Annotated in this window: 95 protein-coding genes, 1 tRNA gene, 8 pseudogenes and 1 riboswitch (1 of these 105 running past the window's edge); of the genes and pseudogenes, 50 read left to right on the top strand and 54 right to left on the bottom strand. The window is 73.0% G+C overall.

Annotated elements, in window-relative coordinates; genetic code table 11:
* The 6 genes from xylB to QC029_RS01550 form a co-directional block, all read left to right on the top strand.
* Window positions 1-1,024: the 3' portion of a xylulokinase gene (xylB, locus tag QC029_RS01575; protein WP_279553453.1), read on the top strand. The gene continues 404 nt to the left of window position 1, outside the view; only the last 1,024 of its 1,428 coding nucleotides appear in the window; its start codon lies beyond the left edge, outside the window; it ends in the stop codon at window positions 1,022-1,024.
* Window positions 1,025-1,146: 122 nt separating this feature from the next.
* On the top strand, window positions 1,147-2,373 hold the full coding sequence (locus QC029_RS01570; RefSeq protein ID WP_279553452.1) for an ROK family transcriptional regulator: 1,227 nt from the start codon (window positions 1,147-1,149) through the stop codon (window positions 2,371-2,373).
* A gap of 136 nt (window positions 2,374-2,509) precedes the next feature.
* Window positions 2,510-3,256: a hypothetical protein gene (locus tag QC029_RS01565; RefSeq protein ID WP_279553451.1), complete on the top strand. Its 747-nt coding sequence runs from the start codon at window positions 2,510-2,512 to the stop codon at window positions 3,254-3,256.
* A gap of 86 nt (window positions 3,257-3,342) precedes the next feature.
* Window positions 3,343-4,110 carry a DUF4239 domain-containing protein gene (locus tag QC029_RS01560; protein ID WP_279553450.1) on the top strand — a complete coding sequence of 256 codons (768 nt, stop codon included), beginning with the start codon at window positions 3,343-3,345 and terminating at the stop codon, window positions 4,108-4,110.
* 91 nt (window positions 4,111-4,201) lie between these two features.
* The gene (locus QC029_RS01555; RefSeq protein WP_279553449.1) at window positions 4,202-5,662 is read left to right on the top strand and encodes an acyl-CoA synthetase; all 1,461 of its coding nucleotides are present in this window, start codon (window positions 4,202-4,204) and stop codon (window positions 5,660-5,662) included.
* Window positions 5,655-7,037, top strand: coding sequence for a carboxyl transferase domain-containing protein (locus QC029_RS01550; RefSeq protein WP_279553448.1), 1,383 nt, complete (start codon window positions 5,655-5,657; stop codon window positions 7,035-7,037). The genes QC029_RS01555 and QC029_RS01550 overlap by 8 nt, the downstream gene beginning before the upstream one ends.
* Window positions 7,038-7,160: 123 nt before the next feature.
* Here the strand turns inward: QC029_RS01550 and QC029_RS01545 are convergent, their stop codons facing one another.
* A complete protein-coding gene (locus QC029_RS01545) occupies window positions 7,161-8,189 on the bottom strand; it encodes an MsnO8 family LLM class oxidoreductase (protein ID WP_279553447.1) in 1,029 nt (342 codons plus the stop codon).
* Window positions 8,190-8,332: 143 nt separating this feature from the next.
* On the opposite strand from QC029_RS01545, the gene QC029_RS01540 reads away from it, so the two are divergent.
* Window positions 8,333-8,995 carry a GPP34 family phosphoprotein gene (locus QC029_RS01540; protein WP_279553446.1) on the top strand — a complete coding sequence of 221 codons (663 nt, stop codon included), beginning with the start codon at window positions 8,333-8,335 and terminating at the stop codon, window positions 8,993-8,995.
* A gap of 61 nt (window positions 8,996-9,056) precedes the next feature.
* Here the strand turns inward: QC029_RS01540 and QC029_RS01535 are convergent, their stop codons facing one another.
* The 7 genes from QC029_RS01535 to QC029_RS01505 form a co-directional block, all read right to left on the bottom strand.
* The gene (locus QC029_RS01535; protein WP_279553445.1) at window positions 9,057-12,185 is read right to left on the bottom strand and encodes a VCBS repeat-containing protein; all 3,129 of its coding nucleotides are present in this window, start codon (window positions 12,183-12,185) and stop codon (window positions 9,057-9,059) included.
* 267 nt (window positions 12,186-12,452) lie between these two features.
* Window positions 12,453-13,343: an MBL fold metallo-hydrolase gene (locus QC029_RS01530; RefSeq protein ID WP_279553444.1), complete on the bottom strand. Its 891-nt coding sequence runs from the start codon at window positions 13,341-13,343 to the stop codon at window positions 12,453-12,455.
* A gap of 72 nt (window positions 13,344-13,415) precedes the next feature.
* Window positions 13,416-14,198 (bottom strand): ATP-binding cassette domain-containing protein, encoded by a 783-nt coding sequence (locus QC029_RS01525; RefSeq protein WP_279553442.1) that lies wholly within the window; start codon window positions 14,196-14,198, stop codon window positions 13,416-13,418.
* Window positions 14,191-15,159, bottom strand: coding sequence for an ABC transporter ATP-binding protein (locus QC029_RS01520; RefSeq protein ID WP_279553441.1), 969 nt, complete (start codon window positions 15,157-15,159; stop codon window positions 14,191-14,193). Before QC029_RS01520 ends, QC029_RS01525 begins: the two co-directional genes overlap by 8 nt.
* A complete protein-coding gene (locus QC029_RS01515) occupies window positions 15,156-16,007 on the bottom strand; it encodes an ABC transporter permease (protein WP_279553554.1) in 852 nt (283 codons plus the stop codon). The genes QC029_RS01520 and QC029_RS01515 overlap by 4 nt, the downstream gene beginning before the upstream one ends.
* 53 nt (window positions 16,008-16,060) lie before the next feature.
* On the bottom strand, window positions 16,061-17,029 hold the full coding sequence (locus QC029_RS01510) for an ABC transporter permease (protein ID WP_279553553.1): 969 nt from the start codon (window positions 17,027-17,029) through the stop codon (window positions 16,061-16,063).
* A gap of 35 nt (window positions 17,030-17,064) precedes the next feature.
* Window positions 17,065-18,663, bottom strand: a complete 1,599-nt coding sequence (locus tag QC029_RS01505; RefSeq protein ID WP_279553440.1) for an ABC transporter substrate-binding protein — start codon at window positions 18,661-18,663, stop codon at window positions 17,065-17,067.
* A gap of 283 nt (window positions 18,664-18,946) precedes the next feature.
* On the opposite strand from QC029_RS01505, the gene QC029_RS01500 reads away from it, so the two are divergent.
* Window positions 18,947-20,206: an extracellular solute-binding protein gene (locus QC029_RS01500; RefSeq protein ID WP_279553439.1), complete on the top strand. Its 1,260-nt coding sequence runs from the start codon at window positions 18,947-18,949 to the stop codon at window positions 20,204-20,206.
* A gap of 492 nt (window positions 20,207-20,698) precedes the next feature.
* Here QC029_RS01500 and QC029_RS01495 read toward each other — a convergent pair whose 3' ends face one another.
* Entirely contained in the window at window positions 20,699-21,679 is a 981-nt protein-coding gene (locus QC029_RS01495) for an alpha/beta fold hydrolase (RefSeq protein WP_279553438.1), read from the bottom strand.
* Between the two features lie 181 nt (window positions 21,680-21,860).
* On the opposite strand from QC029_RS01495, the gene QC029_RS01490 reads away from it, so the two are divergent.
* From QC029_RS01490 to QC029_RS01480, 3 genes are read left to right on the top strand one after another with little or no spacing between them, the layout of a single operon-like run.
* Window positions 21,861-23,267 carry a hypothetical protein gene (locus QC029_RS01490; protein WP_279553437.1) on the top strand — a complete coding sequence of 469 codons (1,407 nt, stop codon included), beginning with the start codon at window positions 21,861-21,863 and terminating at the stop codon, window positions 23,265-23,267.
* Window positions 23,268-23,271: 4 nt separating this feature from the next.
* Window positions 23,272-24,411 carry a molybdopterin-dependent oxidoreductase gene (locus QC029_RS01485; protein ID WP_279553436.1) on the top strand — a complete coding sequence of 380 codons (1,140 nt, stop codon included), beginning with the start codon at window positions 23,272-23,274 and terminating at the stop codon, window positions 24,409-24,411.
* Entirely contained in the window at window positions 24,411-24,821 is a 411-nt protein-coding gene (locus tag QC029_RS01480) for a hypothetical protein (RefSeq protein WP_279553435.1), read from the top strand. Before QC029_RS01485 ends, QC029_RS01480 begins: the two co-directional genes overlap by 1 nt.
* Here the strand turns inward: QC029_RS01480 and QC029_RS01475 are convergent.
* From QC029_RS01475 to QC029_RS01465, 3 genes are read right to left on the bottom strand one after another with little or no spacing between them, the layout of a single operon-like run.
* Entirely contained in the window at window positions 24,716-25,534 is an 819-nt protein-coding gene (locus tag QC029_RS01475) for a class I SAM-dependent methyltransferase (protein ID WP_279553434.1), read from the bottom strand. The two genes, QC029_RS01480 and QC029_RS01475, sit on opposite strands and share 106 nt — an antisense overlap.
* Window positions 25,531-26,190 carry a DUF2064 domain-containing protein gene (locus tag QC029_RS01470; protein WP_279553433.1) on the bottom strand — a complete coding sequence of 220 codons (660 nt, stop codon included), beginning with the start codon at window positions 26,188-26,190 and terminating at the stop codon, window positions 25,531-25,533. Before QC029_RS01470 ends, QC029_RS01475 begins: the two co-directional genes overlap by 4 nt.
* Window positions 26,187-26,852, bottom strand: coding sequence for a glycosyltransferase family 2 protein (locus QC029_RS01465; protein ID WP_279553432.1), 666 nt, complete (start codon window positions 26,850-26,852; stop codon window positions 26,187-26,189). Before QC029_RS01465 ends, QC029_RS01470 begins: the two co-directional genes overlap by 4 nt.
* Window positions 26,853-26,975: 123 nt before the next feature.
* Between QC029_RS01465 and QC029_RS01460 the strand changes: the two genes are divergently transcribed.
* Entirely contained in the window at window positions 26,976-27,722 is a 747-nt protein-coding gene (locus tag QC029_RS01460; protein ID WP_279553431.1) for a response regulator transcription factor, read from the top strand.
* 5 nt (window positions 27,723-27,727) lie between these two features.
* On the top strand, window positions 27,728-28,888 hold the full coding sequence (locus QC029_RS01455) for a sensor histidine kinase KdpD (RefSeq protein ID WP_279553430.1): 1,161 nt from the start codon (window positions 27,728-27,730) through the stop codon (window positions 28,886-28,888).
* On the opposite strand, the gene QC029_RS01450 is transcribed toward QC029_RS01455, so the two are convergent.
* Complete coding sequence (locus QC029_RS01450; protein ID WP_279553429.1) at window positions 28,815-29,855, bottom strand: NAD(P)-dependent oxidoreductase; 1,041 nt, start codon at window positions 29,853-29,855, stop codon at window positions 28,815-28,817. The genes QC029_RS01455 and QC029_RS01450 overlap by 74 nt on opposite strands.
* A 171-nt stretch (window positions 29,856-30,026) precedes the next feature.
* On the opposite strand from QC029_RS01450, the gene QC029_RS01445 reads away from it, so the two are divergent.
* Together QC029_RS01445 and QC029_RS01440 are read left to right on the top strand one after the other, a co-directional pair.
* Window positions 30,027-31,220: a thiolase family protein gene (locus tag QC029_RS01445; RefSeq protein WP_279553428.1), complete on the top strand. Its 1,194-nt coding sequence runs from the start codon at window positions 30,027-30,029 to the stop codon at window positions 31,218-31,220.
* A 55-nt stretch (window positions 31,221-31,275) separates the two neighbouring features.
* Entirely contained in the window at window positions 31,276-32,718 is a 1,443-nt protein-coding gene (locus tag QC029_RS01440) for a lipase maturation factor family protein (protein ID WP_279553427.1), read from the top strand.
* Between the two features lie 59 nt (window positions 32,719-32,777).
* On the opposite strand, the gene QC029_RS01435 is transcribed toward QC029_RS01440, so the two are convergent.
* A complete protein-coding gene (locus QC029_RS01435; protein ID WP_279553426.1) occupies window positions 32,778-34,097 on the bottom strand; it encodes an NAD(P)/FAD-dependent oxidoreductase in 1,320 nt (439 codons plus the stop codon).
* 331 nt (window positions 34,098-34,428) lie between these two features.
* On the opposite strand from QC029_RS01435, the gene QC029_RS01430 reads away from it, so the two are divergent.
* Both QC029_RS01430 and QC029_RS01425 read left to right on the top strand, forming a co-directional pair.
* Window positions 34,429-34,502 (top strand) — tRNA-Pro (locus tag QC029_RS01430).
* Between the two features lie 219 nt (window positions 34,503-34,721).
* Complete coding sequence (locus QC029_RS01425) at window positions 34,722-36,470, top strand: HNH endonuclease (protein WP_279553425.1); 1,749 nt, start codon at window positions 34,722-34,724, stop codon at window positions 36,468-36,470.
* A gap of 82 nt (window positions 36,471-36,552) precedes the next feature.
* Here QC029_RS01425 and QC029_RS01420 read toward each other — a convergent pair whose 3' ends face one another.
* The 12 genes and pseudogenes from QC029_RS01420 to QC029_RS01365 all read right to left on the bottom strand — a co-directional run bounded on the left by QC029_RS01420 (window position 36,553) and on the right by QC029_RS01365 (window position 47,470).
* Window positions 36,553-37,794, bottom strand: coding sequence for a tyrosine-type recombinase/integrase (locus QC029_RS01420; RefSeq protein WP_279553423.1), 1,242 nt, complete (start codon window positions 37,792-37,794; stop codon window positions 36,553-36,555).
* Entirely contained in the window at window positions 37,794-37,991 is a 198-nt protein-coding gene (locus tag QC029_RS01415; RefSeq protein WP_279553421.1) for a helix-turn-helix domain-containing protein, read from the bottom strand. Before QC029_RS01415 ends, QC029_RS01420 begins: the two co-directional genes overlap by 1 nt.
* A gap of 219 nt (window positions 37,992-38,210) precedes the next feature.
* Window positions 38,211-39,386 carry a DUF3631 domain-containing protein gene (locus tag QC029_RS01410; protein WP_279553419.1) on the bottom strand — a complete coding sequence of 392 codons (1,176 nt, stop codon included), beginning with the start codon at window positions 39,384-39,386 and terminating at the stop codon, window positions 38,211-38,213.
* Window positions 39,383-39,529: a hypothetical protein gene (locus tag QC029_RS01405; protein WP_279553417.1), complete on the bottom strand. Its 147-nt coding sequence runs from the start codon at window positions 39,527-39,529 to the stop codon at window positions 39,383-39,385. Before QC029_RS01405 ends, QC029_RS01410 begins: the two co-directional genes overlap by 4 nt.
* A 200-nt stretch (window positions 39,530-39,729) precedes the next feature.
* A pseudogene (locus QC029_RS01400) lies at window positions 39,730-40,614 on the bottom strand (bifunctional DNA primase/polymerase).
* Window positions 40,611-41,342: a DNA methylase gene (locus QC029_RS01395; RefSeq protein WP_279553416.1), complete on the bottom strand. Its 732-nt coding sequence runs from the start codon at window positions 41,340-41,342 to the stop codon at window positions 40,611-40,613. Before QC029_RS01395 ends, QC029_RS01400 begins: the two are co-directional and overlap by 4 nt.
* 89 nt (window positions 41,343-41,431) lie before the next feature.
* Window positions 41,432-41,728, bottom strand: coding sequence for a hypothetical protein (locus QC029_RS01390; RefSeq protein ID WP_279553415.1), 297 nt, complete (start codon window positions 41,726-41,728; stop codon window positions 41,432-41,434).
* A 220-nt stretch (window positions 41,729-41,948) separates the two neighbouring features.
* The gene (locus QC029_RS01385) at window positions 41,949-44,054 is read right to left on the bottom strand and encodes a hypothetical protein (RefSeq protein ID WP_279553414.1); all 2,106 of its coding nucleotides are present in this window, start codon (window positions 44,052-44,054) and stop codon (window positions 41,949-41,951) included.
* 2 nt (window positions 44,055-44,056) lie between these two features.
* Entirely contained in the window at window positions 44,057-45,625 is a 1,569-nt protein-coding gene (locus QC029_RS01380; protein ID WP_279553413.1) for a hypothetical protein, read from the bottom strand.
* A gap of 341 nt (window positions 45,626-45,966) precedes the next feature.
* Window positions 45,967-46,932, bottom strand: coding sequence for a DUF2637 domain-containing protein (locus QC029_RS01375; protein ID WP_279553411.1), 966 nt, complete (start codon window positions 46,930-46,932; stop codon window positions 45,967-45,969).
* Window positions 46,929-47,207 carry a DUF6303 family protein gene (locus QC029_RS01370; RefSeq protein ID WP_279553410.1) on the bottom strand — a complete coding sequence of 93 codons (279 nt, stop codon included), beginning with the start codon at window positions 47,205-47,207 and terminating at the stop codon, window positions 46,929-46,931. Before QC029_RS01370 ends, QC029_RS01375 begins: the two co-directional genes overlap by 4 nt.
* Window positions 47,207-47,470 (bottom strand): DUF6284 family protein, encoded by a 264-nt coding sequence (locus tag QC029_RS01365; RefSeq protein ID WP_279553408.1) that lies wholly within the window; start codon window positions 47,468-47,470, stop codon window positions 47,207-47,209. The genes QC029_RS01370 and QC029_RS01365 overlap by 1 nt, the downstream gene beginning before the upstream one ends.
* Window positions 47,471-48,034: 564 nt before the next feature.
* On the opposite strand from QC029_RS01365, the gene QC029_RS01360 reads away from it, so the two are divergent.
* On the top strand, window positions 48,035-48,829 hold the full coding sequence (locus QC029_RS01360; RefSeq protein WP_279553406.1) for a GntR family transcriptional regulator: 795 nt from the start codon (window positions 48,035-48,037) through the stop codon (window positions 48,827-48,829).
* Window positions 48,826-49,491 (top strand): YdcF family protein, encoded by a 666-nt coding sequence (locus QC029_RS01355; RefSeq protein WP_279553405.1) that lies wholly within the window; start codon window positions 48,826-48,828, stop codon window positions 49,489-49,491. The genes QC029_RS01360 and QC029_RS01355 overlap by 4 nt, the downstream gene beginning before the upstream one ends.
* A 124-nt stretch (window positions 49,492-49,615) precedes the next feature.
* Here the strand turns inward: QC029_RS01355 and QC029_RS01350 are convergent, their stop codons facing one another.
* Window positions 49,616-50,881 carry a DNA sulfur modification protein DndB gene (locus QC029_RS01350; protein ID WP_279553404.1) on the bottom strand — a complete coding sequence of 422 codons (1,266 nt, stop codon included), beginning with the start codon at window positions 50,879-50,881 and terminating at the stop codon, window positions 49,616-49,618.
* Between the two features lie 258 nt (window positions 50,882-51,139).
* Between QC029_RS01350 and QC029_RS01345 the strand changes: the two genes are divergently transcribed.
* Window positions 51,140-51,685, top strand: coding sequence for a GIY-YIG nuclease family protein (locus tag QC029_RS01345; protein ID WP_336621553.1), 546 nt, complete (start codon window positions 51,140-51,142; stop codon window positions 51,683-51,685).
* A gap of 431 nt (window positions 51,686-52,116) precedes the next feature.
* Here the strand turns inward: QC029_RS01345 and QC029_RS01340 are convergent, their stop codons facing one another.
* Window positions 52,117-53,079 (bottom strand): site-specific integrase, encoded by a 963-nt coding sequence (locus tag QC029_RS01340; RefSeq protein WP_279553402.1) that lies wholly within the window; start codon window positions 53,077-53,079, stop codon window positions 52,117-52,119.
* Between the two features lie 145 nt (window positions 53,080-53,224).
* Between QC029_RS01340 and QC029_RS01335 the strand changes: the two genes are divergently transcribed.
* From QC029_RS01335 to QC029_RS01310, 6 genes and pseudogenes are all read left to right on the top strand, one after another.
* A complete protein-coding gene (locus tag QC029_RS01335) occupies window positions 53,225-53,653 on the top strand; it encodes a hypothetical protein (protein WP_279553401.1) in 429 nt (142 codons plus the stop codon).
* The gene (locus QC029_RS01330; protein ID WP_279553400.1) at window positions 53,650-54,012 is read left to right on the top strand and encodes a hypothetical protein; all 363 of its coding nucleotides are present in this window, start codon (window positions 53,650-53,652) and stop codon (window positions 54,010-54,012) included. The genes QC029_RS01335 and QC029_RS01330 overlap by 4 nt, the downstream gene beginning before the upstream one ends.
* A 13-nt stretch (window positions 54,013-54,025) precedes the next feature.
* Window positions 54,026-54,382: a hypothetical protein gene (locus QC029_RS01325; RefSeq protein ID WP_279553398.1), complete on the top strand. Its 357-nt coding sequence runs from the start codon at window positions 54,026-54,028 to the stop codon at window positions 54,380-54,382.
* A gap of 292 nt (window positions 54,383-54,674) precedes the next feature.
* Entirely contained in the window at window positions 54,675-56,129 is a 1,455-nt protein-coding gene (locus QC029_RS01320) for a hypothetical protein (RefSeq protein ID WP_279553397.1), read from the top strand.
* Between the two features lie 34 nt (window positions 56,130-56,163).
* A pseudogene (locus QC029_RS01315) lies at window positions 56,164-56,412 on the top strand (arsenite S-adenosylmethyltransferase); the annotation flags it as partial.
* Window positions 56,413-56,437: 25 nt separating this feature from the next.
* A pseudogene (locus tag QC029_RS01310) lies at window positions 56,438-56,713 on the top strand (hypothetical protein); the annotation flags it as partial.
* Window positions 56,714-56,767: 54 nt separating this feature from the next.
* On the opposite strand, the gene QC029_RS01305 reads toward QC029_RS01310, so the two are convergent.
* Entirely contained in the window at window positions 56,768-57,541 is a 774-nt protein-coding gene (locus QC029_RS01305) for a transposase (RefSeq protein WP_279553396.1), read from the bottom strand.
* 524 nt (window positions 57,542-58,065) lie between these two features.
* Between QC029_RS01305 and QC029_RS01300 the strand changes: the two genes are divergently transcribed.
* From QC029_RS01300 to QC029_RS01285, 4 genes are all read left to right on the top strand, one after another.
* Window positions 58,066-58,791 carry a hypothetical protein gene (locus QC029_RS01300; protein ID WP_279553395.1) on the top strand — a complete coding sequence of 242 codons (726 nt, stop codon included), beginning with the start codon at window positions 58,066-58,068 and terminating at the stop codon, window positions 58,789-58,791.
* Between the two features lie 36 nt (window positions 58,792-58,827).
* Window positions 58,828-59,604 carry a hypothetical protein gene (locus tag QC029_RS01295; RefSeq protein WP_279553394.1) on the top strand — a complete coding sequence of 259 codons (777 nt, stop codon included), beginning with the start codon at window positions 58,828-58,830 and terminating at the stop codon, window positions 59,602-59,604.
* A 35-nt stretch (window positions 59,605-59,639) separates the two neighbouring features.
* The gene (locus tag QC029_RS01290) at window positions 59,640-59,909 is read left to right on the top strand and encodes a hypothetical protein (RefSeq protein ID WP_279553393.1); all 270 of its coding nucleotides are present in this window, start codon (window positions 59,640-59,642) and stop codon (window positions 59,907-59,909) included.
* 92 nt (window positions 59,910-60,001) lie between these two features.
* Complete coding sequence (locus QC029_RS01285; RefSeq protein ID WP_279553392.1) at window positions 60,002-60,748, top strand: transposase; 747 nt, start codon at window positions 60,002-60,004, stop codon at window positions 60,746-60,748.
* Between the two features lie 282 nt (window positions 60,749-61,030).
* Here QC029_RS01285 and QC029_RS01280 read toward each other — a convergent pair.
* Window positions 61,031-61,170 (bottom strand): annotated as a pseudogene (locus tag QC029_RS01280) (IS5/IS1182 family transposase); the annotation flags it as partial.
* Between the two features lie 143 nt (window positions 61,171-61,313).
* On the opposite strand from QC029_RS01280, the pseudogene QC029_RS01275 reads away from it, so the two are divergent.
* The 4 genes and pseudogenes from QC029_RS01275 (at window position 61,314) to QC029_RS01260 (ending at window position 73,046) form a co-directional block, all read left to right on the top strand.
* Window positions 61,314-62,092, top strand: a pseudogene (locus tag QC029_RS01275) (transposase family protein).
* Window positions 62,093-62,326: 234 nt separating this feature from the next.
* A complete protein-coding gene (locus QC029_RS01270) occupies window positions 62,327-66,058 on the top strand; it encodes a LamG-like jellyroll fold domain-containing protein (RefSeq protein ID WP_279553391.1) in 3,732 nt (1,243 codons plus the stop codon).
* Between the two features lie 105 nt (window positions 66,059-66,163).
* Entirely contained in the window at window positions 66,164-72,673 is a 6,510-nt protein-coding gene (locus tag QC029_RS01265) for an RHS repeat-associated core domain-containing protein (protein ID WP_279553390.1), read from the top strand.
* Entirely contained in the window at window positions 72,663-73,046 is a 384-nt protein-coding gene (locus tag QC029_RS01260) for a hypothetical protein (protein WP_279553389.1), read from the top strand. The genes QC029_RS01265 and QC029_RS01260 overlap by 11 nt, the downstream gene beginning before the upstream one ends.
* Window positions 73,047-73,213: 167 nt before the next feature.
* On the opposite strand, the pseudogene QC029_RS01255 reads toward QC029_RS01260, so the two are convergent.
* Window positions 73,214-74,609 (bottom strand): annotated as a pseudogene (locus tag QC029_RS01255) (IS1380 family transposase); the annotation flags it as partial.
* Window positions 74,610-74,757: 148 nt separating this feature from the next.
* Between QC029_RS01255 and QC029_RS01250 the strand changes: the two are divergent.
* A protein-coding gene (locus QC029_RS01250; protein WP_279553388.1) for an IS5 family transposase occupies window positions 74,758-75,670 on the top strand; the annotation gives its coding sequence in 2 pieces (ribosomal slippage) (window positions 74,758-75,102 and window positions 75,104-75,670; 912 coding nt in all).
* Window positions 75,671-75,830: 160 nt separating this feature from the next.
* Here QC029_RS01250 and QC029_RS01245 read toward each other — a convergent pair.
* On the bottom strand, window positions 75,831-77,015 hold the full coding sequence (locus QC029_RS01245; protein WP_279553387.1) for an IS701 family transposase: 1,185 nt from the start codon (window positions 77,013-77,015) through the stop codon (window positions 75,831-75,833).
* Between the two features lie 74 nt (window positions 77,016-77,089).
* A pseudogene (locus QC029_RS01240) lies at window positions 77,090-77,573 on the bottom strand (IS5 family transposase); the annotation flags it as partial.
* Window positions 77,574-78,664: 1,091 nt separating this feature from the next.
* On the opposite strand from QC029_RS01240, the gene QC029_RS01235 reads away from it, so the two are divergent.
* Window positions 78,665-78,901 carry a hypothetical protein gene (locus tag QC029_RS01235; protein WP_279553386.1) on the top strand — a complete coding sequence of 79 codons (237 nt, stop codon included), beginning with the start codon at window positions 78,665-78,667 and terminating at the stop codon, window positions 78,899-78,901.
* Between the two features lie 140 nt (window positions 78,902-79,041).
* On the opposite strand, the pseudogene QC029_RS01230 reads toward QC029_RS01235, so the two are convergent.
* Both QC029_RS01230 and QC029_RS01225 read right to left on the bottom strand, forming a co-directional pair.
* A pseudogene (locus QC029_RS01230) lies at window positions 79,042-79,218 on the bottom strand (helix-turn-helix domain-containing protein); the annotation flags it as partial.
* A gap of 32 nt (window positions 79,219-79,250) precedes the next feature.
* Entirely contained in the window at window positions 79,251-80,510 is a 1,260-nt protein-coding gene (locus QC029_RS01225; RefSeq protein WP_279553385.1) for an NAD(P)/FAD-dependent oxidoreductase, read from the bottom strand.
* A gap of 169 nt (window positions 80,511-80,679) precedes the next feature.
* Window positions 80,680-80,767, top strand: a riboswitch (TPP riboswitch).
* Between QC029_RS01225 and thiO the strand changes: the two genes are divergently transcribed.
* The 7 genes from thiO (at window position 80,752) to QC029_RS01190 (ending at window position 87,858) form a co-directional block, all read left to right on the top strand.
* On the top strand, window positions 80,752-81,924 hold the full coding sequence (gene thiO / locus QC029_RS01220) for a glycine oxidase ThiO (RefSeq protein WP_279553384.1): 1,173 nt from the start codon (window positions 80,752-80,754) through the stop codon (window positions 81,922-81,924). (Overlaps the previous riboswitch by 16 nt.)
* Window positions 81,921-82,154 (top strand): sulfur carrier protein ThiS, encoded by a 234-nt coding sequence (gene thiS, locus QC029_RS01215; RefSeq protein WP_279553383.1) that lies wholly within the window; start codon window positions 81,921-81,923, stop codon window positions 82,152-82,154. Before thiO ends, thiS begins: the two co-directional genes overlap by 4 nt.
* 7 nt (window positions 82,155-82,161) lie before the next feature.
* Entirely contained in the window at window positions 82,162-82,959 is a 798-nt protein-coding gene (locus tag QC029_RS01210; RefSeq protein WP_279553382.1) for a thiazole synthase, read from the top strand.
* 128 nt (window positions 82,960-83,087) lie between these two features.
* Window positions 83,088-85,052, top strand: coding sequence for a Stk1 family PASTA domain-containing Ser/Thr kinase (gene pknB, locus QC029_RS01205; RefSeq protein ID WP_279553381.1), 1,965 nt, complete (start codon window positions 83,088-83,090; stop codon window positions 85,050-85,052).
* A gap of 314 nt (window positions 85,053-85,366) precedes the next feature.
* Entirely contained in the window at window positions 85,367-86,185 is an 819-nt protein-coding gene (locus QC029_RS01200) for a transglycosylase SLT domain-containing protein (RefSeq protein ID WP_279553380.1), read from the top strand.
* A 54-nt stretch (window positions 86,186-86,239) separates the two neighbouring features.
* Window positions 86,240-87,199: a deoxyribonuclease IV gene (locus QC029_RS01195; protein ID WP_279553379.1), complete on the top strand. Its 960-nt coding sequence runs from the start codon at window positions 86,240-86,242 to the stop codon at window positions 87,197-87,199.
* 77 nt (window positions 87,200-87,276) lie between these two features.
* A complete protein-coding gene (locus tag QC029_RS01190) occupies window positions 87,277-87,858 on the top strand; it encodes a DUF4396 domain-containing protein (protein ID WP_279553378.1) in 582 nt (193 codons plus the stop codon).
* Between the two features lie 33 nt (window positions 87,859-87,891).
* Here the strand turns inward: QC029_RS01190 and QC029_RS01185 are convergent, their stop codons facing one another.
* Window positions 87,892-88,515, bottom strand: coding sequence for a sulfite oxidase-like oxidoreductase (locus QC029_RS01185; protein ID WP_279553377.1), 624 nt, complete (start codon window positions 88,513-88,515; stop codon window positions 87,892-87,894).
* Window positions 88,516-88,693: 178 nt separating this feature from the next.
* Between QC029_RS01185 and bfr the strand changes: the two genes are divergently transcribed.
* Window positions 88,694-89,212 carry a bacterioferritin gene (gene bfr, locus QC029_RS01180; protein ID WP_279553376.1) on the top strand — a complete coding sequence of 173 codons (519 nt, stop codon included), beginning with the start codon at window positions 88,694-88,696 and terminating at the stop codon, window positions 89,210-89,212.
* Window positions 89,213-89,254: 42 nt separating this feature from the next.
* Here the strand turns inward: bfr and QC029_RS01175 are convergent, their stop codons facing one another.
* The gene (locus QC029_RS01175; protein ID WP_279553375.1) at window positions 89,255-89,521 is read right to left on the bottom strand and encodes a bacterioferritin-associated ferredoxin; all 267 of its coding nucleotides are present in this window, start codon (window positions 89,519-89,521) and stop codon (window positions 89,255-89,257) included.
* A 150-nt stretch (window positions 89,522-89,671) separates the two neighbouring features.
* On the bottom strand, window positions 89,672-91,021 hold the full coding sequence (locus tag QC029_RS01170; protein WP_279553374.1) for a class II 3-deoxy-7-phosphoheptulonate synthase: 1,350 nt from the start codon (window positions 91,019-91,021) through the stop codon (window positions 89,672-89,674).
* Between the two features lie 370 nt (window positions 91,022-91,391).
* Between QC029_RS01170 and QC029_RS01165 the strand changes: the two genes are divergently transcribed.
* A complete protein-coding gene (locus tag QC029_RS01165) occupies window positions 91,392-93,272 on the top strand; it encodes an anthranilate synthase family protein (RefSeq protein WP_279553552.1) in 1,881 nt (626 codons plus the stop codon).
* A gap of 53 nt (window positions 93,273-93,325) precedes the next feature.
* On the opposite strand, the gene QC029_RS01160 is transcribed toward QC029_RS01165, so the two are convergent.
* The 4 genes from QC029_RS01160 to QC029_RS01145 form a co-directional block, all read right to left on the bottom strand.
* On the bottom strand, window positions 93,326-94,363 hold the full coding sequence (locus QC029_RS01160) for a 6-phosphofructokinase (protein WP_279553373.1): 1,038 nt from the start codon (window positions 94,361-94,363) through the stop codon (window positions 93,326-93,328).
* A gap of 226 nt (window positions 94,364-94,589) precedes the next feature.
* Window positions 94,590-95,300, bottom strand: a complete 711-nt coding sequence (locus QC029_RS01155) for a response regulator transcription factor (protein WP_279553372.1) — start codon at window positions 95,298-95,300, stop codon at window positions 94,590-94,592.
* Window positions 95,281-96,492 (bottom strand): MacS family sensor histidine kinase, encoded by a 1,212-nt coding sequence (macS, locus tag QC029_RS01150; RefSeq protein WP_279553371.1) that lies wholly within the window; start codon window positions 96,490-96,492, stop codon window positions 95,281-95,283. The genes QC029_RS01155 and macS overlap by 20 nt, the downstream gene beginning before the upstream one ends.
* A 44-nt stretch (window positions 96,493-96,536) precedes the next feature.
* Window positions 96,537-97,304: a 1-acyl-sn-glycerol-3-phosphate acyltransferase gene (locus tag QC029_RS01145; RefSeq protein WP_279553370.1), complete on the bottom strand. Its 768-nt coding sequence runs from the start codon at window positions 97,302-97,304 to the stop codon at window positions 96,537-96,539.
* Window positions 97,305-97,536: 232 nt separating this feature from the next.
* On the opposite strand from QC029_RS01145, the gene QC029_RS01140 reads away from it, so the two are divergent.
* Window positions 97,537-98,307 carry an alpha/beta fold hydrolase gene (locus QC029_RS01140; RefSeq protein WP_279553369.1) on the top strand — a complete coding sequence of 257 codons (771 nt, stop codon included), beginning with the start codon at window positions 97,537-97,539 and terminating at the stop codon, window positions 98,305-98,307.
* Window positions 98,294-98,851 (top strand): hypothetical protein, encoded by a 558-nt coding sequence (locus QC029_RS01135; protein WP_279553368.1) that lies wholly within the window; start codon window positions 98,294-98,296, stop codon window positions 98,849-98,851. Before QC029_RS01140 ends, QC029_RS01135 begins: the two co-directional genes overlap by 14 nt.
* Here the strand turns inward: QC029_RS01135 and QC029_RS01130 are convergent.
* The 6 genes from QC029_RS01130 to QC029_RS01105 all read right to left on the bottom strand — a co-directional run bounded on the left by QC029_RS01130 (window position 98,818) and on the right by QC029_RS01105 (window position 104,169).
* The gene (locus QC029_RS01130) at window positions 98,818-99,660 is read right to left on the bottom strand and encodes an endonuclease/exonuclease/phosphatase family protein (protein ID WP_279553367.1); all 843 of its coding nucleotides are present in this window, start codon (window positions 99,658-99,660) and stop codon (window positions 98,818-98,820) included. The genes QC029_RS01135 and QC029_RS01130 overlap by 34 nt on opposite strands.
* A gap of 16 nt (window positions 99,661-99,676) precedes the next feature.
* A complete protein-coding gene (locus tag QC029_RS01125) occupies window positions 99,677-100,618 on the bottom strand; it encodes an ROK family glucokinase (protein ID WP_279553366.1) in 942 nt (313 codons plus the stop codon).
* Between the two features lie 186 nt (window positions 100,619-100,804).
* Entirely contained in the window at window positions 100,805-101,416 is a 612-nt protein-coding gene (locus QC029_RS01120; protein WP_279553365.1) for a DUF5304 family protein, read from the bottom strand.
* A 154-nt stretch (window positions 101,417-101,570) separates the two neighbouring features.
* Complete coding sequence (locus tag QC029_RS01115) at window positions 101,571-102,803, bottom strand: ArsA-related P-loop ATPase (protein ID WP_279553551.1); 1,233 nt, start codon at window positions 102,801-102,803, stop codon at window positions 101,571-101,573.
* Window positions 102,804-102,820: 17 nt separating this feature from the next.
* Window positions 102,821-103,270 carry an SRPBCC family protein gene (locus tag QC029_RS01110; RefSeq protein WP_279553364.1) on the bottom strand — a complete coding sequence of 150 codons (450 nt, stop codon included), beginning with the start codon at window positions 103,268-103,270 and terminating at the stop codon, window positions 102,821-102,823.
* Window positions 103,271-103,380: 110 nt separating this feature from the next.
* Window positions 103,381-104,169, bottom strand: a complete 789-nt coding sequence (locus tag QC029_RS01105) for a metallophosphoesterase (RefSeq protein ID WP_279553363.1) — start codon at window positions 104,167-104,169, stop codon at window positions 103,381-103,383.
* A gap of 281 nt (window positions 104,170-104,450) precedes the next feature.
* Between QC029_RS01105 and QC029_RS01100 the strand changes: the two genes are divergently transcribed.
* Window positions 104,451-106,244: a long-chain fatty acid--CoA ligase gene (locus QC029_RS01100; protein WP_279553362.1), complete on the top strand. Its 1,794-nt coding sequence runs from the start codon at window positions 104,451-104,453 to the stop codon at window positions 106,242-106,244.
* A 142-nt stretch (window positions 106,245-106,386) separates the two neighbouring features.
* Here the strand turns inward: QC029_RS01100 and QC029_RS01095 are convergent, their stop codons facing one another.
* Complete coding sequence (locus tag QC029_RS01095) at window positions 106,387-107,544, bottom strand: glycosyltransferase family 4 protein (protein WP_279553361.1); 1,158 nt, start codon at window positions 107,542-107,544, stop codon at window positions 106,387-106,389.
* Between the two features lie 60 nt (window positions 107,545-107,604).
* Between QC029_RS01095 and QC029_RS01090 the strand changes: the two genes are divergently transcribed.
* The gene (locus QC029_RS01090) at window positions 107,605-108,867 is read left to right on the top strand and encodes a glycosyltransferase 87 family protein (RefSeq protein WP_279553360.1); all 1,263 of its coding nucleotides are present in this window, start codon (window positions 107,605-107,607) and stop codon (window positions 108,865-108,867) included.
* A 46-nt stretch (window positions 108,868-108,913) separates the two neighbouring features.
* Here the strand turns inward: QC029_RS01090 and QC029_RS01085 are convergent, their stop codons facing one another.
* The 5 genes from QC029_RS01085 to QC029_RS01065 all read right to left on the bottom strand — a co-directional run bounded on the left by QC029_RS01085 (window position 108,914) and on the right by QC029_RS01065 (window position 114,558).
* A complete protein-coding gene (locus tag QC029_RS01085; RefSeq protein WP_279553359.1) occupies window positions 108,914-110,197 on the bottom strand; it encodes a hypothetical protein in 1,284 nt (427 codons plus the stop codon).
* Between the two features lie 114 nt (window positions 110,198-110,311).
* Complete coding sequence (locus QC029_RS01080) at window positions 110,312-111,304, bottom strand: C40 family peptidase (RefSeq protein WP_279553550.1); 993 nt, start codon at window positions 111,302-111,304, stop codon at window positions 110,312-110,314.
* Between the two features lie 309 nt (window positions 111,305-111,613).
* Window positions 111,614-112,639: an NlpC/P60 family protein gene (locus QC029_RS01075; RefSeq protein ID WP_279553358.1), complete on the bottom strand. Its 1,026-nt coding sequence runs from the start codon at window positions 112,637-112,639 to the stop codon at window positions 111,614-111,616.
* A gap of 298 nt (window positions 112,640-112,937) precedes the next feature.
* The gene (locus QC029_RS01070) at window positions 112,938-114,290 is read right to left on the bottom strand and encodes an NYN domain-containing protein (protein ID WP_279553549.1); all 1,353 of its coding nucleotides are present in this window, start codon (window positions 114,288-114,290) and stop codon (window positions 112,938-112,940) included.
* A gap of 22 nt (window positions 114,291-114,312) precedes the next feature.
* The gene (locus QC029_RS01065) at window positions 114,313-114,558 is read right to left on the bottom strand and encodes a hypothetical protein (RefSeq protein ID WP_279553357.1); all 246 of its coding nucleotides are present in this window, start codon (window positions 114,556-114,558) and stop codon (window positions 114,313-114,315) included.
* Between the two features lie 441 nt (window positions 114,559-114,999).
* Here QC029_RS01065 and QC029_RS01060 point away from each other — a divergent pair, with 441 nt between their 5' ends.
* Window positions 115,000-115,281, top strand: a complete 282-nt coding sequence (locus tag QC029_RS01060; RefSeq protein ID WP_162465868.1) for an Lrp/AsnC ligand binding domain-containing protein — start codon at window positions 115,000-115,002, stop codon at window positions 115,279-115,281.
* Window positions 115,282-115,343 lie beyond the last annotated feature (62 nt).

Here is a 115,343-nt window from a genome sequence, read left to right as displayed (position 1 = left end):
CAAGTGGCAGTGGCTGCGCGAGAACGAGCCCGAGGCCGCCGCCGCCACGCGGGCGGTGCGGCTGCCGCACGATTACCTCACCGAGCGCCTGACCGGCCAGGGCACCACCGACCGGGGCGACGCCTCGGGCACCGGCTGGTGGTCCACGGCCGCCGAGGCGTACGACCGGGAGCTCCTGGAGAGGGTCGGCCTCTCCCCCGACCTGCTGCCCCGGGTGCTCGGCCACGGCGAGGCGGCCGGCACGGTGCGGCCCCAGGAGGGGCTGCCGCTGCCCCAGGGCGCGCTGGTGGCCACCGGCACCGGCGACAACATGGCCGCGGCCCTCGGCCTCGGCCTGCGCCCGGGTCGGCCGGTGCTGAGCCTGGGCACCTCCGGCACGGTCTACGCCGTCTCCACCCGCCGCCCGGCCGACCCCACCGGCACGGTCGCCGGTTTCGCCGACGCCCGCACCGACTGGCTGCCGCTGGCGTGCACCCTCAACTGCACCCTGGCCGTGGACCGCGTCGCGGCCCTGTTCGGCCTGGACCGCGAGGCGGTCGAGGCGGGCGGCGGCGTGACCGTGCTGCCGTTCCTGGACGGCGAGCGCACCCCCAACCTGCCCTACGCCTCCGGCACCCTGACCGGTCTGCGGCACGACACCACCCCCGGCCAGATCCTCCAGGCGACCTACGACGGCGCGGTCTACGCGCTGCTGGCCGCCCTCGACCTGGTCCTGGACGCCGACGCCGAGCCGGACGCCCCGATCCTGCTGATCGGCGGCGGCGCGAAGGGCACGGCCTGGCGCGAGACGGTGCGGCGGCTGTCGGGGCGCCCGGTGGTCGTCCCGCGCGCGCAGGAACTGGTCGCGCTCGGCGCTGCGGCGCAGGCCGCCGGGCTGGTGCTGGGCGAGGACGCGGCCGCGGTCGCCCGCCGCTGGTCCACCGCCGAGGGCCCGGCGTACGAGGCGGTGGAGCGCGACGAGGAGACGCTGACCCGCCTCGCGGCCACCCTGGAGGACGCCGATACGCTGCTGCGGCGGCGCTGACCGGCGGCGCCTTCCCGCACCACCCGGCACAGTCCGGCACCGCCCGGCACCGTCCCGCACCACAACCGCCCGCGGCACCGCCCGCGGCACCGCCCGCAGAGCCTCCGAGGAGCACGCGACCGATGGCAGCACCCGCGCCCAACACCCAGCAGGAGATGCGGCGGCGGAACCTGGCGCGCGTGCTGCACGCGGTGGCCGACGGCGGCCCCCGGTCACGGGCCGCCGTCGCGGCGCGGATCGGGCTCACCCGCACCGCCGTCTCCACGCTGGTGGACGAACTCCTGGGCGCCGGGCTGCTGGTGGAGCTGGGTCCGGGACGCTCCGGCGCGGTCGGGCGGCCGGGCACCGCCCTGGCGCTCAGCGACAGCGGACCCTGCGGGATCGGCGCCGAGATAGGCGTCGACCACCTCGCCGTGTGCGCCGTCGACCTGCGCGGCCGGGTCCGCGCCCGGACGGCGCTGGACGCGGCCAACCGCGACAGCGACCCCGGCCCGGTGCTGAGCCGGCTGGCCTCCCTGGTGAACGAGGTGGCGGGCGAGGCACGCGGGCTGGGGCTGCGTCCGGCCGGACTGGCGGTGGCCGTGCCGGGTCTGGTCATCCGCGGCACCACCACCGTCGTCCAGGCCCCCAACCTCGGCTGGTCGGGCCTCGACCTCGCCCCCCACCTGGCCGGGGACGCCCTCGGCCTCGGCGTCTCCCCCGGCGCCGCCGTGTGCTCCATCGACAACGAGGCCAACCTCGGCGCCCTGGCCGAGCTGTGGCTGGGCGGCCACACTCCGCCGGCCGCCCACTTCGTGCACGTCTCGGCCGAGATCGGCATCGGCGCCGCGATCGTGGTCGACGGCGAACTGCTGCGCGGCACCCGCGGGTTCGCCGGCGAGCTGGGCCACGTGCCGGTGCGCCCGGAGGGCCGCCCGTGCGCCTGCGGCGGCATCGGCTGCCTGGAGCAGTACGCGGGCGAGGAGGCCGTGCTGCGGGCCGCCGGGTTCGACCCGCGCGCCACCGCCGCCGAGCACCCCGGCCCCGGCGCCCGCATCGACCTGCTCGCCGCCCGTGCGCAGGGCGGCGACCGCGCGGTGCTCCGGGCGCTGGAGGAGGCCGGGACCGCGCTGGGCACCGCCCTGACCGGCGCGGTCAACCTGCTCGACCCGCAGACCGTGGTCCTCGGCGGCGCCCTCGCCCGGCTGGCGCCCTGGCTGCTGCCCTCCCTGGAGCACGAGCTGGGCCGCCGCCTGGCCGGTCCGCCGCCGGTCTCGGTCTCCCGTCTCGGGGCCGACGGCCCGCTGCTGGGCGCGGCCCACTCGGTCGTCCGCGCGGTCCTGGACGATCCGCTGGCCCACCGCGCCTGACGGCGCGCGCCGCGGACGGCGGGCCGGACGCCGGTGGGCCGCGTCCGTCAACGAGTCGACACCGGCATTCAGCCTTTCGGGTTAATCGGTGTCCGTTTCACCATGACGGCGGTTCCGCCTGCGCAGAGAATCCTCCGTGAACCGAAGGCACATCAGGTGGGGGGCGGGCGCGGGCGCGGTCGCCCTGGTGCTCGCCGCGGCGGGCAGCGCCCGCGCCGACGGGACGGCCGGCCCACGGCTCCCCGCCCTGGCCTCCCCTCTGTCCTCCGCCCCGCCCTCCGTCCCGGGCGTCGAGATCCGGACCGACGGCGGGACCGAGGTGCGGCTGACCGACGGCGACTCCTCGGTGACGGTCGTGGGGCGCCCCGACTGCCCGAGCCTGTCCGTGGTGATCACGGCCGGCGGTGATCCTGGCATGCGGCTCGAGGCGCTCCTGGGATGCCCGTGTCCGCCCGCCCCGCCCCCGCCACCGGCTCCCACACCCACGCCCACACCACCGCAGCCCACGCCACCGCCACCGCCCACGTCCGCGCCACCGCGGCCCTCGACGCCGCCGCCCCCGCCCGTCCGGCCGCCCGTGGAGCCGCGCCCGACGGCCGCCGCGCCCTCGCCGACGGCCGCGCCCGCCGCCGTACCGCCCTCCCCCGGGCCCGAGCCCGGCTCCGGGCCCCGCAGACCCGTGCCGCCGCGCGGGAGTCCGCCGCCGGAGCGCGCCTCCCCCGCTCCGAGCGCCTCCCCCGTCCCCGCCGCGCCCCGCGCCGAGGTCCGGCGCCACCGGCCCGACGCGGGACTGCCGCTGGTCGGGCGCGCCCTGCTGATCGTCGCCCCCGCGGTGCTGGCCGCCGCCGCGCTGCGCCCCCGGTCCGGTTCCCGCTCCCGCTGACACGGCGGCATCCCGACACCCCGCCATCCCGCGCCGCCATCCCGACACCCCAACACGCCGACAATCCGAGGCCCCTGAGGACCCCCATGGCCGAATGGCTGTTCCTGTTTCTCGCCGTCGCCGTCTCCTGCGCGGCCGTCGTGACCGTCACCCTGCTGCGGCAGCGCCGGGCGGGCGAGGACGACGACCCCTCCGAGACGCCCGACGTCATCGAGTACATGACGATGATGATCGGCGTGGTGTACGCGATCGTCCTCGGCCTGGCCATCGCGGGCGTCTGGGAGGGGCGATCCGCCGCCGAGGAGTGGGTGCGCCAGGAGGCGCAGGCGCTGCACGAGGTGCGCGAGCGCGCCCAGGTCTACCCCGCCGCGGCCCGCGACCGCGTCCGCGGCGACGTCGACGCGTACGTCCGCCACGCGGTCGCGGTGGAGTGGCCCCACATGGCCGAGCACGGCGAGACGACCGAGCGGGGGGCACTGCTCTTCGGGAACCTGCGGCGGAACGTCACCGGGTACGAGCCGGCCACCGTGCGCGAGGCGCAGACGTACCAGGCCCTGGTGGACCAGGTCGCCGTGGCCGACGAGGCCCGCACCGCCCGCGTGCGGGGCGCCGAGCCGACGCTTCCCGGCGTGGTGTGGTTCGGGCTGGTGGCGGGCGCGGTGATCGCGGTGGGCATGGTGTTCGCCCTGCAGATCCAGCGCTCGGGCCGGGAGCTGGTGCTGGCCGGGCTGTTCACCGCGCTGATCGCCTTCCTGCTCTTCCTGGTCTGGTACTTCGACTCGCCGTTCACCCGCGGGCCGGCGGACCCGGCCGAGGCGTTCACCGCGCTCTTCCCGCACGCCGCGGGCGACTGAGATCACACCGCGCGCCCCGGGCTGCGCACCGCCCGGTGGGTAGGCCACCCTGGAGACGACCGTACGGCCGTACGAGACGAGGAGTCACCGGGTGCCCGCACTGTTCCCCAGCCTGTATCAGGCGCCGTCCAGGCCCGCGCTGCGCTTCGGCGACCAGGTGATCGACTACGGCCGGCTGGCCGGGGCCGCGCACGCGCTCTCCCTGGAGATCGCCGAGGCCGGCCGGATCGCGGTGTGGGCCACCCCCTCCCCGCACACCTGCGTCGGCGTACTGGCGGCCCTGCTGGCCGGGGTGCCCGCCGTCCCCGTCAACCCGCGGATCGGCGAGGAGGAACTGGCCCACATCCTCTCCGACAGCGCGCCCGCCCGGGTGCTGGCCGCGCCCGGCGACGAACTGCCCCCGGCACTGGACGCGCTCCCGCGCACCGACGTCCCGCTGGAACCGGAGACGGACTCCCGCCCCGACGGCACCACGTCCGCGCCCGACGAGGGCGCCCCCGCGCTGATCGTCTACACCTCCGGCACCACCGGTCCGCCCAAGGGCGTGGTCGTGCCGCGCCGGGCGATCGCGAGCACGCTGGACGACCTGGCCGACGCCTGGCGGTGGACCGGTGACGACGTGCTGGTGCACGCCCTGCCGCTGTTCCACGTGCACGGGCTGATCCTGGGCGTGCTGGGCCCGCTGCGGCGCGGCGGCACCCTCCACCACCTGGGCCGGTTCTCGCCCGAGGCCGTCGCCGCGGCGCTGGAGGAGGGCGGCACGATGGTGTTCGGCGTGCCGACGATGTACCACCGGCTGGCCGGGGCCCTGGAGGAGGGCGGGGACGGCGGCGCGCGGCTCGCCGCGGCCCTGCGCGGCGCCCGGCTGCTGGTCTCCGGCTCGGCCGCGCTGCCGCTCCACGACCACGAGCGGATCACGGCCGCGACCGGGCAGCGTGTCGTCGAGCGCTACGGCATGACCGAGACACTGATGATCACCAGCGTGCGGGCGGACGGCGAGCGCCGCGCCGGGACCGTGGGCGTCCCCCTGCGCAGCGTGGACGTCCGGCTGGTGGACGACGAAGGCCGGCGCATCGAGGGCGGCGACGGCGAGACGGTCGGCGAGGTCCAGGTGCGCGGGCCCAGTCTGTTCGTCGAGTACCTGCACCGGCCGGACGCCACCGCGGAGGCCTTCGCGGGCGGCTGGTTCCGCACCGGTGACATGGCCACCCGCGACGCCGACGGCTTCTACCGGATCGTGGGCCGCAGGGCGACCGACCTGATCAAGAGCGGCGGCTACAAGATCGGCGCCGGTGAGATCGAGAACTGCCTGCTGGGCCATCCGGGGGTCGCCGAGGCGGCGGTCGTCGGCGAGCCCGACCCGGACCTGGGCGAGCGGATCGTGGCGTGGGTGGTGCCGTCGGGCGGGCGGGCGCCCGACGAGGAGGAGCTGATCGACCACGTCGCCCGCCGGCTCGCCCCGCACAAGCGGCCCCGGGTGGTGCGGTTCACCGGCGGCCTGCCCCGCAACGACATGGGCAAGGTCATGAAGCGGGAGCTGGGCCGTGGCTGAGCGGCCCGCGGGCGGGCCCCCGGCCGGACGGCTCCCGGCCCGCGCGGTGATCGACGCGGTGGCCGACGGCTTCGCCGAACTGCCGGACCCCGTGGGCACCGTGGTCGACGGCCCCGACGGGAACGGGCCGATCGGCTGGGACGGCTACGGCGAGGCGCGCGCCCGGGCGCGCGAGCACACCGGCGAGTACGAGTCGGTGGTGTGCGGCACCGGCACGGTCGACGGCAGCCCGGCGGTCCTGATCGCCTTCGAGTTCGCCTTCCTCGGCGGCTCCCTCGGACAGCGCACCGGCGACCGGATCGAGGCCGCCCACCGGCACGCCCGCGAGGCGCGGCTGCCGGTGGTGTCGCTGATCGCCACCGGCGGCAGCCGTATGCAGGAGGGCATGCGGGCCCTGACCCAGCTCCAGCGCGTGGCACGGCAGTCGGCGCTGACCCGGGCGGCGGGCCTGCCCCAGATCGCCGTCGGGCGGGATCCGACGACCGGCGGCGGCTGGGCCACGCTCGGCGCCGGGTCGGACGTGGCGCTGGCCCTGCCGGGCGCGCAGATCGCCTTCGCGGGCTCCCGGGTGCGCCCGCCGGGCGCCGACCCGGCCGCGTACGGCGCCGAGGAGAAGCTGGCGGCCGGGCAGATCGACCGGATCGTGGCGCCGGAGGAGCTGCGGGGCGTCCTGGGGCGCTGGCTGTCCCTGCTCACCTCTCCCGCCGACGGCCCGGCCGAGCCGCCGCGCGCGCTGGGCCGCGGCACGCCGGGGGCGCCGGGGCTGCCGGAGACGGGCTGGGAGGCGGTGGAGCGGGCCCGCTCGCCGCGGCGTCCGCGCGCGGACGCCTACCTGGACGCCTACTTCGAGATCCGCGAGGAGATCTCCGGCGACCGCTGCGGCGGCACCGACCCGGGGATGCGCTGCGGTTTCGGGCGCAGGGAGGGCCGTACGGTCGCCTACGCCGCCCAGTGCGGCACGCCGACCCTGCCCGCGGGCTTCCGCACCGCCGCCCGGCTGGTCCGGCTGGCCGACCGGCTGGGCATCCCGGTGCTCACCCTGGTGGACACCCCGGGCGCGGCCAACGACGAGGCGGCGGAACGTTCCGGCGCGGGCTCGGCCATCGCGGACCTCTTCGCGGCGGTGGCCGAGGCGCGGGTTCCGGTGACGACCCTGGTCGTCGGCGAGGGCGGCTCCGGCGGCGCCCTGGCCCTGGCCGCGCCGGAGAACACCTGGGTCACCCCGGACTGCTACTTCTCCGTCATCGCGCCGGAGTCGGCCGCGGCCATCCTCAAGCGCGGCCCGGACCGGGTCCGCGCGACGGCCGACGACCTGCGGCTGCGTCCGCAGGACCTGGTGGACCTGGGCGTGGCGCGCGGCATCGTGCCGTCGTAGCGCCGCCGCGCACCGTGCGGCCGGGACGGTGGCCGGCCGCACGGCACACGGCGCGCCGGGGCCGGGCGCCCCGCCGGCCACCGGTTCGACGGCTCCCGAGCGCGGCGGGCCCGGCGCCCGCGGTCACCGGCCGGCGGGGCTCAGGCCCGCCAGCCGGGCCAGCCGGCGGTAGGAGTCCAGGCGCAGGCCGTGGTCGTGGGCGTTGAGGGTGAGCAGCAGTTCGTCGGCGCCGCTGCGCTCGGCCAGCCCGGTGAGCGCGGCCGCCACCTCCTGCCCGGTCCCGTGCACCTGGGAGCCGCGCGCCTCGGCGAACAGCGTGCGCTCGCGTTCGGTCATCCTCCTTCCCAGCACCTTCCCCGGCGGCTCCAGCGGCGGGAAGACGCCCCGGGTGCGGGAGACGACCGTCGCCCACGCCTCCGACGCCTGCATCGCCTCCGCCTCGGCCGCGGTGGCGCCGACCGCCGCGCTCACCGAGACGACCACGTACGGCCTCCGGTACGGCTCCGGGGCCCGGGCGGAGGGGCGGAAGGCGGCGCGGTAGGCGCCGACGGCGTCCAGCATCGGCTCCTCGCCGCGCGCCGGAGCGATCACCAGCGGCAGCCCGTGCTCGGCGGCGAACCGCGCCCCCGAGCCCGTGGCCAGCACGAACACCGGCACCCGCAGTCCCTGGGAGGGCATGGCACGCACCCCACGCGCGCCGTCGCCGGTGAACCAGTCCAGCAGTTCGGCCAGGTCGTCGCCGAACCGCTCGGCGGCCTCCTTCCCCGCTCCCAGCGCCCGCCGTACGGCGCCGGTGAAACCGACCGAGCGCCCCAGTCCCATGTCGATCCGGCCCGGGAACAGCGACTCCAGCACCCCGAACTGCTCGGCGACCACCAGCGGCCGGTGGTTGGGCAGCATCACCCCGCCCGTCCCGACCCGGACGCGGGTGGTGGCCGAGGCGACGGCCGCCGCGAGCACGGTCGGCGCGGACCCGGCCACACCGGGCACACCGTGGTGCTCGGAGACCCAGAAGCGGTGGTAGCCCAGCGCCTCGACGTCCCGGGCGAAGCGCACGGTGGCGCGCAGGGCCTCGTCCGCGCCCTCCCCCTCCCGGATCAGGGAGCGGTCGAGGACCGACAGGCGGACGGTGCGCAGGGCGTCGTTGACCATGTACGTTCCAACAACCGCGACCGCACGGGATTCCCCGCGCCGCGTCCGCCCGGCGGCCGTCCGGCCCTCCCGCGCGGAGCAACCGCGAAGACGCGTTCGTGCGTCTGTCACCGACAGGACCGGGAGAGGACGGGGAACCGCTGGTGCGCGTCACGCTGGGCGAGGAGATCACGCTGCTGTCGCTGGACGACGAGTCCGGTGCGACCGAGGACTGGTCCGCCACGGGCTGGGGCGTCGCGGGCGGCATCCTGCTGGAACTGGTCATGGCGGGCCGCGTGGCCGTGAGCGGCGGACGGCTGGAGGTCGTCGACCGGACCCCGACCGGTGTCCCCCTGCTCGACGGACGCCTGGAGCGGATCGCTGGCTGGACGGACGGCGGGAACCGGAGGAAGGCGTCCGACTGGCTGGCGAAGGACCGGACGGACTCCGTGCGGGCGGCGGTGGACAGCCTGTGCGAGCGCGGCCTGGTCACCGAGGAGCGCGTCCGCGTCCTCGGCCTCTTCCGCGCGCGGCGCTACCCGGAGGCGGACGGCTCGGTGGAACGGGAGCTGCGTGAGCGGCTGGTCTCCGTGGTCGTGGACGGCGCGGATCCCGACGACCGTACCGCCGGCCTGATCGCCCTGCTGCATGCCGCACAGCTGTACCGCCAGGCGTTCCCCGGCCTGCCCCGCAAGCGGATCGAGCCCCGTATGGCGGAGATCGCCGAGGGCAACCGGGCGGGCGACAGCGTCCGCGAGGCGATCCGGGACGTGCAGGCCGCGGTCGCGGTCGTCACGACGATCACCGTGATCACGGCGGTGTCCTGAACCGGCCGCGGCCGGAGGGACGCGGGACGTCCCTCCGGCCCCGGTGTGCCGGGCCGGTGCGTCAGAACAGGCCCTTGTAGCCTCCCCAGCCGGCGGAGATCTCGTGGCGGCCGGTGAGGGTGCCGTCGCCCTTGCCGTTGTTGCGGTAGAGCACCCCGCTGGTGTCGCGGACGACGACGTCGGCGTGGCCGTCGCCGGTGATGTCGCCGACGCCGACCAGGGTGTCGTACGACAGGCCCCAGTTGGACACCAGTTGCACGCGCTCCTCGAGCAGGCCGGTGCCGGTGCCGTCGTAGCGGAAGAGGGCGCCGTCCTTGCGGTGGGCCAGGACGTCGCCGTGGCCGTCGCCGGTCAGGTCTCCCACTCCGACGACCTTGGTGTACGTCGTCCACGCCGAGCGGATCTTCTTCCCCGCCGCCAGCGTGCCGTCGCCCTTCGCGGCGAAGAGGTGGATGTCGCCGGTGGACGCCTGCCGCGCCAGCAGGTCGGCGCGGCCGTCGCCGGTCAGGTCGCCGGGTGAGGTCAGGACGTTGTACGCGCCCCAGCCGGTGCCCAGAGCGGTGTGGGGCGTGTCGGGCGCGACCGCGTCCCCGCACTCGGGCTGGTAGCCGCGCAGTTCGCCGTCCGGCATCCGCACCAGCACGTCGTTGCAGTTGTCCTGGTTCAGGTCCCCGAACGGCACCGCCAGGATCTGGTTCGACCAGCCGTCCGCCGACGTCTTGCCGGAGAAACCGCCGGAACCGTCACCCTGCTGGAACGTCAGCCAGCCGCCCGTGCTCACCGTCAGCAGGTCGCCCACGCCGTCCGGCTGCTTCGGCCCGACGTGGTCGTGGCGTGCCGGGCCGCCGCCCCGCAGCACGACCGTCCCGCCGTGTTCCAGGGCTGCGCCGCTCCCGTCTGCCGGGGCGACCGACAGCGTCCAGGCGTACCTGCCGTTCGGCAGGAACACGTCGCGGGACGCACTCGGGTGGATGCCGTGCCAGCCGACGTCGAGCCGGCCGCGCCCCGCGGCCACGGCGCCCGTGGACGTGTCGACCGTCCGGCCCGTCACGGCGTCCCGCACGGTCAGCGTCCAGCGGGCGGCCGGCTTGGACAGCAGGACGGAGGTGAGCCGGGAGGGCGCGGCCTCGGAGGTCGCCGCCCACACCTCGGGAGCGTCGTCGGGCGCCCCGACGGTGGCCAGAGAGCCGGTGGGGACGCCCGAGGGCACGATGTGGACGCGCTCCCGGCCGTCCACCCAGGCCGCGTGCCCGCCGAACTCGTCCACCGTCCAGCGCACGTGGCGCTGCGAGCCCCCGGTGTCGGGCAGCTCCCCGATCACCCGGCCGGACGCCGCCCCGCCGGTCACCGTGGTGAGGACCAGCTGCCCGGAGGCGCGGTCGTGGGTGACGACATAGCCGTCCCCCAGCAGCGCCTCGCCCGGCGGCACGGTCACCGTCGTCCCCGCCGCGCGGTCGTAGACCACCGAGGGCGCACCGCCGGAGCAGTCCACGTACAGTCGGCGGCCGACGGCCTGCAGTTCCTCGGGCACACACCCCGCCCCGGTGTCCACCGTCGCCACGGTCCTCCCCGCCGCCAGGTCGTAGGCGGTGACCACGCCCGGCGCGGCCCCCGGTGTCCACAGCAGATCGCCCCACACGGCGGCCGGCCCCGGCTCACGGGTCAGCACGGGATTGCGGAAGTACCCGATCCGGTACACGCTCTGCCGGTCGGCCGCGGTGTGGACCAGATACCGGCCGGACACGTCCGTGATCCGCCCGCCGGCCCCGGCGGGGAAGGAGAAGTCGTCGTACGTCCCCTGGCCGTCGACCCGGATCGTGTCCTGTCCGCCGGTCCCCCGGTCCAGCCAGGCGATCCGCCCGTCCGCGAGGCCCTGGGTCCCCGCACACCCGGGGTCCTCGGCCGGGCACGGGGCGAACCGGGTGCCGCCGTCCGTGAACAGGGTGCGTTCGCCGAACTCGGGAACGCCCGTCGCGGTGACGGTCCGCAGCCAGGACTCCCTGCGGCCCCGGCTGTCGTCGGTGACGACCAGCCGCCCGTGGGCCAGCGACACCCCCCGGATCGTCACGTCCGGGCGCGGGAGCGGCTTGGCCGTGACGACGGCCGGCCGGCCGTCGGCGCCCTCGGTCACGCGGTGGATGCCCCAGTCGTCCTCCTCGCCGAGGCCGGTCCGGCCGACGACCACGGCGGTGCCCGAGAGCTCCTGGGAGACGGCCGGGTAGGCGGACGCGAACAGCGTGACCGGCTCGCCGCCCGTCGCCGGTACCGCCCTGACGGCCGGTCTGCCGGCGCGCTCGCGGTAGACCAGCCAGTCGCCCACCGCCGCCAGGTCGTGCCCCGGGGTGACGGTCCCGCCCTCCAGCTCGACCTCGGCCGGGGCGGCCGACAGGTCGTCGCGCGACGCCACCAGGATCGTCTCCTCGGTGAGGCCGTACATCGCCAGGTGGCCGGAGGTCGGCACCGCGTAGGCGTAGGCGTCCGGGACCGGCGCGGTCCAGCCCTCCACGCGCCCGGTCCCGCGGTCGACGAGCACCATCCGCCGCTGCCCGTCCACGCTCCCCAGGAAGACCATGCTCCTCTCGTCGGCGGCCACCGCGGCGCCGAGGACCGATCCCGCGGGCATCCCCCCGACCGCCAGGTCGCGTACGCCTCCGTCGGCCCCGGGGGTCAGGAGGTGCGGGACCCTGACGGAGGTCCCGTCCTCCGCGGTGACCGTCTCGTGGGTGACGACCGTGGATCCGAAGACCCGGTGGAAGGACTGCCCCGCGGGGATGCGCAGGACGTCGGCCTCCTGCTCGGCCACGTCCCGGAGGGTGATCTCGGCGCCCTCCCGGTGGGCGAGCACGTCGCTGCCGGTGGCCAGGGGCTCCCCCGCGCCCTCCGGCCGGGGCACGGCGACGGTCTCGCCGTCGGAGTAGCGCGTCCACTGCAGCCCGGAGCGGCCCTCCAGGGTGTGGAAGACCCCCCGGGCGCCCGCCCCGTCCGCGTCCCAGGCGCTTTCCGCCCTGTACGGCACCGCCGAGACGTCGATGGTGCGTTCGGTGGCCGGGACCACCGTCTCCTGCGGGGTGTCCGCCGACGCCGGGGGCGCCATCGGCCCCAGGGCGGTGACGGTGACGGTGGCGACGGCCGCGGCGACGGACGCCCGTACGGACGGCCGGCCGCGCGCGGAGGTAGGACGAGCGAACACGGGATCCCCTCCCCGAGATCTGAACGGCCACGGGGAGGCGGCCACCAGAACCGGGAAGCGGGACCCCCGGCCGAACCCCCGTGTGATGTGTGGCGGATCGTAGCAACGACCGCCCGGCCGCCCGGCCGTTTCGGGGAGTCGGCCGCGCGGCCCCGCGTCCGTTCGCCGGGGGGCGACGCGGGCCGTCCCCTCCGACCGGCCGCGGGCTCCCGCCGGAGGGCGCGGCGGCGGCCCCGCGGGGTGCCGGCGGCCGGGGCCCGGCGCGGCTCACCCCTCGTACGGCTGCCAGGCGGGGCCGGGGCCGCCCCGGCGGACGCGGCCGAACACCACGTCGGCGAAGTGGCCGCCGAAGCCGATCGTGCCGGGCTCCTCCAGTTCGTCGAGGAGGCGCCGGCGGAACGCGGCCGCCCGTTCCGGGTCGTGGTCGGGGAGGGCGGGCCACTCCGGATGGTCGGCCTGGAGCGGCGAGTGCATCGCGTCGCCGAAGGCGATCAGCCGCCGTCCGCCCGAGCTGATGACGTACACGGCGTGCCCGACCGTGTGGCCGGCGGCGTACTCCACCCGTACGCCGGGGAAGACCTCCTCGCCGTCCTCCACGGTGCGCACGCGGGGGTCGATCGCCGCGAGCATCTCCCGTGTGATGCCGGAGGCCTCGGCGAGATGGCGCTGCTCCCACTCGGGCCTGGTCAGCAGGTGGTCGGCGTGGGCGAAGAGGAAGCGGCCCTCCGCCGGGTCGGGGTGCCAGGCCCAGCCGCCGTGGTCGATGTGGAGGTGGGTGACGGCCACCGCCTCGATGTCCTCGGGGCGGCGGCCGGCCCGGGCCAGGCCGGCCGGGAGCGCGCCGCTGCGGACGGCCCCGAGGGGGCTGCCCGGCTGGGCGGGGACCGAGTGCGGCCCGAAGCCGGTGTCGATCAGCAGGGCCCTCTCGCCGTGCTCCACCAGCAGTCCGCCGATGCTGGCCACCAGATGGCCGGATTCGTCGAGGTACTCGGGGTGCTCGGCCCACACCTCCCCGGTGGTGCCCGGCAGCCACAGGTGCGGTACGAGCTGCGCCGCGCCGTCCGGCACATAGGTCACCCTCAGCTCGCCCAGCCGCAGCGACCGCAGCCCCGAAGGCCGCCGCAGCCGCTCGTCCCTCCCCGGCGCGGATACCGTCATGTCCCTCCCCTTCCCACGTCCTGCGTGTCGCGGGAGAGCCCGCCCGGCGCGCGGGCGGCGGTTCCCCCGCCGTCACCCTCCCCGCGGGCGAGCCGGTCGGGCAAGAGGGCGTGGGGCGTCCGGGCCGCCGGGGAAGTCCACCACGCGGTCGCACCAGCGCTCCAGCAGGACCCGGTCGTGGCCGACCGCGAGCAGCGCGGTGCCGTGTTCGCGGCGGTGGTCCTCCACGGCGGCGACGAGGGCGGCGGTGGTGGAGGCGTCGAGCATCGCGGTCATCTCGTCGCAGACCAGCAGCTTCGGGCGGAGGACGAGCGCGCGGGCCAGGCAGGCGCGCTGGAGCTGGCCGTCGCTGACCTCGTGCGGGCGGCGGGCGAGCAGGTCGCCGCCGAGTCCGACGGAGGCGGCCAGCGCGGGCAGCCGGCCGGGGATCTCGCCGCGCCGCCCGGTGGCGCGCAGCGGTTCGGCGACGAGGTCGGCGAGGGTGAGGCGCGGGTCGGCGGCGAGACGGGGCTGCTGGAAGACGACGCCGACGGAGGTCCGCAGCTCGCGCGGGGCACGGTGGCGGAAGCCGTGCGCCGGGCGGCCGGCCAGCCGTACGGTGCCCGCGTACGGCCGGTGGAGCAGGGCGGCGACGCGGGCGAGGGTGGACTTGCCGCAGCCGCTGGGGCCGAGCAGTCCGACGGCCTCGCCGTCGCCCACGGTCAGGGAGACCCCGTCCAGGACGGGCGCGCGGCGGTCGTACCCGGCGGTGATGTCGAGCAGTTCGAGGGCCGGTTCGGTCGTCGGTCCGGCCGCCGGAGCGTACGCCGGTTCGGGTGCCGGCTCGGGTGTCGGCTCGGGTCTCGGCTCAGGCATCGGCGGTCTCCGGTGCGGGTGAGTGCGCGTGGTGGCAGGCGACCGCCCCGGCGCGTCCGCCGGTCAGGGCGGGTACGGCGGCGCAGGCGCCGGTGGCGCGGTCGCAGCGCGGGGCGAAGGCGCAGCCGCCGGGCAGGGCGTCCAGTTCGGGCGGCATGCCGGGAATGGGGGTGAAGGCCCGCTCGGGCAGGGCGTCCAGCAGGCCGCGGGCGTACGGGTGCCGGGGGCCGGGCGCGCCGAAGAAGTCCACGGCGTCGGCGAGTTCGACGACGCGTCCGGCGTACATCACCGCCACCCGGTCGGCGATGCGCTCGGCGGCGGCCAGGTCGTGGGTGATGACCAGCAGCCCGCGGCCGGCGTCCACGTGGCGGCGCAGTTCGTCCACGGTGCGGTCCACCAGTTCCCGGTCCAGGCCGGTGGTCGGCTCGTCCGCGATCAGCAGCGGGGCGTCGCCGACGAGGGCGAGGGCGGTGGCGGCGCGCTGGGCGAGGCCGCCGGAGAGCTGGTGCGGGTACCGGTCGAGGTGGTCGGCGGGGAACGCGGCGCGCGCGGCGGCCCGTTCGGCGGCCTCGCGCAGCCCCGGTCCGCGGGTGCCGGTCAGCTCCCGCACCGTCTCCTCCAGTTGGGAGCGGACGGTGCGCACGGGGGTGAGGTGCGCGGCGGGGCTCTGCGGTACGAGGGCGATGCGGCGCCCTCGTACGGTGCGGGCCAGGGCGGCCTCCCCGGCGGTGAGCAGGTCCAGGCCGTCCAGCAGGGCCGCGCCGCCGGTGCGGGCGTTGCCGGGCAGCAGTCCCAGCAGCGCCGAGGCCAGCACCGACTTGCCGCAGCCGCTCTCCCCCACCAGGACCAGGCACTCCCCCGCCGCGAGGTCGAAGGACACGTCGGTGACGGCGGCGACGGTGCGCCCGCCGCGCAGCGGGAAGCGTACGGACAGCTCTCTCACGGACAGCCGGGCCGTCACAGCGTCAGCTCCGATCTCATGCGCGGGTTGATCCGCTCGCGCCAGGCGCCGGCGACCCCGGCGATGGCGAGGGTGGGGACGACGATGAACAGGCCGGGCCAGAGGGTGGGCCACCAGGCGCCCGCGAGCAGCGAGCCGCGCGCGGCCTCGGCCATGGTGCCGAGGCTGGCCTGGTGGGCGGGGATGCCCAGACCCAGGAAGGACAGCGCGGACTCGTGCCAGATCGCGTGCGGCACCATCAGCACGGCCGCGAGCCCGGCCTGCGGCAGTACGCCGGGCAGCAGGTGGCGCACGGCCACCCGCCACCGCGAGGCGCCGCCGGAGACCGCGGCGTCCACGTAGGGGCGGTTGCGCAGGGAGTGGGTCTCGGCGCGGACGATGCGGGCGGTGGACAGCCAGTGGGTGAGGCCGACGGAGGCGATGACGGGCCAGATCCCGGGCCGGAACATCGCCACGACGAAGATGCCCAGCAGCAGGTGCGGCACGGCGGCGAAGACGTCCACGACCCGCATCACCAGCCGGTCGGTCCGGCCCCCCAGCGCCCCGGCCAGGCCGCCGACGGCGATGCCGACGACCGTGGCCACCAGTGCGGCGACCACGCCGACCAGCAGGGAGACGCGCAACCCGTGGACGCAGCGCAGCAGCAGGTCGCGTCCCAGCTCGTCGGTGCCGAACGGGTGCTCCCAGGAGGGGGGCCGGAGCTTGGCGGCCAGGTCGACGGCCTGCTGGTCCAGGGGGAACAGCGCCGGTACGAGCAGCGCGGCCAGGACGGTGGCGGCGGTGAGGACGGCCGAGACGCGGGTGCGCAGCGCGCGGGCGCCCGGGGGCCGGCCGGCGGCGCGCCGCAGAGCGGGGGCGGGAGCAGAGGTGGGGGCGGGAGTGGGGGTGGGGGCGGGAGCGGTCACATCTCCTCCGGGTCGATCCGGGGGTCGGCCAGCACGTAGAGCAGGTCGGCCAGCAGGTTCCCGGCGAGGACGGCGGCGGTGGCGAGGACGGTCACGGCGGCCAGCAGCGGGAAGTCGGTGGCGGTGGCGGCCCCCACGGTGGCCGAGGCGATGCCGGGCCAGCTGAAGACGGTCTCCACCAGCAGGGCCCCGGTGATCAGCTCGGGAACGCGGGAGCCGATGAGGGTGAGCACCGGCAGCAGTCCCGAGCGCAGGGCGTGGCCGAGCAGCACGGTCCGCTCGCGCAGGCCCCGGGCGCGGGCGCCGCGCACCGGGTCCTCGTGGAGCGCGTCGGCGACGCCCTGCCGTACGTACAGCGCGAACCAGGGGAGCTGGGAGAGGGCGAGCACGGTCACCGGCAGCGCCAGATGGCGCACCAGCGAGCCGGCGGTGACGGTCTCCTCGCCGCTGTCGGTGAGCCCTCCGGCGGGCAGCACCCCGAGTTGGAGCGCGAAGAACCAGACGGCCAGCAGCCCGATCCAGAACGGCGGGGCGGCCTGGAGGACGTACGAGCCGCCGGTGACGCAGCGGTCGAGCCAGCCGCCCCGGCGGCGTGCGGCGGCGGTGCCGAGCGCGGTCCCGAGCACCACCGCCAGGACGAACGCGATCGCGCACAGCAGCACGGACCAGCCCAGGCGCTCGCCGACGACCTGGGCGACCGGCTGGCGCAGCGAGACCGACAGGCCGAGGTCGCCGGTCGCGGCGGAGGTGAGCCAGCGCCACCACTGCTCGGTGAACGGGCCGTCCAGGGCGAGGTTCTCGCGCAGCTGGTCGAGGGTCTCCTGGGAGGCGCGCAGCCCGGCGCTCCCGGCGTACTGGCGCACCGGGTCGAACGGGGACGCGGCGGCGAGCGCGAAGACGCCGAGGGTCACGGCGGCCAGGACGGGGACGGCGGCCAGCGCCCGCCGTCCCGCCAGCCGTGCCATCGCGCCCCAGGGCGGCCCCGCGCGCAGTCCCGTCTTCACTGCTTGGGCCGCCAGTCCTCGACGTTCCACCACGGGCCCGCGCCCAGGCCGTGGTCGTGGGGCTCGGGCTGAGTGGTGACGCCCTGCCAGTCGTCGTCCATCACGTACACGTGGTCGATGTGGGTGAGGAAGGTGTAGCCGGGGTCGTCGGCCAGTTCGCGCTGGACGGTGGCGTACGCCTCGGCGCGGGCGGCGCGGTCGTCCGTGCGGCGCGCCTCCTCCAGGGCGCGGTCGACGTCCGGGTTGTCGTAGGCGGCCATGTTGTTGAAGCCGTCCAGGGCGAGGGAGGAGTGCAGCAGGGGGTAGAGGTCGAAGTCGGGGTCGGCCGGACTGCCGCCGCCGGAGAGGACGGCGTCGTCCTTCATCCGCGGCTCGATCACCTCCCAGGTGCCGGACTCGACGGTGATGTCGATGCCGATCTCCTTGGCGTCGGAGGCGTAGGCGAGGGCGTGCTCCTGGCGCAGCCGGTCGCCGGAGGGGTACCAGAGGGTGAAGGCGGCGCGGCGGCCGTCCTTGCGGCGCACCCCGTCCTCGCCCGTCCTCCAGCCGGCCTCGTCCAGGATCTCCTCGGCCTCGCGCGGGTCGTGGCGGCGCTCGGTGCCCTTGGCGAACCAGGGGCTGTCGGTGGGCACGGGGCCGTACGCGGCGCGGCCGGCGCCGCCCAGCACGCTGTCGACGATCGCCCGGCGGTCGACGGCGGTGTCCAGGGCCCGGCGGACGGCCCGGTCGCCGGTGACGCCGCCCGCGGTGGGGAGGGTGACGGCGCGGAAGTCGGCGGTCTTCGCCCGGATCACGCGCCTGCCGTCGTCCTTCGCGAAGGTGTCGGCGAGGGCGGGCGGCAGGACCGCGGCGTCGAGGTCGCCGGAGCGCAGCCGGGTGGCGCGCACGTCGTCGTCCTTGATGATCGCCATGGTGAGCCTCTCGACCTCCGGCGCGCCGCCCCAGTAGTCGGGGTTGGCCTCGAAGGTGAGCTTCTCGCCGCGGCTCCAGCCGGTGAGGACGTAGGGGCCGGTGCCGACCGGCTCGGTGTTGTACGGGCCGGTGTTGACGTCCTGTCCGGCCGCGGCCTCCTTGGAGGCGATGGGCAGCACGGTGCGCTCGGCGAAGGCGGCGTAGGGGTACTTGAGGCGGAAGACGACGGTGTCGTCGCCCCGGGCGGTCACGCTGTCGAGGGCGTCCAGTTCGCCCTTGGAGGGGTTGTTGGTCTTCTCGTCGAGGATGGTCTCGTAGGTGAAGACCACGTCCTCGGCGTCGAACGGGGTGCCGTCGCTGAAGGTCACCCCCTCGCGCAGGGTGTAGGTGTACGTCCGGCCGCCGTCGCCGACCTCGGGGAGCTTCGCGGCGAGGGCGGGCCGCAGTTCCATGCCGGCGTCGTGCCGCAGCAGCCCGTCGAAGATCTTGGAGTTGCCGTCCTTGCCGTAGCCGAGCAGGGGGCTGAGGGTGTCCGGCTCCTGCGCGATGCCCACGACCAGGGAGTCCCCGGCACCGCCGCCGGCGCCGCCCTTCCCGTCGGACGGCGCGGAGCAGGCCGACGCGCCCGCCAGTACCGCGCCGGCCGCCACGGCGGCCGCCGCCCGTATCGCCCGGACTCCCATGATCCACACTCCTGTTGCGGCTAGACCGTTGTTGCGAACAGCTCGCAATTAAACCGCAGGAGTGAACCGTCCCGCTCCCGGACCCCTCGCCGGGCAGCCCCCGGAGCACGACGCTTTGATCACCCTTTGGTCACCCCGCGATCACAAAGGCCCTCCCGAACCGGTTTACTCGGACTTCCTCTGGACTAGACCTTGACCACCGTGTTGGTCTATGCCAAATCTGTGCAGACCCCCACGCTCGCCCCCACGCCCCGTACCACCGGCAACCTCCCAGGGGACAGCCATGCCCGTCCGTCACCCCTTCCGGCCCCTCGTGTCCGTCCTGTCCGCCGTCCTGCTGATCAGCGGGTGCGGCCTCCTCACCGACGCCGGTGACCAGGACCGGACCCTCGACGTCTGGCTGATGCGAGGCAGCCTCTCCGACGAGCTCACCGACGACGTCGTCCGGGACTTCGAGCGCCGGAACCCCGGTGTGGAGGTGAAGGTCACCGTCCAGGACTGGCCCGGCATCGACAAGAAGGTCATCGGGGCCCTCGGCTCCGGCGACGCCCCGGACGTGATCGAGGTGGGCAACACCCAGGTCGCCCAGTACGTGGAGGCCGGCGGGGTCACCAACCTCACCATCAAGGTCACCGACCTCGGCGGCGACACCTGGATCCCCGGCCTGGAGGAGCCGGGGAAGATCGACGGCTACCAGTACGGCGTCCCCTTCTACGCCGCCAACCGCGTCGTCATCTACCGCAAGGACCTCTTCGAGCACGCCGGGGTCACCAAACCGCCCGCCACCCGCGAGGAGTGGATCGAGGCCACCGCACAGCTCAACCAGCCCGGCCGGCAGGGCATCTACCTGCCGGGCCAGAACTGGTACGTGCTGGCGGGCTTCATCTGGGACGAGGGCGGCGACCTCGCCGTCGAGCGCAGCGGCCAGTGGGCGGGGACGCTCCACACCCCCGAGGCGCTGCGCGGCATGGAGTTCTACCGGGAGCTCCAGTCCTACGGACAGGGCCCCGTCGACTCCGACGAGGCCGAGCCCGAGCAGCGGGAGGTCTTCGCGCAGGGGGAGATAGCCCAGATCGTCGACGTGCCCGGCGCCGCGGAACTGATCACCGAGACCAATCCGGCGCTGGCCGGCAAGCTCGGCTTCTTCCCGATCCCCGGCAAGGACGCGAAGACCCCGGGCGCGGTCTTCACCGGCGGCTCGGTGCTGATCATCCCCGAGCGGGCGTCCGAGCCGGACGCGGCGTACTCCTTCGTCAAGCTGCTGACCGGCGAGAAGTGGCAGCGGGAGCTGGCGCAGACGATGAGCGTGGTCCCCAACAGCATCGAACTGGCCGACGCGCTGGAGGACGACCCCGGCGCCGCGGCGATGGCGGAGGGCGCCCGCAACGGGCACGCCACCCCCAACTCGCCGCTGTGGGGCAGGCTGGAGGCGGACAACCCGATCAAGGCGTACCAGACGCAGGTGCTGCGCGGCGCCGATCCGGCCGCGGCGGCGCGCGAGGCCTCCCGGCGGATCACCGCGATCCTGAGCGGGCGCGGCTGAGGCCTCCCACCGCACCTCCGCGGGGCCGAGGGCCCGCGCCTCCGCCGCCCCGCCTCCACCGGCACCGCCTCCACCGGCAGCGCGCCCAGGCCGGGGCCCGGGCCCCGGAGCGCAGGAAGAGGCAGTCCCTGTGCGGGTACCCACGGCCCCGCCAGGTCGACGGCTCCGGCGCGCGGGGGGCGTAGCCGGCGACCTCGCCGCCGGGCGGCTCCGCCACCGGGCAGCGCAGCCGCGGCCGGGCGGTGCCGAGGAGGGGGCGGCGAGCCGTTCCACCAGGCCGGGAGCGGGCGGTGCGGCCCCTCGAACGCGGCCTGCCCGGGGGCCGGTTCGGCGCCGCGCGGCAGGCCGGGACGGACGCCCGGCGGGCGGGGCCGCGGTGCGGGCGCGGCGCCCGCGCGCCCGCCGCCCGCGGCGGTCCCTCACGGTCGCCCGCGCCGGCCCGTCATGGTGTGCGCGGGCCCGTCCCGTCCTCCGCTTCCGCGCCGCGCGGGATCAGGACCCGGCCAGACCGCGCCCGCGCAGCCACAGCAGCTGCTCCCGCTGCTGCGAGGAGCGGCCCCCCGCGTGGTCGCCGAAGTGCCACACCCGGATGTCCTTCTCCTCCCCGGCGTAGCGGTTGTACGCCGCGTACACCGTGGAGGGCGGGCAGACCGGGTCCATCAGGCCGACGCTGAACAGCGCGGGCGCGGTGGCGCGGCGCGCGAAGTGCAGGCCGTCGAAGTAGTTCAGCGTGGCGAAGACGGCGTCGGGGTCGGTGCGCTGGTGCACCCCGAGGTAGTGGGCGATCTCCGGGTACGGCCCGGCCGCGGCCAGCTCGGCGCCGCGCCGGAAGTGGCACAGGAACGGCACGTCCACCAGCGCCGCCGCCACCTTCTCCGGCGCCAGCCCGGCCACGGCCAGGGCCAGGCCCCCGCCCTGGCTGCCGCCGGCGGCCACCACCCGCTCGGGGTCCACCGCCGGGTGCTCGCGCACGGCGTCCACGGCGCGCACGCAGTCGGTCATCAGCCGCCGGTAGTAGTGGTGGGCGGGGTCGTCCAGGCCGCGGGTCATGAAGCCGCCGACGTACTGCGGGGTGGTGTCCGGGTCCGGGTCGGGGGTGTCGTGGCCCTGGCCGCGGCTGTCGACGACGAGGGTGGCGTAACCGGCCGCGCTCCACAGCAGGTGCTCGATGTACAGGCCGCGGCCGCCGCTGTAGCCGATGTAGTTGACCACGGCGGGCAGCGGCCCGTCCACGCCGCGCGGCAGGATCAGCCAGGCCGCGACGGGCTGGCCGTTCCAGCCGGGGAAGCGGACGTCGAAGACCTCCACGGTGCTCAGCGGGGCGTCCTCGACCCGCCGGTACTCCGCCGGGCCGGAGGCCGCCCCGCGGGCCGCGGCGAGGGTCTTGGACCAGAAGGCGTCGAAGTCCCCCGGCTCGGCCACCTCGGGCCGGTAGGCGCGCAGTTCCTCCAGCGGAAGATCGGTCAACGGCATGCGGGCGTCCGTCCCCTCGTAGCGACACGCGACAGTAAGCGCTTTCCCCCGGAAACCTACGTTCCGCCGCGTCCCCGGTCAACGGTATCCGCCGCGCCGTGGGCCGGACGGATCTGACGGGTCGGTGACACCAGCCCGCGACACGGCCGCGGAAGCGCCGCCTCCGCCTAGCGTGAACCGGGTGAGCATCCCACCCGTCCGCCCGGAACACGCCTCCCCGCCTCGTGCCCCGGTTTCCGCCCCCCACCCCTGCCGGCTCCCGCCGCGCCGCCGCGGACCACGCCGTGAGCTGCGCCGGGACCTGTACGCGGCCGGCGCCGCCGCGGCCCTGTTCGCCCTGGCCGCACTCATCGGCCACCTCCTGTACGACTTCGAGGTCCTGCGGCTGCGCTGGCCGCCGCTGTACGCGCGCTGGCTGCCCCACGCCGGTCCGGGCACGCCCGCCGCCCTCGTCCTCGCCTCCCTGACCGTCGCCCACGGCCCCGAGCTGGCCCGCCGGCTGCCCTGGCGGCGCCTGCTGCTCGCCGCCTGGGGCGGCGCGATGGCCTGGTCGTGGTCGCTGGCGCTGGTCGACGGCTGGGACCGGGGGGCGGCGCGGCGGCTGACGACGAAGTACGAGTACCTCCGGTCCGTGGACGACGTCCACGACGTCGGCGCGACGCTGCGCACCTTCACCGACCACATCCTGATGGACTCCCCCGGCAACTGGCCCGCCCATGTCGCCGGCCACCCGCCGGGCGCGCTGCTGACCTTCGTCGGGCTGGACCGGATCGGGCTCGGCGGCGGCGCCTGGGCGGCGGCCTGGTGCGTCACGACCGGCGCGTCGGCCGCGGTGGCGGTCCTGATGGCGCTGCGGGTGCTGTGCGACGAGGGGACGGCGCGGCGCGCGGCGCCCTTCCTGGTGCTCGCCCCGTCCGCCGTGTGGATGGGCGTCTCGGCGGACGGCTACTTCACCGCCGTCGCCGCCTGGGCCGTCGCCCTGCTGGCGCTGTCGGCCACCGGCGCCGTCCGCGCGCCGCGCGCCGCGGCGCTGGGTTCGGGGGTGCTGTTCGGCTGGCTGGTCTACCTCTCCTACGGGCTGACGCTGATGGCGGTGGTCGCGCTGGCCGTCCTGGCCGTGGCCCGCACCGCGCGGCCCGTGCCGTACGTGCTGCTGGGCGCGGCCCCCTGGGCGATCGCCTTCACCGCCGCCGGCTTCTGGTGGTACGAGGGCTACACCACCCTGGTCGAGCGCTACTACCAGGGGGCGGCGGGCGTGCGGCCGTACGCGTACTACGTGTGGGCCAACCTCGCCGCGCAGGTGCTGACGGTGGGGCTCGCCACCGTGGCCGGGCTGCGGCGGGCGGCGGCCGGGCCCGGGCGGCGGCACCGCGCGCTGGTGGTGCTGCTGGCGGGCGCGGTGTGCGCGGCGCTGGTGGCGGACCTGTCGGGGATGAGCAAAGCCGAGACCGAGCGCATCTGGCTGCCGTTCACCCTGTGGCTGCTGCCCGCCGCCGCGCTGCTGCCCGGGCCCGGCCGCCGCTGGTGGCTGGCGGCGCAGGCGGCCGTGGCGCTGGCCGTCAACCACCTGCTGATCACCGGATGGTGACGCCGTGGGTCCCACTCGCCGCACCGCCCCGTTCCGCTTCCGGGGCGGGCCGCACGACCCGCGCACCGCGACCGCGCTGGGCCGCCGGCTGGGCGCGGCGGTCCTGGTCTGCTTCGTCACCGGGCTGGCCGGCCACGTCCTCCAGGAGCCGCCGGACGCGCCGGCCGACCGGTTGCCGCCGAGGCCGGTGCGGGGCTACCGCCTCACCCACGGCGTGCACGTGGCCGCGGGCATCGCGCTGGTCCCTCTGCTGCTCGCCAAACTGTGGGCGGTCTACCCGCGGCTGTACGTCCGGCCCGCCGTGCGCTCGCCGCTGCACGCGCTGGAGCGGCTGTCGGTGGCGGTACTGGTGGCGTCCGCGCTGCTGGAGGTCTTCCTGGGGCTGATGAACACCGCCCAGTGGTACGTCTGGCCGTTCTCGTTCCGCCGGGTGCACTGGGCGCCGGCGTGGGTGCTGACGGGCTCGCTGCTGCCGCACCCGGCGGTCAAGGCGCCGGTGATCGCCGCGCACCGGCGGAGCCGGTCGGCGGGCACGCGGGCGCTGCCCGCGTCCGGGGCGGGCGGCCGGCGGTCGCTGCTGCGGGGCGTGGGCGCGGCGGTCGGCGCCGTGACGGCGGTGACCGCGGGCCAGACCCTCGCCCCGCTGCGGCCCCTGGTCCTGCTCGCGCCGCGCCGCCCGGACATCGGGCCGCAGGGCCTGCCGGTCAACCGCACGGCCGCCGCCGCGGGCGTCACCGACGCGGTGGTGCGCGACTGGCGGCTGGTGGTCGACGGCCCCCGCCCGTACACGCTGACGCCGGAGGAGCCGGCCGGGCCGGCCCAGCGGGAGGTGGAGCTGCCGATCGCCTGCGTGGAGGGCTGGAGCGCGTCGGCCCGCTGGGGCGGGGTGCGGCTGCGCGACCTGCTGGAGCGGGCGGGCGCGCCCGCCGGCGCCCGGGTGCGGGTGGTCTCCCTCCAGCGGCGCGGCGCCTACGCCGTGACGGAGATGGGGGCCGCGTACGCCCGTGATCCGCTCACCCTGCCGGCGCTGCGCGTCAACGGCGAGGCCCTAAGCCGCGACCACGGCCGTCCGGCGCGCGTCATCGCCCCGAACCGGCCGGGCGTGCTCCAGACCAAGTGGGTGTCCCGGCTGGAGGTGCTGTGATGACGGCGGTCCGGGCGGTGCTCGGCGTCGTGGGCGGCGCGCTGCCGACGGTCGGCGGATGGCTGCTGCTGTTCGGCACCCGCGAGGGGACGCCGCCGCGGGTGGCGGTGTGGCCGGCGGGCGCGGTGCTGGCGCACGACCTGCTGCCGGCCCCGCCGGTGCTGCTGGCCGGGCGGGCGCTGGGCCGCCTGCCCGCCCGGCCGGTGTGGCGGGGCGGGCTGGTGGTGGCGGGGTGCCTGACGCTGGTCGCGCTGCCGGTGGTGCTGCGGCCCGGTCCGTACCACCCCTCGCTGCTGCCGCTGGACTACGAGCGCTCGTGGCTGCCGGCGGTGTCGGCGACGGCGCTGGTGACGGCCTCGGTCGCGGCGGCCGGGGCGGCGGCGCGCAGGCTGAGGAAGAAACGCCCGTAGGCGCTCCACTCCTCCACCACCGTCCAGCCCTCCCGCCCGGCCAGGGCCCGCAGGGCCGTCCGGCCCAGCCGGGCCCAGGGGAAGAGGGGGGCGTGCCGCTCGGGCCGGGCGCCGCTGCCGTCGTCCAGCCGTACCTGGACCCGCTCCTCGACCTCCGCCGGCGCGGCCTCGGCCAGCAGCAGGCCGCCGGGGGCCAGGAGCTGGCGGACGCGCGCCAGGAGGGCGGCCGGATCGCCGCCCATGCCGATGTTGCCGTCGATCAGCAGGGCGCTGCCCCAGCGCCCCTCGCCCGGCAGCGGCTCGAACACCGAGCGGCACAGCGCGGCCCCGCCGCGCTCGCGGGTGCGGCTGACGGCGGCGGGCGCGGTGTCGACGCCCAGGGCGGGGCGGCCCAGTTCGGTCAGGGCGGCGACCAGCCGTCCCGGACCGCAGCCGATGTCGAGCACGGCGCCGGTGCAGCGCCGCAGCACCGTCCGGTCGGCCTCGTCCGCCCCGGCGCACCAGCGCTCGACCTCCAGCGGCAGCAGCCAGCCGTCGGAGCGCCGCAGGAAGAGGGGGCCGCGTCCGGCGCGCAGCGCGCGGGCGTACGGGTCGGTGCGCCAGGGGTGCCGGCCCGCGGCCTCGGCGGTGCCCTCGGGGCCCGCGGGGCCCTCGGCGCCCGCGGGGTTCTCGGGCCGCGCGGTCCGCGGGTGCGGGGTCGGCGAGACGGTCACCGGACCACCGCCTGCCGCAGCCGGGCGTACTCGGCGGCGAAGCGGCCGCGGGTGCGGGCCGCGATCTCGGCCGCGTCCTCGGCGGTGTCCACGTCCCGCAGCACCGGCAGGTCGCGCACGGCCAGTCCGGCGTCCAGCAGCCGCCGCCGCTGGAGGGCGCCGGTGCGATCGGTGGACATCGGCACGCCGCGCACCAGGGCGGGGTCCGGGGCGGCCAGGCCCAGGGCCCAGAATCCGCCGTCGGCGGCCGGGCCGAACCAGGCGGTGCGGCCGGTCCAGCCGTCCGGCGCGAGCACCGGGGCCAGCAGGTCGGCGGTGAGCTGCGGGGTGTCCATGCCCACCAGCAGGGCGGGCCCGTCGCACGCCCCGAAGGCCGCGGCGATCCGCTCGTCCAGCCCGCCCGCGCACTGCGGCAGCACCTCGTAGCCGTCGGGCAGCCAGGGGCCGGGCCGCCCCTGGAGCACCAGCACCCGGCGGCGGGCGGGCAGTCGGGCCACCGTCGCCAGGGTGTCGGCGAGCGCCGCCTCGGCCAGCCGGGCGGCCTCCTGCGGGGTGAAGGGCGGGGTGAGCCGGGTCTTGACCCGGCCCGGCACCGGCTCCTTGGCGATGACCAGCAGCGTCGTCCCCGGGCCCGGAGCGCCGTACGGGGGGCTCACCGCAGCACCTTCCGCATGTCGTGGACGGCCTGCCAGGTGCCGCGCCAGGTGCCGGTGACCTTCGAGCGGCCCGTGCGCGGCCGGTAGGGCACCTCGGTCTCCTGCACCCGCCATCCGGCGTCGGCGGCGCGGACCACCATCTGGAGCGGGTAGCCGCTGCGCCGGTCGGTCAGCCCCAGTTCCAGCAGGGCGCGGCGGCGGGCCGCCCGCAGCGGTCCCAGGTCGTGCAGCCTCAGTCCCGTGCGCCGCCGCACCATCCGGGCCAGCGCCAGGTTCCCGGCCCGCGCGTGCAGCGGCCAGGCGCCGCGCCCGGTGGGTCTGCGGCGGGCCAGGACGAGGTCGGCGGCGCCCTGCCGCACGGGGGCGGCGATCCGCTCGGCCGCGCCGGGGTCGAGGGAGGCGTCGCAGTCGCAGAAGGCGACGATCTCGGCCTCGGCGGCGAGCAGCCCGGCGTGGCAGGCGGCGCCGAAGCCGCGGCGCGGCTCGTGCACCACGCGGGCCCCGAGGTCGCGGGCGATACCGGCCGAGCCGTCCGTCGAGCCGTTGTCGACGACGACGGCTCGCCAGCCGTCCGGGATCCGGGACAGCACCCAGGGCAGTGCCCGGGCCTCGTTCAGACAGGGCAGCACGATCTCCCCGAGGGGGATTGCGGGGTCGGTCATCTCCCTCACCTTACGAGAGCAAAACCGGCATTCCGGGCAGCCGACCTTACGAAACGCGGACGCCCTCCCACCGCCCGGCTCCGCCCGGCGACACGGTCGGACGGCCGGTGCCACACTCCCCCCATGGCCGCCGCCCCGCCCCGCGTCCCGCTCCAGCCCGCCGTCCCGCCCCGCCGCGTGCTCGTCGTCGACGACGACCCGACCGTCACCGAGGTCGTGACCGGCTACCTCGGCCGCGCGGGCTTCACCGTGGACCGGGCGGCCGACGGCCCCGGCGCCCTCGCCCGCGCCCGCGCCGCACCGCCCGACCTGGTCGTCCTGGACCTGATGCTGCCGGGCCTGGACGGGCTGGAGGTCTGCCGCAGGCTGCGCGGGTCCGGCCCGGTGCCGGTGGTGATGCTCACCGCGCGCGGCGACGAGGAGGACCGCGTCCTGGGCCTGGAGGTCGGCGCGGACGACTACGTCACCAAGCCGTTCAGCCCACGCGAACTGGTGCTGCGGGTGGCGTCGGTGCTGCGCCGGGCCGGCGCGCCGCCCGCCGCCGGACCGCTGCTGCACGGCGGCGGCATCACCCTGGACCCGGCCGCCCGGACCGCCCGCGACGGGCGCGGGCCGCTCTCCCTGACGCTGCGCGAGTTCGACCTGCTGGCGCACCTCCTGCGCCACCCGGGCCGGGCCTTCGGCCGCGAGGAGCTGATGTCGGCGGTGTGGGGCTGGGACTTCGGCGACCTGTCGACCGTGACCGTGCACGTACGGCGGCTGCGCCACAAGGTGGAGGCCGACCCGGCCCGGCCCCGGCTGATCACCACGGTGTGGGGCGTGGGCTACCGCTTCGACGGCGCGCCGGACCCCGCGCCCGAGGGGAGCTGACCGGCGTGCGCGACCTGCTGCTCATCGCCCTGTACGCCGCGGCCGGCGCCGCCGCGGCCGGAGTGGCGGGCGCGCTGGCGCTGCGCGCGCTGCGCCGCCGCTCGGTGGCCGCCTCCCTCGCCGTCCTGGCCGCCGTCGCGATCGGCGCGATGCTGGCGGGGACGCTCTCGGTGGCCTGGGCGATGTTCCTCAACCGGCACGACCTGACCGTGGTGACGACCGTGTGCGCGATGGCCGCCGCCGCGTCCGCCCTCACCGCGCTGCTGCTGGGCCGCCGGCTGATCGCCGGGCACCGCGCGCTGGAGCGGGCCGCCCGTGCCCTGGGGGAGGACGGCGGCTTCACTCCGCCCCCTTCCCCCATGCCCGCCGAACTCGCCTCCCTGGCACGCCGGCTGGCCGAGGCCGGCGCCTCCCTGACCGCCGCCCGCGAGCGGGAGCGCGCCCTGGAGGCCTCCCGGCGCGAACTGGTCGCCTGGATCAGCCACGACCTGCGCTCCCCGCTGGCCGGGCTGCGCGCCATGGCCGAGGCGCTGGAGGACGGCATCGCCGAGGACCCCGGCCGCTACCACCGGCGGATCCGCGACGAGGTCGAGCGGATGGGCGCGATGGTCGGCGACCTGTTCGAACTCTCCCGCATCCAGGCCGGGTCGCTCGCCCTCGCCCCCACCCGGATGTCGGTCTACGACCTGGTGAGCGACGCCATCGCGGGCGCCGACCCGCTGGCCGCCGAGCGCGGCGTGCGGCTGGCCGACGACGGCGTGGAGGCCGTCCCCGTGGAGGTGGACGGCGGGGAGATGACCCGCGTGCTGGCCAACCTCCTGGTCAACGCCATCCACCGCACGCCCGCCGACGGCACCGTGGCCGTCGCCGCCCGCCGCGAGGGGGACGCGGTGGTGCTGTCGGTGACCGACGGCTGCGGCGGCATCCCGCCCGAGGACCTGCCGCGCGTCTTCGACACCGGCTGGCGCGGCAACGGCGCCCGTACTCCCCCGGCCGGGGCGGGGCTCGGGCTGGCCATCGTGCGCGGCATCGTCGAGGCGCACTCCGGGCGCGCCTCGGTGCGCAACGTCCCCGGCGGCTGCCGCTTCGAGGTCACCCTGCTGGCTGCGGCTCCCTCGGCGCCCGCCTCAGCGGCTCCCTCGCGAAGCGCGCCATCCCCTCGCTGAAACCGACCTCCGGCCTCCAGCCCAGCTCCCGGCGCAGCCGCTCGGAGGAGGCGGTGATGTGCCGTACGTCCCCCAGCCGGTACTCCCCCGTCACCACCGGCTCGGGCCCGCCGTACGCCGCGGCCAGCGCGCGGGCCATCTCGCCGACGGTGTGCGGCTCGCCGCTGCCGGCGTTGTACGCGCGCAGCGTCCCCTCCGGCCGCTCGCCGAGCGCCTCCAGGGCCGCCACGTTGGCCGCGGCGACATCGCGGACGTGGACGAAGTCCCGGCGCTGCGCGCCGTCCTCGTACACCCGCGGCGGCTCGCCGCGCTCGAGCGCGGAGCGGAAGAAGGAGGCCACGCCCGCGTAGGGGGTGTCGCGGGGCATCCCGTCGCCGTAGACGTTGTGGTAGCGCAGGCTGACGGCCCGGCCGCCGGTGGCGCGGGCCCAGGACGCCGCCAGGTGCTCCTGCGCCAGCTTGGTGGCGGCGTAGACGTTGCGCGGGTCGGCGGGCGCGTCCTCGTCCACCAGGCCGGGCTCCAGGGCGGCGCCGCAGACGGGGCAGGGCGGCTCGAAGCGGCCCGCGTCCAGGTCGCGCGGCGAGCGGGGCCCGGGCCGCACCACGCCGTGGCGGGGGCAGACGTACCGCCCCTCGCCGTACACGACCATCGACCCGGCCAGCACCAGGCGCCGCACCCCCGCCCGGGCCGCCTCGGCCAGCAGCACGGCGGTGCCCAGGTCGTTGGCGCCCACGTACGCGGGGGCGTCCGCGAAGTCCCTGCCCAGACCGACCATCGCGGCCTGGTGGCAGACGGCGTCCACCCCGCGCAGGGCCCGCGCCACCGCCGCCGCGTCGCGGACGTCGGCCCTCGTCCCGCCTCCGCCGGCCTCGGTGTCGAGGACGGCGGGCTCGTGGCCCGCCGCTCGCAGGGCGTCGACGACGTGCGAGCCGATGAAGCCCGCTCCTCCGGTGACCAGTACGCGCATACGGTCACGCTAGGACCGGACCGGGGGCCGCGCCCGTCACCGGCCGGGCGCGTCAGCGATCCGTGAGGATCCGGTGCCCGTGCCCACCCGTCCGGAGCAGCGGATGTGGGATCGGCCATGTGTGCCGGCCGCGTCTGGTCATCGGGCGGCCGCCCTGCCAGGATCGCTGCCATGGCCAACGATCTCCTCCGTGATGTGTATGTGGTCGATGCGGTACGGACCCCGGTGGGCCGGTACGGCGGTGCGCTGGCCGGGACCCGCCCCGACGACCTGGCCGCCCACGTCCTCGGGGCCCTGCTCGGGCGCACCCCCGACCTGGACCCCGCCCGCATCGGCGACGTGGTCTTCGGCAACGCCAACGGCGCCGGCGAGGAGAACCGCAACGTCGCCCGGATGGCCGTGCTGCTGGCCGGCCTGCCCGTCACCGTCCCCGGCACCACCGTCAACCGGCTGTGCGCCTCCGGCCTGGAGGCCGTCGTCCACGCCGCCCGCGCCATCGCCGTCGGCGACGCCTCCCTCGTCGTCGCCGGAGGCGTGGAGTCCATGACCCGCGCCCCCTGGGTGCTGCCCAAACCCGACCGCGCCCACCCCGCCGGCCACCAGCAGATGTACTCCACCACCCTGGGCTGGCGGATGACCAACCCCGCCATGGACCCCGAGTGGACCGTCTCCCTGGGCGAGGGCGCCGAACAGATCGCCGACCGGCACGCCATCACCCGCGAGGCCCAGGACGCCTACGCCCTGGCCAGCCACCGCAAGGCCGCCGCCGCCTGGCGCACCGGCCACTACGACCGCCAGGTCGTCCCGCTGGACGGCGTCGACCTGGACCGCGACGAGACCATCCGCGACACCACCTCCATGGAGGCCCTGGCCCGCCTCAAGCCCGCCTTCCGCGCCGACGGCACCGTCACCGCCGGCAACTCCTCCCCCCTCAACGACGGCGCCGCCGCCCTGCTGCTGGCCGACGAGGCGGGCCTGCGGGCCACCGGCCGCGAGCCGCTGGCCCGCATCCGCGCCTCCGCGGTCACCGGCATCGAGCCCCACCTCTTCGGCCTCGGCCCCGTCGAAGCCGTCCACCGCGCCCTGGACAGGGCCGGGCGGACCTTCGCCGACCTGGACGTCGTCGAGCTCAACGAGGCCTTCGCCGCCCAGGTGCTGGGCTGCCTGGCCCACTGGCCCGACCTCGACCCGGAGCGGGTCAACCCCCACGGCGGCGCCATCGCCATCGGCCACCCCCTGGGCGCCTCCGGCGCCCGCCTGGCCGGCGCCGTCGCCCACCACCTCGCCGAGGCGGGGAGCGGCACCGGCCTGGCCACCCTCTGCATCGGCGTCGGACAGGGCCAGGCCCTCGTCCTGGAGCGCTGAGCGGACCGTACGGCCGCCCGGGGCCGCCGCATGACGGCGGCCCCGGGTGGTACCCATGTCCGCCATGGAGTGGGAGTGGTTCGCGGCACCCGAGTACTGGCTGAGCCGTCTGGTCCTCCAACGGGCCCTGGCCGCCGTCTACCTCGTCGCGTTCGTCTCGGCGGCGCTGCAGTTCCGGGCGCTGATCGGCGAGCGCGGCCTGACCCCGGTCCCGGCCTTCCTGCGCAGGACGGCCTTCCGCGCCTCGCCCAGCCTGTTCCAGCTGCGCTACTCCGACCGCCTCTTCGCGTCCGTGGCCTGGCTGGGCGCGGCACTGTCGGCGGCGGTGCTGCTGGGCGCGGCCGACCGGGTGCCGCTGGCGGTGGCCATGGCGATGTGGGCGCTGCTGTGGGCGCTGTACCTGTCGATCGTCAACGTCGGCCAGACGTGGTACGCGTTCGGCTGGGAGTCGCTGCTGCTGGAGGCGGGCTTCCTGGCCGTCTTCCTCGGCAACGCCGACGTCGCGCCGCCGCTGCTCACCCTGTTCCTGCTGCGCTGGCTGCTGTTCCGGGTGGAGTTCGGCGCGGGCCTGATCAAGTGGCGCGGGGACCCGTGCTGGCGCAGGCTGACCTGTCTGGACTACCACCACGAGACCCAGCCGATGCCCGGTCCGCTGAGCTGGTTCTTCCACCGTCTGCCGCGTCCGCTGCACCGGGTGGAGGCGGCGGCCAACCACGTCACCCAGCTCGTCGTCCCCTTCCTGCTGTTCTTCCCCCAGCCGGTGGCGAGCGCCGCGGGGCTGGCCGTGGTCGCCACCCAGCTGTGGCTGGTGGCGTCCGGGAACTTCGCCTGGCTCAACTGGCTGACGATCGTGCTGGCCTTCTCCGCGATCGACGGCTCCTCCGTCGCCGGCGCCCCGGCCCACGGCCCGACGCCCCTGTGGTTCGGGATCGCCGTCATCGCCGTGACCGTGCTGGTGGCGGTGCTCAGCTACTGGCCCGTGCGCAACCTGCTCTCGCGCCGCCAGCGGATGAACGCCTCCTTCAACCGGCTCCACCTGGTCAACGCCTACGGCGCCTTCGGCAGCGTGACGCGCGTGCGCCACGAGGTGGTGATCGAGGGCACCGACGAGGAGCGGATCACCGGTGCCACGCGCTGGCGGGAGTACGGCTTCAAGGGCAAGCCGGGGGACGTGCGCCGGCTGCCGCGCCCGTACGCGCCGTACCACCTGCGGCTGGACTGGCTGATGTGGTTCGCCGCGCTCTCGCCCTCCTACGCGGCCCCCTGGTTCACCCGCCTGCTGCGGAAGCTGCTGGAGAACGACCGGGACACCCTGCGCCTGCTGCGCGCCAACCCCTTCCCCGACGCTCCTCCCGTCCACGTGCGCGCCCTGCTGTACCGCTATCGCTTCACCACCTGGCGGGAGCTGCGCTCCACGGGCGCCTGGTGGGACCGCGAGCTGATCGGCCCGTACGGGCCGCCGGTCTCCCGGCGGCCCGCCGGCACCGACGTGCCGTGACGTGCTGCGACGGGCTGTGCCATGCCGTGACGTGCCGTGACGTGCCGTGAGGGGGGTCGTCAGCCGCGCAGGCGGGCCGTCTCGGGCGAGGCGGTGTCCAGCGGCACCGACCAGGCGTCCAGCACGCCGAGCTGGACGGCCTGGCGCCGCAGCACCGCGTCCAGCGCCCAGTCGGCGGCCACCCGGATCCGGTTCCCCGGCATCGCGGCGAGGTGGTAGCCGCGGGTGACGAGGTTGGCGACCGGGCCGGACAGCGGGATGCCGAAGGGGTTGGCGGCGGCCTGGAGCCCGCCGAGGTCGACGACGAAGCCCAGGTCGCTGTGCTTGTACGGGCGGCGGTCGCCGACGCCGTAGGAGGCCATGATGTTGTGGGCGGCCGTCTTGCCCTGCCGGTGGGCGTGCTGGGCGGTCATCGCCGTGTACTGCCCCGGGTTGGTCAGGTCCGGCACCGCGGCGGCGTCCCCGCAGGCGAACACGTCCGGGTGGCCGGGGACGTTCAGGTACTCGTCGACGATCAGCCGGCCCCGTTCGGTCGGCAGGCCGAGCTGCTCCACCAGCGGGTCGGGCCGCACCCCGACGCACCAGATGAGCGAGCGGGTGGGGACGAACTCGCCGGTGTTCAGCAGCACCCCGTCCTTGGTGGCCTCCTTCACCGAGGTTCCGGTCCGCACCTCGACCCCGCGCTTGCGCAGCACCCGGTCGGCGGTCTGCGCCAGCTTCTCGTCCAGCCCCGGCAGCACCCGGTCCGCGATGTCGAGCAGCATCCAGCGCGGCCGGGCGTCGGCCCGCATCCCGCCGGGGCTGCGGGCGTGCTGGCGGGCGAGGGAGTCGGTGAACATCTTGCCGTGGGCGGCCACCTCGGTGCCGGTGTAGCCCGCGCCGACGACCACGAAGGTGGTGCGCGCCCGGCACTCCTCCGGGTCCTCGGCGTTGGCGGCCAGCGCGATCTGCCGGCTGATGTGGTCGCGCAGGTACAGCGCCTCCGGCATGCCCCGGAACCCGACCGCGTGCTCGGCCACGCCGGGGATGGGCAGCAGCTTGTTGACGCTTCCGACGGTGAGGACGAGGCGGTCGTACCCCATCCGCTTCTCGTGCCCCTCGGGGTCGGTGTAGGTGATCGAGCGCCCGTCGAGGTCCACGCCGTGGACCTCGCCCAGCACCAGCCGCACCTTCGGCAGCGTCCCGGCGAGCGAGACCGAGACCCGGCGGGCCTCGAGGAGCCCGGCCGAGACCTCGGGCAGCAGTGGCAGGTACAGGAAGTAGTCGTTCGGGTTCACCAGCACGATCTCGGCCGCCCCGCGAAGCTTCCGCGACAGCGTCCTGGCGGTCTGGTAACCGGCGAACCCGGCTCCGACGATCACAATCCGGGAACGGCTCACGTGCGACTCCAGTCCTCGGGTCCAACGGCCAGGGCCATCGCGTTTCCCGCCAGAAGCCCGGCAAACCCGGCACCGGCCCCGCCGTCCGCCCCGGACGGGGGTTCGGGCCGCGCCCCGGACCCCCGTCGTCCGGCGGGGCGCCCCGCGCCCGCCACGGGCGTGGGGCTTCCTCCTGGCGCACGGCGAGTGACAAGGCCGTCACGGAACGGTCCGACCGGACCGTTGTAGAGCGCATCCGTCCCGGACCGCCGCGTGCGCGACCACTCGCGGAAATGCGGTATGGTTTCTGTGCGCGAACGGCGAGGGACAAGATCCCGAACCGGGAGAGCATCGGGACGTGGCGCAGCTTGGTAGCGCACTTGACTGGGGGTCAAGGGGTCGCAGGTTCAAATCCTGTCGTCCCGACACTGGTCAGAGGCCCCCTGGGATCATCCCAGGGGGCCTCTGACATCAGCGGCTGACATCAACCGAGCCTCGGCACTGCGAAGCTTCCTTCCTCGCAGTGCAACCCTTCCGCCTTCCCATACCGTACTGACGTTCGGCGTCAGGCTCCTCACACTCCGTGCCTGCACTCTCATGGGGCCTGCTTGCGCTGATCGGGCGCATGACATCAGGGGAGGCTCAGTGGAGAACCCGGTCCGGGTCGGCGAGGTACTGCGGTACACACGGGAGAAAGACCCCTCGGTTCCGGTCATCGATGGCTACCGAAATTTCCACCACGTCACCGCCGCACCGGACCGCCCTCGGGTCCTCCTGGAGGCAGGTATCAACGTCATCGCCAGCGTGCAAAGCCCTGATCGGGCTCGCCGCCCGGCGCTCCTGATCCGTTCCAGCCCGTGGAAGGCAGGCACTCGGGAGACTCCCTGGCACGATGTGTTCGATCTGGAGCACGGGCGCGTGCGTTACTTCGGGGATCACAAAGCCGGCCTCACTGTGCCGACAGGAAGCACCCGCGGGAACAAAGCTCTGCTGGAAGCCTCCGAAGAGCACCGCGCAGCCACCGCGGAAGACCGTGTCCGCGCCGCGCCTCTGCTCCTGTTCAGGGCCGTATCACGCAACAAGCGCCCGAAGGGATACGTGGAGTTCTGCGGAGTAGCTGTCATCGAACATGTCGAACAGGTGCTGCAGGAGGCCGAGACTGGCCACGGTTCCTTCATCAACTACGTCTACGAACTGGCCGTTCTCGACCTGACTGCGGATGGCGACCAATTCGACTGGGCTTGGATTCACGCTCGGGGAAACCCGTCGGTGTCGGCCGCCGAGGCTCTTGATTACGCTCCTCGTTCCTGGCGCCGGTGGGTCGAACACGGGCACGCATTTTTGCCGAAAGTCAGGCAGCAGACCGGCCGAAGGGAGAAAACCTCTCCTCCAGATCAACTCCCGTTCCTGAATAATGAAGGCACCCTCCTTCCTCTGCCGCAGCAGCATGACGACGCAGGCTCGTCTCAGCCTCAGCCGACCGGCACTCTGGAGGAAATGACCGCGAGCCTGCTCATGGACAGGCTCAGGGGACTGAAAGTTCACGGAGGGCGGAAGCAGCCCAGCAGGCACAAACCACTGACCCTGTTGTGGGCGATCTCCGGAGTCGAGACACATCGGCCCCGCAGTGTGCCATGGCGGCAATTCCGCAATGAAGTGGGTGGCCTACTGGCCGAGTTCGGTCGCCCCGACTCCTCCGTCACCCCCGAGTACCCGTTCTGGCACCTGCAGACGAGCGGTCTGTGGGAGGTGTGCGGCATACCGTCCGCCAGCTCGTTCAAACCCCACTCCTCAGTGCTGGACAAACTTAACCCTGCTGGCGGACTGACCGAGCAGGCAGCAAATCTGCTGGACGATCCATTCGTCCGATCCCAAGCGATCGCCGTGCTACGGGAGACCTACCTCACGGGCGTCGACCAACATGCATTGTTGGAACGTCTGGGGCTACAGGGCTACGAGAGTGCAAGCGGTGTATTGGCTGGTGATGCGGAGCAGGGGACGGAAACCGGTCCCGTGGACCGTCGTGCCACGACCGTCTCCCGGGTCGTCCGCGATACCGCCCTGAGCAAGAGAGTGAAGGAGTTGCACGGCGACTGTTGTCAGGTCTGTGGCCTCCGGCTGCAGACCCGGTTCGGCACCTACAGCGAGGCCGCCCACATACGGGGCTTGGGCCACCCGCACAACGGCCCGGATGAGCTACCGAACCTGCTTGTTCTCTGCCCGAACCATCACGTCCAGTTCGACACACTCACGGTCTACGTCGATACGGGGGGCACGGTCCGCATGACCTCCGACGGCAGTCCGGTAGGCCGACTCCGACGACACCCTTCTCATCAGATCAGCGAATCGCACCTTCGATATCACCGCGGACTGTGCGGCCGAGACAGCGGCTGACGTATCGATTCCTGCCCTGCCGACCGGAGGCTTCAGGACTTCCGATCGGCAGGGCGTTCAAGGGCTTTCGCGGCCCTCGCGATTACTCGTCTTCCGAGCCCAATGCCTCCTCCATGCGCTCGGCCGCGGCCTTGAGGGTCGTGTCCATCACGTGCGCGTAGGTGTCCAGCGTCATGGTGATCGTGCTGTGCCCCAGCGTCTCCATGATGGTCCGGGCATCTACCCCCTGAGCCAGCAGGAGTGAGGCGCAGGTGTGCCGGAGGTCGTGCACCCGTACTCTGCGCACATTCGCATTACGGCAGAGAACGGTGAGCATCCGGTTCAGGCTCCGCGGATCGGTCGGCCGGCCGGTGGGCGTCGTGAAGACCAGCCCGCTCGGCTGGTGCGGCAGCGGGTCCCACTTCAACCCAGCGGCGGCCCTCTCGGTGCGCTGGGCCGCCTGGTGCTCCCTGAGGGCGTCCACGCACCGCCGGGGCAGCGAGATGGTGCGTTGGGAGCGAGCGGTTTTCGGAGTGTCGAAGACCAGCTCTTTCTTGATGCGCTGGAGGTTGCGGCGCACTCGGAGCTGTCGCCTGTCGAGGTCGACATCGTCCCAGGTGAGAGCGAGCACTTCCCCACGACGCAGGCCGGTGGAGACGAGCAACAGCCACAGGGCGTACAGCCGATGGAGCCGGGCCGCCTTCAGCAGCATCCGCACCTTGGTCCGGTCCAGCGGCCGCACTTCCTGCCGAGCGACCGGAGGTGTCTCCACGATGCGCGCCACGTTGCGGCCGACGAGTTCTTCCCGCACCGCCTGTTGCAGAGCCGACCGCAGCACGGCGTGGACGTACTGCACTGTGCGCGCGGACGGCCGGCGGCGGCAGCACTGCCCCTTGGCGCAGCATCTCCGCTCGTCCTCGGCGCGGTTCGCGTCCAGCCCTCGCAGGCAGCACAGACAGCCGTCGCGGAACTCCGCGAGGAAGCGCCGTACGTCGGCGGGGCTGAGCCGGTTGAGTTTCTTCCTGCCGAGTGAGGGAGCGATGTACAGGCGGGCCATCACCTCGTAGCTCATGAAGGTGGAGGGCTTGAGTCGCTCGGCAGCCACGGCTGCAAGCCAGTAGACGAGGTAGTCCCCGAACGGCATCGCGGAGGTGGCGGCGGGAATTCCCTGCCGGGTCTTCTCCTGGATCTCGGTGCGCTTCTCGGCTACCTCGGCGCGGGTCTTGCCGTAGACGAATTTGCGAACGCGGGTGCCGTCTGGGCGATAGACGTACGCGGCTGCCTGGTAGCGGCCGTCCTTGCGTTTGGTGATGGTGCCCTCGCCGTTGGCGCGGCGCTTGGCCATCAGGCAGCCTCCTGAAGCTTGGAGCGGATGTATGTACGGAACGAGTCGGCGGGGACCCGCCGGGAGCGGCCTTCGGTGTAGCTGGGCAGGGTGCCGGAGCGGATCAGGTCGTAGACCTTGCTCCGGCTCATCCGCAGCGCGGCCATGACCTCGGGGACGGTGAGGACTTCGTAGGTGTCGGGCAGAGCTGAGCTCATGCGGGCGTTTCTCCTCAGCAGCGAGTGACGGGGTAGGGCGTTGCCCTCTCCTCTGAGGTCCGCTACATCCGCCACGCCGCTACATCGCAGGTCAGCGGCGGGTTCGGTGTAGCGGGAAGGGTGCGTGTAGCGGCTACGTCCCCTCTCGGGAGCGGTCCGGCCGCCCCGGGCGGTGGGCTCGGGGCGGCCGGATGTAGCCGCTACACCGGGCGGGGTGCGCTACACGGACACGGGCTGTGAGCTGGGGTGTAGCGGCTGGAGCGGATGTAGCGCACTTTCCGGAGGGGGCGGGCAGTAACGGGTCCAGGCGTCGTGCAGGTCCTCGGCGTGGTAGCCCTTGAGGACTCCCCCGGCGGTACGGATGTTGCGGGAGGCGATCGGGTCACCGTCGGCGGTGACGTACTGGCTGAGCATCCGCGACAGTCGCCGGGAGTCCAGCGGGCGGCCGTCCAGGTCGGCCCAGGGCGCGTCGTCCAGCGCGTTGAGCCGATCCAGGATGGCAACGGTGGGCAGCTTGTCCACCCCGATCAGCACGTGGTCGCGCAGATCGGTGAGCAGACGAATGCCGAGGCTGGCCTTGTCGTTGACCTGGGATGCCCTGACCAGGGTCAGGCACGCCTTCCGGGCCCGGCGCGGCCAGTCGCCCCCGGCCGCGTCCGCCACCGCGATCAGCGGCTCCCACACGTCGGCGGGCCGGTCGGCCACCCCCTCGGGCAGCTCGGGGTAGGCGCCGACCACCTCCTCCTGCACAGTTTCGGCCCAGGCGGCGAGCCGGTCGCGTAGCGCGTTGCCCTCGGCGACGTGGATGCGGGTGCGGAAGGGCTCCACCTTCTCGTTGCGGGCCCGGCGGCGCATGCGGATGATGACCGAGCGGGTCAGGATCGTGTCCGGCAGCGAGCCGAGTCCGGCCACCGCCACCGCGCAGAACGACGGGAAGCCCTGCACCTGCTGGTTGGCGCCGTCTCCGACGCACCGGTACATCACCCGGCCCCGGGTGTGCCCCGCGTTGAGGAAGCCGCGGAGCTGTTCGTTGTCTCCGGCCTTGGGGCCGAAGACGGTGTCGATCTCATCGAAGAGGATGGTGGGCCGACCACCGTCGAGTCCGGCCACCGAGCGGAACAGCGCGGCGGCGGAGGCATCCACGGCGGCCATGGAGCGCGGCACCAGGGTCTCCACCACCTCCAGCGCCCGGGACTTCCCCGACCCTGGCTCCGGGGAGAGGAAGGCCAGGCGCGGGGTGGAGTCGAAGCAGTCCAGCAAATGCGCGTGCGCGTCCCACAGCGCCACGGCCACGTAGGCGGCCTCGGTGGGGAAGACGTTGAAGCGCCGGTGGAAGTGCTCGACGGCGTCCAGCAGCTCGGCGCCGTCGAGGGCGGTGGGCTGGAGGTTGGTCATGCGGCGGGCCTGCTTTCGGTGCGGTGGCGCAGGGGGCAGTTCTCGCGGTGGGCGGTGTGGGCGTCGATCAGGGCGAGGACCTGGCGGTGGCCGACGGCGCTGCGGTCGTGGCCGCACGCGCACCACGAGTGGGCGGTGGGCACCGCGCCGCGGCCGGGTGCGGTGAGGTGTAGCCACGCGATCGGGTACCGGCCGTCCCCGCGGCGCGGGCCAGGACCAGAGCGGACGCCCTGACGGGCGACGTCCTTTCGGTCGCCTCCGGCCGCCGGGGGCGCGGCCGAGTCGGCGGCGGGCGGGTCCGCTGTGGCGGGGCGGCCTTCCAAGGAGGGAGCGGGGCAGGGGGTCATGCTGCCTCCCTGGGGCGGGCGGTGCGCATGGAGCCGTTTAGGGCAGAGCGGATGGTGGCGCGGCACTCGGCCGGTGTGAGGCCGGCCGCCTCCCCGGCCGCTTGGAAGGCCTCCTCCACCGTGTGCCGGGGGAGGTCGCCCCAGGCGACGAACCGTCCCACCTTGAAGGCGCACCGGTTGAGGGTGATGTTGCGCTGCTGCTCCGGTGCCGCTGCCACCGTGGCGCACTCGGCCTCCAGCGCGGCCCGGGCCGCGCGGCTGCTGCTGACCGCGGGCAGCCGCAGCGGGCCGATAGGGCGGGCGGGAGCCGGTTGCAGCAGCCGCAGCAGCCAGGTAGGCAGCGGCGCCACCGGACGGTCGTCCACCACCGCGTAGGGGCCCGCGGCGGTGGTGCTGCCGGAGGCGACCACGTAGCCGCCCCAGGCGCGGGTGTCGACGAGGGGTGCGAGGGTGCCGGCGGTGTTGCCCAGCCGGACGCCGGGCGGGGCGGTGAAGTACAGGTGCTCACCTCCGCTGGCGGTCCGGGTGCGGTAGGTGGCGGGGACGGGCTGTCCGGTGCGCTCGCAGAGCGCCGCAAAGGTCGCCGCGCCGCCAGGCGCGTCCGCACTGTCCTTGGGGGCGTCGAGGTCGATGACGACCAGGGCGGAGGGGCCGGTGGCGATGCCGATGTTGTACGGAGCCCGGGCCCAGGCGGCGCGGATGCGGTCGGGGTCGATGGTGGCGCGCTGCTCCCACTTGCGGTGCCCACCGGTGCAGGGGCCGGTGCGCGGGCAGGTGTTCTAACCGTGCAGGGCGGGCCGCTTGATGCCGGGGCGCAGCGGGAAGACGTGCCAGCCGCGCTCGGCGGCGGCCAGGGCGGCGGTGAGCAGGGTGTCGTTCATGCGGTCACCGCCCCGGCGTCCGTGGTGGTGAGGAAGGTGGAGCCGATCCATGCCGTGTAGGCGGGTGGGATGGCCTCGGTCAGCTCCTCGCGCACGTCGGTCCAGTCGATGCCCATGGCGTGCTGCATCTCGGGGACGGTGGCCTTGCCGCCGCCGGAGCCGTAGGCGGCCACGTAGGGGCCGTCGAACCACTGGCCGTGTCGACAGCCGCGCACCCGGCCGCGGTGCTTGGGGTGCGCGGGCTGGGCGGTGCTCCAGCGGCCCAGTTCGAACCAGCGGTGGCGCAGCACGCCGAGGCCGAACATCTCCCCGCACAGCCGCAGGTCCTTGCGGACCGGGGCGCGGCCGTTGGGCTGCTCGATGACGTAGGGCAGGCCGGTGGCGTCCAGCAGCTCTCGCGTGGGGGCCACGAGGTCGACGTGCGCACGGCCCCAGCCCTGCGAGCGGTTGGTGCCCACCGTCAGCGCGCAACCGTGCTGGCAGGGCGGGGAGGCGTGCACGAGCGCGTATTGCTCGATCTCGCCGGTGGTGATGAGCCGTGTCAGGTACTCCAGCGCGTCACTGTGGTGGAAGGCGAAGGGATAGTTCGGGCGAAGGGCGATGTCGATGCCGGTGATGTCGAATCCGGCGCGGTGGTAACCCATGGCGGCGCCGCCGGCGCAGCAGAACAGATCCAGCAGCCGCGGCTGGTGGCCGGTCGCTCGCCGGATGCGGACAGGGTGGGTCATGCTGGAGACCTCCTGAGTCTCTGCGGGGAGTTGGGAGTGCCGGAGCGGGCCGCGGTTTCCTTGGCCGGGAGTGCGGCCCGCTCCGGGCGTCACTTGCTCTTGGGGCGGGCGAGCTGGAGGAAGGTGCCGATGCCGATCGGGCCCGCCAGGGTGCCCAGCAGGGCGGCGGTGCGGACGGCGAACTCGAACAGCGCCAGGGCGGCGGCGGCCAGGCCGATGAACCCGAACGCGACGGCCAACCCGACGGCGAGCGGCACCGCGTAGGCGGTGGCCCGGCGCCGCGGGGGCGGGGTGTGGACGATGACGATCGTGCGGTCGTCCAATCGGTGGTAGAGGTCGGCGGGCAGGTGCGGGGCGAGGTGCCCCGGCGGTTCGCAGCGGTTCATGACGGCCTCCTTGAGTGGTGGGTGTGCGGAAACGCAGAGCCCCGCCCGACGGGTGGCGGGGCGGGGCTCTGCTTGTCGTGTGTCTTGTCATCCGGCTTGTCGTGCGGGGTGTCGCTTGTCTTGTCTTGTCACTTGTCGCGCCGCAGGTCACAAACGGTTTTCGGCCCTCACCGAGTCGTCTGGGAGGCTGTGTGCGGGTGGGGCGACAGGCGACAGGCGGTCACTGCTCGGTGGGGTTGTCGGGTGCGTGGCGGTGGTGGACGTAGCGGGCCTTGGTGCCGGTGCCGACGCGTACGGCGGTGCCGTCCTCGGTCCAGCTCTTGAGCCAGCCGACGACGGTTTGCCGGGTGGTGCCGTGCTCGTCGGCCAGTGCGCGGGCGATGGCGGAAGCTCCGGTGCCCTCGAGGCCGGCGGCGAGCAGCAGCGCCAGTGCCGCATCGCGAGCCGGGTTGTCCCCGGCCTTGAGGGCGGACAGGTTCAGCCCGCCCGGAGCGGGCGGCTGCGGCTCGTCCGACTCGGTCGCGCCTGCTTCGGGGGCGGTGGCGAACTGGGCGTCGATCTGCTCACGGAAGCGCCGGGCGAGTTCCTCCTCGTCCGGTTCCGCGGTGGGCAGCTGCTCGCCGCGGAGGGCGGAGAGGTTCAGCCCTCCCCGCTCCGCCAGATTGCTGCCGGGGTTCGGCTCTCGCTCGCTGGTGGTGTCGCGCATCCAGGCAGTGCGGCCGGGATCCCAGCGCCGGGCGTAGGCGTCTCCGGCCGCGGTGGCGGACGGTCCGTCGAGGGTGGGGTGGCGGTCGGCGGTGGCGGCGGTGATGTCGCGGATCTGGTTGGGCAGGATCCGCCAGGACTTGAACAGCGCGGCCGGGGACTCGGGGGTGCCCAGGAATCCGGCGCCCTTGTAGGGGGCCTGGTCCACCCGCAGGCCGCGGGTACCGGGGAACTGCTTGGCCAGGTCCATGCCCTCGGTCTCTCCGCCGGTGAGCGCGACGCGGACCTTGGCTTCCCGGCGGATCATCAGGTTGCCCAGCACCGCGCCGGTGGCCCCGAGCGCGGTCAGCACGGTGCGGATGCCCATGGCGCGGGCGATACGGATCACTTCCAGGATCTTGGCCGCGAGCATGCGGGAGGGTTTGTCGCTACTGGCTAGGATCTCCGCGCCCTCATCGATGACCAGCATGATCTGCGGGATCTGTGGGCTGATGGGCAGCAGGTCGGTGTTCGCGCGGGCCATCAGGTCCTGGTAGACGGTCTTGCGGTGCTTGGCGACCCGCACCGCCGTGTCCAGCATCAGGGCCGCCTCCTCGGGGGAGGCGGCCAGCCAGTCCACCCCGGGCCGCATTCCGTCGACCGGTCGCCCGTCGCGGTCGAGGGCGGGGCGCACCCAGGGCAGGCCGGCCGATCCGGCGTTGAGGTCGATGACCCAGGTGAGTACGTCTTCGGCGCGGGCGAACCCGGCCAGGATCGTGTGGACCATGTTGGTCTTGCCCGAGCCGGTGGGGCCGACGACCAGCGCGCACTGCTCGCGCAGGTAGGCGCGGATCTCCTCGGCGTTGGTCCGCAGTCCCCACGGGATGCCGGTCAGGACCGACAGGGGCCCGTAGTCGGTGGGGTAGGTCACCTCCTGGGCGAGCACGTTGACGGTGGTGACGTCCACCAGGACGCGGCCCTGGTCGATGCCCGGGGAGGCGGTGGCGGTGCAGCCGTGCGGCAGCCGTGCGTCCGCCGACAGCTTGGGGGCCTCCCGCGCGATGCGGTCGTAGGTGGCCCCGCCGGGCGGCAGGTCGGCGTCCAGGGTGAAGCCGGTGCCGGTGGGCCACATCTCCACCGCCCGCACCCGCACGGTGATCCCGCACACCCGCTGGATCCGGTCGACCCATTCGGCGGCGATGGCCCGTCGTTCGGCGGAGAGCTCGGCGGCGACCTGGCGTTCGGCGGCGGCGATGGCCTCCAACTCCCGGGCCTCCTCGTGCAGCAGGGTGGCGCGGGCGGCGGCGCCGATGCCGACTCCGAGGGTGGCCAGCGAGCCGAGCGCGGTCCAGGACAGCGGGCCGGAGGCCATGGCCCAGGTGGTCCATCCGGCGCCGATGAGCCAGGAGGCGGCCCGCATGCCGATGGTGCGGGCCGACAGGCGGTCGCGGAGGCTGGTGACGGTGTGGCCGATCGCTCCGGCCGCACCGATGGCGAGCGCCCAGCCGGGCGGCATGCCGGCGGCTGTACCGGTGGTGGCGACGGCGAGGCATCCGGTGGTGGCGGACAGGGCGCCGGTCACGGGTCCGTGACCGGCCGCCCAGTCCCACACCGGCCCCGTTGAGGCGGTGTTGGCGGTCATGGTCAGACGTTCCATCCCTTCTCGGCCTGGGGCCCGTTGCGCGGGTCCTCGTGGCGGGCGATGTCCTGTTCGTGGACCTGGCGGAACAGCGGTCCCATGTCCTCGGCCACCGCGACGGCCGACATCAGCGCGCCGAACATGTCGTTGAAGCCGTCCGCCACCTCCTTCTCCAGCGGGAACTCGCCATCGGCGCGCTCGGCCAGGATCCGCATCACGTTCGCCACGCTGGTCAGCGCGGCGGGAAGCCCTTCGACCATGGCGAGGATCTCCATGGCGTTCTCGGGCTCGTAGCTCTGCGCCGCGGCCTCCATCTCGGCCGCGGCCTCCTCGAACCGGAAACCGGACATGCTCTCTCCCTCACTGGTGGTCGTGCCGGGTGCGGCAGGGACGGCGCCAGCCGGACGCTCGGCGGTGTCCCCGATCTGCTCGCCGTCGTCCGCCTCCGCTGCGGTCTCCTCCGCCTGCTGCTCGCGGATCGCCGCATCGCGGGCGGCGCGCTGCTCGGCGGCGGTGCGGGTCATCGCCCGATACAGGCGGCGGCCCGGGTACATCAGCCACGCCCAGCCCAGGCGGCGCCCCAGCGGGGTGGTGACCAGCCCGATCAGCCCGAGCGTTCCCGCCAGGAGCACCGCCAGCAGCCGACGGCCCTGGAACCGGGCTGCGGACCGCCACAGCGCCTTCCGGGCCCGCTTGCGGGCCGGTGCCGTGCGCACCGCCTCCCGCTGCCCGTCCAGGTGCCGGGCCGACGCGCGGTCCCGCGCCGCACGGGCCCGGTCCACCGCCTTCCGGCGGGCCGCGCTCGTTGCGCCTAGCGCCTTGGCCGCGGTCCGTCCGACCGGTCCTTTACCGGCCAGGGAGGCGGTGCGGGCCTGGTGCTTCGCAGCGCGGCGGGCATCGGCCACCGCGCGGCGCGCTCCGGTCGTCTCCGCCCGCCGCGCGGTCCGCGTTGGGGCCGCCGCACGGGCCGCCTCCCGCGCTGCCCGCGCCTGGGTCATCCGCCCACCGGCCCGGCCCGGCCGGGTGCCAGCACTGATGGATGCCGTGCGGGCCCTGGGCAGCGCCCCGGCCCGGCCCGCACCGGCAGCCCGGTGGGCGGCCTTGCCGCGGGCACCGGCCGTGCCTGCCGTACCGGCCCCGCGTCCCGCGCCGTTCTTCTTGCTCAGGCTGGTCGGCCGCTTCTGCAGCGGCACCCGGCCGGTCCCGGCGCTGCGGGTACCGCGCGCCCCTGGTGCCGCTCCGTTCCCAGTACGGGCGGTGCCGGTGCGGGCGGCCCGCGCCGTACCGCGCCAGCCGCGCCGGGTACGCGCGGCGGCGGCCGTGCCGACGACGACCGCGCCCGTGGCGGCAACGGCCAGCGCCGCCGGTCCGCCGACCAGCGCGGCGGCCCCGAGCAGGGTGGCGGTGGTGTTCGTGCCGGTCACCGCGAGCGGAACAACCGGCCAGCCGCCGGGCGTGTGGTCCACCTCGGCGGCCAGCGCGGGCGCCGGTTGCTCGGGCACCTGCTGCTGCGGCGGCGGTGCGTCCGGCAGGGCCTCAGGGCCCGCTACCGGTGTGAGAGTGGTGTCGGTCATGCTGAGTGCACTCCTTGTTCTGGGAGGGTGGGCCCGGCCAAAGCTGTGGAAGGTGGACGGCCGGGCCCGGCACGAGGGGCCGCTACGGTGGGCGGCATGGGCGGGGGATTGACGGTGCGGACGCGGCCGTGTGGACTGTGCGGCAGGCCGGTGCCGCAGCCACGGAGTTGGTGGCGTAGACGGCGCTACTGCAGCAGGGCACACCGCCGCTGGAAGCGCGTGCTGGATGCCGTCACTAACTTCCTGGACAGCCTCGGCCCTTAGCTGGGGCATGACTCGTTGAGGGAAGGCGCCGGGCAGGCACATACCGAGCAAGGTGGGCGGCAGGCCGTGGAGCCGTATCAGGGCCTACTGGCCAGCGCGGTGCCGTTGACCGGCCGCCCGGCGCTGCTGGCCGGGGTGGGCTGGTCGCGCAGCTCCTGGTAGCGGGCGGAGACCCAGCCGATCGACCAGCCGCACAGCTCGACCGCGGCCCGCACCGGCAGTCCCTCGACGAACGCAGCGTGCACGATCCGGCGGGCCTTCTCCTCGGACAGCTTCTCGTCCACGGGCCCACCGGCCAGCAGCGCGGCGCGTTCACGGCGCTCCCGCTCGGCCGCCTCCCGCTCCCGGCGTTCACGCTCCCGCTGAGTCTGTTCACGCTCGCGCTGCGCGCGTTCACGAGCCTCCCGCTCGGCGCGCTCGCGGGCCTCGGCCCGCTTCCGCTCCTCCCGCCGGGCCCGCTCCTCGCGCTCGGCCTGCTCGCGGGCGAGACGAGCCTCGTGTTCACGCTGTTCACGGGCGAGCAGGGCGGCGTGCTCGCGCTCGGCCCGGGCCCACCGCTCGGCCGCCTCCTCGCGCTCACGGGCCGCCTGCTCGGCCCGTTCCCGTTCGGCGCGCTGCCGGGCCTCCTGCGCTTCCTGGGCGGCGGCGATGGCGCGGCGGTAGGCCAGCCCGGTCTCGGCGGTGACGATCAGCAGCAGCGGTGCTACCGCGTGCACCGCCACGCCCACCAGGTCCTTCTTCAGCGCGGAGTCGGCCACGTTCAACGCCAGGGTCATGGCGCCGGTCATCCACCGCAGCACCACCGGCCACCGCCCGCCGCGCCCGCCCAGGCGGGCCAGCACGGCGTCCAGACGAACCACGATGACGACCGCGGCGTCCACCACCAGCGGCAGGATCGGCGCGGTCCAGCCCCACCCGGGCGGGGTGTGCCGGGCCATCAGCGGGGTGACGGTGAGGATGGAGTAGAGCATCGCCCCGGCCACGATCAGCCACGTCCCCACCGACAGGGCGCGCTCGGCTGAACGGATCTGAACGCTGTTCATCCGGCCGCCTCCCACACCCTGGTCGCAGCGATCAGCAGCACCGGCGAGGCGGGGTCATCGTGGACTTCGCTGTCCTCCACCCACACCCATTCGGCGTCGTCGGTGAGCGTGTAGCCCAGCGCGTTCAAGGCGCGTGAACGCTCCGCCCGCGTGGGGACCGTGGTCCGGGTGCCGAAGTCGTGGCCGGGCCAGGGCTCCCCGGTGTTCGGCAGGGCGACGTACAGGTGCCACCGGCCGCCGCGGGTGGCCAACTGCGCGGTGAACGTGCCGGCCATCAGGCCACCTCCGGCGAACCGGCGATGCCCTGGTTGGTCAGCGTCCGGCGGGCGGCCAGCACCCGGCGGCGGGCCCGGCGCAGACGGCGGGCGTCCAGCTCGGACGGCACCCGGTCCAGCACCGTGATCTGCGCGTCCAGCAGCTCGACCTCGGCCGCGATGAGCGGCATCTCGGCGTCGATCGCGTCCAGCTCGGCGGCCGACGGCTCCCCACCGGCCAGGCCAGCGGCGGCAACCGTTCGGAGTGTCATGCTGTGCTTCATGGGTCGTGGATCCCTTCCACAGTGGAACGGCCCAGCAGAGCGGCCCCGGTGTTGCACCACCGGGGCCGCGGCCGTAGAGCAGGAACATCCGGCTCCCCACGCCCCGCCCGTACAGCGCCGCGCAGTGCGCGGGACCGGACGGGCGGAGGAGGCAACCGGCCGCAGCGTCAGCCGCTGCGGTGCCAGGCAGAGGGCGGACCGGGCTACCGCACAGACACCGCCGGCCGGTCCGTCACGGCGGTGCCCATCGTTTTCGTCGGAACATCAGAGCTCCTGTCGATCGAAGAGAAAGGGACGTGCTGCAAGGGGGACCGTGTCCCCACCCTCCGGCCGTTGCTCGCGGTCACCGGGCCACCTCGCCAGTCGGGCCGAAGCCCTGTCCTCTGGCCTTACCGGGCGGTCCTGCAGCGTGTCCGCCCTGCGTTTCGGAGCAGCACAAAGAAGGCCCTCCGAAGCTCACTGTCCTAGGACTGCGAGCCACTGAGCAAGACGATGACGCACAGTCCCAGGACTGTCAACAGTCCTGGGACTGTGCTTCACTGGCGGTGTTGAGAGGAGTGCTACATGGCGCCCAAGTGGCGAGAACTCGCTGACCGACTGGCCGAAAAGATCAGGACCGGTGAGTACGCCCCGGGAGATCAGCTACCGCAGATCAGGGAGCTGGTCGAAGCGGGTGAAGGCTCGAAGTCCACGGTCCACGCGGCCTACAAGGCCCTGGAAGCCGAGGGACTGGTCACCTCGTCGCGCGGTCACGGCACCGTTGTGCGCCAGCGGGCGCCGCTCAAGCGGCTCGGTATCGCGCGGTACGACAAGGCCAAGTGGCGCGACGGCGACGAGGTGGCGTTCATCGCGGACCGAGTGGCGTCCGGGCGCGCCTACCGCCGGAACGAGCAGACGCAGACCGTCAGCCGGGTGAAAGCGTCGGCGATTGTCGCTGAGGCGCACGGTCTGCCGGAGGGTGCGGAGGTGTACGCCCGTGCACGTGTGGTTAAGGAGGGCTCCCAGCCCACGCACACACTGACCAGCTACTACCGCCCCGAGCACGTCGAGGGAACACGCATCGTCGATCCGACGCCGGGGCCCGCCGGCCGCGGCGGTGGCTTCCGCGTCCTGTACGACGCCGGATACGAGATCGACCACATGCAGGAAACGCTGTTCGCACGTGTCCCCACGGCGGAGGAGGCGCAGCTCCTCCAGCTCTCACCGGGCGAGTGGGTGGTGGAGCTTCACCGCACCACCTTCACCGCAGACGGGACCGTGGTGGAGTTCGCGATCGGTGTCCACGCAGCAACGCGCTTCTCGTGGACATACGACTTCAAGGTGCCCGACTCGGCAAACGACGGAGGAAAGGCCAAGTGATCTCGGCTCAGGCATGGGTGGACGCTCAACAACTCTGGGACTTCCAGCAGATGGGACACGAGGTGCGCCCCTGCTCGGTCGCCATTGGCCTCGGCAGCCACGATCTCGGCGTGGCGGACACCACCGCAGAGCTCTACCACCGCGGCATGGCGCCGCTCATCGTCTTCACCGGCGCGACCAGTCCCACAACGCGCGACCGCATGCCGCGAGGCGAAGCCGAGCACTACCGCGAGCGAGCGGTAGAGCTGGGCGTGCCGGCGGAAGCGATCCTCGTTGAGCCGCACGCCCGGAACACGGGGGAGAACATCCGCTTCTCACGCGCGCTACTCGAAGAGCAACGCGTCCCCGTCTCATCCGTCCTGCTGGTCAGCAAGCCGTACGAGGAGCGGCGAGCCTACGCGACGGCCTGCAAGCTGTGGCCCAAAGTCGAGTGGGTGAGCGCGTCTGCCCGCATGTCCCTGACCGAATACGTCGACTCCATCCAGGACGCTCACCTAGTGATCGACATGCTGGTCGGTGCTCAGCAACGGCTCATGATCTACCCCCGGCAGGGGTTCATGGTCGAGCAGCACGTACCTGACGACGTGGCCGCGGCATACCAGCGGTTGCGGAACGCGGGCTTCACGAGCCGGATCGTGCCGGACACCGTTTCCCAGGGTTGACCAAAGTGCCGATCGAATGCGCGTAGCGGCCCCGGGCACCCGGGGCCACCTGCGGGTCGTCGGAGGTGACGAAGGGCGTCGCTCACGAAGGCGGGGGACACCCTTCGCTACCTTTATTGCTTGGTTACAGGGAGGCGGGGGCCTTCTTGTACCAACTGGTAATGACGCCGACGAGGTGGACGATGTTCTGGGTGCGCATGATCGGCGCGGCGGCGTTCGGCTCGAAGTCGTCGTTCGCTGCGGTGGTACGCCAGATGCTGGTCTCGGTGACCGGCGCGGTCATGTGTGGGTCGAGCCGCTTGAAAAAGGCGGTGATGTCATCGAGTTCGGCTGGGTTGTCACCCGCTCGTAGCTCACGGAACACTCCGCCGAGAACGCGGAGCATGCCCACCGAGCCAAGGAGAGAGGTACGGCGCACCTCCTGGGCCATGGTGAGCTCACCAGGTTGACGCTCCGCCTCCGGATCGTCCTCGGTGAGGGCCGCGAGATCGGTGAAGGCGTTGGAGATGACGTCGAGAAAGTCCTTGACCTGCTCGATCACCTCGCCGTCAGTGAGAGTCTGCTCGGCCTTCTTGCTGATCCGACCGCCAGCGCCGGCGATGACAGCGCGCGTGATGTCGGCTACGTGCTTGGCGCCCATGAGGTTGGGATTCTTGAGCGTCATGCGGTCCTGCTCGGCGTCGACCCGACCCTTCAGCAGCGGGTGGTCGATGACGTCGGACAGGGTCCGGTTGGCGACCTTGTAGCTGTCGAAACGGGCCCGGACAGCGCTGCTGATGCCCTTGGCGTTGTCGGCGACATCCACGAACATCTGCTGGGACTTGATCGGGTCCGGCTCGACGTAAATATCCAGACCGACGTACTCGGCCTTCAGGCGGTTCATCTGGCTGATGAGCTTCTCGCGCTCAGCTTCGAGCTTGGCTACCTTCTCCACGCTGACCTTGCGGGCCATCTCACGATCGACGGCAGAGATAGCGTCGGTGATGCGCTGCTTCTCGATAGCAACGCCAAGAACGCGGTGTTGGCCGTCGATGGTCCGCAGGGAAGAGATACCGCCGATCGCCCACGGGACGGTGAGGTAGCCGACGGTTCCGTACTCGTCCACCTTCTCGAAAGTGCAACCGCCGCCATCCCGAGCCAGGAGAGCAGGGGCGACCCAGTCCTGCTTGGTGTGGAGGTATTCGCCGAAGTGCTTAGCGTGGAGGCGGTCGACCTTGCGGTTGTCCTTGTCAACGTTGTTTGGGTCGGGGACGGGAAGGATGGTCGGGAGGTCCAACAGAGGAACACGCACGCTGTAGACGGTACGGCCTCCCTGAGGGGTCTTGATGGCGAGGTACGTGCTGGAGTCCTGCGGCTGAGACAGCCGCAGCGGATCGATATTGATGCTCACGAGAATGCCCCCCAATAGGATTGGCCACGCTCTTGACCGGCGCGACAACAGCCAAACCATAGCGCCTAGCCGATAGTCAACGCGAATAATTTCTTAAACGTCGCCACAAGTTTATTTTTGTGACCGAAAGCTTCTTATGCATGACCAGATATGACCAAGACTGACTGTTTGATAGGACTATCCATACCGACTAGCCAGCCGTCGGAACCGAGGCCGACACCCACGCGTCTGTAGATTTGCCCATTATTGGAGGTACCTATGTACGCGGCTGCTCTTTCCAGCCTAGGCCGACTGTGGCCAGCAAATGAGATCCTGATACGCCCTAGCCCCGTCCCCGCAGTAGCCGGTGTCTACGGCTGGCACTTCGAGAAGGCACCGTTCCGCGACCTGCCCGCTGGCCATCTGCTCTACGTGGGTATCGCTCCGCGGTACATGGCAAATCGGAAGAGCACCCAGAACCTGCGGACGCGGGTGCGCTACCACTTCCGGGGCAACGCAGCCGGCTCCACGCTCCGGCTCACCCTGGGTTGCCTGCTCGGGCTGGAGCTGCGTCGCGTGGGCAGCGGCAAGCGCATGACCTTCGGCGAGGCCGGGGAAGCCAAACTCACCCGGTGGATGGCGGAGCACGCCCGCGTGTGCTGGGTGGAACACCCGGAGCCATGGACACTGGAGTCCGACCTGATCACCAGGCTCGACCTACCCCTGAACCTCGACCAGAACCGGCACAACGGCTTCTACTCCCGCCTCACCGAGATACGCGCCCAAGCCCGCCAGCGGGCCAGGGAACTGCCCATCAGCACCTAATGAAGGCAACCGTGTCCGCCTTACAAGGTGCCGACGCCTACGGCTGGGACGAACTGAGGCGGGACAGATGCTCGACATCAACGGCTGACATCAACGAGCACGTACACCAGCGAACGCCTGTGCCGCAGAGAGAACCCACCAGGCCATCCCAACACAGCTCCTACGGCAAAGCCTGCGGAATGACACACGCCTGGGGGTCAAGGGGTCGCAGGTTCAAATCCTGTCGTCCCGACGGTGTCGGAAGGCGCTTCGACCGGGGAGAAATCCCAGGTCGGAGCGCCTTTCATCGTCTGACGGCACACCAGGCCAGCCGACGCGCCGCCGCCCCCTTGGGGACCACCTGGGGACCAACCGCGAGAAGAAACCGCAGACCAGAGCACGTTTCCCTGGGGACCAAGATCGCCGGGGTTCTCCACCCGATTGTGGGATGCCTACAACACCCGGCGCACCGCCCCCGGCGGCTTCGGCGGGCCGGCCACCACCGACAGGTGAGCGCTGAGCGAGCGGCCCGCCTCGGCGATCGACCGCAGATCCGGATGCAGATAGCGCTGGGTGGTGGCCAGCGATCCGTGCCCAGCGATCCTCCGCAGCACATGCAGCGGGACCCCGGCGTCGGCCATCCACGTCAGCCCGGTGTGCCGCAGGTCGTGACGGCGCAGGTGCTCGTAGCCGAGCCGCGCGACGACCTCGTCCCAGCGGGTGGCGTCCCGCAGCACCGCGGTGGTGATCCGTCCGCCGCGCGGACCGGTGAACAGCCGGGCATCCGGATCCGGACCCACGGCCAGCAGACGCTGGGCGACCAGGGGCCGCACCTCCTCGATCAACGGCACCCGACGGGCCACCTTGCCCTTGGTCCGCTTGTCCGCCAGCCCGCCCGGGGAAGGGGTGGTCTGGCGGCGCACGGTCCAGATCCAGTTCACCGGGTCGATGTCGCGAACCCGTACCCCCGAGACCTCTCCGATCCGGGCCGCGGTGCACGCGGCGAAGACCACCACCTCGCCCCGCCCGGCGAACGTCCCATGGGAGCGCGCGACCAGGGCGTCGGCCAACGCGGTCAGAGCCGCCCAGTCCGGCAGCGCCAGGGAGCGGGGATCATCGAGCTCGTCCTCGGCCCTGTGGTACTCGCTCTGCCAGCCCTTAACCCGGGCCGGATTGGACTGGATGAGCCCGTCCCGCCGGGCCTGCTCCATCACCCGCACCAGCACCGCCAGGTTGTTCTTCACCGTGGACCGGCTGCACCCGTCCGCGATCCACCCGTACACGCTGCGGTCCACCGCACCGTTGCTGACCATCGGCAGCGGCAGATGCCCCAGGGAGGGCACCACCCGCAGCCGCCAGCCGGCCAGGTAGGGATCGGTGGTCTTCGGCTCCAGCCCGCGCAACGCCAACGCCATGTTCGCCTCCCCATAGGCAGCCAGTGGCTGAACGGAGGTGGCCGGATCGATCCCGCGCAGCGCCGCGGGCGCTCAGGGCATCGATCCACTCCTGCGCCTGTTCCTCGGTGCCGTGCGACTGCGAGAGCGACGTGCGCCGCTTGGTGTGAGGCTCGATCCAGCGCACCCGCGCCCGGTAGGGCTGGGCTCGGTCAGGCCGGACCTGGCTCACTGGTTCCTCGTACGGGAACAGTTCGAGCCCGTGCCCGGCAAGCCCGGGATGTTCCGACTCACCGAGCCCGAGCGCGACGGTCCGCGCCGCACCCGCCAAGCCGTCCACGATCTGCGCCACCACGGCTACACCGTGCACGCCGACCACGCCCTCGACCCCGCGGCCTCCGCCAGCCCACCGCGCCCGTCCCCGAACGAGCTGATGGAACGCCGCAGCCGACTCGCGCAGGCCGCCGCCGGCCGCTCACCGCAGCGCGGTCCGGCACCCACCGCCGCACCGCCCACGGCACGTCCGGTCCCGCCGAGGCCCACCTACGCACCCACCGCCCACCTGACGGCGTCGGGGACAGGACGGAGCCGGTGAGACCCGACAGCGAGTCCATCCGCATCACCCGCGGCCGGGGCGGTGAAGTCGAGGTCGAGTTCGACGACGCCTTCGATTCCTTCGCCACAGACTTCCTGCGACGTGCGGGCTTCCTCTTCGAGCCGTCCCTGCGAGGGCACTGGATCCGCCTGCCGTTCGACATGGGAGAGGAGTGGGAGAACGAGCACGCAACCTGGGCCGCCGAGATGCTGACCGCCGCGCACTACCGCGTCGACCTCGACCCGTCGCTGCGCACGCCTCCCTCCGATGCAGCGCCGACGACGACCGGCCGCCTCACCAGGACGGCGATGACCGCCCAGCCACCACCGTCCACCGCGGCCCGCCGCCCCCGCCACTGACCGAAAGCTCCCGTTGTCCCTGACCGCCCCCTCGACTGCCCCGGCACCGCGCATCACCTATGGCGCGGTGCTGGGCAGCCCGCACGTTGCCCGCCTCCTCGGCGGCACCCTCACCGGCCGCCTCCCCAACGCCATGGCGCCCATCGCGATCCTGCTGTGGATCACCGCAAACGGCGGCAGCATCGCCTTCGGCAGCCTGCTCAGCGCCCTGTACGGGCTGGCCTCCGCGCTGGCGCAACCGGTCAAGGGGCGCCTCATGGACCGCTACGGCCAGACCGCCGTACACGTCCCCACCGCGCTGCTCAACTCCAGCCTGCTGCTGAGCTCCCGGTGGCCGGACCGCACGGCGGACCAGCGCTCGCCACGGTGATCGTCGTCGCGGCTGGCCTGTCCACGCCGGCCCTCGAAGCCGGCATGCGAGCCCTGTGGCCGAGTCTGCTGCCCGACCCAGCGGCTGCGGCACGCCGCGCTCGCCCTGGACACCGGCACACAGGGCCTGTTGTACATCGTCGGGTCCCTGCTCGCCTGCGCGCGCACCCCGGCGGGGGCGGTCCAGTCCCGCTCGACGAAGTCCTGGTACGCCCGCTCGGCGGAGATGTCAGAGCAGCGGAATAGAGTCGCCGTTCCGGCCGGGTGGCCCGGCCATCGAGGGGGGAGTCAGCGTGCGTGTGCGCAAGTGGTCCAGGTACACGAAGGACGAGAAGCAGCGTCTTGGGCGGGGCCTCCAAACGGTTCTCAGGGAAGGGGGTGCTCCGGACGCGGAGGCGTTTCTCGCCAGGGGCGATGAAGGCGTACTCATTGAGATTCCTGCCCCGCCATACCAAGGAGACCTCGACCGCTACGGTCGCGCACCCATCAAGGTACGAAACGGCTGGGCCGTGGAAGCAGTCCGAGGGATCCGGCTCCTCGCCGAGCGGGTCGGGGTTGACCTGACCTGTCACGGGGAGCACAGCAAGTACGGCGCTGGGCGTGACGTCCACCCACTCCCTGACTCCGGGTTCGTGCACATCACGGTCCCGTGGGCGGACGCCGATCACCTGTTAGCCGCCCTTGCGGGAGTGGCGCCGATCGTTTCGGCGGAAGAGCCGCAGTCAGGCCCAGCTGCGATCGAGGTGCGCGCGAGCGAGGTATACGAATCGGCTGAGGTAATTGCCTGTATGGAGGCGGTCACTTCTGCAGGAATCGCCCTGGCACAGGCCGTGACGGCTCTGCGGGCTGCTGCGCGTGACGTAGGGGTCGACACGTACGCCGCTTCGCGGCACCGTCTGAGGGGCGTCCGTGCCGCTGTTCCGCAGAATACCGACCGTCGAATCCCCGGCCCCGATATCTACGATCCTTTCTGGGACGACCCTGTCGGCAAATACCTCATCCAGGCCAGCTACCACCTGGCTGGCCTGCGAGGCATCGAGACGTCGCGACTCTGGGGCGTCGTCGAGGCGAGCTGGGAGGATCACCGCCACCAGGACGGCGAGTACACGCTGGACGAGGCGCACATCGCAGAGGCGATCGTGCGGTTCGAGCCAGGCGTCGACTATGACCGTTTCCGCGCCTATATGCACGTGATGCGTGTGCACGCGACCGAGCGGAACTACGCGGAAGCGCGTGAACCCTCTCTCCGGACTGAGCGCGAGGCTGCCGAGCGAGCTGAGCGCGAGGCTGCCATGCAGAAACTGGAGGCCGACCGGGAGGCACGGGCCCGGGCGCAGGAAGCGCGCGCTGCTGCTGCCGAGCGGAAGGCTAGGACCGGCCAAGCCGCCAAAGCCGGGGCCGTCAAACCGAAGGATGTGTTCTACGTCGTGACGGGCACAGACCGGGTGACCGGCAAGCCGGGGGTCAAGTTCGGCATCAGCAATGGGGACGGAGAGGTCCGGCTGTCGCGGCACGCCCGCGACGGCTACAACACCCGACATCGGCTCTTCACCGGCCTTCCTGAGGGGGCTGCCCGGGAGGCGGAGAACGGGATGCTGGCGCGCCTCAAAGGTGCAGGCCACAAGCCGCTGCACGGGCGCGAGTATTACCCGCAGGCCGCCCTTGGACTGATTCTGGACTCGCTCGATGGGGACCTGACCCCTACTGCCGACTCCGTGGACAAGGAAGTCAAGGCATTGACGGGCTGACCGCATGCACCAACGGCAAGTTGGAAGGTCCGACATGACCGACCAGTCCCCCGACCTCCGCGAGACAGTCCGGGCCCGTTACGCGGCCTCCGCTCTGAAGGTCACCGAGGGCGGGACTGCTTGCTGCGGACCGGCGCCGGTGGAGATCGACGAAAACTTCGGCTCCACCCTCTACAGCGGCGGTGAGACCGACGAGCTTGCGGCCGGCGCCATCGCGGCGTCGCTCAGCTGCGGCAGTTCCACGGCGGTCGCCGACATGAACGAAGGCGAGCGCGTCCTAGAAAGTTGCCCACACCTGTGGACACAGTGTGGATCATGACCTCGCGAACCGCCCCGCCGACAAGCGGGCCGGGTTCGCCCGCTGGCTCGGTGGGCGGGACTGCACCGACTGCTGGAAGGCCGCCCGCGACGCCGACACCGCATCCAAGGAGCAGTGGCTCACCGCCAAGCGCGCCGAGGAGCAGCAGGCTGCCGCCGAGTGGGCCGCAGGCTTCGACATGCCGCCGCTGGAAGACCCCGAGAAGGCTCTCGACTGGGGTGAGCGTTCCCGACACCAGCTGATGATCGCCGCGCACACCGCGCTAGACGGTGTCCCGTAAATTCTCAGGGACGTGTCGGCTGACCTGCTTGTTTGCTCGTCATCCGGTGAGGGTGAGGTTGTGCAGGCGGGCGATGCCGAGCATGGCGCGGTGGACGCCGTCGTCTCTGAGGCGGCAGTCGCGCAGGATCTTCCAGGTCTTCATGCGGGCGAAGGTGTGCTCGACGCGGGCGCGGACCCGGCGGTGGGAGGCGTTGTGCTCTTCCTTCCAGGCGGGCAGGTCCTCGTCCTGGTGCCGGCGGTAGTGCGGGATGGTCAGGCCGGTGCCGCGGTAGCCGCCGTCGGCGATCACTGTGGGGGTGGTGCCGACGGCGTCCTTGGCGCCGGATTCTTCCCAGGCCCGGCAGTCGTTGCGGTTGCCCGGCAGCGGCTTGCCGACGGCGACGACCAGGCGGGTGTCGGCATCGATGACGACCTGGTGGTTGGTGGAGTAGCGGTAGTTCTTGCTGGAGGCGGCCACGTTCCGGTCGCGGGTGGGGACCAGGGTGCCGTCCACGATGAGCACGGTGTTCTTGCGGTACCGCTTGCGGGGCTGGAGCGCGAGGGCCGGACCGAGGTGGTCGACGATCCGGTCGGCGGCCGACTTGGAGATCCCGAAGAGCGGGGCGAGCTGGCGCAGGGTGAGGTTGGTGGGCCAGTACGCGGCCACCAGCAGCACCCGGTCCTCCAACGGAAGCGACCACGGCCGGCCCCGGCGCACCGGGTCCGCTCCTTCCCGCCGCAGCGCGGTGACCAGCTTGGCGAACTGCCGCGGGCTCAGCCCGGTGAACGGGGCTATCCAGGACGGCTCCGACGCCGTGATCACACCAGCCACAACAAGATCATCTCATCCATGACCAGCAGTTACGGGACACCGTCTAGTCGTCGAAGGCTTCCCTGTCAAGTTCAGCATGTTGAGGATCGATTGAAGTCCGGGCGGCGCCCGCTGGGTTGCGGTTGGATGGTGTGAGCTTCGTGCGATGTTCCCAGTCCCTAGGAGCGGTGAGCCGCGTTGAACAACTCCACCAGTTATCAGTCCAGCCCGTTTGAGGCTCTGCGCCGTGGGCGGGTGGCTGTCGACCACCACATGACGGCGATGCTGGAGGCCAGCCACATGTGGGAAGAGAAATCCGCGACCGACCTACTCCTGGCTAACTCTTTCCCCGGATCATCTTCCAGAAGTTCACCGGCAAGGAGGAGAAGGAGAACGGAGCGGACTGGCAGTGGTGGTGGGTTGATCGCGACGGAACTTGCTACGGGCTTCTCGTCCAAGCCAAGATTCTGAAGCAGGAACGCGGCGGCTGGCACGTCGACTTCAACTACAAGTCACGTGGGGATGACCGGCCTCAGATCTCCAAATTGATCAAGGCAGCAGATCGCTACGAGATCCCGGCGATTTATGTCCTCTATTGTGGCGACGTCGAGTACCGGAATGAATTGTTATGTGACCGCAAGCATGAAGGAATTCCATGCAAGGACCGTGACCGAGCGGGGGTGTCCGCCGTGTCCGCCTTGGTGGCTCAGACAGCTGTCGAGTTGTATGGGCGCGACTCCGCAGTGGCAGCGTTTCATGATGCTGCCCCGCTCGAGGATATTGCGAGCCCAGATGCCCCGGACGCTCCGATCGTGCCCTTGGCGCGGGACCTCTCGGAGGCTCTTGCTCGCTTTCTGAGGGAACCTCAGAGGGGTTCTCGGAGGGTGGCCAAGGAGTTACTCCGTCCGGTCCAGCGGATCAGGAATGGCCAGTTCGCTGGAGCTGCGGTCATGCAACGCGCCAGTGCTGTCAGTGGCGCCCTCTTCCAAGAGGTTCCCAATGACTACGGGCACTTCTCCGTCCCCTACCTCGCGCACATGCTGCGCGGGCTCCGCTCGGAAGTTCCCGAGTATGTGGCGGATGTGCTGGCGGGAAGGACCCCGCCGACGTGGGTGACGGAGAGTCTCGCTGGGATCGTCGTGATCCCCGCCGCGGATGCAGACGGCATGGCCGGGAGCGGAGAAGCTCCCGGAGACGACGGGAACGACCCTCTCGTTGGCTTGGCCAGAGTTCACGAGATCCTCCCCAGGCATCCTGGAGCGGCTGCCTGATCTCAGACAAAGTGGCCGTACGCAATGATGTTGCGCATGGACACGGAGATAACAGTGGCCCTGATTGGTGCTGCCGGTGTGTGCGGGACCATCGTGGGCACTGTCGTGGGCGCCCGGATCCAAGCACATGGTGGGCATGCCCAGGCGCAGGCTGCGCGGGATGCCGCCGATACCGCAGCCAAGTCGACGCAGCATCAGGCACTGCGTGAACTTCGCTGGCCGGCCCTTACCGCGTACCTGCGGGCGGCCAGTGAGTGTATGGAGGCGACGGAGGGGCTCCATACGCCGTCGCAATCGCGGGCGGAGGTTGAGCAGGCGTATCACGCATACGGTCTCGTTCATGCCGAAGTGGAGCTCGCCGCGCCGCCCGGAATGGACGGCGTTCTCGCCGACATGCACCGGGTGGTGCAGGGCGCTTACCACGCGGCACGGACGAGGGCGCCGACCGAGCGAGCGCTGCGTGCCTTGGACGAACTGAGCCAAGCCAGCGAGCCGTCGGCCGTGCGGGCGAAGGCGGCGCTTGCTCGGCTGTGCGCCTCAGATCCGCCGCTGTGGGATCCGCGCCGTGCAGGGGATCCTCCGCCGCAGTACGCGGAGGTCATTGAGGCTCTGTATGCAGTCCCCCAGCTCGACCGTGACCAAGTGCGACTGCTGCTCGCGAATGCGGCTGTGCCTCATGAGTATGAACGGAACCCGCGGGACAATGTGCGGAGTGCGCGTGAAGAGCGAAGGCAGCGCCGGAACAACTACCGTGATGCGCGGCGGGCATTGATCGTGGCCGCCCGGAACGCGCTCGGTACGACCGACCCCTAGACGTCATTACCGGACGGTCGGGATGTGGGCAGGCGGTGGACCCTGGCATCGGTCTGGGCGAGTTCCGCATGCAGCAGTCGGTTTTCGGCCTGGGACGTGTGAAGCGCTCTGACGAGAGCTTCGACGTCGGTTTTGAGCTGCCGGATTTCGGCAGCGTCGGTGGCACGGAGCTCCTTGAGTTTCGTGATCTGTATGCGAAGCCGCCGCTCGCTGTCGGGAACTACGCCGCGCGCACGGACCTTGGCGTAGAAGTCGTTCTTCAGGTCGGTATGCCGCTGAGTGAGCTCTTTCAGAGTGGCCACTGATCGGGTGACCGGCCAGCGTCCCGCAACGCACGAAGCTCCTGTGCCGTTGAGAGAGGTGTTCGACGTCTCAACCCATCAGCACAGGAGCCTCGTTGGTTCCCTATCCTGCCTCACTCGACCTGCCTCACGCCCTGGTCGAGTGGGTAACCATGCTCATCGTCACCCGTGAGGGTGACCGCCGCTGCAAGCTCCCGCCTCACCAGCGTGCTCTCGTCGCCCTGATCTACCTCCGCCGACACGACCCGCTCACGCAGATCGCCGCCGGCTTCGGCATATCCGTCGGCACCGCCCACGCCTACGTCACCGCCGTCGTCGGCCACCTCGCCCGCCGGGCGCCCAGACTGCTGCGGGTCCTGCGGGAAGGCGATCCCGATCACGTCCTGCTCGACGGAACGCTCGCCGAGTGCGACCGGGTCGGCGACAGCCGGGCCGACTTCTCCCACAAGCACCGCCGCCACGGCGTGAACGTGCAGGTCATCACCGATCCCGCGGGCAACCTGCTGTGGATCTCGCCCGCCCTGCCCGGCCGCACCCACGACCTGACCGCGGCCCGCACCCACCGCATCATCCGGATCTGCGAACGCCAAGGCGTGCCCGTCCTCGCCGACCGCGCCTACATCGGCGCCGGCCCATGGGTGACCACACCAATCAGACGACTTCCGCACCAGGACCTCAGCCCGACCCAGCGAACGATCAACCGGGCCCTGACATCGGCACGAGCACCCGTCGAACGAAGCGTCGCGAGACTGAAGTCCTGGTGCATCTTCCGCAGAGCTCGCTGCAGTCCCAACCGGATGACCGCCATCGCCGCCGTCCTCACCCTGGAGAGGCAATGCTGAAAGAGCTCAGTACCTACCCCCGCCGAGCAGCAAGGTCACGGTTCGCCAGGGAGCGCGCTTCAGACGGTGAGCGGCTGGGACAGAGGGCCATTGGGGAGGACCGGCATGCCTGAGACCGTGGCATCGTCACAGGAGTGTCGCCTCACGATCTCTCGACTCAAGGCCGCTTCGCTGTGGGGGGCTCTTCGCCGGGAGGGGCCCGGGCCGATCCTCATGACAACGCGCCGCACCGGACTGAGCCCGAAACGGGACCACCGGCCACTAGGCGGTGTCGTCAAAGTGTCACGCCCACATCAGCAGTGCGGCGAGGGTGACGGCTGCCTGGTAGGACTGGGCGGTCTTGCCATACCGGGTGGCGATCCCGCGCCGCTGCTTGAGTCGGTTCGGTTGGAGCACCGCTCGACCACGTTGCGGCGCTTGTGGAGCTCGGAGTCGAAGGCCAGTGAGCCGTTTCCAACTTGGCTGACGGGCTGGTCAGTTGGCGCGGAGGCGTTGTCCGAGAAGAGGTGAAGCTCCTGGTAGATGGGTTGTCGACCAAGAGCAACCTGTCCGCCCGGAGCTTCACGTGCTTGTCTACCCATCGGGGATCGATCTGTCCAGCTCGACCCTGCGGCACCTCTCCCGACTGCTGTCCACCCGGCGCCGGGAGCGGGGCACGCGGTGGCGCCGGCTGAGCGCGGACCGGCAGGCCCTGCTGGTCCTGGCCCATCTGCGGTGCGGCCACACCTACGCCCAGCTCGCGGCCGGATTCGGCGTCGGGATCGCCACCGTCTATCGCTACGTCGCCGAGGCGGTACTGGTCCTGGCCGCCGTCGCCCCGAACCTCGCCGCGGCCGCCCGCACTGCCGCGCGCAAGGCGTTCGTCATCCTGGACGGCACCCTGCTGCCCATCGACCGGATCGCCGCCGACCGCCCGTACTACTCGGGGAAGCACAAGCGCCACGGCATGAACGTACAGGTCATCGCCGACCCGTTCGGCCGTCTGCTGTGGGCCTCGCCCGCCCTGCCCGGCGCGGTCCACGACATCAAAGCCGCCCGCACCCACGGCGTCATCGAGGCGCTGGCCGAGGCCAGCGCGCGCTGCTGGGCAGACAAGGGATACCAGGGCAGGAATAGCAGGGCGCCGACGGCACCGTTCGGGTCCCGTACCGCGGCCGCTGGGACAAGCTCTCCGCGGGCCAGAAGGCCGTCAACGTCTCCCACGCCAGGATCCGCACGGTCGGCGAGCAGGTGATGGCCACCCTGAAGTCCTGGCGCCTGCTGCGCAAGCTCCGCTGCAGCACCACCCGCATCACCGACCTGGTCAAGGCCGTGCTCGCCCTTCACCTGGCGACGTCAAGCTGAGGTTGGAAAAGCCTCAGTCCACGGTGAGCTTTTTGGTCAACCTTGGCCTCCGGCTGGCTTGTCATGTGCAGGTGGTCTTGACCGGTGGGTGGGGGGCGGGTTGACTGCGGCGGTCTTTTGAAGATCGTGTGACCTTGGGGCGGGGGCGTGGGGATGGTGCGGGGGTTTTGGCGTGCGCGCGTGCGCAGACGGCGGCTGGGCCGGTCGACGAGTGGGGCGGCCGCGGCCGCGGTGATGCTCTCCGCGCTGCCAGCCCTAGCGCTGCCAGCCGTCCCGGCCCACGCCGGTGTGCCGACGGAGGCGTTGACGGAGCAGTCCGCCTCCCAGCAGGCGGCGACCTCGGGTGAGCCGGTCGAGGTGGTCGCGGCGCGGACCGAGTACTCGCAGACCATGGCCAACCCGGATGGCACGTTCACGCTGACGCAGTCGACGGAGCCGCAGCGGGCCAGGGCCGGGGACGGCACATGGCGGGACATCGACATCACGCTGGAGAAACGTTCCGACGGCAGAATCGGACCGAGGGCGGCCGTGGTGGATCTGTCGTTCTCCGGCGGGGGCAGCGGCGCGCAGATGCTGAGCCTGGGCCTGGGCGGGCAGCGACTGAAGCTGGGATGGCCCGCCGCGCTGCCCGCGCCGGTGCTGGACGGGGCGACCGCGACCTACCCGGATGTCCTGGAGGGCGTGGATCTGCAGCTGACCGCGACGGCCGAGGGCTACCGCGAGGTGCTGGTGGTCAAGACCGCGCAGGCGGCCGCCAACCCGGCGCTAGAGGAGATCACCCTCACCGCCGCGGGCGAGGGACTGAGCGTGGTGCCCGGCGAGGGCGGCGGCCTGCGGGCGGTGGACGCGGACGGCAACCCCGTCTTCCGCGGGGCAGCCGGCCAGATGTGGGACTCGGCCGGCGACGGCGCGGTGGGCCCGCAGACGCAACTGCTGCCGACTTCCACCAGAACCACCCAAGACACCGCAGACGGCAGCAGCCCTGCGGCGGAGCCCGGCGAAGGCGATGCCACCGCCGAACTGCCGGTGACGGTCGGCGACGGCGCCGTCTCAGTGGAGCCGGACCTGGAACTGCTGCGCGGATCGGAGACCGTCTACCCGGTGTTCATCGACCCCTCGGTGGGCCTGGGCAAGTCGGAGTGGACGAAGCTGTCCTCCGACGGGGACAAGTTCTGGAAGTTCAGCGAACCCAAGGGCGTGGGCCGCTGCGGCACCGCGGACGGCTACGCCTGCGGCTCGGGTTATGTGGACCGGATGTACTTCGAGTACGGGGCGCCGAATCTGGCCGGCAAGCACGTGTTGGACGCCACCTTCCGCGCGTATGAGACCTGGTCGTTCAACTGCACCCCCTATTGGGTGGATCTGGAGCGCACCGACAACATCTCCGAAGGCACCCGCTGGCCGGGCCCGAAGCAGCTGGACCAGATGGGCGACCGCTACGTCTCCGCCGGCCGCGGCAGCCTGTGCAGCCCCGAGCAGCCCGACAGCTGGATCGAGTTCAACGACAATCCCGAAGAGACCGACGAGAACCTCACCTCCACCGTGCGAGCGCTGGCGGACGGCAAGATCTCCCGACTGACGCTGATGCTGCGGGCCAAGGACGAGAGCGAGCCCCGGGCGTGGAAGCGGTTCGCGCCCAACGCCGAGCTGAAGGTCTGGTACGTCCACAGGCCCGGGGTGCCTGCATCGGTCGGCGCGATCCCCGGCACGGGTACCAGGGCCTACTGCCGCGCCTCTTCCGATCCGCTGACGGTGACGGTGGACACCCCCACGCTGCAGGCGAGCGTGCAGACCAAGGTTGAAGCCCACGAGGGTGAGGAAGAGGGCTATCTGCAGGCCGAGTTCGTGATGCAGCGCAGCAGCACCGGCACGACCTCGGGTACCTGGTCACAGGTGTGGAGCGGCTACAAGCCCGACACCGGGTGGCACCCGGACGGCACGCTGGAGAAGATCACCACCTCCAAGCTGGCTGACGGCGGGCTGTACCGGTTCCGGGCGCGAACCCAGTCGCACTGGAGCTACAGCGGCAAGTCCGGTGATCTGTTCTCCCCCTACTCCTCCTGGTGTTACCTGAGAATCGACACCCTGGCCCCGCGGATCCCGGTCATCACCTCCGGCGGCCCCTACCTGGAGTGCACCACCAACCTCTGCAACCCGTACGGCGGCCCCGGAAAACCGGGCACCTTCACCTTCAAGCCGAACGCGGCCGACAACGACATACGGGCCTACCGATGGCGGCTGCTGTCCAGCGACGCCGCCGCGACCAAGCAGGTGAACGCCACAAGCGTCAACGCCCCGGTGACCGTGAAGGACGTGGTACCAGGCCTGTCGGGCACACAGACGCTGTCGGTAGAAGCCAGCGATCTCCAGCTCGGCAAGGACGGCCGGGTGCGGTGGGGGCCGCCACAGGAGTTCACCTTCAAGGTGGAACTTGCCTCAGGCCCGACGGGGCGGTGGCGCTTCGACGACGGCGCACCGGGATCGGGCGTGACCCTGGCCAAGGACACCGGCGAAGTCGGCGTACGCCATGACGCGGTGCTGCGGGACGAGGCCGGAACCGGCTGGTCGACCCTGGGACGTCGCGGAGCAGGCGATTACTCCCTGTGGCTGAACGACAGCTCCAGCAATCCCGACCTACGAGGCTACGCCTCCACCGACGGCGTGGCGGTCAACACCGAAGGCTCGTTCACAGTGTCCGCCTGGGTCTACCTGACGGACGCGTCAGCCAACCGCGTGGTCCTCTCAGCCCCGGGCGATTACGGGTCGGCGTTCACCCTGTACTACTCCTCTCACTACAAGAAGTGGGTCTTTAATAGGACCGACCAGGACAAGAACGGCCCCGTGTACCTGCGCTCATTGGCAGACGCCTCGGAACCGCCGGTGCGGGTATGGACCCACCTGGCCGGCGTCTTCAACACCCACGGGAACGCGGACAAGAGCAACGACACCATCCAGCTGTTCGTCAACGGCCAGCCGCAGGGCGAGCCGCTGGTACTGGCCAAGGCCGCCTCCACCTACACCCCCTGGGCGGGCAACAGGAACCTGCAGATCGGCCGGTCGAAGGTCGGGGGCACCTACGGCGAGTACTTCCGCGGCCGCATCGACGAGGTCGCCGTCTGGCAGGAGCACCACGAACCAGAGCAGGTTCTAGGCGAGTACCGGCTGACGAAGGACGGTGTGCCGACCAACGAACTGGTCGCGCACTGGGACGCCACCACCTCCCCAGCCGGAGGAACCCAAATCGTCGAGAGCCCGGAGGACCCGGACAACCCGGCCAATACCGCCTTCCCCTACCGCAACGGCCCGCTCACCCTGTCGGGCACGGGAGCGACGCTGGCCGGCGAGGACGCCACCGCGCTGGTGCTGAACGGCACCTCCGGCTACGCCTCGACCGGGGGGCCGATGGTCGATGAGACCGGCTCGTTCACCGTGTCCGCCCGGGTACGGCTGAACAAGGACCTGCTGGCCGCCAAACCGGCCGGCTACCGCGGGCTGGTCGCCGCGCAGGCCACACCGGCCGGCAAGGAATCCTCCTGGGCCTTGTGGGTGGAGAAGTACGGCCAAGACCTCTACCTGTGGAAGTTCGGCCGGGTGGCTGTCGACGCAAACGGCACAGTCCTCGACACCGCGACCGCAGCCGCCCAGGACCCCATCGGTGCGCACGAGTGGGACACCTGGATCGATGTGACCGGAGTCTTTGATGCCACCGCCGCCTTCACCGACGACAGCGGCCAGCAGCGATTCGGCGTGGCGCAGCTCTTCGTCGGCCAGTTCGCCTACCAGGGTGAAGAAGACCCCGGCCTTGCCATACCCCAGCAGGGCAGCGGAACCCTCTCCGCCGGCCGGGGCTCCAGCGGCGGAACCACAGGCCACCACCTGCCGGGCGACCTGGCGAAGCTGCGCCTGTGGGTCGGAGCGATGACTCCTGACCAGGTGACTTCTCAAATCGCACAGCCAGCGGCGTAGCCGCCCCAGGCGGAGGCAGCAGCCCCGCACTCACTCCTTCCTTTCAGACCTTCGACAGCGTGCGGCCGCCTGTCTCTGGGCGGCCGCACGCGAGGGAGATACGTGATGAACCAGTTCGGGGCCAGCGCACCCCAACCAAGTAGCACAGCGCAGGCCAAACGCTCCTGGGTGCGGCGGATCGCGGCAGTGGCCGGGTTCGCCATGGTGCCAGGACTGCTGTCCCCGGTCGCCTTCGCCGATGCCCCCAAACCGCTGGGCGCCCCAGACCTGAACCCCCCGCGTGCTTCCAAGGTTGTGCCCCTGACCTCGAAAGTCGATAAGGAAACAGCCCGCATCATGGCTGAATCCGAGGCCGCCACCCTGGACGCGGCCAAACGGGCGCGCACCGACCAGCAGCGGCCGGTGACCTGGCCCCACAGCAGCCAGGAAACCCTGACACTCGGCGCCGACGGACAGGACACGGCGAAGCCAGGCGCCCTGCCGGTGACCCTGGCCGCACCGAAGCAGACCAAGGGACGACAGAAGGCACGGACTGCCCAGGCTGTCACCGTCAAGGTCCTGGGCCAGAAGCAGGCGAGGAAGCTTGGAGTCAAGGGCGTCGTCCTCACCGTCACCGGCCCCGCCACAGGTGGCGCCGCCCGGGTAGGAATCGACTACTCGGCCTTCGCGTCTGCCTACGGCGGCGACTGGGCCGGCCGCCTGCAGATCCAGCGGCTGCCCGACTGCGCCCTGGACGCCCCGGGGAAAGCCGCGTGCCGCACCCGCACCTCGCTGCGTTTCACCAACGATCGTGAGCGCGAGCGACTGAACACCCAGCTGACCTTCGCCACCGCACCCGCCAGGACCGCGTCCGCGGGGGAGACGATGGTGCTGGCCCTGGCGGCTGGCGCCAAGTCCGGCAGTGGTACCTACAAGGCCACCCCGCTGGCCGCATCATCCACTTGGGAAGCCGGCGGATCATCCGGCTCCTTCACCTGGTCCTACCCGCTGCGCACCCCGCCCGCCGCAGCCGGGCCGCAGCCGGACCTGGCCCTCTCCTACGACTCCGGCAGAGTCGACGGCCGCACCGCCAACACCAACAACCAGACCACTGCGGTCGGCGAAGGATTCGAACTCACCTCCTCCTACATCGAGCGCAAGTACGGCTCCTGTGACGACGACGGCCAGACCGGCAAGTTCGACCTGTGCTGGAAGTACGACAACGCCTCCCTGGTACTCAACGGCCAGGCCACCGAACTGGTCAAGGACGACACGTCGGGCAAGTGGCGCCTGAAGAACGACGACGCCTCGACCGTCATTCACGGCACCGGTGCCGACAACGGCGACGGGGGCGATTCCGGTATCGATGGCGAAGGCGAGCACTGGACCGTCATCAAAGGCGACGGCACCAAGTACGTCTTCGGTCTGAATAAGCTCGACGGCGCCGGCGCGGAGGACCGCACCAACTCGGTGTGGACCGTGCCCGTCTTCGGCGACGATTCCGGCGAACCCGGCTACACCGGCGGCACATCGTTCTCCGGCCGGGACAAGAAGCAGGCCTGGCGGTGGAACCTCGACTACATCGAGGACACCCACGGCAACGCTATGTCCTACTGGTACACCGCCGAAGGCAACAACTACGACAAACTCGGCGATGACACCACCGGCACTGGCTACACCCGCGGCGGATACCTCAGAGAGATCCGCTACGGCCAGCGCGCCGGAGCCATGTTCTCCGCCACACCGGAAGCCTCTAACAAGGTCGTCTTCACCTACTCAGAGCGCTGCATCGCCTCCGGCACCGGTTGCGACTCCCTGACTGAGGACACCAAGAACAACTGGCCGGATGTCCCCTTCGATGCGATATGCAAAGACGGCGACAAGTGCACCGGCAGCTCCACGCCTTCTTTCTTCACCCGTAAGCGGCTGACCGGCATTACCACCTACGCCTGGAACGCAGCCGCCACCACACCGGCTCATCAGGCAGTGGACCACTGGGCGCTGAAGCACCTCTACCTGGACCCGGGCGACACCGGTGACTCCCACGACCAGTCACTGTGGCTGGACGAGATCAGGCACACCGGCAAGCACGGCACCGACCTCGCCCTGGACCCGGTGAAGTTCACCCACGTCTTCCTGCCCAACCGAGTCGACGGCGCCACCGACGACATCATCTCCCTCGATAAACCGCGCCTGCGCACCATCACTTCCGAGACCGGCGCCAAGACGATCGTCAGCTACGCCGAGGCCGATTGCGTGGCTGGACAGACCATGCCCAAGGTGGACCAGAACACCCGCCGCTGTTACCCGGTCTACTGGTCCCCCAACGGAGCTAGCGAATCGCAACTGGACTGGTTCCAGAAGTACCCGGTCACCTCCGTCTCCACCGTTGCCACCCACGGCGGCTCCGAAGCCGTGCAGCACACCTACCGGTACGAGGGCGGTGGTGCCTGGCATTACAACGACGACCCGATGACCCCGGCCAGGGAACGCACCTGGTCCATCTGGCGCGGCTTCGGCAAGGTCACCCACCTCGTCGGCGACCAAGACAGCACACAACTGAAGACCACCAAGGTCTACCTGCGCGGCATGAACGGCGACCGTGTCCTGGGTGCGGACGGCAAACTCGCCCCTGACAGTCGTAAGACGGTCACGGTCACTGGCGTCAAGGCTCCCGAAATCACCGACTCCGACCAGTACGCGGGCTTCATCCGCGAGAGCGTCACCTACAACGGCACCGCAGAGGTCTCCGGCACCATCAACGACCCGTGGTCGAAGCGGACCGCCACCCAACACAAGTCCTACGCCGACATTGAGGCGTACTACGTCCGCACCGGCGCCACCCACACACGTACCAACATCACCAGCGCCATCACCCCCTACGACCGGGTCCGGTCTGTCGTGACCACCTACGACGCTTACGGCATGCCCGCCACCGTCGAGGACAAGGGCGACAGCGCCATCACTGGCGACGAGCGCTGCACCCGCACCTGGTACGCCCGTAACGACGCAGTCGGCATCAATTCGCTGATCTCCCGCACCCGCGTCACCGCCAAACCCTGCGCCATCACCGGCGACGCCCTCGACCTGCCTGCGGACTCCAACCGCCCTGGCGACGTTATCTCAGACACGGCAACCGCCTACGACACCACCACCTGGTCCTCCACCCAGACACCCACCAAGGGCGAACCGCAGTGGACCGGCCGGGCCAAGGGCTACACCACCGCCAACAACCCCATCTGGCAGAAGGTCGCCACCACCACCTACGACAGCCTCGGCCGGCCGCTGACGGTCAAGGACATAAACGGCCGCACCACCGCGACGACGACCTACACGCCAGCGGCGGCAGGACCCTTGACCTCCACCACGGTCGAGAACGCCAAGCAGCACACGACGACCACCACGGTGGACTTCGCCACCGGCGCTCTTCTCAAGACCGTCGACACCAACGACAGGATCACCGAATCCGAGTACGACGCCCTCGGCCGGGTCATTAAAGTCTGGCTACCTAACCGCCTCAAAGCTCTGAACAAGACCCCTAACTACATATATGCCTACAAGGTCACCAGCTCCGACCTCTCCTGGATCGCCACCAACACCCTCAAGGGCGACGGATCCGGCTACAACACGACCTACGAGTTCTACGACTCCCTACTCCGCAGCCGTCAGACACAGACCCCCACCCCCGTCGGTGGACGGCTGGTGTCCCTGACGCTGTACGACGACCGCGGCCTCGCCGTCAGCAGCCAGGGCGATATCTGGGACGAGCTCTCCGGCCCGTCCAGCACCATCGTGCAGACCGAAGGCGGCCAGGCCCCCGTACAGACCGACACCACCTATGACGGCGCGGGCCGGGCAACCAAGCAGGTCACCAAGAACTACAACGTCACCCGCTGGACCACCACTACCGCCTACACCGGCGACACCGTCACCACCACCGCACCGACTGGCGGCCAGGCCACCGCAGTGGTGACCAACGCCCTCGGCCAGATGACCGAGAGCCGCCAGTACGGCGGACCGCAGCCGACCGGCACCGACTACACCACCACCAAATACACCTACACACCCGCCGGCCAGCAGGAAACCATCACCGGACCTGACCAGGCCAAGTGGTCCTACACCTACGACCTGTTCGGCCGCCAGGACAGCGCCACCGACCCGGACAAGGGCACCAGCCGCACCTTCTACGACGATCTCGACCGCGTCGACTACACCTTCGACGCCGAGAACAACAAGCTCCTCTACGGATACGACGAACTCAACCGCAAGACAGGCCTTTGGCAGACGGACAGAACCGACGCCAACAAGCTCGCCGCCTGGACCTTTGACACCCTGTACAAGGGCCAGCAGGACACCGCCGTACGCTACGACGGCGGCCTGACCGGCAAGGCCTACACCCGGAAGGCAACAGCTTACGACAGTCTCTACCAGGTCACCGGCAGCCAACTGATCCTGCCCGACACCGACCCCTTGGTCGCCGCCGGTGTCCCCAAGGCCCTGTCCTTCTCCACCGGCTACCGCCTTGACGGCACCGTTAGCCAGGCTACTCAGCCCGCCGTCGGCGGCCTTCCGCTCGAAACCGTTCGCTATACCTACAACGCCACCGGCCAGCAGTTGACCGCTGATGGCACCACCGGTTACCTCCACGGCGCCGTCTTCTCCCCTCAAGGGGACCTGCGGCAGCTGACGCTGGGCAAAAGCGGTGAGCAAACAGCGAAGAAGGCCTACCTCAACTGGGACTACCAACCGGGTACGCGCCGACTGACCCGCGCCTACGTCACCGATGACTTCCACGGTTATATGCCGCAGGAGCTGAAGTTCACCCAGGACGACGCCGGCAACGTCACCTCCATCTTCGATGCAGCAACCCAAGGCGGCACCGCCAAGCCCGACTACCAGTGCTTCGCCTACGACGGCCACCGCCGTCTGGCCGAGGCTTGGACCCCCAAGGCAGCGGATTGCTCCATCTCCGGTCGCACCACCGCCAACCTCGACGGAGCCGCCCCGTACTGGACCTCCTACACCTACAACATCGCAGGTCAGCGCAAGACCGAGACCCAGCACACCGCCCTCGGCGACAGCACCACGACCTACACCTACAACGACCCTGCCGACACCAAGCCTCACACCCTCGACGAGACCACCGGGGCCAAGGCCGGTACCTACCGCTACGACGCCGCCGGCAACACCGAGTCCCGTCCTGGAGCAACCGCTCAGCAGACCCTGCTTTGGAACAGCGAAGGCAAGCTCACCAGACTCACCGAGAACACCAAGGCAACCGACTACCTTTATGACGCGGACGGCGAACTCCTCATCCGCCGCGCCACAGGCGACGGCGACACGATCCTCTACCTCGGAGGCACGGAAGTCCGCCTGACCGTCAAGGGAACCGCCAAGACTCTCACTGGCACCCGCTATTACACCGCCAATAGCCAGACCATCGCTGTCCGCACTGCTACTGCAGGTTCCTCTGGCACCAAGTTCAACTTTCTCGCTGCCGACCACCATGGCACCAGCAGCATCGCATTGGACGCCGATACCTACGCTGTCACCAAGCGCTACACCACACCCTTCGGCGCACCCCGCGGCCCTAAAGCCGCTATTTGGCCTGACGACAAGGCATTCCTCGGCAAACCCGCTGACACATCCACCGGTCTAACTCATATCGGGGCTCGCCAATACGATCCCGCTGTCGGCCAGTTCATCAGCGTCGACCCCCTGCTTGAGCTCGACAAGCCTCAAACACTCAACGGCTACAGCTACAGCATCAACAACCCCATAACCTTCTCCGACCCGACCGGCCTCGGTCTCGACTGTGGCCGAAGCGGCAGAGAAGCTTGCCCCGACGACGGCGACCCCATGCCCGAACCTGCCCACCACGGTGGGAACGGGCTCACTTTTGGAAACGCACCGCCTCCACCGCCTCACCCCATCAACTCTTGGCCGCAGCCAACGATCGTGAAGGAAAAGCCCAAGAAGGGCCCTAGGGATACCAGTGCGGTATGCGAAGCCCTGGGATTCTTTGCAGGAGCATGCTCGACTTATGGGGAAATGACCTATGGAGCGCTAAGCAACATCGCACACACGGCCGAACTAGGTGGCTGGCTATTCGACAGCGACTGCTGGGATGGAGGCGCAGGCGCCCCAGGATGCGACTACGGGACCCAGTTTGACGAGTGGGTAGAAGGTCTGGGATACGACACCTCCAGCGGCTACTACCAGACTCCAGCCGCCCTGGCGGCAATAATTGGGCACAAGCCAAGCTCATCTTCGCCTCGCCCTGGAAAAGGTTCTCCCGACATCGGCCCTGGTTGGTTTCCGCGAGGATCCGGAAAGATACCTAGCGGTTGGTCCGCCCCTGAGATGACCAGCAAATTCAGGAAGAATCCCAACAAACAAGGATTTACCTGGCGAGCCCCAGGGAGATCACAAGATAGTGTTCGCATAGACAAGGGGGACCCTAACTCAAAATGGGACACCCAGCGGGTTGATCATGTAGTGGTCAACTCAGGGGGTAGGATCGTCGGGCGAGGAGGGGAACTTCTCCCACCTGGGGCGAAAATAAAAGATCACCCAGTAGAGGCACACATCCCACTTAGCGAGTGGCAGACATGGAGGAGCTGGAATGCCCCCTGATGATCCGAATCTCCGAACCCCATGGCTCCGTGAACAGTTGAGTGACTGGCTGATGAAGCTAGCCGACAGGAAGTGGCAAGAGGAAAATTGGACTAAGGACTTTGAAGACTCTGAACTAGATGATGCGCTGGATTTTTTTGACGACACCGGAGTTCTCGCAAACCCTAAAGGAAGGGTGGGTTCGATCCTCGTCAGTGAAGAGGAAGCCTCGGCATTGACGACGCTGAAATCTGCGCTCGATACAGCTATCTCCATTTCAGCCTCGAGCGATACAGAAATAATCCACTCACAGGAGTGGGATAGCGTTGTTTCCGCTTCCCGTGAGGCATTGACTGTTATGGGGCATAGTTCTGCCCGCGAGGTTGGTTATTAACCTCGATCTTTCGTGAGGGTCCGCCGACAGAGTTGGCGGACCCTCACGCGTTCTGCTTCCGAACCCGGGCAGGTCGGCGGCCCGGCTGTCGCGTCGGGTGGGCGCCGGGTTCCACTGCCCCGGGTCGGGTGGTGCTGCTCGTCGGGACGGGGAATCCGCTGATCAGCCGGGGACTGCAGGAGGGCGAACCGTTCGAGGGCTCCGGTGATCATGCCGGTCCAGGGCCAGTGCAGGGTCAGCCGGAGGATGCGGCGGCGGCCGGTGGTGACCAGTTGTTCGGCCGCGGTGAACAGGCGGAACCGCAGGCGGCGGGGCTCGAAGAGGCGGACGGTGCCGGCCAGAGCGAGCATCGGCAGCCTCCCCCAGACTTCGTCCGGGGGTGCCCCCAGCCAGCAGATCGAGGGCGAGCTGGATGATCTCCAGCCAGATCCGGTTCTGGGCGGTGCGGTGCAGGGGCAGGTTGCGCAGGCCGGTGGCCCGGGCGGCGCGGATGCGGTCCTCGGCCCTCGCTCGCAGCCGGTGACGGAGCTCGAGCTCGGCGATCGGCCGGTCGGCGGTGTTGGTGGCGAAGCACGTGATCCGCATGCCGTCGGCGTCGGTGATCCGCAACTGGCCCCGGGGTGCGGTCGTTCCTTGCGGACGATCAGCCGCATGCCCGCCGGCCAGCCGTGAAGGACGTCGCCGGCCAGTTCGGCGACCCAGGCGCCGTCGCGGATCTCGCCGCCGGTCTCGGCGGCCGGCGTCCAGGCCGAGGCCGGGATCCTCAGCACATACTGGTGGATCGCGCCGGTGATCACCATGCCGACCGAGTAGGACAGCCACCGCCCGCGCCGGGCGAGCCAGGTGACGAAGGCGTGGGTGCCGCCGCCGGAGCCGCAGCGGATCAGGGTCTGCCGCCCGCGCCGGTAGGTCTTGGGCATTTGGGCCAAGGCGAGGCGGGCGGTGGTGACGTGGTCGGCGGCCGTGTTCGAGCCCGCGTTCCCCAGCCTGAGCAGGGCGGCGACCGGCTCTCCGGTGCCGCCCGAGCCGTGGTCGACGAAGGCCGTCAGCGGGTGATGGCCGTAGGTCTTCTTCCAGGTCGCTCGCGTCCTGGTTGTCGGAGTGTGCGGTCACCAAGACGCCGTCGAGGTCGACCGTGACCTGTCCGTCGGCGTCCGGGGCATTCTCCCCGGCCAACGACCAGACCCGCTGACGGACTTCGGACCGTGCGGACCGGATGGCCCGCAAGGCCTTCTCGCCGGAGGCGGCGAGGGTGTCGATCAGGCGGGAGACGGTCGGGTCGGAGGCGACCGGGCCGAAGACGGCTGGCTCGGCCCGCAGCATGGCGACGTCTGCGAGGCAGTCCCCGCCCAGTACGACCGCCAGTGCGATGTCCAGCAGGACCTTGCCCGGGTCGTGGACGGCCCGCGGTTTGCGCCACGGAGCCAGCACCTGCGATATCGCCTGGTCCAGACCGGTCTCGCGGGCTGTTTCGACCAGCAGGACCGACCCGGCCTGGGAGACCACGGCTCGGCCGTCATCCTGGACACGGACATGGGGGTAGGACCCGGTAGGCTGCTTCACCTGGAAAGCGCCTCCGACAGGAGCGGGAACAAGGACCTCAGCAATCCTCATTCTCGCTGGTCAGAGGCACTTTTCGCTTACCTGACCGCCTGTCGGACAGGCCGCTTCATGAAAGCGCGAGGTTAGGCCGTGTCTGATAATTGATCTTGTGGTGGGTCGAGGTGAGTTGACGGATGCCGCCTGGGAGCGGATAGCGCCGCTGCTGCCAGGAGCGGACGGCCGGGGGCGGCCGTGGCGGGATCATCGACAGGTGATCAACGGAGTGCTGTGGCGGCTGCGGACCGGGGTGCCCTGGCGTGACCTGCCCGAGCGCTATGGCCCGTGGCAGACGGTCTACGAGCGGTTCGCCCGCTGGGAGGCGGACGGTACCTGGGCCCGCCTGCTCCAGGAGGTCCAGGTCCGCGACGACTCGATCGGAGCGGTGGAGTGGACGGTGTCGGTGGACTCCACGGTCAACCGGGCCCACCAGCACGCCGCCGGAGCCCGCAAAAAGGGGCGGCGAGGGGGGGGACGAACTGGAAGATCTGGCACGCTCGGCGGCTGGCCAGGCGCTGGGGGGGTCCCGCGGCGGGCTGACCACCAAGGTCCACCTGGCCTGCGACGGCCGGGGCCTGCCCCTGGCCGTCCTCGTCATGCCCGGCAACGCCAACGATTCCACCGTCTTCGACGCGGTTCTGGACGCGGTGAGGGTGCCCCGAACCGGCGCCGGACGGCCCCGCCGCAGGCCCGACGCGGTCATCGCCGATAAGGCGTACTCGTCCCAGGCGATCCGCCAGTCCCCGCGGCGCAGGGGCATCCGGGCGGTGATCCCGGAGCGGGCCGATCAGAAGGCCAACCGTGTGCGGCGCGGACAGGCCGGCGGCAGACCGCCGGCCTTCGACCGCGAGCTCTGCAAGGCCCGCAACGTGGTCGAGCGCTGCTTCAGCCGCCTCAAGCAGTTCCGCGCGATCGCCACCCGCTTCGACAAACTGGCCACCCGCTACAAGGCGGGAGTCCGCTTCGCCTCACTGATCCTCTGGCTCCGCGAACCAGCCCAAGATCGTTTGCCAGACGGAGCCTAGTACTGCAACGGTGCTTGCCGTGACTGATAGCCAGGTCAGGGGATGTGTCCGCGTCGTTTGTAGTGGCTGGTGCGGGCCTGGTGTTGTCGTCTTCGGCGCCATGTCGACCAGTGCAGGATGTGCTCGACGTGTGTGGGCTGGCGGTCGGTGAGGCGGGTGATCAGCCGTCGTATCTCGGCGAGGCTGAGGTGGATGAGCTGGGAGGATCCGTTTCTGCTTTCCCGGCATCCAGCTCACGGGCTCGCAGGACGGTCAGGCAGGCGTGGGCGGCCATGGCGAGGGTCATGTGGCGGTGCCAGCCGGGGTAGCAGCGGACCTGGTAGTCGTCCAGGCCGCATTCCTGTTTCGCGCTCTGGAAGCATTCCTCGATGGCCCATCGGCTGCCCGCGATGCGGATCAGGTCATCCAGGGTGGTCTGAGCGGGGCAGTAGGCGATGTAGTACGAGATCTCCTGCGGGCGGGCGACGCTGCGGCGGGCGATCACCCAGTGACGGCGGTCGGGCCGGCGCCAGGGCCGCACCTCGACACGTGCCCAGTCGTAGATCTGCAGGCCGTGAGCCCCACTACCGCAGGAACGGCGCTTCCATTTCTGCCGGGCAAGACCGTTGAACAGGTCGTGGACGGGATGGTCGATCGCCCAGCGGGTGACCACGGTGTCGTGGCGGGTGGTGGCCATGACGTGGAAGACGTCCGCCCGCTCCAGCTCGGACCGCCATCCCTTGGAGAAGCCGTAGGTGGCATCCGCGGTCACCCACCGGAACGGGATCTTGTCCGCGATGGCGCGGCGGACCATCGCCTTGGCTATGGCCACCTTGGTCTCGAAGGCGACGTCGTCGTTGATGCCGGCCTGGCGGCACCTGTCGCGGTCGTCGGTCCAGGATGTGGGCAGATACAGACGCCGGTCGATCAGTGTCCGCCCGCGGTCGGTGGCATAGGCGAGGAAGACGCCGACCTGGCAGTTCTCCGTGCGTCCGGCGGTGCCGGAGTACTGCCGCTGCACCCCGGCCGACCGCGTCCCTTTCTTCAGGAAGCCGGTGTCGTCCACGACCAGGACGGCGTCGGGGTCGCCGAGGTTGTCGACCACGTACTGACGCACGTCGTCGAGCACCTCATCGGCGTCCCACTCAATCCGGTTCAACATCCGATGGATGCGGTCCGGGCCTGCATGGCCGGCCTCCTCCGCCAGCGTCCAGCCGTTCTTTCGCTCCAGCGGGGCTATCAGCCCGCGCATGTAGGCCAGAGCCGACTCCCGCGGCTCCGACCGGCCGAAACGATGAGCGAAACAGCCATACAGAGCATCCAGTTCACCGGCCCATATCTGCGCCTCGACCACGTCCCCACCCATGCCCAGAACAACGACAGACCCAGCCTCCCGTTACGGCAAGCACCGTTGCAGTAGTAGGCGGTGTCGTCAAAGTGTCACGCCCACATCAGCAGTGCGGCGAGGGTGACGGCTGCCTGGTAGGACTGGGCGGTCTTGCCATACCGGGTGGCGATCCCGCGCCGCTGCTTGAGTCGGTTCGGTTGGAGCACCGCTCGACCACGTTGCGGCGCTTGTGGAGCTCGGAGTCGAAGGCCAGTGGCCGTCCGCCGCGGCTGCCGCGTCGGGCCGGTTGCGGACCTGGTCGGCCCGCTCGGGGATCGTGTGCGCGATGCCCCTGCGGCGCAGCCAGGCCCGGATGGCCTTGGAGCTGTAGCCCTTGTCGCCGATGACGTGGTCCGGCCGGGTGCGGGAGCGGCCCGGGCCGGTCCGGGGCACCTGAATCGCCTCCATCACGACAGTGAATCGGGTGCAGTCGTTGGCGTTGCCGCCGGTGACCACCAGAGCCATCGGGCGGGCGGCCGCGTCGCAGGCCAGGTGGATCTTGGGGGTCAGGCCGCCCCGGGACCGGCCGAGCCCCTGGTCACGGTGCCCCCTCCGGAATTTCCACACGATCCCGTTCAGGATCCGGCGGTCGTCCAGCCGACTGTGCCCCGGCGCGGCCGGGGCAGCAACGGCCGGACGAACTCCCACTTGGCATCGGTCAGTCCATGACGACGAACCACCCGGCCATGACAAGACCCGAACCCATTTGACGACACCGCTTAGCGCGCTACGAGCCGCAACTGTCCCCGTCTAGGCAACGGTTGGCGCCTGCGGGGTGCAGAGCACCATGCAGCTGTGGGGCAGAGCCCCACAGCTGGGGCGGCAACCGTGGTCGTATCGCCACGGTTGGCCCGCGCTTCCGGTAGAAACATCTTGCTGCACATGTTCGGCCGGAAGAAGCGCGAGAAGCCCCCGCCCTGGTGGTCCCAGGCATTCCCCTTGGAGAACGCCTGGGACCACTGCGGTGCGGCGGTACGGGCGGGCATCGACCGCAGCGCGTCAGCTCGCGGCCAGCGTCACCCGCCGACTACTGCCCGAGGAGTAGCTGCGCAACGACGGAGGCCGCCGCCTGGGATGAGCGGGGGCCTTCCGTGCTGCTGCCAGTCGGGGGTGACGCTGCCGGGGGTGGGACCAGCAGGCAACGGGGCGTTTTCGATCTGCTCGCCGTAAGGAACGACTGAATTCGGCCACGTTTAGGGCTCTGTTCGGCGACCTGCAGTGCGTCCGTCCTGCCTCTTAAGACCACACAGGCATTCTGTGCACCAGTGCAAGACGGCGTAAGCAGGCTGGTCAGGGAATGCCCGCTCATGCAAACCGGCAGGTCAAGTGCCCTAACTGAGCTTGCTGACGGGTTGGGTTACCCAAATTGGCCGGTGGCGGATCTGTGCGCTAGCGGTATGTGGCCGGAACGGATCCGTTATAGCGTCCTGTCGCTGCTGTCACCGGACAGGGCGACAGTCACACCATGCGGCGCCAAAACACGTTGCCGCGCGGACGGCTCTCGGCATCATCCTGGGGGCGTCATCATGCACGGCGGCCGGGTGCTCCAACACCCGGCCGCCGCAGGAACCAGCGGGCCATCACCCGCTGATCAGTAGCTCAACCCAGTCATAGATTGGAGCTCAGTTATGAGAATACCAACCCAAATTCCGGTGAAGCCGGTTCCGTCACCTGCTGGGACGGTCAGCGGTAACCGGATTTCCGGATGGACCTCCTTCCTCGCCAGCCTGTCGATCTCGCTGCTGGCGGCCGGGGCCGCGGCGCTGATCCCCGCGCCGGAGGTCCGGCCAGCGCCGGCGCCGATGACCGTCGAGGTGCACCAGATGTGCGCGGGTGACGGTGCGGTCTGCCACTTTGAGTGGTAGCCGAACACGCGGAAAGACCCCGCCCCGGGTATCCGGGACGGGGGCCTACGTGCCCCCTCTATGGGCACTACTTCGCAGGTCAGCCCCCGCTATCCCAGTAACAGCCCCCCGCTAGCCTCGATCTTTCGTGACGGCCCGCCGACGAAGTCGGCGGGCACCTGGAGCACCCGGTTCTCGCCGCGGCGCACCGCGATGAGCTGTCCCTCCCTGACGAGCTGCCGCACGCGTGTCACCTCGACGCCGAGCCTCTCGGCGACGTCGGGGAGGGTGAGCCAGGCCGGGACGAGAGCATCGGTCTTCGCGTCAATCTCGTTCACGGCACAAGCCTGCCATCTGGCACCGACAGTCACTAGCGGGCCGCGCTCTTCAGGGGGACGGCCGGGTCGGCGGCCCGCACCGGGTCCAGGGCGGCGGCGCGTTCGATCAGCTTCCGCCCCTGGGTCAGGTCGCGCGGGCGTCCCACGGCCAGCAGGGCCCGCAGCACGCCGTCGCGCAGCCAGCACACCGACCAGGCCGCGTCCGCCGGGTCGCCGCGCCACAGCGGCTCGTCCCCGTCGGTGTGGTGGCCCGCGTACTGGACGAAGCGGCCGAACTGCTCGGACCAGAAGTACGGCACCGGGTCGTACGGCGGTGTCTCGGCCTCCCCGGCGACCAGGCCCGAGGCGACCGTGCGCGGCCCCTGGAGCGCGTTGTCCCAGTGGTGGACCGCCAGCCGCCGGCCGTAGCGGGCGGAGGGGTAGGAGGCGCAGTCGCCGACGGCGTACACGCCGGGGACCGAGGCGCGCAGCCGGTCGTCGGCGAGGACCGAGCCGTCCCGGCCCAGCGCCACGCCGGAGCCCGCCAGCCAGCCGGTGGCCGGGCGCGCGCCGATCCCGACGACGACGGCGTCCGCGGTCAGCGCCGAGTCGTCGGACAGCTCCACCTCGCACACCGGGGCGCGGGGCGTCCCCGCGGCGCGCACGGCGGTGACGGCGGTGACGGCGCATCCGGTGCGCAGCACGGCGCCCGCCTCCTCGTACCAGGCGCGCGTCCGTGCCGCGACCTCGGGCGGCAGCACGCCGGCCAGCGGCTGGTCGGCGGCCTCGACCACGGTCACCCGGCAGCCCGCCTCGCGGGCGGCGGTGGCGAACTCCGCGCCGATCCAGCCCGCCCCGACGATCACCACGTCCCGCCGCCCGGCGAGCACCGGCCGCAGCCGCTCGGCGTCGTCGAGGGTGCGCAGCAGGTACACCCCGGGGACGCCCTCGGCGCCGGGCAGGGGGACCGGCTCGGCGCCGGTGGCGACGACCAGGCGGTCGTACGCCACCGGGCCGCTCGCGGTGTCCACCTCCCGGTCGGCGGTGCGCAGGCCGGTGACGGCCACGCCCAGGCGCAGGTCCACCTCGAGCGCGCCGAAGTCGACGTCGAAGGCGGATCCGGTCGCCCTGCCCAGCAGCACGGCCTTGGACAGCGGCGGCCGGTCGTACGGCTGGTGGGGCTCGGCGCCGACCAGGGTGACCTCTCCCGGCCAGCCCTGCTCGCGCAGCTGCACCGCGGTGTGCACGCCGGCCGCCCCGGCGCCGACGACGAGGACCCGCTGCCTGCTCTGCTGCTCGGTTCGCGCGCTCACGCGATCACTGTAGGAGGTCGGGACGGCCCGCCGCGCGGCCGCGCGGCGGGCCCCGGTGAGACCCCCGCCACAGCGGCGGCCCGCCGCGGCGGGCCGCCGCCGGCCGGGCTCCCCTTCAGCCGCGGCGGGCGCGCGGATAGGGTGGCGGGCGTTCGGCGAACGAAGAACGCGCGGGAGCCCGGCGCACCGGGCTGAGAGGGAGGCTGGCGCGGCCTCCGACCGTACGAACCTGATCCGGGTCATGCCGGCGAAGGGAGGGCACGGCGCCATGCGCGTGGTGATCATCGGCGGCGGCGTCATCGGGCTGGCCACGGCCTGGCGGACCGCCCAGCGGGGAGCGGAGGTGGCGGTCGTCGACCCGGCGCCGGGCGGCGGGGCCGCCCAGGTCGCGGCCGGGATGCTGGCGGCCGTCACCGAGCTGCACTACGGCGAGGAGTCCCTGCTCGCCCTCAATCTGGCCTCGGCGCGACGCTATCCGGCCTTCACGGCCGAGCTGGAGGAGGTCTCGGGCCGGGAGACCGGCTACCGCGCCTGCGGCACCCTGGCCGTCGCGCTGGACGCGGACGACCGGGCGCATCTGCGGGAGCTGCACGCGCTCCACCGGCGCTGCGGGCTGGAGTCGGCGTGGCTGACCGGCCGGGAGTGCCGCCGCCTGGAGCCGATGCTCGCTCCCGGCGTGCGCGGCGGGCTGCGCGTGGACGGCGACCACCAGACCGACCCCCGGCGGCTGACGGCCGCCCTGCTGGCCGCCTGCGAGCGGGCCGGGGTGTCCCTCGTACGGCAGCGGGCCGAGCGGCTGCTCCTGGCCGGGGACCGGGCGGCCGGGGCGGTGCTGTCAGACGGCACCGCGCTGGAGGCCGAGCACGTGGTGCTGGCGGCGGGCGGCGAGAGCGGCCGGCTGGCGGGGGTGCCCCGGGAGGTGCTGCCGCCGGTGCGCCCGGTCAAGGGCCAGATCCTGCGGCTGCGCGTGCCCGCCGCCTACGCCCCGTTCCTCTCGCGCACCGTGCGGGCGCTGGTGCGCGGCGGCCACGTCTACCTGGTGCCGCGGACCGACGGCGAGCTGGTGCTGGGCGCGACCAGCGAGGAGCAGGGCTGGGACACCACGGTGACGGCCGGCGGCGTCTACGAGCTGCTGCGCGACGCGCACGAGCTGGTGCCCGGCATCACCGAGCTGCCGCTGGTGGAGACCCGCGCGGGCCTGCGCCCCGGCTCCCCCGACAACGCCCCGCTGCTCGGTCCGACCGCCCTGCCCGGCCTGCACCTGGCCACCGGCCACCACCGCAACGGGGTGCTGCTCGCCCCGGTCACCGGCGACGCCCTGGCCCAGGCCCTGACCACCGGAGAACTCCCCGACGAAGCGCGCCCGTTCACCCCCCGGCGCTTCGACCGAACGCTCCAGGAGAGCCCCGTATGAGCACCGGCGCCCCCCGTGCCACCGCCACCGTCACCGTCCGCGTCAACGGCGAGCCGCGCGAGGTCGCGGCCGGTCTCACCCTCGACCGGCTCGTGGCCTCCCTGACCACCGCGTCCACCGGTGTCGCCGCGGCCGTCAACGAGACCGTCGTACCGCGCGGGCAGTGGCCCGCGACACCGCTCGGCGACGGCGACCGCGTCGAGGTCCTGACCGCAGTACAGGGAGGCTGACTTCCCCATGGCCGACGACATCCTCACCATCGGCGACACCGCCTTCACCTCCCGGCTCATCATGGGCACGGGCGGCGCGCCCAGCCTGGACGTCCTGGAGCGGGCGCTGATCGCCTCCGGCACGGAGTTGACCACCGTCGCGATGCGGCGCCTGGACCCCACGGTCTCCGGCTCGGTGCTGTCGGTGCTGGAGCGGCACGGCATCCGGGTGCTGCCCAACACCGCGGGCTGCTTCACCGCCGGGGAGGCCGTGCTCACCGCCCGGCTGGCCCGCGAGGCGCTGGGCACGGACTGGATCAAGCTGGAGGTCGTCGCCGACGAGCGCACGCTGCTGCCCGACCCGGTGGAGCTGCTGGACGCCGCCGAGACGCTGGTGGACGACGGCTTCACCGTCCTGCCGTACACCAGCGACGACCCCGTCCTGGCGCGGCGGCTGGAGGACGTGGGGTGCGCGGCGATCATGCCGCTGGGCTCGCCCATCGGGTCGGGCCTGGGCATCCGCAACCCGCACAACTTCCGGCTGATCACCGAGCGGGCGTCCGTCCCGGTCATCCTGGACGCGGGCGCGGGCACCGCCTCGGACGCCGCGCTCGCCATGGAGCTGGGCTGCGCGGCGGTGATGCTGGCCTCCGCCGTCACCCGCGCCCAGGAGCCGGTGCTGATGGCCGGGGCGATGCGGCACGCGGTGGAGGCGGGGCGGCTGGCGTACCGGGCCGGGCGCATCCCGCGCCGCCACTTCGCGCTGGCGTCCTCGCCGGTGGAGGGGACGGCGGACTTCGACCCGGAGCGGCCGGCGTTCGGGTAGGCGCCGCCCGGCGGTTCCCGCTCCGCCGTCGCGCCGCGGCAGCGGTTTCGTCACCGTTCCGCTGCACTCCGGTGCGCCTGCGTCCGGTGCGGGCGGACGCGGGGACGGCGGCTCGTAGACTCTGCGCCGTGGACACGACCCTTCGGGACCCGTTGATCGGGCACGTGCTCGACGGCCGGTACCGCGTGGAGGCGCGGATCGCCGTCGGCGGCATGGCCACGGTCTACCGGGCGCTGGACACCCGGCTCGACCGGGTGCTCGCCCTGAAGGTGATGCACCCCTCCTTCGCGGCCGACGCCTCGTTCGTCGGCCGCTTCATCCGGGAGGCCAGGTCCGCCGCGCGCCTGGCCCACCCGAACGTGGTGGGGGTCTTCGACCAGGGCGAGGACGGCGGCTACGTCTACCTCGCCATGGAGTACGTCGAGGGCTGCACGCTGCGCGACGTGCTGCGCGAGCGCGGGGCGCTCCAGCCGCGCGCCGCCCTGGACGTCCTGGAGGCCGTGCTCGCCGCGCTGGGCGCGGCGCACCTGGCCGGGCTGGTGCACCGCGACGTGAAGCCGGAGAACGTCCTGATAGGGGACGACGGGCGGGTGAAGGTCGCCGACTTCGGCCTGGTGCGGGCCGTGGGCAGCCAGACCTCCGCCTCCACCGGCTCGGTGCTGGGCACCGTCTCCTACCTGGCCCCCGAGCAGATCGAGCACGGCGCCGCCGACGCCCGGGCCGACGTCTACGCCTGCGGCGTGGTGCTGTACGAGATGCTGACCGGCGCCAAGCCGCACGCCGGCGGCACCCCGGCCCAGGTGCTCTACCAGCACCTCCAGGAGGACGTACCGGCCCCGTCGGCCGCCGTGCCCGGCCTCGCCCCCGCGCTCGACGACCTGGTGGCCCGCACCGCCGCCCGCGATCCCGGGCGGCGTCCCGCCGACGCCGTGGAGCTGCTCGCCGAGGTCCGCGCCGTGCGGGAGGCGCTGACGGGCGAGCAGTTGGACGCGCTGCCCCCGGCCGCCGCCGGCCGGGACGGCTCCTCCGCTCCCGCCGGCGCCGAGGACCGCACCGCCGTCCTGCCGCGCCGCGCGCCGGAGACCCCCGGCTCCCCGGACGCCGGCCCCCTGGACCGCACCACCGTCCTGCCCGTGCCCGCGGCCGTGCGGGCGGAGCCCGGGGAGCCGGCGGGCCCGCCCGGGCCCCCCGCACGCCGCCCGCGGGGCCCCGGCCGCCGGCCGCGCCGCTCGGCGACGGCGCTGGTCACCACCGTCCTGCTGGTCCTCGGCGCGGTGCTGGGCGTCTGGTACATCAACTCCGGGCAGTTCACCAGGACCCCCGGCGTGCTCGACATGACCGAGGCCGAGGCCAAGCGGACGATCGAGGAGGCCGGGCTGGAGTGGAGGATCGTCCGGGACTACAGCGACACCGTGGAGCGGGGCCACGTCATCGGCACCGATCCCGGCCGCGGTGAGCGCATCCGCGGCAACGGCACGGTGACCGTCACCGTCTCCCAGGGCCCGGAGCGGGTCGAGGTCCCCGACGTGACGGGGGACACGCCGGCCGAGGCGCGCCGGAAGCTGAAGGCCGCCGGGCTGGAGCCCGGCATGGTGACCAGGGAGTTCTCCGAGAAGGTGGAGCGGGGCTCGGTGACCCGGACCGAGCCCGGGACGGGCAGCGTGCGCCGTCCGGGCACGGCCGTGGCGCTCGTGGTCTCCAAGGGCGCGCGGATCGAGGTGCCCGGCGTCGTCGGCGAGGCCGAGGGCACGGCGCGGCAGCGGCTGGAGGAGGCCGGGCTGAGGGTGCGGACGGCCCCGGAACGGGTGTTCTCGGAGGAGGACGAGGGCGCGGTCGCCCGGCAGTCCCCCCGCGAGGGCGCGGTGGCGGCCGAGGGCGACACCGTGACGCTCACCGTCTCCAAGGGGCCGGACATGGTCGAGGTCCCGGACGTGGAGGGGATGGGCGAGGACGAGGCCCGGCGGGCCCTGGAGGACGCGGGCTTCGAGGTGAGGGTCCGCAGGGTCTTCTTCACCGGCACCGTCTTCGACCAGTCCGTCGCCGGCGGGGAGCGGGCCCGGCGCGGCTCGTCGATCACCGTCTGGGTGCGCTGATCCGCGCACGGACGGTTGGTCGAACGGGCATCCGGTGTGAGACGGCCCATAGGATCCAGGTCACTTACGAAGTCGCATAGTGGACATTACGGCCGCCCTGAGCGGCCGTAAGCGCTGCCCCGGGATCCCTGGGAGCCGGATACCTACTACTGCGGATAGTAGGTCACACCTTTGTCCCGTTAAGTTCCGGTCGCTAACAATGCAACGGTCGCCAGCGCCGAGGAGCAGAACCCGGCGCCTCCCCGCCCGGCCCCGTGGCCGGCCCGGCTGACCCGGCTCCGCGACGCAAGCGATCGGAAGAGGTCCCCCTGCCCATGTCCGTGTTCCGCGTTCTCGACCAGTTCCGCCTGTCCGGCACCGCCCCGACCGGCACCCGCGCGTTCTCCGCCGTCGGCCTCGCCGCGGTCACCGGCGCCGCCACCCTGGCGCTCGGCTTCGCCCCGGCGGAGGCGGACCGGGCCACTGCGACGGCGGCCGACCGGCCCGCGCCCGCCTCCGCCTCCACCCCGCTTCCGGCGACCCTGGCCGCCCAGGCCGAGGAGGTCTCCGCCCGGCAGGGCGGCATCCGGGAGCAGTCCTCCAGCGCCTACCAGCAGGCCCAGGCCGACGCCCGCGAGGCCGCCGCCGAGAAGGAGGCCGCCGCGGAGCGCGACGCCGCCCGGAAGGCCGCCGCGGAGCGCGAGGCCGCCGCCCGGAAGGCCGCCCGCTCTCACGACCGCGACGGCTGGGGCGACCGCGGCAACTGGGGCGACCGCGACGGCGAGTCCCTGGAGCGGGCGTACGAGCGCGAGCGGCGCGAGGCCGTCTCCTACCCCGACAACCTCGACGGCTGGATCCGCGAGGCCCTGGCCATCATGGAGCGCGAGGGCATCCCCGGCACCTACGAGGGCATCCACCGCAACATCATGCGCGAGTCCAGCGGCAACCCGCGGGCCGTCAACAACTGGGACGTCAACGCCCGGAACGGCATACCCTCCAAGGGCCTGCTCCAGGTGATCCAGCCCACCTTCGACGCCTACCACGTCAAGGGCACCAAGTACGACCTGTACGACCCGGTGGCCAACATCGTCGCCGCGTGCAACTACGCCGCCGACCGGTACGGCTCCATGGACAACGTCGACTCGGCCTACTGACCGGCCCGGTGCGCCCCGCGCACCCCTCACGGACGGGCCTGGCACCCTCGATGTGTGAGCACCGCACCTTCCCCGCACGACGCCCCCCGCCCCCGCACCTCCCCCGCCTCCCCTTCCCCCTCTTCCGGCCCTTCCGCTCCTTCCGGCCCCCGCGCCCGCAACCCCGTCGGCAGCCACGTCGCCGTGGCCGGCGGGCTCGCCGCCAAGGGCCTGGCGTACGGCCGCGAGATCGGCGCCGAGGCCGTCCAGGTCTTCGTCGCCAATCCGCGCGGCTGGGCCACGCCGGCCGGCAACCCCCGGCAGGACGAGGCCTTCCGCGCGGCCTGCGCGGACGAGGGGATACCGGCCTACGTCCACGCCCCCTACCTGATCAACTTCGGCTCGCACACCGAGGCCACGGCCGAGCTGTCCGTGGGCTCCCTGCGGCACTCGCTGCGCCGCGCCCGGCAGATCGGCGCCCTGGGCGTGGTCGTCCACACCGGCTCGGCCACCGGCGGGCGCGACCGCGCCACGGCACTGGCCCAGGTGCGGGAGCGGATGCTGCCGCTGCTCGAGGAGCTGGACCCGGCCGGGGACTCCGGGGACCCCTGGCTGCTGCTGGAGCCCACGGCGGGCCAGGGCGCCTCGCTGTGCGCGCGGGCCGAGGACCTGGGCCCGTACTTCGACGCCCTGGACAGGCACCCGCGGCTCGGCGTCTGCCTGGACACCTGCCACGCCTTCGCCGCCGGGCACGACACGGCGGCCGAGGGGGGCATGAAGGCGCTGCTGGACGAGGTGACGGCGGTGGTGGGCGAGGGGCGCCTGCGGCTGATCCACGCCAACGACTCCAAGGACGTCGCCGGCGCGCACAGGGACCGCCACACCAACATCGGCGCGGGCCACATCGGCGCGGAGCCGTTCCGCGAGCTGTTCCGCCACCCGGCCACCGAGGGCGTTCCCCTGGTCATCGAGACGCCGGGCGGGAAGGAGGGGCACGCGGCGGACATCGCCCGGCTGAAGGGGCTCAGGGGGTGACGGAATACCCCTAGGGGGTATAGCGTTGTCTCTGTGCGGCAGACAGCCGCCCTTCCACCGACGGAGGTGCCGATCCCATGGCGTCGCAGTCGCCCCGCTCCCACGAGGGACACCGGCAGCAGACCCCGCACCGGCAGCACGTCCACCACGGCCGCGCCCCGCACGCGGGACACGAGGCGCACGGCGGGCGGCCCGCCGGCCGCGCTGGCCACACCGGCCGCGGGCCCGTCTCCTGGGCCGTGGCCGCCAGGGCCACCCTGCACTGCCTCGTCGGCTGCGCCGTCGGCGAGGTGCTGGGCATGGTCATCGGCACCGCCCTGGGCTGGCACAACGCTCCCACCATGGCGCTCGCCATCGCCCTGGCGTTCCTCTTCGGCTACAGCTTCACGCTGACGGCCGTCCTGCGGGCCGGGGTCGGCCTCCGGAACGCCCTGAAGGTCGCCCTGGCCGCCGACACCGTCTCGATCACCGTGATGGAGCTGGTCGACAACGGCGTCCTCGCCCTGACGCCGGGCGCGATGGACGCCCACCTGTCGGACGGGCTGTTCTGGGGCGCGCTGGCCTTCGCCTTCGCCGTCGCCTTCGTGGTGACGACCCCGGTCAACCGCTGGCTGATCGGCCGCGGCAGGGGCCACGCGGTGGTGCACCGGTACCACTGAGGGACGCCCCCGGGGCCGGGCGGCGGAAGCGGGCTACAGCTCGGGGCCGTCGCCCGGCTCCTCCTGGTACGAGTAGCGCTGCTCGCGCCAGGGGTCGCCGAGGTTGTGGTAGCCCCGCTCCTCCCAGAAGCCCCGGCGGTCGGCGGTCATGTACTCGACACCCCGCGCCCACTTGGGGCCCTTCCAGGCGTACAGATGGGGCACGACCAGCCGCACCGGGAAGCCGTGCTCGGCCGTGAGCGGCTCGCCGGCGCGGTGGGTGGCGAAGAGCGTGCGGTCGTCGGCGAAGTCCGCGAGCCGCAGGTTGGCGCTGTAGCCGTACTCGGCCCACACCATCACATGGGTGACGTCCGGCGCGGGCGGCGCCAGCTCGAGGACCGTGCGCGTCCGCACCCCGCCCCACTCGACGTCCAGCATGCTGAACCGGGTGACGCAGTGCAGATCGCCCACCACGGTCTCGTACGGCAGCGCCGAGAACTCCTCGTGGTTCCAGCGGTGGGTGCCGCCGTCGGCGGTGGCCCCGAAGACGCGGAACTCCCAGCGCTCGGGCCGGAACCTGGGGACCGGGCCGTAGTGCGTCACCGGCCAGCCGCGCTGGGGCCGCTGCCCCGGCGGAAGCTGCGGACGCTCCCCTTCGCGGCTTTCCGGCTGAACCATGCCTCCATGGTGACAGACCCCCGGGGGTGCCCGTGACCACGCCCGCACCGAGGGCGTACGGCGACCGCACCCGGCCCTGGACCACGCATTCCGGGCAAGCAGGTACTTACTGGACCGGACGCGGTGGCGGTGCGAGGATGCGCGCATCCGGCCAGGCCACGCGGAAGGACACGTCGGCATGCAGGGCGACCCCGAGATCATCGAGTTCCTCAACGAACAGCTCACCGCCGAGCTGACCGCGATCAACCAGTACTTCCTCCACGCGAAGCTCCAGGAGCACCACGGGTGGACGAGGCTGGCGAAGTACACGAGGGCCGAGTCCTTCGACGAGATGCGGCACGCCGAGCGGCTGACCGACCGCATCATCTTCCTGGAGGCGCTGCCCAACTACCAGCGGCTCTTCCACGTGCGGGTGGGCCAGACCGTCACCGAGATGTTCCAGGCGGACCGCCAGGTCGAGGTCGAGGCGATCGACCGGCTCCGGCGCGGCATCCAGGTGATGCGGGCCAAGGACGACATCACCTCGGCCAACATCTTCGAGTACATCCTCGCGGACGAGGAGGAGCACATCGACTACCTCGACACCCAGCTCCAGCTCATCGAGAAGCTGGGCGAGCCGCTGTACCTCGCCCAGCAGATCGAGCAGCCGGACTCGGAGTCGCACACGGGCGCGGGCTCGGCGCAGGGCTCGTACTGACCTCCGCGGGGTCCGCGGGGTCCACCGCGCCGGGCGCGGGCGTCAGGCCGCGGCGGCGGTCCGCGCGGGTGCGGCCGGCGCGGCCGGCGCGGCCGGCGCGGCGGAGAGGGCGGTTCCGGCCGCGGAGGCGGCGGTCTCGCGCCGCGGGCACGCGCCGCGGCCCAGCAGCCCCTGGATGCGGCGCACGCAGGAGCCGCAGTCGGTGCCGGCCCTGCTGGCGGAGGCTATCTGGCGCGGGGTGCAGGCCCCGGCCGCCGCGTGCGCGCGGATCTGCTCCTCAGTGACGCCGAAGCACGAGCAGACGTACACGCGGTCACCTCCACGAAGGGCGGGTCGGACACCCCACCCGTTTAGGTGAGGCAACCCTAACCTAACCCATGGGGAGCCCCCGGGACAGCGCCGTGGGGCGCGGATCGCTGTGATCCACGCCCCACGGTCGGGTGCCTCGGCGGGCGCCGCTCACTGGTCGCGGTACATCTCCGCCACCAGGAAGGCCAGGTCCAGCGACTGGCTGCGGTTCAGCCGCGGGTCGCAGGCGGTCTCGTAGCGCTGGTGCAGGTCGTCGACGAAGATCTCGTCACCGCCGCCCACGCACTCGGTGACGTCGTCGCCGGTCAGCTCGACGTGGATGCCGCCCGGGTGGGTGCCCAGGCCCTTGTGGACCTCGAAGAAGCCCTTGACCTCGTCCAGCACGTCGTCGAAGCGCCGCGTCTTGTGCCCGCTGGCGGCCTCGAAGGTGTTGCCGTGCATCGGGTCGCACACCCACGCCACCTGGGCGCCGGAGGCCGTGACCTTCTCCACCAGGGTGGGGAGCCTGTCGCGGACCTTGTCGGCCCCCATGCGGGTGATGAAGGTCAGCCGTCCCGGCTCGCGCTCGGGGTCCAGGCGGTCGATCAGCGTCAGGGCGTCCTCCGGCGTGGTGGACGGACCGAGCTTGACCCCGATCGGGTTGCGGACGCGGGCGGCGAACTCGATGTGCGCGCCGTCGAGCTGCCGGGTGCGCTCGCCGATCCAGACCATGTGGCCGGAGACGTCGTACAGATCGCCCGTGCGGGAGTCCACCCGCGTCAGCGCGGACTCGTAGTCGAGGATCAGGGCCTCGTGCGAGGCGTAGAACTCGACGGTCTTGAACTCCTCCGGGTCCACCCCGCAGGCGTTCATGAAGTTCAGCGCCCGGTCGATCTCCCTGGCCAGGGCCTCGTAGCGCTGGCCGGAGGGGGAGTTCTTCACGAAGTCCTGGTTCCAGGCGTGCACCTGGCGCAGGTCGGCGTAGCCGCCGGTGGTGAAGGCGCGCACCAGGTTCAGCGTCGCGGAGGACGCGTGGTACATGCGCTTGAGCCGCTCCGGGTCCGGGGTGCGGGCCTCGGGGGTGAACTCGAAGCCGTTGACGGAGTCGCCGCGGTACGAGGGCAGGGTCACCCCGTCGCGGGTCTCGGTCGGCTTCGAGCGCGGCTTGCTGTACTGCCCGGCGATCCGGCCCACCTTGACCACGGGGACGGAGCCCGCGTAGGTGAGCACCGCTCCCATCTGGAGCAGCGTCTTGAGCTTGTTCCTGATCTGCTCCGCGGAGACGGCGTCGAAGGCCTCGGCGCAGTCGCCCCCCTGGAGCAGGAACGCCTCGCCCTTGGCGACGGACGCCAGGCGGGCCCGCAGCTGGTCGCACTCACCTGCGAAGACGAGCGGCGGATAGGACTCGAGCTCGGCGATCACATCGCGCAGAGCCTCGGGGTCCGGCCAGTCGGGCTGCTGCGCCGCGGGTAGGTCTCGCCAGGTGTGGGCACCGGCGTCGGGTTTGGCGTTCACGGTCACACACCCAGATTACGGGGTGGCGTCCGGCGCCCCTCGCGTCTGCCCGATGGGTGAGACGGAACCTGCGGGCGCGGAGGGGGCGGGGGTAGGGTGCGGAGCATGTTCGCGCAGACGACCGTGCCGGCCGTGACGGCCGCAGCCTGGTGGTGGCCCGCTTCTCCGGCGGCCCACCGACGCGCGCACTGACACACGACGCGAAGGCCGCCCGAGGGGCGGCCTTCGTCGTGTGTGCCGGCAGCCGGCACACGGGCCGTTCCTCCCCGACAGGAAGGAACGAACCACCGTGAGAGACCCCGAACACGCCGCAGACACCCCGGTCACCGAGGACGCCGGACACGCCGAACACGCCGAACACGCTGCGGGCGCCCTGGTGGAGCGGCTGCTGGCCGCCGACGGCCCGCCCTTCGCCCTGCTGCTGCGGCGCACCCCCGGGCGGGACGGGCGCACCGTCGAGGTGCTGCTCGGGCCGGTCGGCGAGGTGGAGCGGCTGGCCGACATCCCCGACGGCGAGCTGGGCGTCCTCGCCCTGGTGCCGTTCCGGCAGATCCGCGAGCGCGGCTTCGACGCGGCCGACGACGGCACACCGCTGTCGGTGCTCGTGCCCTCCGAGTCCCACGAGGTGCCCCTGGACGCGCTGATGGCCGCGCTGCCCCGGCACGCGGTCCGCGTCACCGGCGGGGGCTTCGACGTCGGCGACGGCGCGTACGAGGAGATCGTGCGCCGGGTGGTCGAGGACGAGATCGGCGCCGGCGAGGGCGCCAACTTCGTCGTCCGCCGCACCTACCGGGGCACGATCGAGGGCTACGGCCGGGCCGACGCGCTGGCGCTGTTCCGGCGGCTGCTGGCCGGGGAGCGCGGCGCGTACTGGACGTACGTCGTGCACACCGGCGAGCGCACCCTGGTGGGGGCCAGTCCCGAGGTCCACGTCCGGATGACCGGCGGAACGGTGGTGATGAACCCGATCAGCGGCACCTACCGCTATCCGGACCGGGGCCCGACGGTGGAGGGGCTGCTGGCGTTCCTCGGCGACCGCAAGGAGACCGAGGAGCTGTCGATGGTCGTCGACGAGGAGCTGAAGATGATGTGCACCGTCGGCGACATGGGCGGTGTGGTGGTGGGGCCGCGGCTGAGGGAGATGGCCCATCTGGCGCACACCGAGTACGAGTTGCGCGGCCGCAGCACCCTGGACGTCCGCGAGGTGCTGCGCGAGACGATGTTCGCCGCAACCGTCACCGGCAGCCCGGTGGAGAACGCCTGCCGGGTGATCCGGCGCCACGAGCGGGGCGGGCGCGGCTACTACGCGGGCGCGCTGGCGCTGATCGGCCGCGACGGGTCGGGCCTCCAGACGCTGGACTCCCCCATCCTCATCCGCACCGCCGACGTCGACGCGGCCACCGGCGCCCTGCGGGTCCCGGTGGGCGCCACGCTGGTGCGCGCCTCCGACCCGGCGGGCGAGGTCGCCGAGACCCACGCCAAGGCGGCCGGGGTGCTGACCGCGCTGGGGGTGCGCCCCGGCCCGGCGCGGCCCGGGGAGGCCCCCGTACGGCCGGTGCTGGCGGACGACCCGCGGGTGCGGGCCGCCCTGGACGCGCGGCGCGCGGGTCTGGCCCCGTTCTGGCTGCGGATGCGGACGCCCTCCCCCGGCGCCGGGCGCGGCCCGGTCCGCGGCGAGGTGCTGGTGGTGGACGGCGAGGACACCTTCACCTCGATGCTGGCCCACCTGCTGCGCTCCACCGGCCTCGACGTGGCGGTGCGGCGGTACGACGAGCCGGGGCTGCGCGAGGCGGCGCTCGCCCACACCGGCCCGGTGGTGCTCGGTCCCGGACCCGGCGATCCGCGCGACGCCGCCGACCCCAAGGTGCGGCTGCTGCGCTCGCTCGCCGCCGAACTGCTGCGCGGCCACCGGCACGGACTGCTCGGGGTCTGCCTGGGCCACGAGCTGATCGCCGCCGAGCTGGGCCTGGAACTGGTCCGCAAGGACCGGCCGTACCAGGGCGCGCAGGAGCGGATCGACCTGTTCGGCACCGAGCGGACCGTCGGCTTCTACAACTCCTACACCGCCCGCTGCGGCGCGGAGCGGGCGGCGGAACTGGCCGGGGACGGGGTGGAGCTGAGCCGCGACCCGGTCAGCGGCGACGTCCACGCGCTGCGCGGGCCGCACTTCGCCGGGGTGCAGTTCCACCCGGAGTCGGTGCTGACGATGGAGGGGCCGGAGATCACGGCCGGGCTGCTGGCGGCCGTCCTGGTCTGAGGGCGCCCCGCCCCGGGCCGGTCCCCGCCGCCGGGGGCCGGCCCGGCCGCGGCTCAGCCGAAGAAGACGCTGGCCTCCTCGTAGAGCGCGGGGTCGACCGTCTTCAGCGTGGAGGTCGCCTCGGCCAGCCGTACGCGGGTGACCCGGGTGCCCTGCAGGGCCGTCATCGAGCCCCAGTCGCCCTCGTGCACCGCGTCGATGGCGTGCAGGCCGAAGCGGGTGGCCAGCCAGCGGTCGAACGGGCTGGGGTTGCCGCCGCGCTGGATGTAGCCGAGCACGGTGGTGCGGGACTCCTTGCCGGTGCGCCGCTCGATCTCCCTGCCCAGCCACTCGCCGACCCCGGAGAGCCGGGCGCGGGGGTCTCCGCCCGGCAGCGGCGTGGCGCCGCGGTGCAGGGTGACCTCGCCCGACTCGGGCAGGGCGCTGTCGGCGATGACGACGATCGGGGCGTAGGTGGCCCGGAAGCGGGACTCGACCCACTCGCACACCCGGTCCACGTTGAAGGGCTGCTCGGGGATGAGGATGCAGTTGGCCCCGCCGGCCAGGCCCGCGTGGAGGGCGATCCATCCGGCGCTGCGCCCCATCACCTCGACCACCAGCACCCGCTTGTGCGACTCGGCGGTGGTGTGCAGCCGGTCGATGGTCTCGGTCGCGACGCCGACGGCGGTGTCGAAGCCGACGGTGTAGTCGGTGAGGGGGATGTCGTTGTCGATGGTCTTGGGGACCCCCACCAGGGGGACGCCGTGCTCCTCGGCGAGCCGGGCCGCGATGCCGAGGGTGGCGGTCCCGCCCACGACGATCAGGGCGTCCAGCCGGTGGCGGGCGAGGGTGCCCAGGGTCCGGTCGAGCCCGTCGTCCCCCGCCAGGGGGTTGGTGCGCGAGGAGCCGAGGATGGTGCCGCCGCGCGGCAGGGTGCCGCGCACCGCGGGGATGTCGAGCGGCACGGTCTCGTCCCTCAGCACGCCGCGCCAGCCGTCGCGGAAGCCCACGAACTCGTCGCCGTACTCCTGCACCCCCTTGCGGACGATCGCGCGCAGCACCGCGTTGAGCCCGGGGCAGTCGCTGCCGCCGGTCAGCACTCCGACCCGCATGAGATTCCCTTCTCCGCCTGGTTTCCCGGTTTCCGGCCTCCTCCGGCGGGTTCCCCCGATCCCGCGGAACCACCGGCCGGCCGCCCCGGTCACGCTAGCGGCGGTACGGGCGCCGGGGACGGCGGAACGCCGGGGCGGCGGGCGCGGATCCCCGCCGCCCCGGGCGGAGCGGCGGGGCGGCGGGGCCGGGCGGGCAGGCGGGGAGGGGGGCGGCCGGGAGCGGGGCTCAGGCGTCGTCCAGCCCGCGCTCGATCGCGTAGCGCACCAGCTCCACGCGGTTGTGGAGCTGGAGCTTGCCCAGGGTGTTCTGCACGTGGTTCTGCACGGTGCGGTGCGAGATGACCAGCCGCTCGGCGATCTGCTTGTACGACAGTCCCTTGGCGACCAGCCGCAGCACCTCGGTCTCCCGCTCGGTCAGCCGGGGCGCGTCGGGCTGGTCGGGTCTGCGCGGCGCCGAGTCGCCGGCCAGCCGCCGGTACTCGCCGAGCACCAGACCGGCCAGGCCCGGGGTGAACACCGGGTCCCCGGCGGCGGTGCGGCGCACGGCGTCCAGCAGTTCCCGCGTGCTCGCCGACTTCACCAGGTAGCCCGTCGCCCCGGACTTCACCGCCTCCAGCACGTCCGCGTGCTCACCGCTCGCGGAGAGCACCAGCACCCGGGGGCCGGTGGGGCCGCCGGGGCCGGAGCCGACGAGCTGCCGGCACACCTCGACGCCCGGCAGCCCGGGCAGGTTGAGGTCGAGGACGAGGACGTCCGGTTCGACGGCCCGCGCCCGGCGCACGGCCTGGGGGCCGTCCCCGGCGGTGGCCACCACGTCGAAGCCCGCCTCGGCCAGGTCGCGGGCGACAGCGTCCCGCCACATCGGATGGTCGTCGACGACCATCACCCGCACGGTCTCCCCGCCCGGTCCGCCCGGCTCACTGGTTGTGCTGGTCATCCTTCGGCACCCTCAACTCGACTTCCGTTCCCTGTCCCGGCACCGACACCAGTTCCGCGTCGCCGCCCAGGTCCCGCAGCCGGCCGCGGATGGACAGCGCCACCCCCATGCGGCCCTCGGCCTCCGCGTCCTCCAGCCGCCCGGGCGGGATGCCGGGCCCGTCGTCCCGGACGGTCACCACCACGGCGTCCGGCTCGTCCTCCAGCAGGATCCACGCCTGCGCCTCCTCCCCCGACGGTCCTCGCGCGTGCCTGCGCACATTGTCCAGGGCGGCGCCGACCGCCGCCGTCAGCTCCCTGGCCGCCGCCGCGGGCAGCGGCACCGGGGCGCCGGGCTCGGCGAAGGACACCCTGCTGCCGGCGTACGCGGACAGCAGCGCGCGTACGTCGCAGGTCCCGTCCTCCTCCGGCGGCGGTACGGCGGCGGCGAAGGAGGCGGCGGAGGAAGGGGAGGAGGGGGATCCGGCGGCGCGGGGCGCCGGCACCTCGGGCACCACACCGCTGGAGACCAGCGTGCGCAGCGCCGCCTCCTGCTCCCCGGCCAGCCGGCCCAGTTCGGCCGCCTCGCCGCCGATGGCGGCGCCGCGCCGCTGCACCATGGCCAGCACCTGGAGCACGCTGTCGTGGATGTCGCGGGCCAGGCGCTCCCGCTCGCGGGTGGCGGCCTCGATCTGGAGCGCGCGGGCGAGGGTGCGCTCGCTGGCGCGGGCCACCTCGACGACGTAGCCGATGGCGATGCTGGCGATGCACACCAGCAGCACGTTGTGCACGGTGTCCTGCGCGAAGCCGCCCGCCGCGACCACGTTGGCGGCGCCGACCAGCAGCGAGGCGCCCGCGGCCCAGCGCCAGCCCTTCTTGATCGCGAAGCCGAGCACCGCGCCCGCCGTCCATATCGACGGCAGGGTGGGGCCGCCCGCGTCGATGCGCGCCTGGGTGTCCACCACGGGCGTCAGCAGGATGCCGGTGAGGGCGACGGCCAGCTCCACCGCCAGGAAGGGCGGTGTGCAGCGCTCGGCGGAGGACACCCGGCGGACGGTCGCCAGCGTCCACAGCGCGAGGACGGCCAGATAGGCGCCCGCGCCGAGCGGGCGGGTGTACGCGTCGTACGCGTGGACGTACAGGGCCAGCGCGTACCCCATGGTCAGCACGCGGTAGGCGGTCAGCGCGCTCCACAGCGGCTGTTCGACAGACATTCTCGCGGCCATCGCCACGCCCCCCGTCCCTCCCCCGGCGGCGGCTAGGCCGCTCTGCCGGACTCCCCGGCCCGCTCGGTCTTCTCGGCCCTGTGCCGCGCGGCCTTCTCCGCCCTCTCGGCCTTCTCCCGCTCCGCGATCTGCCGCTTGGCCGCCGTGGCGTACATGTCCACGTACTCCTGGCCGGACAGCTTCATGATCTCGTACATGACCTCGTCGGTGACCGCGCGCAGCACGAAGCGGTCGCCGTCCATGCCCCGGTAGCGGCTGAAGTCCAGCGGCTCGCCGATCCGGATGCCCGGCCGCATCAGCTTCGGGACGACCTTGCCCGGTGGCTGGATCTTCTCGGTGTCGATCATCGCGACGGGGATGACCGGCGCGCCGGTGGCCAGCGCCACCCGGGCCAGCCCGCCCGGCTTGCCGCGGTAGAGGCGGCCGTCCGGGGAACGGGTGCCCTCGGGGTAGATGCCGAACAGCTCGCCGCGCTCCAGCACCTGGATGCCGCTCCTGATCGCCGCCTCGCCCGCGCCGCGCGCACCCGAACGGTCCACCGGGAGCTGGCCGACGCCCTTGAAGAACGCGGCCGTCATCCTGCCCTTGATCCCCGGGGTGGTGAAGTACTCCGCCTTGGCGATGAAGGTGACCTTGCGCTCCAGGACGGCGGGCAGGAAGAAGGAGTCGGAGAACGACAGGTGGTTGCTCGCGAGGATGGCCGGCCCCTCGGCCGGGATGTTCTCCAGGCCCTCCACCCAGGGACGGAACGCGAGCCTGAGTCCGTTCCCGAGGGAGAGCTTCATGACGCCGTACAACAACCGAGGAACCTCCTGTGTCTGCCGGTAAGACCATATCCCGCCACCGCGGACCCCCCTCAGCCGTTCCGGCCCCGCGCGGGTCGTCCGGCCTACCCGGTCACCGCGCGCACGCGTAGGGTGGCAGCACTCCCGCCCGCCGTCCCGTCCGCTCCGGTCCCGGCCCCGGCTCCGGTCCCGACGGGGGCCGGCCGGCGGGCCGCCCACCGAGTCGACCACCGAACGGAGATCCACGGTGCCCCTGCTCCCCGGTGCCGAACCGCTGCGCCACGACGGCGGCGAGGTCGGCGTCCTGCTGTGCCACGGTTTCACCGGCTGCCCCCAGTCGATGCGCCCCTGGGCCCACTACCTGGCCGACAGGGGCCTGACCGTCTCCGTGCCGCTGCTGCCGGGACACGGCACGCGCTGGCAGGACCTGGCGGTCACCGGCTGGCAGGACTGGTACGCGACCGTCGACCACGAGCTGCGCCGGCTGGGCGAACGCTGCGAGCGGGTCTTCGTCTGCGGCCTGTCGATGGGCGGGGCGCTCGCGCTGCGGCTGGCCGCCCGGCACGGCGACGCGGTCAGCGGGGTCGTGGCGGTCAACCCGGCGGCGACCCTCCCGCGGATCCAGGGGTACGCGCTGCCGGTCCTGCGCCACCTGGTGCCCTCGACGAAGGGCATCACCAGCGACATCGCCAAGGAGGGCGTGGTGGAGGTCGGCTACGACCGGGTGCCGCTGCACGCCGCCCACTCCCTGTGGCGGTTCCTCACGGTGGTGCGCGGGGAGCTGCCCCGGGTCACCCAGCCGCTGCTGCTCCTGCACAGCCGGGTGGACAACGTCGTGTCCCCCTCGGACTCGGCGCTGATCCTGGAGAGGGTCTCCTCGCGGGACGTCACCGAGACGGTGCTGGAGCGGAGCCTGCACGTGGCCACACTGGACCACGACGCGGAGCGGATCTTCGCGGACTCGTACGGATTCATCACCCGCCTCACAGCGAGGAAGACGGCACGTGACGGAGCGTGAGCACAACCGCGGCGAGGGACCCGAGCCCCTGGACGAGGAGGCGGCCTGGGCCCAGATCGTGGCCGCCTACGGCGAGGAGCCCGCGGAGCCGCCGGGCGACGAGCGGGAACGGGAGCGGGAACGGGAGCGGGAGCGGGTCGACGGTCCGGAGGCGCGCGAGGGGCGCGAGGACTCCCCCGGCCCCGAGGCCGGGGAGCGGCCGGCGCGCAGCTTCACCGTCTACGCGGCCGGTTCCGGGCCGCGCGACTGGAGTCCGGCCGAGGCGTCCGACGGCGACCTCGGCGAGGACGACGAGGGCCACTTCGTGCCGCCGGAGCCCCCGCCGCTCCCCAAGGGCGACCTCACCAGCCGCTTCGCCTGGCTGGCGGTCCTGGGCGGCCCGCTGCTGCTGATCCTCACCATCCTGTTCCAGCAGCCGGTGACGTGGTGGATCGCCACCCTGGGCGTCGGAGGCTTCCTGGGCGGCTTCGCCACGCTGGTGACGCGGATGCGCGACGACGAGGACGACGGCTACGACGACCCGGGGCGCGGCGCGGTGGTCTGACCGGGTGCGGACCGCCCCTGGTGGGCGGCGGGGACGCGCAGGGCGGCCAGGACCGGCAGGTGGTCGGTGGCCGCCCGCAGGTCCGCGTCGGCCACGCCGGGGAGGCCGGCGGGCACGCCGCAGCCCAGCACCGTCACCGCCCCGGTGGCCAGTACGGCGTCGATGCGCTTGCGGGGCTCGCCCGCGGTCGAGGTGAGCTCGCCGCCCCACGGGCTGGTGGCCCAGCCGTCCTGGAGGACGGCGGCGAGGCGGCGGAAGGCCCGGCCGCCGGGCTCGTCGTTGAGGTCGCCGGCCACCGCCCCGGCCTCCACCCCCATGCCCGCCAGGCGGTCCAGGACCATCCCGGCCTGGGCGTACCGCTCCCGCTCGGCCAGGCTGAGGTGGCAGCAGACCACCGCCAGCCGGGCGGACGGCCCGAAGCGCAGCACCGCCGTGGCCAGGCCGCGGCGGTGCAGGCCGGGGGTGCGCGGCAGCAGGACGTCCTCGGCGCGCTCCACCGTGGCGCGCAGCGAGGACAGGATCATCGGCCCGGTGGCCGTCGCCCCGCCCGTGACGTACACCAGGCCCGTCTCGCGGGCGAGACGGGCCGCGTGCTTGCGCCAGCGGAAGAAGCGGGGGGCCTCCTGGACGCAGACGACGTCGGGCGCGCAGGCCCGGACGACCCGGGCCAGCGCGTCCGTGTCGTCGCGCAGGGAGCGGACGTTGTAGCTCAGCAGCCGGACCACGGCCGAGCCGTCGGGCTCGGTGCGGGACGCGGGCAGGTCGCCGGGCGTGTGCCCGTGTTCGGTGCCCCCGGTCGGCGTACGCACCCGCGCCCCCTCGCCGTCAGCCCTGGCGGGCCAGGTCGGCCGCGCCCACCAGACCGGCCCTGCCGCCGAGTTGGGCGGCGAGCACCTGGGCGTGCGGACGCCACTGGCCGCCCACCAGCCAGCGCCGGAAGGACTTGCGGATCGGGTCGAGGACCAGGTCGCCCTCGTCCGAGACGCCGCCGCCGACGATGAACGCGGACGGGTCGAAGAGGGAGGCCAGGTCGGCCAGGCCTGCGCCCGCCCAGCGGGCCAGCTCGCGGAAGGAGTCGACGGCCACCGGGCAGCCCTGCCGGGCGGCCTGGCTGATGTGCCGGCCCTCGATGCCCTCCGGGGTCCCGTCGCCGAGGGCGAGCAGGATCCCCGCGTTCTCGGGGGTGGCGTTGGCGCGCTGGCGGGCGTAGCGGACCAGGGCGCGGCCCGAGGCGTACTGCTCCCAGCAGCCCTGGCTCCCGCAGCCGCACAGCAGGCCGTCGGGGACGACGCGGACGTGGCCGAACTCCGCCGCGACGCCGAAGCGCCCGCGGTGGAGCTTCCCGCCGATGATGATGCCCCCGCCCAGACCGGTGCCCAGGGTGATGCACACGACGTCGTCGTGGCCCTGGCCGGCGCCGAAGCGGTACTCGCCCCAGGCGGCGGCGTTGGCGTCGTTCTCGACGACGACCGGGAGGTCGACGCGCTGCTCGACCTTGTCCTTGAGCGGCTCGTTCCGCCACTTGATGTTGGGGGCGAAGAGGACGGTGGCCCGCTTGTCGTCGACGTAGCCGGCGGCTCCGATGCCGACCGCCTCGATCTCGTGCCCGGTGCTGACGGTGCGGACCGCCTCCGCGATGGCGTCGATGACGCCGTCGGCGGTGGGCGGGGTCGGCACCGTGCTGGTCTCGAGGATCGTGCCCTCTTCGTCGACCACGCCGGCCGCGATCTTCGTACCGCCGATGTCGACGCCGATGGTGAGTCCCATGTGTCCCTCAGTTACTCGGTCGATCCCCGCTGTGCACAACCGTACCGGAGGGCGGAGGCTTGAACGGACCGACTGCGAAACCCAACCCGGTCCGTACAAGGTCTGAACGGTGGTCGAACGGACCCCGAACGGACCCCGAACTGGTTCCGAACGGGTCCCGAACGGGGCGGGGGGCCGGACCGGGCCTCAGTCGAGCTCGATCCGCTGGGATCCGGTGGGGCCGTCGTCCTCTCCGTCCCCGCCCTGCCCGTCCCCGTCCCGGCCGCGGCTCCCGTCCCGGTCCGCCGGGGCGCCCCGGTCCCCCGCGGCGTCCTCCCCGGCGCTCCCGGCGGTGCTCGCCCCGGCGCTCTTTCCGGCACTCCTCCCGGTGTCCTCTTCGGCGCGCTTCCCGGCGTCCTCCGTCCGGCCGCCGTCCGTCCCGTCGCGGGTCCAGCGCCGCTCCTGGTCCGTCACCGCGGCGCGGTAGGCGGCCAGGAGTTCGCCGCCCGCGGCCGCGAGGTGGTCGAAGACCTTCGGATTGCGTTCGACGACGGGCTCCACCACCGCTCTGGCCCGGTCCGCGAACTCGGCGAACTGCCGCGCGGCGGACCCCGTCAGCGGCACCCCGAGTTCGGCGAGCTTCCCCGTGATCGCGTCGGCGAGGCGGAGCAGTTCCTCGGCGGCGCTCCCGGGCGGGGTCCCGTACCGCTCGCGGCGGCGCTCGCGCTCGGCGGCGAGGTCCTCCTCGCAGGCGGTGGCCCAGGCGTCGGGATCGGCGTCGGGACCGGCGTCGGCGGGGCGCTCGGTGGCATCGCTCATGGCGGGCTCCTGGGGCGGTGACTGCGGTGGGAGCCGCGGCGGGCCGCGGCGGCCGGTGGCGAGCCGTCCGGGCGGACGGGCTCTCTCCCCCGACGTTACCCGAACGCCACGGTGCCGCCGGAGCCCCCGGGCGTCCCGCCGGCCCCGCGCGGGGTCACTCCCGCGCGGGCCACAGCCCGGGTTCGGGCTCGAAGCGCACCGTCAGCTCGCCCCCGGCCAGCCGGGCGCCGGCCACCGTGCAGCGGCGCAGCGCGGCGGGCAGCGGCAGCACCCTGCGGAACGGCCCGGCGGTGACGACCACCTCGTCGCCGCGGCGCACCAGGGAGAGGGTCTCGCGGGTGGCGCCGGGCAGCGGCAGCCGCCACAGCAGGACGCCCTCGTCGTCCAGCCGGTCCTCCACGGCCCACGGTCCGTCCGCGGGCGGACCGTCCACCGGGGCGGGCAGCGGCGCCCGCTCGGCCAGTTCGCCGAGGTCGGCCGGGCCCTGCGGCTCCCGGCCCAGGTGCGGCAGCTCGCACACGGCCACCGAGTCGGCCCGGAACTCGTCCAGGAGCACCTTGAGCGCCTCCTGCTGCCGGGCCGCCAGATCCGCCAGCCAGGGGTCGGGCGAGGCGGTGGGCAGCATCCGGTTGGCGACCACGGCGTCCACGGCCAGGCCGTGCAGCGCGAGTCCGGCGCGGGCGGCGCGCAGCGCCCGGGCGGCCGCGGGCCCGGGCTCGGCGACCAGCCGCACCGTCGTCCCCGGCGCCTCGATCACCGCCTGTACGGCGGCGAGTTCGCGGTCCAGCCGGCCGGCGGCCTCGTACAGCGAGCGGGCGGGCATCGGCACCCCGGCGAGCTGGGCCAGGACCGGCCGCAGCGCGCGGGCGGCCTGCCGCTCGGGCGGCAGCAGCCGCCGCAGCCAGCGCCGGGTGTGCTCGGGCGCCGCCAGGGTGCGCACCGCCTGCCCGACCGGCGGCATGTCGACCACGACGAGGTCGTGCCCCTCGGTGTCGCCGGGGTCGTGCGCGGCGCGCAGGACGCGCAGCAGGGCGAAGGCGTCGGCGCCGGGCGGCTCGGCCAGCTCGTCGTCGTCCAGCGGCTCGGCGCCCAGCAGGTCCAGGGCGGAACGGGCGCGTTCCTGGAGGGCGACGGCGCGGGCCCGGAAGTCGGCGCCGGAGTCGATGCGGGCCAGGCTCAGACCGGGCGCCACCTCGTGGGGCGCGCCGGCGCCGTACCCGTCGCCGCCGCTTCCGGCGTCCGCCCCGAACAGCGCCCCGAGCAGGGCGGGGTCCTCGGCGCTGAGCAGCAGCGTGCGGCGCCCGCGCCGGGCGGCCGCCAGCGCGGTGGCGGCGGCGACGGTGGTGCGGCCGCTGCCGCCGCCACCGGTGACCAGGACCGTGCGCACTCCCGGCGCGTCCACGGTCAGGACGCGGCGCCGCTCTCGACGCGCTTCTTCAGCCCGTCCAGAGCGCGGTCGATGATGACCTTCTCGGCCTTGCGCTTGATCATGCCGAGCATGGGGATCTTCACGTCCACGGTGAGCTGGTAGGTCACCTCGGTGCGGCCGCCTCCGTCGAGGGCCCTCAGGCGGTACGCGCCGTCCAGGGTGCGCAGCATCTGCGACCTCACCAGGGACCAGCGGACCTCCTCGGGCCCGGCCCACTCGTAGGCGAGGGTGTGCTCGTCCCGGATGGCCCCGGCGTCCAGCAGCAGCCGCACCCGCTCGGCGCGGCCCCGGTCGTCGGTGGAGAGCACCTCGGCCTCCTTAACCTCACCGGTCCACTCCGGGTAGCGCTCGAAGTCGGCGATCACCCCCATCACCTCGGCCGGTGCCGCCTCGACGATGATGCTCGACCTGGTGTGTTCGGCCATCCCTGTGGCTCCTCCGCGTTGCTGCGCCCGGCCCGTGGTCCGCTGCCGTCTGCGGGGGAAGGCTACCGCGCGCGGGCGCGGCGGCCCGCCCCGTCCCCTCGCCGCTCCGGTCACCACTCCAGGACCCACGGCCTGCCGGTGGCGCTGAAGTGGCCGACGTTCACGCACTCGGTCCGGCCGATCCGCGTGCGCCGCACCAGGGGCTGGTGGACGTGCCCGAAGAGCGCGTACGCGGGGCGCACCGCGTGGATCGCCTCCAGCAGCGCCTCGCTGCCGCGCTCGAAGCGGCGGGCGACGGTGTCGTAGCACAGCTCGGGCACCAGGGGCGGGATGTGGGAGCACAGCACGTCGACCTCGCCGAGGGCGGCGACCTTGGCCGCGTACGTCTCCTCGTCGACCTCGTAGGGCGTGCGCATCGGGGTGGGCAGCCCGCCGCCGACGAAGCCGAAGCGCAGGCCCCCGATGTCGGCCGTCCGCCCGTCCAGGACGGTGGTGCCCTCGGCCGCGTACTCGGGCCACAGGGCGGGGACGTCCACGTTGCCGTAGGTGGCGTACGTCGGGGTGGGGAAGGCCGCGAACAGCTCGGCGTACTGGCGGCGGACGGCCTCCTCCACCACCTCCGCCGTGCCGGTCCCCCCGGCCCCGCCGCCCGGGGCGACCCCGGCCCACAGGCGGGCCGACAGCTCGCGGGCCTCCTCGAAGCGGCGGGCGGTGCGCAGCTCGACGTACCGGGTGGTGTTCTCGGCCCCGAACAGGTCGGGGAAGATGCCGCGGGTGTGGTCGGCGTAGTCGATGAACAGCACGAGGTCGCCCAGGCAGACCAGCGCGTCCGCGCCGTCGCCGGCCGCGGCCAGGTCCCGGCTGTTGCCATGTACGTCGCTCACCACGTGGACTCGCATCAAGCCACCCCAAGATTCCGTGCCCCGGCGCGCGGGGGTCCGCGCGCACCCTCCGGACCTGCGTCTCCTTCGTGCCCGCCGGGGGCGTGGACTACCCTGCTGGGGACAGTCCCGTGGTGTGTGACGCACCGAACATCTCGGCGCCACCCCCTACCCCGAGCCCCGTACCGGTGGGTAACGTCCGTGGCCGTCCACCCTCAAGACCCCCCTGTCTTGGGCCAGAGCCGACGGAAGCCCGTTCCCCAGCGGATCCGTGGCGGCGCCGATGAGGAGCATCAGTTTTGCGCGAGTTCAGCCTTCCGGCCCTGTACGAGGTGCCCGCGGACGGAAATCTGACCGATCTCATCCGCCGCAATGCCGTGCAGCACCCGGACGTTCCCGTCATCGCCCGCAAGGACGCCGGGGGGAACTGGCTCGACCTGACCGCCGGGGAGTTCCTGGCGGAGGTGCGGGCGGCGGCCAGGGGCCTGATCGCCGCGGGGATCCGCCCCGGCGACCGGATCGGCCTGATGTCGCGCACCCGCTACGAGTGGACGCTGCTGGACTTCGCGGTCTGGAGCGCGGGCGCGGTGACCGTGCCCATCTACGAGACCAGTTCGCCGGAGCAGGTCCAGTGGATCCTCGGCGACTCCGGCGCGGTCGGCTGCGTCGTCGAGACCGGCGCCCACGCCGCCGCCGTGGAGTCCGTGCGCGACCGGCTCCCCGCCCTGGCCCACCTGTGGACCCTCGACGACGGCGCGGTGCAGAAACTGGTCGACTCCGGGAGCCAGATCACCGACGCGGTCCTGGACGAGCACAGCTCCGCCGCCGACGCCGACTCCCCGGCCACCATCGTCTACACCTCCGGGACCACCGGCCGGCCCAAGGGCTGCGTCCTCTCCCACCGCGCGTTCTTCGCCGACTGCGGCAACGTGGTCGAGCGGCTCAAGCCGCTGTTCGTCCCCGGCGAGGGCTCGGTGCTGCTCTTCCTGCCGGTCGCCCACGTCTTCGGCCGCATGGTGCAGCTCGCGGCCGTCATGGCGCCCATCCGCCTGGGCCTGAGCCCCGACATCAAGCACCTCACCGACGACCTGGCCGGCTTCCGCCCCACCCTGATCCTGGGCGTGCCGCGGGTGTTCGAGAAGGTCTACAACTCGGCGCGGGCCAAGGCGCGGGCCGAGGGCAAGGGGAAGATCTTCGACCGGGCCGCGGAGACCGCGATCTCCTACAGCCGCGCGCTGGACACCCCCTCCGGCCCCTCGCTGGGCCTGAGGCTGCGGCACAGACTCTTCGACAAGCTGGTCTACGGCAAGCTGCGCGCGGTCCTCGGCGGCCGGGCCACCCACGCCATCTCCGGCGGCGCCCCGCTGGGCGAGCGGCTGGGCCACTTCTACCGCGGCATCGGCTTCACCGTCCTGGAGGGCTACGGCCTCACCGAGTCCTGCGCGCCGACCGCGTTCAACCCGTACGACCGCCCGAAGATCGGCACGGTCGGGCAGCCGCTGCCGGGCTCGACGGTCCGCATCGGCGACGACGGCGAGGTGCTGCTGCGCGGCGAGCACCTCTTCAGCGGCTACTGGAACAACGAGGCCGCCACCGCCGAGGCGATGGCGGACGGCTGGTTCCACACCGGCGACATCGGCTCCCTCGACGAGGACGGCTACCTCACCATCACCGGCCGCAAGAAGGAGATCCTGGTGACGGCGGGCGGCAAGAACGTCGCCCCGGCCGTCATCGAGGACCGCATCCGGGCCCACGCCCTGGTCGCCGAGTGCATGGTGGTCGGCGACGCCCGCCCGTTCGTCGCCGCGCTGATCACGCTGGACGAGGAGTTCCTGCCCCGCTGGGCCGAGGAGCACGGCAAGTCCGGTCTGGACAGGGAGCGGCTGCTGGAGGACCCCGAGCTGCTGGCCGCCGTCCAGCGGGCGGTGGACGACGGCAACGCGGCGGTCTCCCGCGCGGAGTCGGTCCGCAGGTTCCGCCTGCTGCGGACCCAGTTCACCGAGGAGTCGGGCCATCTGACGCCCTCGATGAAGCTCAAGCGCGGCGTGGTCGCCAGGGACTTCGCGCAGGAGATCGAGGCGCTGTACGCGTAGCGCGGCGGCCGCCGCGCGAGGCCGCGCGGCCGCGGCGGGAGGTCCGCGGACTCCCCCGGCCCGGACGGAGGCTCCGTCCGGGCCGGGGGAGTCCGGCGTTCGCGCCCCGGCCGGGGCGGGCCGGAGCCCGCCGTACGGTGCCCTACAGCAGCGCCCGGAGCCGCTCCGCCAGCAGGTCCCAGCGCCAGCGCTCCTCGACCCACTCCCGGCCGCGCTCGCCCATCCGGCGGCGCAGCCCGGGGTCCTTCAGCAGGGTGACGATCCGGTCGGCCGTCTCCGCCGCCGCCTCGCCGCCGGGCGCCCCGCCGCGCACCACCCAGCCCGTCTCCCCGTCCAGCACGGCGTCGGGTGCGCCGCCGGAGTCGCCCGCGATCACCGGCAGACCGGTGGCCGACGCCTCCAGGTAGACGATGCCGAGCCCCTCGACGTCGAGCCCGCCCCGGCGGGTGCGGCAGGGCATGGCGAAGACGTCGCCCGCGCCGTAGTGGGCGGGCAGTTCCTCCCAGGGCACCGCGCCGGTGAAGCGCACCGAGCCGGCCACGCCGGTCTCCTCGGCCAGCTTCCGCAGCTCGCCGCCGTACGGGCCGCCGCCGACGATCAGCAGCACCGTCTCGGGCACCTCGGCCAGGATCGCCGGCAGGGCGCGGATGAGGGTGTCCTGGCCCTTGCGCGGCACCAGCCGCGAGACGCACACCACGACCGGCCGGTCGGCCAGGCCCAGCCGGGCGCGTACGGCGTCGCCGCCGGAGCCGGGGTGGAAGGTCTTCTCGTCGACGCCGGGCGGCAGGTGGACCATCCGGGCCGCCGCCTCGCCGGTGAGGGCCGCGGCTATCCGGGAGCGGGTGTACTCGCCGAGGTAGGTGAGGGTGTCGGTGCCCTCGCCGATGCGCCGCAGCAGCCGCCGGGCGGCGGGCAGCCGGGCCCAGCCCGCCTCGTGGCCGTGGGTGGTCGCCACCAGCCGCCGCGCCCCCGCCCGGCGCAGCGCGGGGGCCATCAGGCCGAGCGGCGCCGCCGCCCCGAACCACACCGACGCACAACCGTGTTCGCGCAGCAGCGACACCGCCCGGCGCGTCGTGCGCGGGGTCGGCAGCAGCATCGTGGTGGCGTCGCGCACGACGGTGAAGGGCTGTTCGGCGTCGAAGCGGGCGGTGGCCTCGGCGCCCTCCCGGCCGCGCTTCCAGGTCGAGGCGTAGACGACGACCCGCTCCGGGTCCAGCCGCAGCGCCATGCTGTGCAGGAACGCCTGGATGCCGCCCGGCCGGGGCGGGAAGTCGTTGGTGACGATCAGGGTCTTGTCCATCGCCGCCGACAGTACCCGCTGCCCGCCGGGGGCCGGAGCGGCACCCGGTACGGTCGGTCCATGCGCCTTCTCGTCGCGGCCTGGGCCGCCACCCGGACCGTGGTGCTCCTGTGCGTGTTCAAGGTGGTCGCGGTGCCCGGACCGGACGTCACCAGCGACGTCTCCGTGATCTACCAGGGCTGGTACCAGGTGCTGCGCACCGGCGCCTTCCCGCCGGACGACGTCACCTGGCAGTACCCGCCCGCCGCCGCGCTGGCGGTCCTCTCCCCCGCGCTGCTGCCGTTCCTGGAGTATCCGGCGGCCTTCTACGTGCTGGTCTGCGCCGCCGACGCCGCGGCGTTCGCGCTGCTGCTGTACGCCTCCCGCCGGGGGTCGGGACGCGGGCGCGCGGGGGCGTGGGTGTGGGTGGCCGGGGTGCCGCTGCTGGGCCCGACCGTGTACGCCCGCTACGACCTGATGGTCACCGCCGTCGCGGTCGCCGCGCTGCTGGTGCTGGCCCGCAGTCCGCGCGCGGCCGGTGCGCTGGCGGCCCTCGGCGCGCTGCTGAAGGTGTGGCCCGCGCTGCTGCTGGTGGGGACCCCGCGCGGGCGCGTCACCCGCGCCGCGTGGGGCGCCGCCGTGGCGGTGGCCCTCGCGCTGACCGCCGCGTTCGCCGCCGCCATGCCCGGCGCGCTGGACTTCCTCACCCACCAGCGCGACCGCGGCACCGAGGTCGAGTCGGTGGGGGCCCTGGTCTTCCACGTGGCGCGGCACTTCGGCTGGGAGGGCCGGGTGCTGCTGAACTACGGCTCGGTGGAGTTCCTGGGCCCCTACGTGGACCTGGTGAGCACCGCGGCCCTGCTGTGCACCGCCGCCGCCTTCGGCTGGCTGCTGCGGTGGCGGCTGCGCGCGGTGGAGTGGACGGCGAGCACCGCGGCGGACGCCGCGTTCGCCGCGGTGCTGCTGTTCACCGTCACCAGCCGCGTCATCAGCCCGCAGTACATGGTCTGGCTGGTGGGTCTGGCGGCGGTGTGCGTGACGCTGCGCACCGGCCGGCAGGGACTGCCCGCGCTGCTGGTGGTCGTGGCGACGGGGGTGACGCTGCTGGAGTTCCCCCTCAACTTCGGCAGCGTGGTGGCGAGCGACGCGCTGGGCGTCACGCTGCTGGTGGTGCGCAACGGGCTGCTGGTCGCCGCCGCGGTCCTGGCCTGCGCCCGGCTGTGGCGGACGACGGTGACCGAGCCCCTGCGGCGCGCGGAGGCGGCCGGCGCGGAGGAGGGGAGGGCCGGCTCGGACGGGGAGGGCGCGGCGTCCCCGGAGCGGAAGGACCTGATCGCCCGGTGAGGGGCCCGGCGGGGCTCCGGTCCGGTGAGGGGCCCGGCCTTCCGCGCTACCCCCCGCCCAGCTCCTGCCGCACGTACGCGCGCCAGCTCTCGGTGAGTTCCTCCATGCCGACGCCGAGCACCTCGCGGACCACCGGGTCCATGCCGTCGTCGCCCGCCCCGCCCGCCGCCGTGTACAGCTCGACCAGCCGCTCCTCGCCCCACCGCGCCACCACCATCCGGCACAGCAGCCAGCCGCCCTCGTAGGAGCGGGCGAGCCGGTCGGCGTCCCCGGCGAAGTCGAAGTCCTCGTCCGTCGGCAGCCGCCGGGGCGCCTCGCCCCTGCGGACGGCGTCGGTCAGCACGGGGGCGATCCGGGTGGAGGGCCGGTCGGTGCCCCGGTAGCCGACCCAGTCGGCGAAGCCCTCCGACAGCCACATCGGGGTGGACTCGGTGGTGTGCGCGCGGGTGGCCACATGGGCGACCTCGTGGGCCATCACGATCCGCCGCCCCTCCTCGCCGAGCAGCCAGTACGCCTCGGGGTTGACCACGATCCGCTCCGCGGGCGTCCTGCCCCGGCCGCCCACCTCGCCGGTGGTGACGGCGGCGATGCCCCGGTAGGAGGAGGGCGGGCCGCCCAGGAGCCCCGCCATCCGCTCCAGCGTGGCGGGCGCCTGGACCAGCACCCGGCGCGGCCAGGCGCGCGGCCAGGCGGCGCCGACCGCGGGCACCGCGCGGTCGGCGTCGTCCGCCAGCGCGCGCAGGTCGAACTCCGGGCGGCCCACCCCCAGCACCAGGCTCCGCTCGCCGCGGACGACGGTGACCCTCCCCTGCTCCCACAGCTGCTGGGTGCCGCGGCGGCCCCCGGCCGCGCCGTCGCTGTCGGAGGAGACGTACCAGCGGCCCTCCCGCTCGGTGAGGGTCAGGTACTCCACGTCCCGCACCGGCACGGGGTCGTAGCCCTCGACGCGGTAGCGCAGTTCGGCCCGCACCGCGATCCGGCGCGGCCCGGCGTCCCGGCCGTCCCCGCCCTTCCCGTCCGGGAGGGGGAAGGCCTCGTCGCCCGTGCCGGTGACGCGGTAGGACCAGTGGTCGAAGGGCAGCCGGGCGAGGTTGCCGAAGACGGTGCGCTGGCTGTCGCGGTAGCCGTCCGCGCGGGGGTCGACGGTCGCCAGGTAGGCCTCGCGGTCACCGGTGAGGACGGCCTCGGCCTGGCGGTCCAGCACCGCCTGGAGCAGCCCGCGCTCGGCGTCCCCGTCGTCCCACGGGCCCCCGCAGCCGGACGGGGACGACAGCAGCACGGCGATCAGTACCGCCAGCACCGCCAACGCGTTCCGCCACCGCCGTGTCACACCGCTGATCGTACGGGCCGGGCCGCGGGACGTGCGGGAGGCCGGTGCGCCGCGGCCGGGTCCCGGCGCGGGGGTCGGGACGGGGTTCAGGGGGCGGTGTTCAAGGGGCGGTCCTCAGGGGCGGACCACCGCGGCGACCGGCATCATCCCGACCGGGTCGTACCGCACCTGCGCCCCCGGGTGCGGGGCGTGCACGACCTGGCCGCCGCCGACGTACATCCCGACGTGGCTGGCGTCCGACCGGTAGACGACCAGGTCGCCCGGGAGCGCCCGGTCCAGCGGCACGTGCCGCCCGGCGTGGAGCTGGCCCTGCGAGGTGCGCGGCAGGGCGACGCCGGCCCGGCCGTACGCCCAGGAGGTCAGCCCCGAGCAGTCGAAGGCGTACGGTCCGGCCTGGCCCCAGGCGTACGGCGAGCCGACCGCCCCGCGCGCGGCGGCCACCGCCGCGGCGGCCCGCGCCGAGGGGACCGCGTCCGCCTCCGCCCGCGCCGCGGGGCGGTCGGCGCCGCGCGAGGCGCGCTCGCGGGCCGCGCGCTCCTCGGGCGGGAGGCTGTTGAGCAGCCGCTGGGCGGCGCCGAGCTTGCGCTGCACGGTCTCGCGGTGCCTGTTCAGGGTCGCGCGCTGGCGCCGCAGTTCGGCGAGTTTCCCGCCGGCCTCGGCGCGCTGCTGCTCCAGCGCGCGCACGGTGTTGCGGAACGCCTTGAGCCCGGCGGCCTGGCGGTCGCCGATCCGGTCCAGGGTCGCGGCCTTGGCGAGGTACTCCTCGGGTCCCTCGGAGAGGACCAGCGCGAGGGCCGGGTCCATGCCGCCGGAGCGGTACTGCGCGCTCGCCAGGGAGCCCAGCGCCCCGCGCATCCGGTTGACCCTGGCCTGGTCGCGTGCGGCGCCGTCCTGGGCCCGCTCGACCTCCTCGCGCAGGTCCTCCACGCGCTCGGAGACGGCGTTGTACCGCTCGGTGGCCCGCTCCGCCTCGGTGTAGAGCCGGTCCACGCGCGCGCTCAGCGCGGCCGGGGCCTCCTCGTCCGCGGGGTCGGCTCCCGCCGGCGCCGCCGTCAGGGACAGCGCCGCGCCCGCGGCGAGGGACAGCGCGGTGACCCGGGTGCCCAGCCCGGACGGGCCGGAGCGCGGGGCGCGCCGGCCGGAGGCGGCGCCTTCTCGGGGGCCGGGACGGCCGGAGTCCTGTCGGGGCGAACGCTGCGGGGCCACGGTGGGACCGCTCTCCCTTCCGCTGGGGGACGATGGCCGCCGACAGTAGCCGTACCGGCACGCTCGGTTCACGTACCGTCTCCCCGCCCGGCGCGCCGCGCTCCGTCCGGACGGCAGGTCAGCGGCGGGACGCGGAAGGGGGCACCGAAAAGCCTCCCCCGCCCGGATTCACCCGGACGGAGGAGGCTGGGAAGCGGAAGGGGCGGCCGGTCAGACGCGCACGCCGAACATGAACGGCATGTTGTTGATCGACTCGTAGCGCACGTTGGCGCCCGGCTTCGGGGCGTGCAGGATCTGCCCGTTGCCCGCGTAGAGGCCGACGTGGTGCAGGTCGCTGTAGAAGAAGACCAGGTCGCCGGGGGCGAGCTGGCTCATGGAGACGCGGGTGCCCGCGTTGGCCTGGGCCTGCGAGGTGCGCGGCAGGGCGACGCCGGCCTGACTGTACGCCCAGGAGGTCAGCCCGGAGCAGTCGAAGGAGCTCGGGCCGGTGGCGCCCCAGACGTAGGGGGAGCCGAGCTTGGACTGGGCCGCGCCGAGGGCGGCCGAGGCGCGCTGCGTGGCGGAGGCCGAGCTGCCGAGGTCCACGCGGGCCGAGGAGGCGCGGTTGGCGCGCTCCTCCTCCGCGGCCAGCTCGGCGCGCTCCTGCGCGGTGAGGGTGTTCAGCAGCCGCTGGGCCTCGGCGAGCTTGCCCTGGATCTTCTTCTTCTTGTCGCCGAGTTCCTTGCGGGTCTCCTCCAGGTCCTTCAGCTTGTCGGACGCCTCCTCGCGCTGCTGCGAGAGGGTCCGCTGCTTGGACTGGATCTTCTTCAGCGCGTCGGCCTGCTTGCTGCTGAGCTGGTCGAGCGCGGAGGCCTTGGCGAGGTAGCTGTCGGGGTCGGAGGAGAGGAACAGCTGCAGGGACGGGTCGACGCCGCCGCTGCGGTACTGGGCCGTGGCCATCGACCCCAGGCTGTCGCGCAGGTCGTTCAGGTCTCCCTGGCCGCGCGCGACGCTGTCCTGGAGGTTGCTGACCTGCTTCTGCAGCTTCTCCTGCTTCTCCTTGGCGCCGTTGTACTTCTCCGTGGCGTGCTCGGCCTCTTCGTAGAGCTTGTCGACCTTGGCCTTGACCTCGCTCTTGGTGGGCTTGGGCTCGGCCTGGGCCGACTGGGAGGTCAGCGCGACCGCCGCTGCTGCGGTCGCGGTGAGCACGGTCACCCGGGTGCGGTTCGGCTGCTTGGGTCGACGGTGGGACGCCACTGGGGCGAGCTCCTTCTTCCTCAGCCGCCTGCCGGGAGTGGTTGGGGGCCACCCGGCTCCGCGATGAGCGCCGCGGATTCGGCGGTTCCTCCGCTGTCACCCCGGTTGGGTGATCAACTGCGCAGAGGTTCGGGCCAGACACTAGCCATGCGCCGTGATCGCTTCAAATCCTCATAGGAAAAATCTCGCCCAGCGGCCACATCCTTTACCATCGCCCCACTGCCAGCGACCGCCGCCTGACGCTGAGTGCCGCATCCGGCGGACATTCCGGACCCGCCCGCGGGGAGGTGACGTTCCGTCAGGTGCGGCCGAGGCGCCGCAGCAGGAGCACCGAGGCCACCGGCCGGGCCCCGGCCGCGGCCACGCCGTCGGCCACCTCCCGGTCGGTGGAGACGACGACGACCGGACGGCCGGGCGGCTCGGCGCGCACCAGCCGCCGGATCAGCTCGTCGGCGGTCTGCCCGGGTTTGCTGAACAGGACCCGCACCCCCCGCGGCGGTGCCAGCAGCACCGGGGCCGCCAGTTCCGCCCCGTCGAAGACGCAGGTCACCTCGGCGCCCGTCTGGGCGGCCAGCCCCGCCAGCCCGCCCAGCAGCCGCAGCCGCTGCTTGTCCAGGGGCATCGACGGATAGCCGGTCTTGGTGACGTTGTAGCCGTCCACCACCAGATGCGCCTGGGGCAGCGCCAGCAACTGGTCGAGCAGCGCGGGGTCGTCCTCGGCCAGGGCGCGCCGCGCGACGTCCTTGGGGGTCATCCGGCCCGGCTCGACCGCGTCCACGGTCTCGGCCGGGCGGTGGGTGACGGGCGGCAGGGCCAGTTCGCGCCGCAGCCCCTGGGCGGCGTCCAGCACCGTGTCCAGCAGCAGCCGCAGGCGCATGTCCTCCACGCTGCGCCCCTCGCGCACCGCCCGGCGGCCGGCCTCCAGCGCCGACTCCGCCTCCGCCAGCCGCGACCGCAGCCGGCGCGCCTCGCTCTCGGCCGCGGTCCTCTCCGCCGCGGCGGCGGCCCGCACCTCCTCCAGCTCGGCCCGCGCCTTGCGCACCGCGGCCTCGCCGCGCTTGACGTCGCTCTGCGCACTGCGGAGCTTGCGGTGGAGGGAGTCGGCCTCCTTGCGGGCCGCCTCCAGCTCCGCGCGGAGCTGCTCGGTGTGGGCGCGTTCGGCCGCCCTGGCCTGCGCCAGTTCCTCGCGGAGCCGGGCCAGCTCCCGTTCGGCCTCCTCGCCGGCGCGCTCGGCCTGCGCCCGCTGGGCCTCCTCGCCCGCGGCGGCGACGAGCTTGACCCAGCCCTCCGGCCGCAGCACGTACGCGACCGCGGCCACGTCCACCGGATCGGCGGCCGCCGGGAACGTGCCGTCCAGGACCGCCTCGGACAGCTCCGGCAGCGCCTCGCGCAGCCGGTCGGCGATGCGCTGCCGGAAGACCGGGTCGCCCTCCAGCGAGGCGGCCATGGCGTTGCCCGCGAACTTGACCCGCCGCTGGGGGGTGAAACGGGCGTACTGCCGCAGGGGGACGGGGAGTTCGGCGACGGTGAGCCCGCCGAGCGCGTCCCCCGTCAGCGCCACCACCCGGCGGCGCACCTTCTCGGGCAGCGGGCGGTCGAGCGCCTCCTCGCCCGGATCCCCCGGTGCGCGCTCACCGCCCGTCCGTTCCACCACGGTTCACACCCGCCCGTCGTCACACCTGGGCGCCGGAACCGGGCCGGTCCACCAGCTCGACCTGGTCCACCGCGTTGCACCAGCGACAGCGCACCGACTCGATCGTCTCACTGAGCACCTCGCGCTCCTCGACCTCCGGCTTCCCGGCCAGGTCCAGATGGACGTACTCCACCACCTTGCTGGAGCGCGTCACGTCGAAGCGGGTGAGGTTGCCGCACATGGCGCAGCGCCACCGCGTTCCTTCGTTCGGTCGGGGAACCGGCATGTTCCGTCCTCTCCTCGGTCTTCCCTGCGCCGTCGGCGCCTTCGGTGTCACCGGCGCGTGCGCCGCTCCGCTGACTGGGTCCCGCTGCTCTCGCCCTGCCGTCCTGCCGTCTGCCGTCCTGACGCTCCCGCCGCCTGCGGGCCCCGGTGTCCGGGTGCCCCGGATACCGGGGATGTCCCCCGCCACGCGACCACCGGGCACCGGGCCGGGGGTATCCCCGCAACCCTACGGCCTGGCGACCACCGGGTGCGTCGCGGCGGGTGGCCCGTATCCGAGCCGACATCATCCGCGTCCGCGGTCCGGGCCTCCCGGGCGCACGGGCCCCCCACCGGCGGCGGCTACAGTGAGCGGGCCGGTCCCGGCGGCCAAGGGAACCGCAGCCTCCCGGGGGTACCGCCCGCGGCGGCTCCGCCGCGGCCCCCCTCCGAAGAAGGGAAAACCGTGATCACCTCGATCGTGCTCATCAAGACCAGCACCGACCGCATCCCGGAGATCGCCGAGCAGATCGCCGCGCTGGAGGGGGTCAGCGAGGTCTACTCGGTGACCGGTGCCCACGATCTGATCGCCATGGTGCGGGTGGCCCGGCACGACGATCTCGCGGAGGTCATCCCGGGCCGCATCAGCAAGGTTCCCGGCGTGGAGTCCACCGAGACCCACATCGCCTTCCGGACCTACTCCCAGCACGACCTGGAGGCCGCCTTCGCCATCGGGCTCGACTCCTGAGACCCGCGGCGGCCGGGAGCGGCCGGGTGGGCGGAGGCCCCGGCGCACGCGGTGCGCCGGGG

Origin of the sequence: Streptomyces sp. DH37 (genome assembly GCF_029813835.1) — a bacterium.
Taxonomy (GTDB): Bacteria; Actinomycetota; Actinomycetes; order Streptomycetales; family Streptomycetaceae; genus Streptomyces.
This window is presented reverse-complemented; position numbering and strand designations above follow the sequence as displayed.

Coding starts and splice junctions, on each gene's coding strand:
- QC029_RS01570 (WP_279553452.1), top strand. CDS start 1,147: ATGGCAGCACCCGCGCCCAACACCCAGCAGGAGATGCGGCGGCGGAAC.
- QC029_RS01560 (WP_279553450.1), top strand. CDS start 3,343: ATGGCCGAATGGCTGTTCCTGTTTCTCGCCGTCGCCGTCTCCTGCGCG.
- QC029_RS01545 (WP_279553447.1), bottom strand. CDS start 8,189: ATGGTCAACGACGCCCTGCGCACCGTCCGCCTGTCGGTCCTCGACCGC.
- QC029_RS01530 (WP_279553444.1), bottom strand. CDS start 13,343: ATGACGGTATCCGCGCCGGGGAGGGACGAGCGGCTGCGGCGGCCTTCG.
- QC029_RS01525 (WP_279553442.1), bottom strand. CDS start 14,198: ATGCCTGAGCCGAGACCCGAGCCGACACCCGAGCCGGCACCCGAACCG.
- QC029_RS01510 (WP_279553553.1), bottom strand. CDS start 17,029: ATGGCACGGCTGGCGGGACGGCGGGCGCTGGCCGCCGTCCCCGTCCTG.
- QC029_RS01505 (WP_279553440.1), bottom strand. CDS start 18,663: ATGGGAGTCCGGGCGATACGGGCGGCGGCCGCCGTGGCGGCCGGCGCG.
- QC029_RS01500 (WP_279553439.1), top strand. CDS start 18,947: ATGCCCGTCCGTCACCCCTTCCGGCCCCTCGTGTCCGTCCTGTCCGCC.
- QC029_RS01495 (WP_279553438.1), bottom strand. CDS start 21,679: ATGCCGTTGACCGATCTTCCGCTGGAGGAACTGCGCGCCTACCGGCCC.
- QC029_RS01480 (WP_279553435.1), top strand. CDS start 24,411: ATGACGGCGGTCCGGGCGGTGCTCGGCGTCGTGGGCGGCGCGCTGCCG.
- QC029_RS01465 (WP_279553432.1), bottom strand. CDS start 26,852: ATGACCGACCCCGCAATCCCCCTCGGGGAGATCGTGCTGCCCTGTCTG.
- QC029_RS01460 (WP_279553431.1), top strand. CDS start 26,976: ATGGCCGCCGCCCCGCCCCGCGTCCCGCTCCAGCCCGCCGTCCCGCCC.
- QC029_RS01450 (WP_279553429.1), bottom strand. CDS start 29,855: ATGCGCGTACTGGTCACCGGAGGAGCGGGCTTCATCGGCTCGCACGTC.
- QC029_RS01445 (WP_279553428.1), top strand. CDS start 30,027: ATGGCCAACGATCTCCTCCGTGATGTGTATGTGGTCGATGCGGTACGG.
- QC029_RS01440 (WP_279553427.1), top strand. CDS start 31,276: ATGTCCGCCATGGAGTGGGAGTGGTTCGCGGCACCCGAGTACTGGCTG.
- QC029_RS01420 (WP_279553423.1), bottom strand. CDS start 37,794: ATGGCCAAGCGCCGCGCCAACGGCGAGGGCACCATCACCAAACGCAAG.
- QC029_RS01415 (WP_279553421.1), bottom strand. CDS start 37,991: ATGAGCTCAGCTCTGCCCGACACCTACGAAGTCCTCACCGTCCCCGAG.
- QC029_RS01410 (WP_279553419.1), bottom strand. CDS start 39,386: ATGACCAACCTCCAGCCCACCGCCCTCGACGGCGCCGAGCTGCTGGAC.
- QC029_RS01395 (WP_279553416.1), bottom strand. CDS start 41,342: ATGACCCACCCTGTCCGCATCCGGCGAGCGACCGGCCACCAGCCGCGG.
- QC029_RS01390 (WP_279553415.1), bottom strand. CDS start 41,728: ATGAACCGCTGCGAACCGCCGGGGCACCTCGCCCCGCACCTGCCCGCC.
- QC029_RS01385 (WP_279553414.1), bottom strand. CDS start 44,054: ATGACCGCCAACACCGCCTCAACGGGGCCGGTGTGGGACTGGGCGGCC.
- QC029_RS01380 (WP_279553413.1), bottom strand. CDS start 45,625: ATGACCGACACCACTCTCACACCGGTAGCGGGCCCTGAGGCCCTGCCG.
- QC029_RS01375 (WP_279553411.1), bottom strand. CDS start 46,932: ATGAACAGCGTTCAGATCCGTTCAGCCGAGCGCGCCCTGTCGGTGGGG.
- QC029_RS01370 (WP_279553410.1), bottom strand. CDS start 47,207: ATGGCCGGCACGTTCACCGCGCAGTTGGCCACCCGCGGCGGCCGGTGG.
- QC029_RS01365 (WP_279553408.1), bottom strand. CDS start 47,470: ATGAAGCACAGCATGACACTCCGAACGGTTGCCGCCGCTGGCCTGGCC.
- QC029_RS01360 (WP_279553406.1), top strand. CDS start 48,035: ATGGCGCCCAAGTGGCGAGAACTCGCTGACCGACTGGCCGAAAAGATC.
- QC029_RS01345 (WP_336621553.1), top strand. CDS start 51,140: ATGTACGCGGCTGCTCTTTCCAGCCTAGGCCGACTGTGGCCAGCAAAT.
- QC029_RS01340 (WP_279553402.1), bottom strand. CDS start 53,079: ATGGCGTTGGCGTTGCGCGGGCTGGAGCCGAAGACCACCGATCCCTAC.
- QC029_RS01295 (WP_279553394.1), top strand. CDS start 58,828: ATGGACACGGAGATAACAGTGGCCCTGATTGGTGCTGCCGGTGTGTGC.
- QC029_RS01270 (WP_279553391.1), top strand. CDS start 62,327: ATGCTCTCCGCGCTGCCAGCCCTAGCGCTGCCAGCCGTCCCGGCCCAC.
- QC029_RS01265 (WP_279553390.1), top strand. CDS start 66,164: ATGAACCAGTTCGGGGCCAGCGCACCCCAACCAAGTAGCACAGCGCAG.
- QC029_RS01260 (WP_279553389.1), top strand. CDS start 72,663: ATGCCCCCTGATGATCCGAATCTCCGAACCCCATGGCTCCGTGAACAG.
- QC029_RS01245 (WP_279553387.1), bottom strand. CDS start 77,015: ATGGGTGGGGACGTGGTCGAGGCGCAGATATGGGCCGGTGAACTGGAT.
- QC029_RS01235 (WP_279553386.1), top strand. CDS start 78,665: ATGAGAATACCAACCCAAATTCCGGTGAAGCCGGTTCCGTCACCTGCT.
- thiO (WP_279553384.1), top strand. CDS start 80,752: ATGCCGGCGAAGGGAGGGCACGGCGCCATGCGCGTGGTGATCATCGGC.
- thiS (WP_279553383.1), top strand. CDS start 81,921: ATGAGCACCGGCGCCCCCCGTGCCACCGCCACCGTCACCGTCCGCGTC.
- QC029_RS01210 (WP_279553382.1), top strand. CDS start 82,162: ATGGCCGACGACATCCTCACCATCGGCGACACCGCCTTCACCTCCCGG.
- QC029_RS01200 (WP_279553380.1), top strand. CDS start 85,367: ATGTCCGTGTTCCGCGTTCTCGACCAGTTCCGCCTGTCCGGCACCGCC.
- QC029_RS01190 (WP_279553378.1), top strand. CDS start 87,277: ATGGCGTCGCAGTCGCCCCGCTCCCACGAGGGACACCGGCAGCAGACC.
- QC029_RS01185 (WP_279553377.1), bottom strand. CDS start 88,515: ATGGTTCAGCCGGAAAGCCGCGAAGGGGAGCGTCCGCAGCTTCCGCCG.
- bfr (WP_279553376.1), top strand. CDS start 88,694: ATGCAGGGCGACCCCGAGATCATCGAGTTCCTCAACGAACAGCTCACC.
- QC029_RS01160 (WP_279553373.1), bottom strand. CDS start 94,363: ATGCGGGTCGGAGTGCTGACCGGCGGCAGCGACTGCCCCGGGCTCAAC.
- QC029_RS01155 (WP_279553372.1), bottom strand. CDS start 95,300: ATGACCAGCACAACCAGTGAGCCGGGCGGACCGGGCGGGGAGACCGTG.
- macS (WP_279553371.1), bottom strand. CDS start 96,492: ATGTCTGTCGAACAGCCGCTGTGGAGCGCGCTGACCGCCTACCGCGTG.
- QC029_RS01125 (WP_279553366.1), bottom strand. CDS start 100,618: ATGGGACTCACCATCGGCGTCGACATCGGCGGTACGAAGATCGCGGCC.
- QC029_RS01120 (WP_279553365.1), bottom strand. CDS start 101,416: ATGAGCGATGCCACCGAGCGCCCCGCCGACGCCGGTCCCGACGCCGAT.
- QC029_RS01110 (WP_279553364.1), bottom strand. CDS start 103,270: ATGGCCGAACACACCAGGTCGAGCATCATCGTCGAGGCGGCACCGGCC.
- QC029_RS01105 (WP_279553363.1), bottom strand. CDS start 104,169: ATGCGAGTCCACGTGGTGAGCGACGTACATGGCAACAGCCGGGACCTG.
- QC029_RS01095 (WP_279553361.1), bottom strand. CDS start 107,544: ATGGACAAGACCCTGATCGTCACCAACGACTTCCCGCCCCGGCCGGGC.
- QC029_RS01090 (WP_279553360.1), top strand. CDS start 107,605: ATGCGCCTTCTCGTCGCGGCCTGGGCCGCCACCCGGACCGTGGTGCTC.
- QC029_RS01065 (WP_279553357.1), bottom strand. CDS start 114,558: ATGCCGGTTCCCCGACCGAACGAAGGAACGCGGTGGCGCTGCGCCATG.